The sequence below is a fragment of the Streptomyces flavusporus genome (assembly GCF_046267975.1).
In the GTDB taxonomy this organism is placed as follows: domain Bacteria; phylum Actinomycetota; class Actinomycetes; order Streptomycetales; family Streptomycetaceae; genus Streptomyces; species Streptomyces flavusporus.
The window spans coordinates 558,248-670,292 of record NZ_CP176503.1 but is presented as its reverse complement, the minus strand read 5'-3'; the positions used below and the strand labels follow the sequence as shown (position 1 = coordinate 670,292).

Sequence of the window (112,045 nt, the reverse complement as noted above, 5' to 3'; positions counted from 1 at the left end):
CTTCGTGGTGATGATCGTCATCACCCAGCTGGGCAACAGCGAGTTCCTCACCGAGCAGGGCATCAAGGACCTGCTGCTGAACGCGACCATCCTGGTCCTCGTCGCCACCGGCCAGTCCATGGTCGTGATCACGCGGAACGTCGACCTGTCGGTCGGTTCGACGCTCGGCATCAGCGCCTTCGCCGCCGGTACGTACCTCCAGGGCGGCGGCAACCCGCTCGTCGCCATCCTCCTGGCGGTCCTGCTGGGCGTCGGCTTCGGCCTGCTGAACGGCCTGCTCGTCAGCCTCGGCCAGGTGCCCGCGCTCGTCGTGACGCTCGGCACCCTCTACATCATCCGCGGCATCGACTCGATCTGGGTCGGCTCCCGCCAGATCACGGCGGCCGACCTGCCGGACGGCTTCGTGGACTTCGGCTCCGACGGCATCTCCGCGGTGCCGTGGCTGGCGCTGATCGCCCTCGCCGTCCTGGTGGCGACGGCGTACTACCTCAAGCACTTCGGCAGCGGCCGCGAGCTGTACGCCCTCGGCTCCAACCCCGAGGCCGCCCGCCTCGCCGGCATCCCGGTCCGCAAGCGGATCCTGGCCGCGTACACCTTCTGTGGTGCGTTGGCCGGCCTCGCGGGCGCGATGTACCTGGCCCGGTTCGGCAACGTCGACTCCGGCACCGGCAACGGCTACGAACTCACCGTCGTCAGCGCGGTCGTGGTCGGCGGCGTCGTCTTCACCGGCGGCTCCGGCAACGTCTACGGCGCGGCCCTCGGCGCACTGCTGCTGACCTCCATCAACAGCGTGCTGCCCGCCCTCGGCGTCAGCTCCGTGTGGGTGCTGGCCATCAACGGCATCCTGCTCATCCTCGCCATCGCGGTCGACCGGATCGTCGCGCTGCGCGTGGCCACCGCCCTGAAGAAGAGGAACGCCCGCCATGGCTGACTTCTCCCTGAGCCGAGCGATCCGCTGGGACACGGTCGTCGGCGCGCTTCTGATCGTCGTGCTCCTGCTGTCCTTCGGCTTCGTCGATGGCTTCGGAAACGCCCTCAACCTGTCGTTCCTGATCGGAAACACCCTTCCGATCGCGTTGATCGCCCTGCCGATGACGCTCCTGGTCGTCTCGGGCGAGATCGATCTCTCGGTCGCCTCCACCGCCGGTCTCTCCGGAGCCGTGATGGGCGCCCTGTGGGACCAGGGCATGACGATCGAGACAATCATCCCGATCTGCCTGCTGCTGGGTGTCGTGTGCGGGCTGATCAACGGTCTGCTGGTGACCAAGCTGGGGCTGCCGTCCCTCGCCGTCACCATCGGCACCCTCGCCGCCTACCGGGGCATCGCGCAGATCGTGCTCGGCTCCGACGCGGTGACCGACTTCCCCAGCCAGTACCTGGACTTCGCGGCCGGCCGCATCGGCGACACCTTCATCCCGCAGGCCTTCCTGCCCTTCCTGGTGCTGCTCGCCATCGCCGTCGTCGCGCTGCACGCCACCCCCTTCGGGCGGTCGGTGTTCGCGATCGGTGCCAGCGAGGAGGCCGCGCGCTTCGCCGGCATCCGGGTCAAGCGGCAGAAGCTGATCCTGTTCACGGTGACCGGCCTGATGGCCTCCCTCACCGGCATCTTCTGGGCCCTGCACTACGCCAGCGCCCGCTACGACAACGCCACCGGCCTCGAACTGGCCGTCATCGCCGCGGTGTTGCTCGGCGGCATCGACTTCGACGGCGGCAAGGGGACCCTGGGCGGGGCCATCGCCGGCGTCTTCCTGCTCGGGGCTCTGCAGAACGTGATGAGCCTCCAGGATGTCTCCGCCCAGTCGCAGATCGTCGTCACCGGCGTGCTGCTCGTCCTCTCCGTGCTCGGGCCCCGGGTCGCCCGGCAGATCTCCGTCGCCAGGGCCGGACGTAGAGCAGCCGCCTCAGCGCCGGTGTCCAAGGCGCCCACGCCGACCTCGTAGGCCTCCGGGCGCCACGGAAACCCTCGTATCCGCTCACCCTCGTAAGGAAGATCCCACATGCGCAAGTCATCCCTCCGCCGCACCTGCGCGGCCCTCGCCGCCGTCACCTCCCTCGCCCTCGCCGCGACCGCGTGCGGCGGCACCACCAAGGAGGACGTCGCCGACGAAGGTGGCTCGGCCGCCACCGCCGGCAAGGCCGACCCCAACGCCGAACTGAAGAAGGGCCTGACCGTCGGCTTCCTGCCCAAGCAGGTCAACAACCCCTACTTCACCACCGCCGACAAGGGCGGCGAGGCGGCCCTGAAGGAGCTGGGCTCCAGCTACAAGGAGGTCGGCCCGTCCAGCGCCACCGACACCTCCGGCCAGGTCAGCTACGTCAACACGCTCACCCAGCAGCAGGTCGACGCGATGGCCGTGTCCGCGCAGGACCCCGGTGCGCTGTGCACTGCGCTCAAGCAGGCCATGAGCAACGACATCAAGGTCGTCACCTACGACTCCGACACCAAGCCCGAGTGCCGGAACGCCTTCATCTCGCAGGCCAGCGCGGAGGACCTGGGCCGCACCGAGGTGCAGCTGCTCGCCGAACAGATCGGCTACAAGGGCGAGATCGCGATCCTGTCCGCCGCGCAGACGGCGACGAACCAGAACACCTGGATCGAGTTCATGAAGGACGAGCTCAAGGATCCGAAGTACAAGGACATGAAGCTCGTCAAGGTCGCGTACGGCAACGACGACGCCCAGCAGTCCTTCCAGCAGACCCAGGGCCTGCTCCAGGAGTACCCGAACCTGAAGGGGATCATCTCCCCGACCACCGTCGGCATCAAGGCCGCCGCCCAGTACCTGTCCGGCTCGAAGTACAAGGGCAAGGTCAAGCTGACTGGCCTCGGCACCCCCAACGACATGCGCAAGTACGTCAAGAACGGCACCGTCGAGGCCTTCGAGCTGTGGGACCCCGCCAAGCTGGGCGAGCTGGCCGCGCGTACCTCCGTCGCCCTGGTCTCGGGGCAGATCACCGGCAAGGAGGGCGAGACCTTCACCGCCGGTGACATGGGCGAGTACACCATCGGCAAGGACGGCGTGATCAGCCTCGGCAAGCCGACCGTGTTCGACGCCAAGAACATCGACCAGTTCAACTTCTGATTCCGAGGGGGCTGTTGATGCAGCGCGTGTGCTTTCTGCTGAAGGTCCGGGCGGACCGCCTCGACGAGTACCGCGAGCGGCACGCCGCCGTGTGGCCCGAGATGCTCGAGGCACTCTCGGTCACCGGCTGGCACAACTACTCGCTCTTCCTGCGTGAAGACGGCCTGCTGGTCGGCTACTTGGAGACCGAGGACTTCGCCGCCGCCCAGGCCGGCATGGAGGCCACCGAGGTCAACGCCCGTTGGCAGGCGGAGATGGCGCCGTTCTTCGAGTCGCTGGACGGCGCCCGACCCGACGAAGCGATGAAACCCCTGACCGAGGTCTTCCACCTAGCCTGAGCCGGAGCTGCTGTCATGAGAAGACGTACTGTGCTCGCCACGGCCCTGCTGAGCGCCGTGGCCGGCCCCGGCCTCGCCGCCGGTACCGCCCGCGCCGCCGACCCGGGCCCCTCGGTCACCCTGACCGGCACCACGACGCTCGACAGCCAGGCCATCTTCTTCGTGTCGTACGACGGCCTGGTCAACAACAACGCCTTCCAGAAGAACGGCCTGCTCACCTACAAGGGCTACCAGTACGCCGTCTGGTACACGGCCGACCGCAACGCCGTCGTCGGCCGCCGTGCCCTCGGCGCCACCACCTGGTCCACGGTCAAGGTCGGCCACACCCTGCGCTACAACGACTCCCACAACGTCATCTCCATGGGCGTCTCCAAGATCGACGGCCGCCTCCACCTCAACATGGACTCGCACAGCGACGGCTTCACCTACGTCAAGTCGGTGGCCGGCCTGATGGACAACCCTGGCGGCCTGAGCTGGACCACCAGCCGCTTCGGCACACCCCAGTCCACCCTCGACGGTCTGACCCTCACCTCGCAGTTCACCTACCCGCAGTTCATCTCGACGCCCGACGGCAGGCTCCAGCTCAGCTACCGCGTCGGCATCTCCGGCAACGGACGCAACGCGCTGGCGGAGTACGACGGCACGAAGTGGACCGCGCTGGGGGAGTGGACGAGCTCCACCGGGACGTACACGAGCGAGCACGGCTCCTCCACGGCCCGCAACATGTACCTGCACGGCCTCGACTACGACCGCAACGGGCGCCTGCACGCCTTCTTCACCTGGCGCGAGCAGAACGGCGCCGTGATGTGCAACGGCGGCGGCATCACCAACCACGACACCGGCTACGTCTACTCCGACGACCGTGGCCGCACCTGGCGCAACAACGCCGGCAGCGTCGTCGGCACCACCGGCGGCTCCGACCGGGTCGCCGTCACCGACTCCGGCCTCGTCGTCGACCCGCTGAACCCGGACCACTCCCTGATGAACCAGGAGAGCCAGTTCACCGACTCCGCGGGCCTGCCGCACGCGATCATCTCGTACGTCCCCGGCCGCTTCGGCCAGTGCACCACGAACTACGTCGCCGACCGCACTGCCAACGGCCGCGCCTTCCACGTGCGCAAGAACTCCTCGGGCACCTGGCAGAAGACCGAGATCCCGGTCCCGCTGAACTCCAGCCAACGCACCAAGCTGATCCTGGACAAGTACGACAACGCGTACGCGATCTTCCCGTTCTGCCGGATCGCCGGAGCCTCCAAGGCCTCCGGGTACACGGACTGGACGATGCTGCACGACGGCGTCACCGCCGGGCTGAACGCCTTCGGGGAGGTCGTGATCGACGAGACGCGCATCGCACAGGACAACTTCCTGTCGATCATGTACCAGGAGAAGTCCAGTGGTACGACGCCCTCGGCGCTGCGCAACATCAACTTCCGCCTGCCTGCCTGACCGCAGCCGTTGTGGGGCGGCGTGACGGTAATGTGAAGTGTTTTCCCGCCGCCCCTCGTCTACCTGGAGGTCCCTGCCCGATGGCCCAGTCGGTGGGTATCAAGGACGTCGCCCGCGCCGCCGGAGTCTCCGTCGGCACGGTCTCGAACGTCATCAACCGTCCGGACACGGTCGCGACCGAGACCCGGGCGCGGGTGCAGTCCGCGATAGACCGGCTGGGTTACGTCCGCAGCGAGTCCGCACGCCAGTTGCGCGCGGGCCGCAGCCGGATCATGGGCCTGCTCGTCCTCGACATGGGCAACCCCTTCTTCGTCGACGTGGCCCGCGGCGCCGAGCGGGCCGCGCGCGACGCCGGGCTCGGCGTGATGGTCTGTAACAGCGCGCAGAGCGCGAGCGAGGAGGCCGAGTACCTGTCGCTCTTCGCCGAGCAGCGGGTCCGGGGCGTGCTGCTGACCCCGGCCGACGCCACCGGCCGCAACATCGAGACCTTCCGTCGCCACAACATCCCCTTCGTCCTCGTCGACCGGGTCGCCGAGGGCACCACCGAGTGCTCGGTCTCCGTCGACGACGTGGCGGGCGGCGCGCTGGCCGTGCGCCATCTCGTCGACGCCGGGCACCGCTCCATCGCGTACGTCAGCGGCCCGCCCGGCCTCAACCAGGTCCGCGACCGCCGCACGGGCGCCCTGAACGCGCTGGAGGAGGCCGGCCTCGGCCCCGAGCACCTGCGCGAGCTGCCCACCGAGCGGCTCGACGTCGCCGCGGGTCGGGACGCCGGCGCCCGCCTGCTCGGCCTCGCCGACCGCCCGACCGCCGTGTTCTGCGCCAACGACCTGCTCGCCCTGGGCGTGCTGCAGGCCATGTACGCCGCGGGCGTCGGCGTCCCCGACGACCTCGCGATCGTCGGCTACGACGACATCGAGTTCGCCGCCGCCGCGGCCGTACCCCTCACCTCCGTACGGCAGCCCGCGGTCACCATGGGCACCTTGGCCGCGGAGATGCTGCTGGAGGAGACGGAGGAGGAGACCGGGACGAAGAAGCACGAGCACCGGCGTGTCGTCCTGCAGCCGGAGCTGGTGGTACGGCGGTCCAGCCTGCCGTCCCGCTGATCCGCTGTTCAGTAGGTTTTCATGATCCCGAGCTCGGTCGGCGGACGAACATGTGCTGAACTGGGACGCGGCCCAAAAACCATCCGTCCCGGGAGCCCTGTTGACCGTCAGCTACCGTCAGCCCGGCGTCGTCCTCACCGACCGCCACTTCACCGTGCCCCTCGACCACGACGACCCGGCGGGGGAGACGATCGAGCTCTACGCCCGTGAGGTCGTCGCCAGCGACAAGGCGCAGCAGGAACTGCCGTGGCTGGTCTACCTCCAGGGCGGCCCCGGCTTCGGCGCGAACCGCTTCGTCGGCAAGGGTGCCTGGCTCGGCCGCGCACTGAAGGAGTTCCGCGTCCTGCTTCTCGACCAGCGCGGCACCGGCCACTCCACGCCCGCCAACCGCCAGACCCTCCCGCTCCGTGGCGGCCCCGCCGAACAGGCCGACTACCTCACGCACTTCCGTGCCGACTCGATCGTCCGCGACTGCGAGGCGATCCGCCGGCAGGTGACCGGCGGCGCCCCCTGGACCGTGCTCGGCCAGAGCTTCGGCGGCTTCTGCACGGTCAACTACCTCTCCACCGCGCCCGAGGGCCTGACCGCCGCGGTCATCACCGGCGGCCTGCCCTCGCTCGACGCCCACGCGGACGACGTCTACCGCGCGGCCTACCCGCGCATCGAGCGCAAGGTCGCCGCGCACTACGCCCGCTACCCGCAGGACGTCGAGCGGGCCCGCCGTATCGCCGACCACCTCCTCGCGCACGACGTGGTCCTGCCGAACGGCTACCGCCTCACCGCCGAGGCCTTTCAGTCCCTCGGCATCCTTCTCGGCGGCAGCGAGGGCAGCCACCGTCTGCACTACCTGCTGGAGCACGCCTTCGTGCGCACCCCGCGGGGCATGGAGCTCTCGGACGCCTTCCAGGAGGAGGTCCAAGGCCTGCTGTCGTACGCGAGCCACCCGCTGTACGCGCTCGTCCACGAGGCGATCTACGGCCAGGACGCGCGCCCCACCGCCTGGTCCGCCGAACGCGTCCGCGCCGAGTTCCCTCAGTTCGACGCCGCCAAGACCCTCGCGGGGGACGGCCCGTTGCTGTTCACCGGCGAGACCATCCACCCCTGGATGTTCGACTGCGACCCGGCCCTGCGCCCGCTGCGGGAGACCGCCGAACTCATCGCCGCCCGTACCGACTGGAAGCCCCTGTACGACTCCGCGCGCCTCGCCGCCAACGAGGTGCCGGTCGCGGCGGCCGTCTACCACGACGACATGTACGTCGACACCGCCCACTCCCTCGCCACCGCACGCGCGATCCGCGGTCTGCGCACCTGGGTCACCGACGAGTTCGAGCACGACGGCGTACGGGCCGGCGGCCCGCGTGTCCTGGACCACCTGCTGGCCCTCACTCGAGACGAGGTGTGACGGGTGCTCGGCGCGGGCCCACGGCCGCTCGGCCGGTCGAGAGCTTCGTGCGCGGATAGAGGAGTACGCGCGGGTCTTCTCCTCGGCGAAGGCCCCGGTTGCGATGGCGGGGCTGGAGCTGACCTCCAGCAGATACCACTGACGGGTCTGCCGGTCCTGCACCAGGTTGACCCCCGCGAACTCGCACCCCATCAGCTCAACGGCCCGCACCGGCATGTCCATTACTGCGGCCTCGAAGGTCTCCACGTCGAACAGGGTGGCGTGTCCGCCCTGTTCCGTGTTGGTCAGGTGCGATCCGTCGGTGGCGCAGCGGTGCATGACGATCGGCACGTCCGTGCCGAACACCAGGGCCCTGAAGGTCCCGTTGTGGGGAATGAATCGCTGGGCGAGGAACGCGGCCCTTGCAAGCGCGGGGTCCTCGACATAGCGCAGGAAGTCGACCTCGGTCTCGATCAGGAAGTTCAGCCGCCCGCCGGTGGCGTTCATCGCCTTGAGTACGAACGGCAGGCCCAGTCGGTCGGCGAGGTCAGCAAAGGAGGCGTTCAGCAGCCGTCTCGGCAGATGGAACGTGGCGGGTACCGGCAGCCCGTTCTGCGCCAGGACCATCAGCTGGTAGAGCTTGGTCGGCGCGCTGATCGCCGCCGCGTTGACCGGCGGCCGCCGCCGGTGCTCCAAGTACGCCGCAATGGAACTGAGCAGCGTGGCCGTGGGACGCGGGTAGGCCGCGACCTGGATCAGACCGAACTCCGCCAGGTCCCGGCCGCCGATCGTCTCGTACACACGGGTCCGGCCGGTCTCCACCGAGAACGCGATGTCCTCGAGTCTGCCTGAAGCCCTTGACGAACTCCTCGGGATTCTCGATCTCATCGAGGAGGTCTTCGACATCTTCGAGCAGTTCAGCGGCCTCGGAGGAGACCGTGGAGCCGCTCACCGCGGCCCCCTCCGCGGACTCGGTCGGTTCCTCCTCAGGGGGATCCTCCTGGCGGCGGTGCTCTTCGCGATGCTGCACGGCATGGCTCCTTCGCCTCAGACACCAGGCCGCCGACGGCGCCGGCCGCAGCGGCCCCACGACATGAACCACGGACACCGCGCGCCTTGGTTCACAGTCCTGGCTGTCAGCTGTCCCGGTAGGCCACCTCGCAGGCCAGGGCGGCCAGTCGGCGTTGCCACTCGACCGGCAGCTCGGCAGTGGCGAGCGTCTCGTGGGCCAGCGCCACCAGTTGGTTGATCCACGCCTCGACCTCCCGGTGCGCGGCGCTGCCGGACAGGCGCTCGCGCAGCGCCTGCGCCTCGCCCCGCTCCACCAGGTCGCGGAACGCACCGTCGAAACGCACCGCCAGCGCCAACAGCAGCGTCCTCTTGCCGCTGACGAGGTCGAGGCCGGCCGGTTTGCCGCTGACCCGACCGTCACCGAAGGCGTCGATGAGATCGTCCCGCAGCTGGAAGGCCTCACCCAGTGCCTCCCCGTACCGTTGGAAGGCCACCGTCAGATCGCTGCGTCCGGCCAGTAGAGCCCCGATGACCAAAGGACGGTGGACGGTGTACCGGCCCGACTTGACCAGCGAGATGTACCGGGCCGCTTCGGTGTCCGGCCGCCGCTCGGCGGCGGCGGTGACGTCCACAGCCTGTCCGGTGACCAGTTCGGCCCTGAGCTCGAACCACTCCCTGGTCACGGCCGGGGACAGATCGGCCATGAGATAGTCGGCGTACGTCCAGGCCAGGTCGCCCGCGAGCACCGCCATCGACTCGCCGTAGCGTCGGGGGTCGCCGGACCAGCCCCCCTCGCGGTGGATGTCCGCGTAGCGCACATGGGCGGCCGGCCGTGAGCGGTGCCGGTCCGCCTCGTCCATCACATCGTCCTGGATGAGTGCCGAGGCGTGCAGGACTCCAGCGCCATTGCCGCCCGCACGGCGTTGGGGTCCGGGCGGCCCACCGCGGCGAGATAGCTGCTGAGGAGGAAGGCGGGCCGCAGGCGTTTGCCGCCGGCGGCGATCAGCTCCGCCACCGCCACGATGGGCCCCGCGCCGGTGCGGCCGGCATTCGGCCAGCGGCTGCTCTCCCGGGCCAGGAAGGTCTGCAGGCCCAGCTCCACCTGCTCCAGCATCGCCTTCAGATCCGGCTCGCCGTGGGCGTGGGCCCGGTCCGGCCGGGTGCGCTGCCGCCACGGGGTCCGGCGTCGTGGGTCCGTTGGTCGGGTGTCGTGGTCATCGCGTGTGCCTTTCCAGACGCATACGCTTCTCCTTCGGCCGAAGCGTGGTGCGGGGCGGGAGACCGGTGAGGGAGCGCAGCCGCCAGCGGCCGGCGAGCGTGGCCAGCACGAGGGTGGTTTCGCGGTAGGCGAGTGACTCGCCGATGCACTTCCGTACGCCCGCCCCGAAGGGCAGATACGCGTGGCGTGGGATATGGCGGGCGCGCTCGGGGAGCCAGCGGTCCGGATCGAAGCGCTCGGGGGAGGGAAAGAACGGGGGGTCGTGGTGGATCGCGTAGGGGCTGAAGAACACGTCCGCGCCCGCGGGGATGCGGTAGCCGCCGAGGCTGGTCCCGACGGTCGTGCGGCGGGTGAGGAGCCAGCCGGTGGGGTACATGCGCAGGATCTCCTGTACGACCCGGCCCAGGTACTCCAGCCGGGGCAGGTCGGAGTGGTGCACCGGGTCGCCGCCCAGGACCTCGGCCAGCTCGGCGTGGACGCGCTCCTCCACGTCGGGGTGCGCGCTCATCAGCGCGAAGGCCCAGTGCAGAGTGGTCGCGGAGGTCTCCGTTCCGGCGAGCATCATCGTTCTGATCTCGTCGTGAATATGCTGGGTGCCCATGCCCTCGCCGGTGTGCTCGTCGCGCGCCAGCATCAGCGCCGAGAGCAGGTCGTTCTGGTCGAGGGAGCTGGCCCGGTAGTCCGCGATGATGCCGTCCACCGTCCGGTGCAGACTCCGCATGGCGGCCGCCTCCCGCCGGTTGACCGGCAGGGGCAGGCGGTGGACGAAGTCGACCGGCAGGAAGGCACGCCGCGCGACACCGTCCACCAGGAGAGGCATGCAGCGGCAGATCTCGGCGGCCTTCTCGGGGTCGAGGTCGGAGAAGAGGGTTCTGGCGAGGATTCGCATGGTCAGGCCGCTGAACTCGCGGGCCAGGTCGATCACTTGACCCTCGCGCCAGGTGTCGGAGAGCTCGTCGGCCGCGCCCAGCGCCGCCTGGGCGTAGCCGCTCATCCGGCCGTGGTGGAAGGCCTGTTGCATCATCCGGCGCTGCCGCAGATGGAACGTGCCGTTCGACGAGGCGAGGCCGTTGCCCACCAGTTCCATGCCGGACTCGAAGAACCCGCCTCCCTTCTCGAAGGTGCTGTGCCGGGTGATCAGCAGCTCCTTGAGGACCTCGGCGTCGGTGACCATGTACGCCGGACGGGTGCCGAGCCGAAAGACGACGACCTCACCGTGGTCCTGCAGCGAGGTGAGGAAGTCCAGGGGCCGGTGGAACAGTTCCAGGGCGTGGCCGAGCAGCGGCGGACCGCCCGGCACGACGGGAGCGTCGGTGGGGGTGCCGGTCATGGTCGGCTTCCCGCGCGAGGACCGGCGAGGGACGTGCCGTCGGGCCCGCCGCTCGGCGCGAGGTACTCCGGCCGCAGGCCGGGCACGGCCTGAGCGGTCTGCGGAGTTCGGTGGCTCTGGGCATACCGTGACGTCGCCAGTGACCAGTCGTACGTCACCCGCACCATGCGGGTCATCGCGTCGAGATGGCGCCCGATGCTCAGCCGCTCGGCGGGGTCGCAGAGCAGCCGGTCGCAGAGCGCGGGTATGCAGGCCGCGGCACGCTGGAACCGCGCGGTGCGCTCGTGGACCCGGTGGCGGATCTCCTCGATGACCTGTTCCCGCGGGTGGCCGGTGCCGTGTTCGAGGACGAGCACCAGGTGGTGGGTGTCCCCGCGGGCCTCCTCGTGCTCGACGGAGTGCACGTCGTTGCAGTGGGCGATGATGTCGATCTGCAGGTCGCTCAGCCGGCGCATCAGCGGGTCGGCGAGGACCCGTTCCGGCACCTCGTACCCTTCGCTGTGTTCCGCGGCGTCCAAATGGACGTACATCGCCATGGTCTCGCGCCGAAGGGCCAGATAGTCCGACAGGCTGGGGACGCGGCCCGCGCGCCGGGCCGCTGCCTCGGCCAGGAACGAGCGCAGGAACCGTCCCCAGTTGTGGCGGGCGCGGACCTGCCAGCGCTGGGACATGGGGGCGCGCATGCGAGCCCACAGGTCGGCGGTGGCGGCGGCCAGCGCCCTGGCGTCGGTGGTGGCAGTCGGTGCCGGTCAGCGACACGAGCGTGGACACCGTGGCGGCCGCGACGTCCGGGCCGTCCCCCGCCGGTCCGTCGAAGAAGTCGTCACAGACCGCGGTCCAGACGATGAGGTCGCTCATCACGTCCAGATCGGCCCCTCCGGCCCCGGGAGAGAACCCGACCGCGACATCGGCCAGTCTCAGGCCCAGGAAGTAGCCGACCGCGGCCTCGGTCGGCTGCAGGAGTCCCTGCTCGGTAGCCCAGTCCACCCCGCGCCGCCGGGCCTGCCCGACTGCTTCGGGTGCCGATGGTGGTGCGGTGAAGGGGATGGTGAAGTCCACATTGGTCGGCAAGCTCGCACTCCGTTCTGTCCGGGTTCGAGGGTTCGGGGCTCGACAGGGGCGGGCCGAGGTCCGGGCCGCGCGGCACAGCGGAATTCGGGACGGCACGCGGCCCCCGGCGGGGCACGCTCCGCTCGGTTGCCGGATCGAGGCGACAGCACGGTGGGCTGCACGGTGTCGCACTGCGGACGGTTCAGCCGGATGCGAGGCCCGCACGTGATCGGCGGGTCGAGGCTTGATCGTTGGGTTGGCGGGTGACGAAATGTGAGGTCCTCGCCCACCTTCCGAACTAGTCTGCGGGCATGAGCGATCCGATGATCATGCAACTCCAGCCCATGCCCGACGACTGGCACCGCGCGCTCGCGGTCGTGGCGCACCCGGACGACCTGGAGTACGGCTGTTCGGCCGCGATCGCCGCGTGGACGGACGCGGGACGTGAGGTCGCCTACGTCCTCGCGTCCCGGGGCGAGGCGGGCATCGACACCCTGGAGCCCGCGAAGTGCGGCCCGCTGCGCGAGCAGGAGCAGCGGGCCAGCGCGGCGGTCGTCGGCGTGTCGGAGGTGGAGTTCCTCGACCACCGCGACGGCGTGATCGAGTACGGCACCGCCCTGCGTCGTGACATCGCCGCCGCGATCCGCCGCCACCGGCCCGAACTGGTCATCACCCTCAACCACCGGGACACCTGGGGCGGCGTCGCCTGGAACACCCCCGACCACGTCGCGGTGGGACGCGCCACGCTGGACGCGGCGGCCGACGCCGGCAACCGGTGGATCTTCCCCGAACTCGCCGAGCAGGGACTCGCGCCCTGGAACGGCGTCCGCTGGGTCGCCGTCGCCGGCTCCAGCACGCCCACGCACGCCGTGGACGCCACGCCCGGTCTGGAGCGCGCGGTGCGCTCGCTGCTCGAACACCGCACCTACATCGAGGCGTTGACCGACGACCCCGAGACCTATGTCCGGGGATTCCTGACCGCGCACGCCGAGCAGACGGGGCAGCGGTTCGGCGGCAAGCCGGCGGTGTCGTTCGAGGTGTTCGCCCGATGACGCAGAACGCACTGATGCTGGCCGACCGCTTCGAGGAGCACCGCAGCCATCTGAACGCGGTGGCCTACCGCATGCTCGGCTCGCTCGCCGAGGCGGAGGACGCCGTCCAGGAGGCCTGGCTGAGACTGAGCCGCAGCGACGCGGACGACATCCAGAACCTCGGCGGCTGGCTGACCACGGTCGTCGGCCGGGTCTGTCTGGACATGCTGCGCTCGCGCACCACGCGCCGTGAGGACCCCCTCGACGACACCTTCGTCCCCGATCCCGTGATCCGGCCCCCTGTCGCAGGTCGACCGGGAACAGGAGGTGCTCCAGGCCGACTCGGCCGGCCTCGCCCTGCTGGTGGTGCTGGAGACCCTGGAGCCCGCCGAGCGGCTGGCCTTCGTACTGCACGACATGTTCCCCGTGCCCTTCGACGACATCGCGCAGATCGTGGAGCGCACACCGGCCGCGACCCGCCAGCTGGCCAGCCGCGCCCGGCGCCGGGTGCGGGGCGCCACCCCCTCCGCGGAGCCCGACCTCGGCAGACAGCGCCAGCTCCTCGACGCGTTCATGGCGGCCTGCCGGGCCGGGGACTTCGACGCGCTGCTCGCCCTCCTCGACCCCGAGATCGAGCTGCGCGCCGACTCCGGGCCGCTGGTCGGCGGCGCGGCGGCCTCGAAGCTGGTGCGCGGTGCCCGCCCGGTCGCCGAACAGGCCATGCTCTTCCGGCAGTTCGCTCAGTACGCCCAGTTCGTGCTGGTCAACGGTGAGGTCGGCGTGCTCAACGCGCCCGAAGGGCAGCCGATGTCCGTCATGGGCGTCACGATCTCCGAGGGCCGTATCACCGGCACGTACATCCTGGCCGACCCCGAGCGGCTCGGACGGCTGGAGCTGCCCGACCTCAAGGGGTGAGGCTCAGGCGGCCACGGCCAGTCGCCCGAGAGTGCGGTCCGGAGCCACCACCCGTCCGTCGGGGAGGAGTTCACCGGTGTCGTCGAAGGCGATGGTGCCGTTGCACAGCAGGTTCCAGCCCTGTTCGGGATGGGACGCGACGATGACGGCGGCGTGGTGGTCGGGGCTGTCGGCGGTCGGGCAGGGGGGCCGGTGGCTGCACATGTCGTCTCTCCTCGGTCGTACGGCTCCAGCTTCTGTCGGGTCGTACTCCAGTGGTAGCCGAGCTTGTTTTCCGTTGTATGAGGAGACCCCCACAGGGCCGGAAACTCATCGGTGAGTTTCCGGCCGTAGGCTTCTCGTCATGCGAGATCACACGACCGACCTGGTCGGCCTGCGCGGCGACTGCGCGAACTGCTTCGGGCTGTGCTGTGTCGCCCTGCCCTTCGCCGCGTCCGCCGACTTCGCGGTCGACAAGGACCGCCGGGGCGCCGACCTCATCGGTGCCCGCCTGAAGGGCGCGGACCTGCGCGGGGCGAGCCTGCGCGGCGCCTATCTGATCGCCGCCGACCTGACCGGCGCCGATCTGATCGGCGCGGACCTGATCGGCGCGGACCTGCGCGACGCCGACCTCACGGACGCCGATCTGACGGGTGCGTTCTTCCTGACCCAGCCGCAGGTCAATGCGGCCCGTGGGACGGCGGGCACCCGGCTGCCGGCATCGGTGCAGCGGCCCCCGCACTGGGGCTGACGCCCCCGCCGCACAGCAAACTCCGTGGTTCTGCCTGGTTGGCGTATGCCTGGATCTTCGGTAGGTTAGGCAAGCCTTACCTAAGGAGGAACTGGGATGGGTGACAGCCACGCCTGGGCGGCCGTGCCCGCCACGGCGGAACGGGCCCGATCGGTGCTCGCCATCTCGTGGTCGTGCGCGGTGACCACGGAGGGCGTCCGCGAGGAACTCGTCGGCGCGCACAGCGTGGCCGAGGACGGGCGGGTGATCCTACAGGTGCCCGAGGACAGCGCCCTGCTCGCGGCCACGATCTGCGCGCCCCGCGGGGAGCCGTCCGCCGTCCTGGAGTTCGCCGACGTCGCGCCCGTCCCGATGCGCAACCGCATCCGGGCCCGGCTGTGGCTGGCCGGCTGGTTCGCCATCGAGGAGGGCCACCTGGCCTTCCGGGCCACCCGGGTGGTGCTGCGGCAGACGTCCGGCGCGGTGGTCGTCGACCTCGACGAGTTCGCCGCCGCCTCACCCGACCCGCTGGCCACCGCCGAGGCCCGGCTGCTGACCCACCTCGCCGACGCCCACCCCGACGCGGTCGAGCGCCTCACCCGCCTCGTCGAACCGGGCAGCCTGCACGGCGTGGTGCGCGTCCAGCCGCTCGCCGTCGACCGGCACGGACTGACGCTGCGGATCGAGCGCCGCCGCGCCCACGGCGATGTACGGCTGCCCTTCCACACGCCCGCCGACGGCGTCGCCCAGCTCACCGAGCGCATGCACGTGCTGCTCGCGCAGGCGAGCGCCGCCTCCTGCCCCCGCGCCCTACAGCGGCAGCGCACAGACGGCGACGGGTGAGGTGAACGGCTCGCCCGCGAGCCGTAGTTCACCGTTGTCCGCGTTCACGCGGAAGACGCTGACGGTGCCGGACCTCTGGTTCGCCGTGAACAGCAGTGCGCCGTCCGGCGAGAAGGCGATCTGCCGCGGGAAGTCACCCGCCACCGGAACCGTGTCCAGCAGCCGCAGCCGGGCGCCGTCGGTCTCCACCGCGTAGCGCGCGAGGCTGTTGTGGCCCCGGTTGGCGAGATACGCGTACGAGCCGTCCGCGGTGACGAGGATCTGCGCCGGATAGTTGGTGCCCTCGCCCGCCCCCGTGGACTGGGCCTCGCCGACGGTCAGCCGTCCGGTCGCCGGGTCGTAGGCGCAGACCGCGACCGTGTCGTCGACCTCGTTGGCCAGATAGGCGTGCCGCCCCCCGGGGTGGAAGGTGAGGTGGCGCGGCCCGGCGCCCGGCCGCGTGCGGGCCTGCGACACCTCGCGGAGCGTGCCCCTGCGCTGGTCGAGGCGGTAGGTGTAGACGGTGTCCGTGCCGAGGTCGACCGCGAGAACATGGCGGCCGTCCGGGCTGGTGACGATCTGGTGGGCGTGCGGGCCCTCCTGGCCCGGCCCCGGTGCCGGAGTGGAGTGCGTGACCAGGTCGGTGCGCTCGCCGAGCGCGCCCGAGGCGTCGATCGGGTGCACGGCCACGCTGCCGGAGGTGTAGTTGGCGCTGAGCAGCCACCGTCCGCTCGGGTGCACGGAGAGATGGCAGGGGCCAGCGCCGCCGGTGCTGCGGCTGCCGAGGATCTTGCGGTCGGACAGCCGGACGGCGGTCACGGCGCCGTCCTCGCGCTCGCTGACCGCGTACAGGGTGCGGCCGTCCGGGTGCACCGCGAGATACGACGGATCGCCGACGCCGGTGAGGGTTCCGGCGCCGGTGACGCGGCCGGTCGCCGGATCGTAGGTGGCCAGGCCGATGCCCGTGCCGCCGCCGTCGACGGAGGTGTAGGTGCCGAGGTGGAGCGGGCGGGGCCCGGGGGACGGCTCGGGCGAGGCCTGTCCGGAACCGCCCGGTGACCTCTCGGGGGCCTCGTCCGCCGGTGTGCTTCCGCAGGCGGCCGACGCCGGCAGCGCCGCCACCGCCAGAGCCCCGACCAGGCGCCGCCTGCTCCAGCCGCCGCGCGACACCCGCGCACCCCTGTCCATTCCCGCACCTCAGATCATCGGTTGGCCCTGTCGTGACAGCCACCTTGGCGCGGATCACCCGTCAAGTGCAAGAACAGCAATGCCGGTTGCACACAGCGCAACGACGGCGGGGCTACCAGTCGCCGTCCTCGACCGGCTTGCCCTGCGCGTCCCCCAGCGGTTTCACCTGGTACGGGGCCGGGTTCTGCCAGGGCTCGTGGTCGTCGCCGAGCCAGTCGCCGACCGGCTTCACCTGGCCTAGGGCGTCGGTGGGGGCGAGGTCCTGGGCGTCCTCGTCGTAGTACTCGTACCACGGCAGTCCCGCACGGGTGTACGCCGCCCGGTCCACAGGCGACGGCGGGGGAGCCTCGCCCGTGATGCGGCGCCACTCCGGCGGCGTCACCAGATGCACGAAGACCCGCCCCGCGGGCTCCTCGGACCAGTCCGACAGCGGACGCTCGTCCCGGTAGACCTCCTGGCGCATCGAGCCGCCGACCCCCAGCCCCATCGCCGCGGCGGCCCGGGGACGACCGCCCGCAGGTGCCGCCGCGGGGGCCGGCATCGCGCCCGGAGCGGGCGGCGCGGCCCCGTAGCCCGGGGCGGACAGGGGCATGGCCCGCGCCTGCTCCGCACGGCGCCGCTCCTGCTCGCGCCAGATGGCCAGCGCGTCGCCGTTCAGCGGGAACGACTGCAGCTGTACGCCGCCCCAGACCTCCTCGCCCGTGACCTGGCCCTCCACGGTCGCCCCGACGCCCAGCGGCACCGCCACGAACTGGCGGACCGTGCCCTTCCCGGAGTTGATGCCGTCCAGCCACGGCTGCCGCGGCAGCACGACGTAGTTCTGCGGATCGCGGGCGAGCCGGTCGCTCCACGGCTTTCCCGAGACCGCGCACACCTTGCCCACCCCGACCTGCAGAGCGGCGGGTTCGGTCGTGCCCGCGAAGCTCAGCCACATGGCCTCGCGCAGATACACCGGCAGCATCACGCCGCCGCGCGCCCGCCACTGGTCGGGCACCGTCTCCTGGTAATCCGCCACCCGTCGGATCGGGAACTCGCCGAGCCCCGGCGGCAGCGGATGCGTGCCCGTCTCGGGCAGCCGCAGCGTGCGGATGAACCGCACCGCCACGCCGCCCGGCAATCGCAGAGTGTTCCCGTCGATCCGCACGGTGGTGTCGGCCATCTGCCCGCTCCCTCGCATCCGGTGCCGGCCCCGTCCCGGCACTCCCTCACCAAGAACGCCCGCTCATCCCGGTACGGTTCCGCCACAGCCGCTCCTGAACACCCATGCGCTCACGCAGCCGGGTGAGCCTCGGCAGGCGTTCGCGCTGCTCCCGGGTGTGGCGGTCCAGCTCCTCCAGCAGGCGGCGGGTGCGGTGCTCGGTGTCGAGTTCATCGAGGATGCGGTTGACCTCGGTCAGTACAGCGCCGTACAGCTGCCACTGGTGGGGATCGCGCCGGACCTCGTCCAGGAGCAGCTGGGCCAGCTTGTCCCGGCTGCCCGCCGCCGTACGCAGCTCGTTGGTCAGTCGCGCCTCCGCCGACTCGGCGCTGACGCTGACATGCGTGGTGACCAGCACCGCGAAGCTCACCACGGCGTCGGCGATCTCGGACAGCAGCTGCTCTACGACGGCACCCGCCTCCTTCTCGAACAGCGGCTCCGGTTCGCGTTCCTTCGCGAGGTCGGTGAGGGTGCGGGCGAGGACCCGCAGGACGACGGTGCAGATCTCCAGCGTGTCCAGACCGGTGCGCAGCACCACGCGGTGCAGCAGACCCTCACGCACCCGCGGATTGAGCCGCAGACTGTCCTCGGCCTGCCGCAGCGCCGCGTCCACCTGCACGATGTCGTGGTCCAGCCGCCGCGCCTCGTGCAGCCGTTCGGCCGCGCGTTCGACGGGGGTGCGGCCCGCGGCCTCCTCGCCGACATGCAGCATCAACTGCCGCATCCGGCGGGCCAGCCCGTCGATCGACGCCCCCGCCTCGCCCACCCACACCGGCGGTGGCAACAGCACATTGCAGGCGAGACCGACCACCGCGCCGATCAGCGTCTCCAGGATCCGCGCCCACGCGGTGTCACCGACGGTGGTGACCCCGAGGACCAGCATCGCGCTGATCGCCACCTCGGGGACGTACTCGTCCACCCGCACCAGATGCCCGACCCCCAGCGCGGCGATGATCAGCAGCGCGAGGCTCCACCAGGTCAGGCCGACCAGGAGGCTGAAGGCGATGGCGACCAGGACCCCGGCCACCACCGAGTTCACCCGGCGGATGCCGTTGGTGAGGGTGGCGTACAGGGTGACCTGGACGACCAGCAGCGCGGTCAGCGGAGCGGTGAGCGGTGCCGCCTCGGGGCTCAGGCGCAGCGCGATGACATACGCGACCGTCGCCGCGGCCGCCGACCGCAGCGCCTGTACGACCACGGGATCCCGGAGGGCCTTCCGCACGGACCGCACGAGGGGTGTCGACCACTCTCGTACAACTCGCATGCCTTGGCCTGTTCCCTTTCCCACAGGCATCGAACGTATCGAGCGTCAGACGTGCAGCTTGTCGAGGAAGGCGGACAGATTGTCCGTCGTCCGGGCGACCTGTTCCTCCAGGGTGAGGCTCTCCTCGAAGCGGGCCCCGGATTCCGGGACCTTCTTGCCCCGCACGTAGAGGGAGCAGGCGAGGTCGGTGCACATGTAGACACCGACGGAGTTCCCCTCGCGGCCCGCCGCGCCCGCTTTGCGGGCCGTCATCAACGACACGCCGCCCCGCGGATGCGTCGTCAGACAGAGCGAGCACATGCTGCGGTGCAGGTAACCGCGCTGCGGGGGCGGGAACCGAAGGGTCACTCCGACGAGCCGTCCCTCCCGCTCGGCGACCAGATAACTGCGGTCGGGTGCGCCGGGATCTCGCCAGCCGAGGAAATCCAGGTCGTCCCAGGGGCGTTCGCCGAGGTCACGCGGGACGGCCAGACGTTTGGCCTCTCCCTTGGAACAGTTGATGAAAGAAGTGCGGATGTCCTGCTCGGTGAGCGATCGCATGGCGTCTCCCGGGCTTTCGCCAAAAAACTAGGGGTCCTAGGTACTGGCCTAGGTTAGGTAGCTTCGACGCGGGGCAGCCACTGGATTTCCCGGAGGCAGGTCGGACTGGGGTCGGGAGAGCCATATGGCGGGGCGGAACGGGCGCCGCACTGAGCGCCGGCTCTGCGCGACATGCGGTTTCGTCGCCATGGCCGGCGGTACTCGCGTGTGCCTGGGGACGACACGAAGGGAGCCCGTCGTGAGCCACCATCGACACGAGGAACCCGGCCGCAGCCCCGACCCGGTGTCCAGGGACCTGCCCGACCAGCAGGCCCGCGAAGGCGAGGAGGACCCCTGGGAGGTGCCCACCCCCGCAACGGACCGCGGCAGCGACGAGACGGACGAGGCCGAGACCGAGGAGCCGGCCACCGATGTCCCCGACACGGACGAGGCGGGGACGGGCAGACAGGGTGCCCCGCACTCGGCCACCGTGCACCCCGAGCACCCGGCACCGGACGAGTCGCCGGCCTGACCGCGCCGCGCGTGCGTCAGCCGACCTTGCGACCCCGCATCGGTTCCGTCGGTGCCCCCGCCCCCTGCTGCAGCCCCTGCAGGAACTCCTCGATCACCTCGGTCGCCGTGTACTCCGGCTGCCAGCCGAGTTCGGTGTGGGCGCGGTTGCAGTCCATGAGCGGCAGCCGGACGACGGCGTCGAAAAGGTGCGGGGAGGCCGGCAGCAGATGCAGTCCCCACGCGGCGGCGATCGCCGAGCGGGCCGCGGTCCGGGGGAGCCGTACCGGGCGGCTCCCGAGCAGCTTGCCCAGCAGTGCCGCGTCGACCGGCGGCTCGGCCGCGAGATTGAAGGCGCCCCGGGCGTCCGAGCCCACCGCGAGCAGATACGCCCTGGCCGCGTCGTCGGTGTGCAGCGCCTGCACGCGCAGCCCGGGAACGTCGGGCAGGAACGGCAGCAACTCGGGACGGGCCAGCGGCCCGGGAAGGAACTTCCCGCCGAAGATCCGGCGCTGCTCGCTCGCCGACTCGCGTTTGAACAGGAAGGCGGGCCGCATCCGCACCACCCGGATCCCGGGGTGCTCGCGCTCGAACGTGTCGAGGGTGCGTTCCAGATAGGCCTTCTCCCGGCAGTACGCGGCGTCCGGCCAGCCGTGTGTCGGCCACGACTCGTCCACGGCGTCGTCCTTGGGCCCCGGCGAGTAGGCGCCCACCGAGGAGGCGTGGACCAGCGTCGGCACGCCCGCCGCGGCGACCGCGTCGAAGACCCGGATGCCGCCGAGCACGTTCGTGCGCCAGGTCGTGGCCGGATCGTGCGTCGGCTGGAAGGCCCAGGCCAGATGGATCACGGCGTCGGCGCCCAGGAACTCCCTGACGAGGTCGACCTGTTCGTACGCGATGTCGACCGCCGACCAGTCGGTCTTCGGCGGCTGCCACTCGGGAAGCCGACGCGCCAGCCCCAGCACGGACCCGACCTGCGGGTCCTCCGAGAGAAGGCGTACGACACTGGTGCCGACGTTGCCGGTGGCGCCGGTGACTACGATCCTGTTGCCCGCTGCGTTGCTCACGTTCGGCTCCTCTCGGGCGTACTCCGCCGCGAGGGACCGAGTACCCGGACGCGTGAGCGCATACGCAGCAATGCGCACGCAGGGGAAAGCCCCGACCGGACGGGGGATTCCGGCCGGGGCGGCCATGTGGTGGGCACGGATGGCGGTCGCCTCTCGGCGAAAGGCTCATCAGTCGGATTAGCGAAACGTAGTGATCCTGTGGCAGAGTGTCACGCGCACGCCCGGCGCCCAGGCGACGTCGGGCACCCTCCTCGGTGAGGTCGTGAGACCTGGCCGACCAGCGTCCGGAGGGACGTGCCACGCGGGCTGACGGCTCCAGCCGTTCAGCACCAGGGCACGAAGACGATTGGCTCACGCCCCTGGGCAATGCCCAGGGCCACTAAGCCAATCAGAGACGCTCCACAGGGCTTCAGCCGAACGATCGTCCCTGTGGGCAAAAGGTGGGCCCGGGGACACTGTCCCATCCGCACGCACGGCGTGTTCAACGGGCGGGCACCCCCGGGTGTTCCGCCCGGCGCCGCGCAGCGCGGTGATGTGTCACCCCCCGGCGACGGTTCAGCTCAGCGCGCCGTCCGGCAGGGAGGCGGGCAGATGGGCGGGGCCGTCGTAGATCGCGTCAGCCCCGGACTCCTACAGGTCGGCCCCCGGGATCCCGCCGCAGAGCACGCCTACGCAGCGCACCCCGGCCCTGCTGCTCGCCCGCATGTCCCGGCGCAGCAGCCGACCGGCGTCGGGCAGTGCGGGCAGCCGGTCGAAGTACTGACCGTAGAGGACCTTGTGCGCGGTGCTGAGCTCGTCGTCGCGCTCCTTGTCCCGGTCGTCGCCGAGCAGGTGCGCGATCAGGTCGGAGGCACTCAGGCCCACCGCGCGGTGGATGGCGTGCATCGGTATCCGGTGCCCTGCCTGCCGGAAGGCTTCCCAGCAGGTCGCGACATGCAGGTGGTTGGTGTCGACGAGCGTCCCGTCGACGTCGAACACGGCCGCGCGATCCATGGCCAGTCCCTTCCGCTCTGCCTCATCAGCCGCACGAGTACCACGCGGCGGTCCCGCCAAGCCGTCCCGGTATGGATCACCCCGCCCCGGCCGGAACCCGCCCCTCCCGCGTCCAGGCCAGCAGCTCGTCGGCCGACCACGTCGTCACCAACCGTTCCGCGGGCACCCCGCACTCCTCCGCCCGCGCGCAGCCGTGGATCTGCCAGTCCAGCTGCCCCGGGGCGTGCGCGTCGGTGTCGATCGCGAAGAGAACGCCGGCCGCCACGGCCCGGCGCAGCAGCCGACGGGGCGGGTCGAGCCGCTCCGGGCGGCTGTTGATCTCCACCGCCGTGCCCGACTCGGCGCACGCCGCGAACACCTCGTCGGCGTCGAACTCCGACTCCGGCCGTCCCCGCCCGGTCACCAGCCGCCCGGTGCAGTGGCCGAGGACATCCGCCTGCGGACTGCGTACGGCGGTCACCATGCGGCGGGTCATCGAGCGGGCATCCATACGCAGCTTGGAGTGCACGGACACCACCACGACGTCGAGCCGCTCGAGCAGCTCCGGCTCCTGGTCGAGCGAGCCGTCCTCGAGGATGTCGCACTCGATGCCGGTCAGCAGCCGGAACGGAGCCCAGGTCCGGTTGAGGTCCGCCACCACGTCCAGCTGTTCGCGCAGCCGGTCGGCGGACAGCCCGCGGGCCACGGTCAGCCGTGGCGAGTGGTCGGTGAGCGCCGTCCACTCGTGTCCGAGCGCCGCCGCGGCCCGGCCCATCTCGTCGATCGGACTGCCGCCGTCCGACCAGTCGGAGTGCACATGGCAGTCCCCGCGCAGCCGCGCCCGCAGCCCCTCACCGCCCCGGACCCGCGGGTCGACCCGGTCCGTCTCGTCCTCCAGCTGCTCCAGATAGCCGGGCACCTGCCCGGCCAGCGCCTCCCGCACCACCTGTGCGGTCTTCGGGCCGATTCCCTTGAGGGACTCCAGCGACCCGGCGGCGGCCCGCTCGCGCACCTCGTCCTCCGGCAGCGCCTTCAGCACCCGCGCCGCGCTGCGGAAGGCACGGACGCGGTACGTCGGAGCCAGGGACCGCTCCAGCAGGAAGGCGATCCGGTCCAGGGCCTCGACGGGATCCATCGCCACCTCCTCCGCAGTCCCCTCCAGGGTTCCCCAGCGCCGCGGGGGCCGCACGGCGGCGGGCAGCCGACCACCGGCGGTCCACGAGCCGGGCACCGAGCGAGACACGAGGGTCGCGATGGCCGGATCCGTCTTACGCTCGATGTCATGACCGAAATCGCGAGCCCCCACATCTCCCATCCGCGGATCCTGGTGCTCGGCGTTCAGCCCGGCAGGCCGCCCTTCCGCATCGTGGAGATAGACGGTGAAGTGGTCGGGGCGGCGCGGGCCGTCACCGACGTCCTGGAGACCGCCGCCGCGTTCGGCATCACGGTCCACGACCTCGACGATCCGGAGGTGGTGCGGTGGGTGGGCGGCGACAAGTTCACGTGGAAGCCGCGCTAGGGCCGAAGGGGCTCAGCCGACCGTCCACTTCTGGTTGGCGCCGCCCGTGCAGGTCCAGATCTGCAACCGGGTGCCGTTGGCCGAGCTGTTGCCGGTGACGTCGAGACACTTGTCGGCCTGCGGATTGACGATGTCGCGCGCCGCGGTGACGACCCATCGCTGGTTCGCGCTTCCCGTGCAGTCCCACAGCTGCACGGTCGAGCCGTCCGCGGTGCCGTGGCCGGTGACGTCCAGGCACTTGCCGAGCGCCCGGATCGTCCCGTCCGAGCCGACGGTCCACTGCTGCGCGGCGGAGCCGTTGCAGTCGTACAGCTGTACGGGGGTGCCGTTGGCGGAGCTCGCCCCGGCGACGTCCACGCACTTGCCGGCCAGCCCTCTGATCGCCACGCCGGTCGCGGTGTCGCTGGTCGTCACCGACACATGGTCCACCACGAGCTGCTGCGGGAAGACCGTGGAGCCGTCCGGGTCGCCGGGCCAGTAGCCGCCCACCGCCAGGTTCATGATCAGGAAGAACGGCTTGTTGAACACCCAGGTCCTTCCGCCCAGGTCGGCGGGGGTCCGGCGCTGGTAGACGTTCCCGTCCACGGACCAGGTGATCGAGTCGGGTGCCCAGTCGACGGCGAAGGTGTGGAAGCCGTCCGCGAAGGCCTGGCCGTTCGGCAGGGAGTAGGTGGCGCCGATGCCGCCCGAGCCGAAGTAGCCCGGGCCGTGGATCGTGCCGTGGACCGTCGAGGGCTCGTAGCCGACGTTCTCCATGATGTCGATCTCGCCCGAGTCCGGCCAGCCGACGTCGCCCAGGTCGTTGCCGAGCATCCAGAACGCCGGCCACATGCCCTGCCCGCGCGGGACCTTCATCCGGGCCTCGACGTGCCCGTACTGCGCGGTGAACTTCCCCGCGGTGTTCAGCCGGGCCGAGGTGTACTCGCAACGGCCGTACCAGCACTGATAGTTGTTCGGGTTCTCGCGGCGGGCCGTGATGACCAGATGGCCCTGTCCGTCGAGGGCGGCGTTGTCGGTGCCGGGTGTGTAGTACTGCCGTTCGTGGTTGTTGACGTTGTCGCCGGTCTCGATCTGCCACTTGGAGGAGTCGACCGCTGCCCCGGCGGGGCCGTCGAACGTGTCGGAGAAGGTCACCGCCCGGACGCCCGCAGGCTCTGCCCGGGCGGGGGCGATCGCGGCGGACGCGACGAGTACGGCGGACAGCGCGGCGAGCAGACAGCTGCGGAGCAGGCGTGGCGAGGACAAGAGTTCTCCCTTCCGTACGGCGCCTCGGGGTGCGGCTGCGCCGACTGAGGTGGGGGGTGAAGGGGTCACCTTGATTTAAGAGGTGAGGTAAGGGGCCGTCAATACCCAGGTACAGACCAATAGTTGAGGCTCGGCCTCAGCGGCGTACATGCACCGCCCGGCCCAGCCGACGCCCCAGCAGCAGATAGCCCGCCAGTGCTCCCACGGTGTTGAGGATGACGTCGTCGATGTCGAAGGCGCGGCCCGTGACCATCGCCCCCTGGGCCAGCTCGACCAGGAGCATGACGGCCGCGGTGAGCAGCAGCACGCGCAGGATCCCCCGGGCCCGCGGCGCAAGCACCGGCACCAGCACCCCGAAGGGCACCCCGAGCAGCAGATTGCCGCCGATCTGCCGGATCGCGTCACGCAGCGCCGGCTGGTCCAGATAGGCCTGGAGGGAGCGGCCCGGCCGCAGATTGCTGTGCGTCAGCGCCTCGGAGGCGGGGGAGGGCTGCAAGGTCACCCGGGCCAGCACGACCGCGAAGGCCACCATGACGGCGAAGGCGCACGCCATCGCCAGTGCGCGGCCGATCAGGGGAAGCAGCCGCCGCGGTGCGCGTGCCTTCCGGGCGGGGGGCTTGGCGGGCGGCTTGGCAGGGCGCGGGCGCGACAGGATGCGGGACAGCAAGGCTGCACGGGCCATTTGGTCCTCCAGTCTTCAACTTCCCATCTCTGTAAGGCGGTTACCCCGGACACCGACAACGATGCCGCGACCCACCGCCGTGGTTTCGCCCCCTGCAGCCAGGGCACTCCGCCGGAGACCCGCGCGCGCCGCCCGTGCCTCCACCCGGGCTGATGCTTTGATGACACGGCGTGATGACACAGCGTGACACGACGAGCCGCGGAGGTGGCCGCCCATGACCCGGCGTACGACTCTGCTCGTGGTGGCCGAGGTACTGGCCTGGTGGGTGGCGCTCACCGGGTTGTGGCTGGTCCTCGTCAGTGCGGTCGACACCCTGGAGCTCGCCGTGGGCGCGGGCTCCGCCGGCGTGTCCGCCCTCGCGGCACGCGCCGCGCGACGGGCGGTGACCGGATCGTGAACGGCTGGACACTCGCGGCGGCCGTCACGCTCGGTGTCGGTCTGGCGGCCACCCTGTGGGGCGTGGCCACGGGACCGCTCAGCCACCGCGTCGCGGCCCAGAACCTGTCCACCGCCCTCGCCTGCCCCGGTCTGCTGCTGCTCTCCCAGGGCTACGACCGTCCGTCGTACGTCGACCTCGCGCTGGTCCTCGCCGTCCTGGGCCCCGTCGGCACCCTCGTGTTCGCGCGGCTGCTGGCCGGCGAACTGGCCGACGACCCACCGCCCGCCCGGTGGCCGACCTGGGCGGCCGCCGGCCTCGGCGCGACCGTCGTCCTGGCGCTGTGCGCGGCGACCGGGCCCGGCCGCCAGACGGTCAAGCTCCTGATGACCGGGGCGCTGCTGATCGGCGGGAACCTCGTCGCCGCACGCGCGGCCGCCGGCGGATTCCGGGAGGTCCGCCGTGGCTGACGCGGTCGTCGTCATCGCGCTGCTGCTCGTGGCCGCCGGCGCGACCCTCGCCGTCGCGGTCCGCGACCCGGTGCGCCAGGCCCTCGTCCTGTCCGTCCTCGGCGTCGTGCTCGCCGTGCTGTTCACGGCGCTCCAGGCGCCCGACGTCGGCCTGTCGCAACTGGCCGTCGGCTCCGCCGTCACACCGCTGTTGCTGCTGCTCACCGTCCGCAAGGCCAGGCGGCGCGCACAGCAGAAGGGGCGGGCGAGGTGAACCGGCGCGCCCGGCTGTGGCTCGTGGCCGTCGGCGGCGCGGGACTCGCCGCGCTGTTCGTCGCCGCCTGCCTGCAGATGCCGGACTTCGGCGGCGAGAGGCACCCGTACGGCGACCGGGCCGTGCGCGAGTCCCTCGACCGGCACACCGCCAACACCATCGCCTCCGTCAACTTCGACCAGCGCGCCTTCGACACCCTCGGCGAGCTGAGCATCCTGTTCGCCGCCGTGCTGGGCTGCGTCGTCCTGCTCCGCCAGACCCGCGACGAACACCGCGCCCGGCCCGAACCCGCCGACGTGGACCCGCCGGTACGCCGCTACGCCCTGATCGTCCTGCCCGTCGCCCTGCTCACCGGCCTCTACGTCATCGCACACGGCCAGCTCAGCCCCGGCGGCGGCTTCCAGGGCGGCGTGGTCGCCGCGACCGCCCTGCATCTGCTCTACCTCGGCGCCGACTACCGCGCCCTGGAACGCATCCGGCCGGTCGGCCTGTACGAGGTCGGCGACGCGGCCGCCGCCTGTGCCTACCTCGTCCTGGGCCTCGCGGGTGTCCTCGCGGGCACCGCCTTCCTCGCCAACACCCTGCTGCCGTACGGCACGTTCAACACGCTGTCCTCCGGCGGCACCGTGCCGCTGCTGAACGCGGCCATCGGCATGGAGGTCGCCTGCGCGGTCGTCGTCCTGCTCGCCCGCTTCCTGGACCAGGCCGTCGAGATCGAGGAGGAGAACGAGGACGTGAGGCCGCTGTGATGGACGTACTGCCGTACCTGGTCGCCGCCTGGGTCTTCCTGGCCGGCTGCCACGGGCTGGCCACCAGCCGCAATCTGATCCACGCCGTCGGCTGTCTGTCCGTCTGCCAGGCCGCCACGTACGTGCTGCTGGTGGCCGTCGGCTACCGCGACGGTGCCACCGCTCCGGTGTACTCCGACACCGAGCCCGGCTCCCGTCCGGTCGTCGACCCGGTCGTCCAGGCACTCGCCCTCACCGACGTGGTCGTCGGCGCCACCGTCACCGCCCTGCTGCTCGCGCTGGTCATGCAGACCGCCAAGCGGCACGGCACGGTCGACCCCGACAAGCTCTCCGAGCTGCGCGGCTGATGCACCACCTGCTGCCGCTCCTCGTCGCCGTCCCTCTGCTAGGCGCCGCCGCGCTGGTCGCCGCGGGCCGCAGGCTGCCCCGCGTCGTCGCCGAGACGGCCGGCTGCCTGGTCGCCGGGGGCACCGCCGCGCTCGCCGTCCTGCTGCTGCTCAACTCCTCGCCGCCCAGGACCGAATGGGTCGGCGGCTGGACGCCGGTGAACGGGCAGAGCGTCGGCATCGTCCTGGTCGGCGACGGACCCGGCCTCGGCATGGCCGCGCTCGCCTCGCTGCTCACGCTCGCCGCCCTGGTGTACTCCTGGCACTACTTCGACGAACCGCCCCGCCGGCACGCCGGCTCCTATCCCGCGCTCATGCTGGTGTTCCAGGCCGGCATGTGCGGCTTCGCGATCACCGGCGACCTGTTCAACGCGTTCGTCTTCTTCGAGCTGATGAGCGTCGTGGCGTACGCGCTCACCGGCTACCGCGTCGAGGAGGCCAGGGCCGTGCAGGGTGCGCTGACCTTCGGCGTCGTCAACTCCCTGGGCGCGTACACCATGCTGATGGGCATCGGGCTGCTGTATGCGCGCACCGGTGAGCTGGCCATGGTGCAGATCGGCCGCGGACTGGACGCGCACGGCGGGCCCGATGCGCTGGTCCTCGCGGGCTTCGTCCTCGTCCTGACCGGGCTGCTGGTCAAGGCCGCCGCCGTGCCCTTCCACTTCTGGCTGCCGGACGCCCACGCCGTCGCCCCGACCCCGGTGTGCATGCTGCTGTCGGGCGTCATGGTCGAACTCGGCGTCTACGGCGTCTGGCGGGTGTACGGGACCGTGTTCGCCGGTCCCGGCGCAATCCCGGCGGCCGACCTGGAACGGGTCCTCGTCGCGGTGGGCGCGCTGACGGCGGCCGTCGGCGCCGTGATGTGCTGGTACCAGCGGCACATCAAACGCCTGCTCGCCTACTCGACCGTCGCCCACACCGGTCTGTTCCTGATCGGCATCGGCGTGCTGACCCCGGAGGCGGACGACGGAGTCGCCCTGTACGTCCTCGGCCACGCCGGTGTGAAGGCCGCGCTGTTCGCCTGCACCGGCATCCTGCTCGACCGCCACGGCACCGTCGACGAGCACACCCTGCACGGGCGAGCCCGGCAACTGCGCGGTGTCGCCGTGCTGTTCGCGGTCGGCGCCCTGGGCCTCGCCGGGCTGCCGCCGTTCGGCACGGCACTCGGCAAGTCGGTCACGGAGGAGGCCGCGGGCGGCCCGCTCGCCGTGCTGTACGTGCTCGCCTCGGCGGTCACGGCGGGCGCGGTACTGCGGGTAGCCGCGCGTGTGTTCCTCGGCCTCGGGCCCCCGCCGCCGGAGGCGGGGGAGTACGAGACGACCGGCTCCGGGGAGGAGCCCGAGACCCGTGGACGGATCGGTTTCGTGCCCGACACCATGACGGCCGTCCCGGCGCTGCTGCTCGCGGGAGCCCTTGCCGTCGGGGCGACCCCCGGCTTCGGCGACATGGTGGCGTATTCCGTGAACGAGGCCGGCTCCGGCGGGGCCGTCGTCGCCGTGCACTGGACACCGCTCGGCATCCTGCTGGGTTTCGTGTCGACCCTGCTGGCCGTGGGCCTGGCCGCCGTGGCCGTCACCCGCCCGAAGCTGCTCGCCGCCCCGGACTGGGCGCTGCCCCTGCGGCGCCTGCAGTCCGGGCACGTCGGGGACTACGTGGCCTGGCTGCTGGTGGGCGCCACGCTGCTCGGCGTGCTCACCCTGCCCGGCGTCCCGGCCACCTGATCAGGTTCCGTAGGTGACCCGCACCTCCTTGAAGCCGAGGGAGCCCAGCAGGCCTTCCAGCATGCCGGTGGTGTTGGACTCGGCCCGCTCGGTGAGCTCGCTCTCCTTCGCCGCGGCACGGATGTGCCGCACCGCGAGCTGCTGCACGGCCTGTTCGCTGTTCGGGTTGTCCGAAAACAGATCGCCCAGCCGGTCGAGCAGACCGCGCTGCTTGGACACGGCGTAGGAGCGGTCGGTGTCGAGGGCGGGTTCGCCGAGTGCCGCGTGCGGCAGCCGGAGCGTGGCGGACGTACGGTCCTCGTCGACCGTCACGTCGTCCTCGCCGATCCTGCCGAGGTCGACATAGGCGTCGACGGTGCCCGCGCCGACGTACAGGGTCCGGGTGCCGCGAATCGCGTCGGGCAGGTACTTGGTGTCCTTCTCCAGATCGACGACGACCTGGAAGTTGCCGGAGGCGGCGTCGTAACGGCTGATGTCCTGGATCGACTTGAGCAGGGCCGGACCCGAGCGGTCATGCGTCTCGGTGCCGAACAGGTCTCTCAGTCCCGGCAGCACGCTCAGCCGGATCCCGGCGAACAGCACGACGAGCACCAGCACGACGGCGCTCACGACCTTCGCCCAGCGGGGCAGGCGCCGGGGGAGGCGCTTGATGGAAGTCGTCATGGCGACGGTCCTCCTTCCTCCTGTCCACATGCCCCTCAAATCCCTTGCCGCACCGCATGGTTGACCGATGTACGACTGATGAGGGGGAGCGCCGTCCAGTCAGACGGCGGGTGTCCCGGGCCGCGGGAGGGCCGCGTCCAGCGTCGGCTGCGGCGGCAGCAGCCGCGACAGGCCGGTGACCCGCAGGACGCGCAGGGTCAGCGGGTGGGTGCAGACGAGGTGGAGTTGCCCGTCGTGGGCGAGGACCCGGCTGCGGGCCCGGTACAGCAGACGCAACCCGGAGGCGTCGAAGAACTCGACCCTGTTGAGGTCGATCACGATGCGGGGGGCGGGCCGCGCCGTCACCTCGTCCAGGTGCGGGAGGATCTCCGCCGCGGAGAGCATGTCGATCTCCCCGCGGAACTCCAGGACCGTGTGCCCCCGCTCCTGGTGGACGCGCAGATGCCGGGTGAGCGGCGCAGCCTCCTGCCCCACGACGACCTCGCCTCCAAGCGGCCTGACGAGCCCACAACTGCGGGCCCCACCCTGCAAGTTACCTTCGATAGAATGAATTTCAGCATGTTCGATTGACATATGTCATCGAAATTGAGCCTGAGTTCATTCGTGTTTCGAAGGCTCCGGCAGGGCAGGGCAGGGCGGAGTGGCAGGAGGCGGCGGTCAGTCGACCAGCAGGACCAGCTTCCCGGTGGTGCGGCCGGTGTCGCCGAGCGCGTGGGCCTTGGCGGCCTCGGCCAGTGGGAAGGTGCCCGCGATCGTCGCGCGCAGCCGGCCGTCCTCGACGAGCCCGGCGATGGCGTTCATGCCGGTGTGGTCGGCGTCGACGAGCATCCGGACCGCCCGGACGCCGAGCCGCTCGGCCTCCTCGTAGAAGTCGTCCGAACCGACCGGCAGGATCGAGACCACGAGCCCGCCGGGGCGCAGCACGTGCAGCGAGCGCACGGCGGTCTCGCCGCCGATGGTGTCCAGTACGACGTCGACGTCCCGCACCGCCTCCGCGAAGTCGGTCGTCCGGTAGTCGATCGCCTCGTCCACGCCGATCTCGCGCAGGAAGTCGTGCTTGCCCGCGCTCGCCGTGCCGATCACATACGCGCCCCGGGCCTTGGCGATCTGCACCGCCACATGCCCGACCCCGCCGGCCGCGGCATGGATCAGCACCCGCTGTCCCTGCTGCACGTCCGCCCGCTCCACCAGCGCCTGCCACGCGGTCAGCGAGACCAGCGGCAGCGCGCCCGCCTGCGCGTGGTCGATCCCGGCGGGCTTCAGCGCGAAGGCGCGGGCCGGGCCGGTGACGTACTCGGCGTGCGAGCCGTGACCGAACGGGTACGGCAGCATGCCGAAAACCTCGTCGCCGGGCTTGAACAGGGCGACGCCGATCCCGGTCGCCTCGACCACGCCGGACACGTCCCAGCCGAGGACGAAGGGCGGCTGCCCCAGGAAGCCGCCGGAGGCGCGGTGCTTCCAGTCGGTCGGGTTGACGCCGGCGGCCCGCACCCGGACCAGGACCTCGTTCGGCCGTGGGGCCGGCCGCTCGATCCGCACTTCCTTCAGTACCTCGGGCCCGCCGAGGACATCCTGACTGATGGCTCGCATGGTGTTCACATCGCTCATGGTGCTCCAGCCTGCCGCGGTCGGCCCGCTGGGAGAATGGCAAGATTGCCAACCTTCGATAGGATCGTGCCATGCGTGGCAGTGGCAATCGGCAGACGCACCGGGTCGCGGTCCTCGCGCTCGACGGTGTCTACCCCTTCGAGCTCGGCATCCCGGCGCGCATCTTCGGCGCCGCCGACGGCCGGTACGAGGTGCTGACCTGCACCGTCGACGGCCGCCCGGTGCGCACCAACGCCGACTTCACCGTCACCGTCGAACACGGCCCCGAGGCCCTGGGCACGGCGGACACCGTGGTCGTCGCGCCCATCGCACCGGAGTCCGTCTCCACCGACCTCCCGGACGAGGTCGCCGCCGCGCTCGCCCGGATCCGTTCCGGCACCCGCATCGTCTCCATCTGCACCGCCGCCTTCGTGCTGGCCGCGGCCGGGCTCCTGGACGGCCGCAGGGCCACCACCCACTGGCAGCTCGCCGACGAGTTCCGGCGCAGGTTCCCGCACATCGACCTCGATCCGGACGTGCTCTTCGTCGACGACGACCCCGTCCTGACCTCGGCCGGAGCAGCCTCCGGCATCGACGTCTGCCTGCATGTGGTGCGCAAGGACCACGGCAGCCGACTCGCCAACACGGTCGCCCGCCGCTGCGTGGTGCCGCCGTTCCGGGACGGCGGGCAGGCGCAGTACATCGAGCGGCCCGTCCCCGAGTCCGGCGCCGCGAGCACGGCCGCCACCCGCGCCTGGGCCCTCGAACGCCTCGACGAACCGCTGACCCTCGACGACCTCGCGGCCCACGCCCGGATGAGCCGGCGCACCTTCGCCCGCCGCTTCAACGACGAGGTGGGCCTCAGCCCCGGCCGTTGGCTGATCCAGCAACGCGTCGCCCGGGCCCGGCACCTGCTGGAGTCCAGCGACCTCCCCGTGGACACGATCGCCGGCCAGGTCGGCTTCGCCACAGCCGCGTCCCTGCGCCAGCACCTGCACACGGCGATCGGCGTGTCACCCCAGACGTACCGGCGGACGTTCCAGACGACACGTTGACGCTCGGCTGCGCTCGCGCGGGGGCCCCCTATCGTCCCGGCTCACCGGCGCACGTCTGGTTTCGGACTTTCTCGCCCGGTCCGCCGGGCGGGGCGCCGAGCAGGCGGAGGTGACCGCCTACTCGGCGAACACGGACGCGGTCCGTTTCTGCGAGCGGCACGGATTCGGCGCGCACTCCGTGACGCTGAGGCGGCCGCTCGGACCGGCCTTCCGCGGCTGACGCCCGTCTCCTCGCCCGCCGCCCGGCGCCGGCCGGGCGCGCAAAGGAAATATGTCGATTAACGCCCTCCTGGCGGAGAGTGACTGAACCCTCACGTTCGCACACCCGCTGAGGTTGATCCTTTCGGGTTGGAACCAGATAAGCTCCCGTCCGGCGCTGCGAGTTGACGCGATCGCGACGGGTCGGCTCACGGTGCGTACTCATGAGTGCGGTCCCCTTGCACACCCCCCTATGCACACCCCCCCGTTCGATCGTGTTGCTTCGAAGGATGCAGATGGAACTCGCCACTCCGCCCCCGGCGGCGCGGGCCCCTGTCGCCTGGTACAGCTGGTGGCTGATGCCACTGGCCTTAGGAGGAGGAACGGTTGCCGCCACGTTCATGAGCTCGGAGCGATTAACCGCGGCCGTCGCCGGAGCCGCGGCGACCGCGATGAGCTCCGTGTGCGTACGGCTGCTGATCCGCGCCCAGGCGCAACTGCGCCGCGCGGAGGGCAGCTTCCGCACCTCGCAGGCCGAGCACTCGCAGCAGTGGCAGCAGCATGTGGCGGGCCTGGAGCGCAAGCACTCCGCCGAGCGCGCCGCCCACGAGGCCCAACTCGCCGATCAGTCACGGGCGTACGAGACGCGGCTGGGCGAGCAGGCCGAGAGCTACGAGGGACGCCTCACCGAGCAGGCCGACGGCTATCAGGCGCAGCTCACCGAGCAGGCCCGCAGCCACGAGGCGCAGCTCGCCGAGCAGACCGCCGGCTGGCAGGAGCAACTCGCCCACCAGCAGGCCGCGGTGGCCAGGCTGGCGAACGAACAGCTCCCCGACGCGCTGAAGCGGCTGCGCGCCGGTGACGCCATCGACGACCTGCTGCCCTCCGTCAACCAGTGCGCCAAGGTCGCTCCCGAACTCCAGGCCGATCTGCGCAAGGTGCTGCGGACCGCCCTGATCGGCGTCGAGGAGGAGTTCAACCGCTCCACCTCCGCCGAGCAGGCCGTGATCAGCGTCGGCAACCGCATCCACGTCCTGACCAGCAAGCTCCGCGGCCGGCTGCACGAGATGCAGGGCGAGCACGGCCGGCTGCCGGCCGTCGCGCGCGGCCTGATGGAGCTCGACCAGGCGATCGGCCCCGCCGACTGTCTCGCCGCCAGCATCGGCGTGCTCGGCGGTTCCGACCGGCCGGGCCGGCAGTGGCAGGAGCCGCAGCGCCTGCTCAGCGTGGTCCGCGGCGGCATCGGCCGGATCAAGGAGTTCCACCGCGTCGAGGTGCGCCACCTGCCCGAACTCGGCGTCGACGGCGGCCTGGTGGACCACCTGACGCTGGTCTTCGCCCACCTGCTGGACAACGCCACGCGCTACTCGCCGCCCACCGAGCCGGTGATCGTCTCCGGCAAGGAGGTGCCGAACGGTGTCGGCATCGAGATCCAGGACTCCGGCAAGGGCCTGAGCGACGAGAAGAAGCGCGAGGCGGAGGACGCCCTCGCCGGCACCGCGGCCGGTCCGGGCCTCGGCGGCATCTCCGAGGACGCCAACATCGGCCTGCGGGTCGTCGGCGCCCTCGCCCGCCGCTACGGCATCCGCGTCACCTTCGCGGACTCGCCCTGGCTCGGCACCTCGGTGGTCGTCGTGGTCCCGCACAAGTACTTCAGTCCGCTGCCCACGGCCGCGCCGGCCGCCGCGTCCGCCACGGCACCGGCCGCCCCGGCCCAGGAGCAGGTCACCGCCGAGTCCGTGGCCGAACCTGCCGACGCACCGGACACCACGCCCGGCGGACTGCCGCGCCGCCGCAGCAGCCGGAGTGGCACGGCCGTGCCGAAACCGGCCGGACGTACCGGGCGGACCGAGGAGACCACCGTCTCCGCCGTCCCGCCGGACACCTCCTTCACCGGCCTGGCCGCGTTCGCCACGGCCGGCCGGGAGACCTCCGGGGGACCCGAGGCGTCCGACGACCGCGAGTCGTCCGCCGTACGCGAGTCCGCAGAGCACCGCACCGAAGAGAGTGACTAGTCCCCATGACGCAACAGGGAACCGACGTGAGCTGGGCGCTCCGCGATCTGGTGGAGAGCATCCAGGAGATCCGCTTCGCCCTCGTGGCCTCCAGCGACGGCAAGGCCATCACCTCCTACGGCGCCGACGACCCCGACGACGTGGACCGTTTCGCGGCCGTGGTGGCCGGCCTGCAGGCCCTGGCCCAGCCGGTCGCCGAGCAGTTCCCCACCTACGCGGGGCAGTTGCGGCTGGCGATGATCGAGGTCGACGGCGGTCACCTCTTCGTCGTCCGCGCCGGACTGGAGACGTACCTCGGCGTCCTCGCCCGCGAAGGCCTCGACCAGGGCCTGCTCGGACATCAGATGAGGGATCTGGCCCGCAGAATGGGTGAGCTCCTCGGCACCACTCCGCGCCTGGAGGAGCACTCTGGATGAGTGCTCCCCGCCGGCCGACGGACCCGTCCGGTCTCGAGCGCTACTACGTCCTCACCGGAGGGCGCAGCGGACCGGGCGGTTCGGCGTCGAGTCTCGACGTGGCGACCCTCATCGTCTCCGGAGCCGCCCCCGCCCCGGGCATGCAGCACGAGCACGCGGAGATCCTCCGGCGCTGTCGCGAGCCGCTGTCGGTGGCCGAACTCGGCGCCCATCTCCAACTGCCCTTCAACATTCTCGCGGTGCTGCTGGCGGACCTGCTCGAAGCAGGCCGCGTCGAAGCCCGTGACCCCATCCCGGCGCACGACGCCGGTCGCGGGCCCGACCTCGCGCTCCTTGAGGAGGTACTCAGTGGACTTGAACGGCTTTGACCGACCCGGCCGGCCGGCGGCCGGGGACACCCGCTCGGTGAAGGTGATGATCGCCGGCGGTTTCGGCACCGGGAAGACCACCATGGTCCGGTCGGTCAGTGACATCAAGCCCCTCACCACCGAGGAGACCCTCACCCAGGCCAGCGCCGACGTCGACCACCTGATCGGCGTCGCCGACAAGACGGAGACCACCGTCAGCCTGGACTTCGGCAAGATCAGCCTCAACGACAGCCTGGTCCTGTACCTGTTCGGCACCCCGGGCCAGGAGCGGTTCTGGTTCCTGTGGAACGGCCTGTTCAAGGGCGCACTCGGCGCGGTCGTCCTGGTGGACACCCGCCGCCTCGCCTCCAGCTTCCGCGCGATCGAGGAGATGGAGCGGCAGAACGTCCCGTTCGTCATCGCCCTGAACGTCTTCCCGGACTCCAAGGAACACCCGATCGAGGAGATCCGGGACGCCCTCGACATCTCCCCGCACACCCCGATCGTGGCCTGCGACGCCCGCGACCGGACCTCCAGCCGTGACGTACTCGTCGCCCTGATACGTCACTTGAAGGAACGCTCGGCCGTCGCAGTGGAGTCCCGATGAACGACCAGACCTTAAACGGTCTCGACGCCCCCCGCGGGTGCCCCGTCGCCCACGGTTCCGCCGACCTGACCCGCCTGTACGGGCCGGAGGCGGCGACCGACCCGGCCGGCATCTACGAGCGGCTGCGCAAGGAGCACGGCCCGGTCGCGCCGGTCCTGCTCGAGGGTGACATCCCGGCGTGGCTGGTCCTCGGCTACCGCGACAACCGGCGGGTGCTGGACAACCCCCGCCAGTTCACCCGGGACGCCCGGATCTGGCGGGACTGGCGGGAGGGCCGCGTCGAGGAGACCTCCCCGCTGATCCCGATGGTCGGCTGGCGCCCCGACTGCGTGTCCCAGGACGGCGAACCACACCGCCGGCTGCGCGGCGCCGTCACCGACGGGCTGCAGGCCGCGACCGCGCGCGGGATCCGGCGCCACGCCACGCACTTCGCCAACAAGCAGATCGACGCGTTCGCGGACGCCGGCAGCGCTGACCTGGTGGCCGACTACGCCGAGTATCTGCCGATGCTCATCCTCACCCGGGTCCTGGGGCTGGCCGAGGGGGAGGGGCGCCGACTGGTCGAGTCCAGCGCCCAGGTGCTCAAGGGCGGCGAGGACGCCGTCGTGCACGACGAGCGCATCAGGCAGATCCTCGGTGAACTCGCCGAGCGCAAGCGCACCGAACCCGGAGCCGACCTCACCACCGCCCTGCTGGAGCACCCCGCCGCTCTGGACACGGACGAAGTCGTCAGCCATCTGCGACTGGTGCTGATCGCCGGGCACACCACGACCAGCAATCTGCTGGCCCGGGTGCTGCAACTCGTCCTCACCGACGTCTCCCGGCTCTCCGGTCTGGTCAGCGGGCAGTTGACCGTCTCCGCGGTGGTGGAGGAGGTCATGTGGGACACCCCGCCGCTGGCCGTCCTGCCGGGGCGGTTCGCCACCGCCGACCTGGAACTCGGCGGCTGCCCGGTCAAGGAAGGCGACCTCCTCGTCCTCGGCCTCGCGGCGGGCAACGTCGACCCGGAGGTCCGGCCCGACGAGGAGGTGTCGGTGCAGGGCAACCAGTCCCATCTGGCGTTCAGCGCCGGCCCGCACGAGTGCCCCGGGCAGAACATCGGCCAGTCCATCATCGAGATCGCCGTGGACGTCCTGTTGCACCGGCTGCCGGGACTGCGCCTGGCGGTGCCGCCGGAGGAGCTGACCTCCACCGCCTCCACCTGGGAGTCACGGCTGGACCGTCTGCCGGTGGAGTTCCCCGTCTAGGGCCTGTCCGGCCCTAGCACCGTTGCCCGGTCGGGTGAGCCGACCGGGCAACAACCATCAGAAGGTCACACGGCCAGCAGGTCGTCCACCGACCCCCGCCCGGCCAACTCGGCGGTGGCCACGGGGCCTTCCTTCGCCGCCGCGTACCGGCCGGTGGTCAGCGCCCACTCGTAGTTGCCGTTGATCCAGTGCCGGATGGCCTCCACACCCATCCCCACCCGGGCCCGCTCGTCCTCCTCGAGGCCGAGTTCCTGGCACATCCGCGGGACGTCGGACTCCAGCTCGAGGTACTCGTCGAGACAGCCGGCCGTCATGCGGTACGCCTCGTCAGCCGCCTCCTGCCAGGAACAGCCGCGCTCGCGGTGCAGCACGGCTATGAGGTTGTGGCCGTCGCCGCGGCGCCGCTCGCGTTCGAAGGAGTGGATGTCGTTCATGAAACCGATGGTGTCCGCTGCCAGATCCCGCATCCGCTCCATCAGTGGATGCGCCATCGCCTGCGCCGGCACCTCGAAGCGGCGGCTGCGCTCACCGGCGTCGATGCTGTGGTGGATGCCGACCGTACGGCGCCGGAACGCGACGTACGCGTCGAGCTCCAGGGACCCGGCCAGGCCCTGCGCGGCCAGGTCGACCTCCTCGACGTGCGAGGCCAGGAAACGTCCCCAGGAGGTGGCGAACCGCGTCCGCCATGTCAGGGACATGTCATCCGAGAGCCGTTCCCAGACCTCGGACCAGGCCACAGTGATCGGACAGAGCACTCGTGGCCGGCTGCCCGCCGGGCGCAGCGGCGTCACGATGAGCTCGCGCGCGACCTCCGCGATCCGGTCGGCACGGTCGGGCCGGCTCGCGTCGAACTGGTCGTCGAAGAGGAAGGCCAGCGAGAACCAGTTCATCAGGACGACCATGTCGTCCGCCGAGGCGTACGGGTAGGTGCGGGCCGCGGCCTGCGGCAGGTCCCACGACTGGTACTCCTCGAACCCGGCCTCGCTGCGCACCAGTTCCATGTCCCACACCCACCGCAGATGGCGCTCGCGGGCGTACTCCAGATGGTTGCTGACAGGGGTCGTGAAGGGCAGGTCGAAACGGACGTCCTGAGGCATGCGCTTCCTTTCGGGAACGGAACGCAGAGTCCCCCCGCCCTGCGAGCGGGCGGTCGCGCGACCGCCCGCGCCCTCGAACTGAGCTTCCCTGGCCGAAAGTTGACCCGAGAAGCGGTACGAGGCTGCCCCGAGCGTAAATGATCTACACCGTGACCCGGCCGTGATCTGGGTTACTGTTCAAGCCACTTGAGCTGCGTATACTCCCTCGCCCCACACCGGTAACACCGACGCGTACCGGGACCGAAGGTGTGGTTACGGCCCCATGCTGAGGCGCGCCGTGCCGGTCGCCGCCGTGTCGGCCGAGTCAGTCCCGGCCGCCCTTCTCCTTGGTCGGCCATACGCCGGTCGAGCGCGCGATGGCCTTGGCACCCGTGCGGTCCACCGCGCTGCGCACCGCCGCGAAGATCGCTCCCTGGATGGCGGCGGCCAGCAGGATCTCCCCCCAGCCGCGGTCCGGGTCCAGCGCGTCGGGCGCGTCCTCCTCGTGCCGCAGCGCCATCCACGTCTTGCGGAAGGCGAGGCCCGCCAGCGCACCACCCGCATAGCCCAGCACCCATCCGACCGGCTGGTAGGCGAGGGGGAATTTCTTCTTCTTGCTCTTCTTGGCCACCGTGGTCTCCTCGGTTGTCGGTGTACGGGCTGCGCCGGCTGCATGGTTCAGGGACGGCCGGCGGCCGGGACCTCCTCACCCGGACGGACCGGCCCCGGCGGTGTGCCGTCCCCGAACGGACGGCCGCCGAGTTCCTCGCGGTGATGCGGGGTCAGCCAGCCGGACAGGTCGGGTCCCAGCGGCACAATCCTGGTCGGATTGATGCCGGTGTGCACCTGGTGGTAGTGCCGCTTGATGTGGTCGAAGTCGACGGTGTCCCCGAAACCGGGCGTCTGGAAGAGATCGCGTGCGTACGCCCACAGCACCTGGTTCTCCGTCAGCTTCCAGCGGTTGCACTTGAAGTGGCCGTGGTAGACCGCGTCGAAGCGGACCAGCGTGGTGAACAGCCGGATGTCCGCCTCGGTGATCGTGTCGCCGACCAGATAGCGCTGCCGGGCCAGCCGTGGCGTCAGCAGCTCCAGCCGCCGGAAGACGTCCGAGCAGGCGGCCTCGTACTCCGCCTGCCCGGTGGCGAAGCCCGCCCGGTACACACCGTTGTTCACGTCCTCGTAGACGTTCGCCATCACCTCGTCGACCTCGTCGCGCAGCCGCTCCGGGTACAGGTCGGGTGCTCCCTCCCGGTGCAGGGACGTCCACTGGGTCGCGAAGTCCAGGGTGATCTGCTGGTAGTCGTTGGTGACCAGCTGCCCGGTGGGTACGTCCACGATCGCGGGCACGCTGACGCCGCCCGGGTAGCCGGTCTCCCGCTTGTCGTAGGCCTCGCTGAGATAGCGGATGCCGAGCACCGGGTCCCGTCCGTCCGGGTCCAGGGTGAAGCGCCAGCTGCGGTCGTCCTGGATCGGATCGGCGATGGCCAGCGACAGAGCGGCATCCAGCCCCAGCAGTCGCCGGGAGATCACCGCCCGGCTCGCCCATGGACAGGCACGGCTGACGACCAGCCGGTAGCGGGCCGCGGCCACCGGCCAGCCGTCCCGGCCGTCCGCGGTGATCCGGTCCGCGAAGTGGCTCTTGGACCGCCGGAACGACTTCCTGCCGTACGCGCTGTTGCCGTCGCCCCCGGCACTCATGACCTGTCTCCTTCCCAAGGGGGCATGTACTGACCACCTGGTTCCCCGAGTTCCCCCCTTTCCGCTCACAGCACGGTGTGACCCGCGCCGACCGGGGCAGTCGGCGATGATGAGCGGGACAACCACGCACACACAGCACGACCGCGCCCCGGACTGCACGCCGGACCGCGGGCAGACGCCCAAGGCCGACCGCAGGACGCGCCTGACCGTGCTGGTGGCGCTGGCGGCCAACCTGGTGATCGCGGCCGCCAAGACGGTCGGCGGACTCGTCGCCGGGTCCCCCGCCCTGCTGTCCGAGGCCGCGCACTCCGTGGCCGACAGCATGAACGAGGTCTTCCTCCTCGCCGCCCTGCGCCGCAGCCGTCGCCCCGCCGACCGGCGTCACCCCTTCGGCTACGGCAAGGAACGGTTCTTCTGGTCACTGCTGGCGGCCGTCGGGATCTTCGTCATGGGCGGCTGCTTCTCCTTCTTACAGGGCTTCGAGGCGCTCAGGAGGGACACCGAGGACAGCTTCGGCGGCTATGTGGCCGGCATGATCGTGCTCGGCGTCGCCCTGCTCGCCGAGGGCGTCTCCCTACTGCGGGCCCTGTACCAGCTGCACGGGCAGGGCGCCGCCGACGGCCTGCGCGATCCGGCCCTGCGCACGGTGATCGCCGAGGACGGCACCGCGGTACTCGGGGTGACCCTCGCCCTCGCCGGCATGGCGGTGCACATGGCCACCGGTCAGGTGGTGTGGGAGGCGTCCGCCTCTTTCGCCATCGGCGCGCTGCTCGTCTACGTCGCCTACCGGCTGGGCCGGGACGCGCGCGACCAGTTGATAGGCGAGGCCGCCGACCCGGAGGCGAGCGGCAGGATCCGGGCGCTGCTGCAGGCGCAACCCGAGATCGACAGCGTGGAGGCGCTGCTCACGATGAAGACCGGCATCGACTCCACGCTGGTGGCCGCCCGCATCGACCTGGTGCCCGGCTTGGACAGCGAACGGGTCGAGGAGGTAGCCGTACGCATCAAGCGGTCGATCGCCCGCACGGTTCCCGAGGCGGACCAGATCTTCCTCGATGTGACCGACCGGCCCGCGCGGGAGACACGCGAAAGCCCCGCCGCGACGGGGGAACGCGGCGGGGCCTGAACTGCGAGTGCCCGCCGTACGGCGCTTCATGCACCCCGGGCACGACAATCTGCGAATTTTCTCCGGGAGACGGCGGGATCAGTCCCCGTCGACCGGTTCGAGGACGAAGACCGGGATCTCGCGGTCCGTCTTCGTCTGGTAGTCGGCGTACGGGGGATAGGCGGCCACGGCGCGTTCCCACCACTCGGCCTTCTCCGCGCCCGTGACCTCGCGGGCTGTCATGTCCCGCTTGACCGGGCCGTCCTGGAGCTCCACGCGCGGGTCGGCCTTGACGTTGTGGTACCAGACCGGGTGCTTGGGCGCCCCGCCCAGCGAAGCGACGACGGCATACCGCCCCTCGTGCTCAACGCGCATCAGCGGAGTCTTGCGGATCTTGCCGCTCTTCGCGCCCCGAGTGGTGAGCACGATGACGGGCATCGCGGTGCCCTGCAGGGTCGTTCCCTTGGTACCGCCGGAACTCTCGTACAGCTCCACCTGCTCGCGCACCCACTGCGTCGGGCTGGGTTCGTACTCACCCTCAAGAGGCATGGCCACCGTCCCATCGTCGCGTTCCGGAGCCGTCAGACACGGCTCACTGGTACCGAGGCTAAACAGCGACAGGCGAGAGTTTCATCCACGACGGCCGATGTTGCGCCACAGGCATTACCTCGCGGGTCGTTGCACCGGCGGCCGGTTGGAGTGCGCGCGAAGCCGTACGCTCGGCTCGGACCCCACTCAGACGGCAGGAGCAGCAACGATGCAGTACGTGAAGCTCGGTTCCACGGGCCTGGACGTGTCGCGGATCTGTCTGGGCTGCATGACCTATGGCCTTCCCGACCGCGGCGTGCACGAGTGGACCCTCGACGAGGAGGCCTCACGCCCGTTGATCCGGCGGGCACTGGAGGCCGGGATCACCTTCTTCGACACGGCGAACGTGTACTCGGACGGCACCAGCGAGGAGATCGTCGGCAAGGCGCTGCGCGACTTCGCTCGCCGGGACGAGATCGTGCTCGCCACGAAGGTGCACGGCCGGATGCGGCCCGGCCCCAACGGCGGCGGACTGTCCCGCAAGGCGATCATGACCGAGATCGACCACAGTCTGCAGCGCCTCGGCACCGACTACGTCGACCTGTACCAGATCCACCGCTGGGACCCGTACACGCCGATCGAGGAGACGATGGAGGCGCTGCACGACCTGGTCAAGGCGGGCAAGGTGCGCTACATCGGGGCGAGTTCGATGTACGCCTGGCAGTTCTCCAAGGCCCAGTACACCGCCCAGCTGCACGGCTGGACCCGGTTCGTGTCGATGCAGAACCACTACAACCTCCTCTACCGCGAGGAGGAGCGCGAGATGCTGCCGCTCTGCGCGGACCAGGGCGTCGGCGTACTGCCCTGGAGCCCGCTGGCCCGCGGCCGCCTCACCCGCGACTGGGGCACCACCACCGAACGCAGCGCGGCCGACGGCTTCGGCAGCCGCCTCTACCCGGAGGGCGACCGCACGATCGTCGATGCCGTCACCCGGATCGCCGGCGACCGCGGCGTGCCCCGCGCCCAGGTGGCCCTGGCCTGGCTGCTGCACCAGGACACGGTGACGGCACCGATCGTCGGTGCCCCCAAGCCGCACCACATCGATGACGCCGTGGCCGCCGTCGAGCTGGAGCTGACCGACAAGGAGATCGAGGAGCTGGAGCAGCCCTACACGCCGCACCCCGTCAGCGGGCACTGACGGGCGGCGCGGTCAGTGCGGCCCGGGCGGTGCGAACTCGGTGCCGCACGGGCCGCCGCCCTCGCTCTCCGGCAGCGGCACGCGCTCGGCGTCCATCGTCAGCGTGCGGTAGTAGCCGCCGATGCGCTCGGCGGAGCGGCCGACGTAGTGGCCGATGAACGAGCGGCGGAACCGGTCCTCGGTGCGGTTCGGCTCGGAGCCGTGCACCAGGCTGCCGTTGAAGAACAGGACGTCGCCCGGCTCCATGTCGACCGGCACCGTCGCAAGGCCGGGCGGCGGCGGTACGTACTCCCGTGCGAAGGACACCTCGGCGTCCGCCTCCTCGGGGCAGAAGATGTCCATCCGGTGCGTGCCGGGCACGATCTCCAGCCCACCGTTGTCCCGGCCGATCACATCGCAGGCCACCCAGGCCGCCACGCAGGTTCCCGGCTCGACCCGCAGATAGAAGTTGTCCTGGTGCAGCGCCTGGCCGCGCGCACCCGGCGGCTTGAAGTAGAACATGCTCTGCGCGGCCAGTACCTCCTCACCGAACAGCGTCTCCAGCACGCCGCGCAGCCGCGGGTCCAGCAGGAGACGCAGCGCCACCGGGTTGATCTCGTGCGGCTGCATCACCCTCGGGTAGGCGGCCAGTGGATCTTCGGGCGCGCCGGGCGGGACCGTGCGGGGCTCGAAGTGCCCGGGCACGGGCCCGGCCGCGTGCAGCGCCGCGAACTCGGCGCACAACCGGTCGATCTCGTCGTACCCGAACAACTTCCGGACGACCGTGAAGCCGTCCTCCTCGAACCGTGCGCGTCCCTCCTGGGTCAGGATGGGAGAACCGGCGGCGCCGATATCCGTGGCTGTCATGCGTCCACTCCTCGGTGAGGTGTCACTGGTCCATCACGCTAGGCCGACGCGCGGTCCGGGAGGATGCCCATGAGCGCTGACGACTTGCCCGGGACTGCCGGGGACGGCGTCCCGTCCCCGCCGCCCGGACTGGTGGTGGTCGGCCACTTCGACCAGTCTCAGGGCTACGCCATCGACCGGCCACGCGGGTCGGACAGCTGGCTGTTCACCTGGACGACGGGCGGTCAGGGACGGCTGCGCCAGGGCAGTGCCGAGACGCGGGCGGGCGCCGGGGACCTGGTGGTGCTCGCCCCCGGGGTGCGGCAGGGCTACGGCGTGGCGCCCGGCGCACCGCACTGGCGCTTCTGGTGGGCGCACTGCCCGGCCCGGCCGACCTGGTCGTCCTGGCTGCGCCCGTACGACGTGGGCGACGGCGTGTACGTCGTCACCCCCGTCCCGGCCGGGCTGCACGGCCGCGTCGAGTCCGCCTTCCGCCGTATGCTCGCCGACGCCCGCTGGACCGGTGCGGAGACCCCGCCCGCCACCGCGCCGGCGGACGACCGGGTCACCATGGCGCACGGCACCGCCGCCCGGGAGCTGGCGCTGTGCGCCCTGGAGGAGGTCGTCCTGCTCACGGCCGCCGCCGCGCGCCCACCGTCGCCGCCGCCCGGTGTCGACTCCCGGGTGCGCCGGGCCCAGGCGCTGATCGCCGCCGACCCCGGCGCCCCGCACACCGTCCGCTCACTGGCCGGCAGCGTCGCCCTGTCACCCTCCCGGTTCGCGCACCTGTTCACCCAGCAGCTCGGCCAGTCACCGATGCGGGCTCTGCGCGAGGCACGCCTGCGGCACGCGGCCCGGCTGCTGGAAGGCACCGACCTGTCCGTGGAACGGGTGGCCGCGGCCTCGGGCTTCGCCAGCCCGTTCCACTTCAACCGGGTGTTCCACGAGCGCTACGGCACCCCGCCCGGTGCCTACCGCGCGCGGCACCGGTGAACCTCTCAGGGCCTGTCCGGCGGATCAAGCTCCAGTACCCGCCTGGAACACCGTGAGGGAGATCTCCGACTCGTTGCCCGCCACAGGCACCTCTTCCGCGGTCCACTTCACCGTCAGCGGATCCCGCTCGTCCGGCGGGGTCACGAGCAGTGAGGCCGGCTCGGCCGTGCGGGCGCCGCTGATCTCTGGGCTGGCGTACGACAGTCCGGCCCAGGCGCTGTCGCCCGGTGCCAGGGTGACCGTGGCGGGCGAGCCCGGTTCGCGTTGCGGGTCGGGCCCCAGCTGCCGGCCGGACGCGTCGACGAAGGCGGCGCCCGGATAGCCGTACAGGGTGCAGGTGCGCGACGAGGTGTTCGTGAGGACGATCGGGAAGTTGCGCTGCCCGGCGCCCGGGTTGTTGCGGCCGACCGAGGCGCGGAGCTCCGAGGTGTGGCAGCGGGTGCCGGGGGCGGGCTCGGGGGCGGTGGATGCGCTCGCGTCGCTCGGAGGGCTCGCCGAAGAGGTGTCCGGGGCGGACGTCGTGGTCGGTGTCGCCTGCCGTGGGCTGCTCGTCGTGTCGTCGGCCTCGCCGCCGCAGCCGGCCAGCAGGCCCAGCACCGTGACCGCGCTCGCGAGGAGCGCCGCCCGGCGCATGGCGAGGAAGGGGTGTGCGGACGGGGACGTGGGCGTCATGTTCCTCAACACTCCCGGACGTTCGCCGATGCGTACGTATGGGCTCCTTGTGCCCTGTCCCGGGCACCCGATGCGAACCGGGGCCGGAAAAGCCTCACTCCTCCGCGAGCAGGTTCAGCTCCGCCCAGATCGTCTTGCCCTCGGGCGTGTGCCGGCTGCCCCAGCGCTGGGTGACCTGGGCGACCAGGAGCAGCCCGCGGCCGCCCTCGTCCCACATCTTCGCGCGGCGCAGGTGCGGCGCGGTGTGGCTGGCGTCGGACACCTCGCAGATCAGCGTCGACTCGTCGTGGATCAGCCGCAGCCGGATGGGGTGCGAGCCGTATCGGATGGCGTTGGTGACCAGCTCGCTGACCACCAGCTCGGTGGTGAACGAGGCCTCGACCAGCCCCCAGATGCCGAGCTGGTCGGCGACCTGCTTGCGGATCGGGGCGACCAGCGCAGGATCGACCGGGATGTCCCAGGTCGAGACCTGCGACTCCGGCAGCCCGTGGGTACGCGCCAGCAGCAGCGCCACGTCGTCGCAGGCGCTGCCGGTGGGGAGCAGGGTGTGCAGGATCCGGTCGCAGGTCTCGTCCAGTGACCCCGTGGACGCCGACAGGGCCTCGCGCAGCAGTCCGAGGCCTGCCTCGACGTCCCGAACGTGGGACTCGATCAGTCCGTTGGTGAAGAAGGACAGCACGCTGCCCTCGGGCAGGTACAGCCAGGCCGCCTCGAACGGCAGCCCGCCCAGGCCCAGCGGCGGACCGGCGGGCAGCTCCACCTCCTGGGCCGCACCGCCCGGCAGGACCATGACCGGCGACGGATGCCCTGCCCGGGCGAACGTGCAGCACCGGGACACCGGGTCGTACACCGCGTACAGGCAGGTCGCGCCGACCTCGCCGGGGTCGCTGACGTCGGCGCTGGTCTCCTCCGACAGCCGGACGACCAGGTCGTCGAGGTGGGTGAGCAGCTCGTCGGGGGCGAGGTCGATGTCGGCGAGCGTGCGCACGGCCGTGCGCAGCCGGCCCATCGTGGCCGAGGCCCGGATGCCATGGCCGACGATGTCACCGACCACCATGGCGACCCGCATCCCGGACAGCGGGATCACGTCGAACCAGTCGCCGCCCACCTCGGCCCGGGCCGCCGGAAGGTAACGCGAGGACGCCTCCAGGGCGGCCCTGCGCGGCAGTGACTGCGGGAGCAGGCTGCGCTGGAGGGCGAGGGTGGTCTCGCGCTCGCGGGTGTAGCGGCGGGCGTTGTCGATGCAGACGGCGGCGCGTGCCGTGATCTCCTCGGCCAGGAGCTGGTCGTCCGGCGTGAAGGGGTCCGGGCGTCGGAAGCGGGTGAGGACGGCGACGCCCAGCGTCGTGCCGCGGGCTCGGATCGGCACGGACATCGTGGCGTGGATGCCGTACCCCCTGACCCGCTCCATCCGGGCCTTGTCCCAGGTCAGCCACTGGGTGAGGTCCTCGGAGGGGGCTTCCGCGACGATCGTCCGGCCGGCCAGCACGGAGTCCGCCTGGGGCGAGGAGGCGGAGTACACGTCCAGCTGGCCCGGTTGGACCACGGCCTCGAAGCTGTCCGGATCGACCGACTGATGGGCCGCCCGGCGCAGGGTGATCGGCGCCGTCGGGGGCTCCGCGGAGGGCTCGCCCCCGGCCTCCGACGGCTCCAGCAGGTCGACGCTGACGAAGTCGGAGAGGGAGGGAACGCAGACATCCGCCAGCTCCTGCGCCGTCCGGATGACGTCGAGTGTCGTGCCGATGCGGATGCTCGCTTCGTTGACCAGGTGGAGCCGCTCGCGTGCCAGGTACTGCTCGGTGAAGTCGTGCACGGCGACGCACACACCGCACACCCGCCCGGCGCCGTCGGTGATCGGCGTCATCCGGGCCATCCGGGCGTCGACCCGGCCGTCGTCGCCGACCGGCACGTGGGTGTGGACATCGTGCCCCTGGCCGGTCGTGAGCACGTGGTGCAACTGCTGCTCGAACTCCTCGCCCTGAGTTCTGGCGAGGAACTCCGTCACCCGCAGCCCCCGGACGCGCTCCTCGGGCAGCCCGATCAACGCGGCCATGTCGGCGTTGATCCGGTACACCCGGAGCCGCTCGTCGTGGATCGCGACGGCGCAGGGAGTCTGGAGAAGGCTGGCCTTCTCCAGTGGATCGTCGGCCGGTCGGTCCCGGTCGCCCTCCAGAGGTGTCACGACGAGCCAGTCGCCGGTGCCGCCGTCCGGTCGCTGCTGATGGTGAGCGAGCAGCCACACGGACACCGTACGGCCGTTCCGGTGGCGCAAAGTGAGCGTTCCGTCGCAGCGGGATTTGCGGAGAGTCGGCGCCGTGCCCTCGACCAGCTGTGCGGCGGGGCGTCCCACGACCTCGTCGGCCGTCCAGCCCAGCAGCCGCCGCGCGCCTTCGCCCCACTCGGTCACGGTGCCGTCGCGGTCGATGACAGCCCGGGCCGTGGCGGCCTCGTCGAAGGGGTAGACCGGGCTCATCGTCGTCACTCCATCGCGCATACGCACAGTGAACGGTTGGGCCACTTCAGTTCCAGCCCAGTGCGTTGTGGTCCCGCGTGTACCGGGCACGGGGCCACCCCGGGCACTCCGGGTCAAGAGGCAGATTCGGCCGATGTGACCCGTGGGGCAGAAGTACATCCCCGACCCTTGACGGGCATGTGTGGCAGCCCGTCAGAATCTGTTTGTTCACGATCAGTTGTGAGTACTTCTGGGCCCTGATGAGGGAGAGCCGCCATGTCGGTCACTCGCAGATCGGTTTTGATCACCGGTACGGCCGCACCGGCCGCCGGAGCGCTGCTCGGCGGGCCGGGCGCACAGGCAGCCGAGGCCGCCGCCCAGGTCACGGGCCGCCACACCCTCGCCCTGCGCGACGGCTGGCGCTTCGCCCTGGTCGACCCGGGCGGCATCACCGACCCGACCGGCGCGTACGCCGGCGCCGCTGAGCCCGGCTACGACGACTCGGGCTGGCGTGAGGTCGCGGTGCCGCACGACTGGAGCATCGAGTTCGCCCCGACCACCGAGCACGGCACCACCAGCGGCACCGGCTTCTTCCCCGGCGGACTCGGCTGGTACCGCCACACCTTCACCCTGCCACCCGCCCTCACGGGCAAGCGGATCTCGGTGGAGTTCGACGGCGTCTACATGGACTCGTACATCTACTGCAACGGCAAGGAGGTCGGCCGCCACCCCTACGGCTACACCGGCTTCGCCTTCGACCTCACCGATCTGGTGCACACCGACGGCAGCACCGAGAACGTGCTCGCGGTCAAGGTGCAGAACCGACTGCCCAGCAGCCGCTGGTACTCGGGCAGCGGCATCTACCGCGAGGCCCGCCTCGTCGTCACCGAGCCGGTGCACGTGGAGCGCTGGGGTACGTACGTCACCACTCCCGAAATCACCGAGGAGCGTGGTGTCGTACGTGTGCAGACCTCGGTGGTGAACGCCTCCGGCGGCGGCGTGGATGTCGAGATCGTCTCGCGGCTCGTCGATCCCGGCGGCCGTACCGTCGCCCGTACGTCCTCCACGGTCCCCGTCACCGACAAGGCGACCGAGACCCATGAACTCACCGTCGACGAGCCGAAGTTGTGGGACTCCGACACCCCTCACCACCGCTACACCCTGAAGACCGAACTGCGCGTCGGCGGCAGAACGACCGACACCTACCGCACGACCTTCGGCTTCCGCACCTTCCGCTTCGACCCGGACGAGGGCTTCCACCTCAACGGCGAGTACCACAAGATCAAGGGCGTCGACCTCCACCACGACCTGGGCGCCCTGGGCGCCGCCGTCAGCATCGATGCGATCCGGCGGCAGATGACCATCATGAAGTCGATGGGCGTCAACGCCTTCCGCACCTCCCACAACCCGCCCACGCCGGAGATGATCCAGATCTGCGAGGAGATGGGCATCGTGATGCTGGTGGAGGCCTTCGACTGCTGGCGGACCGGCAAGACGAGGTACGACTACGGCCGGTTCTTCGACGAGTGGGGCGAGAAGGACGCCACCGAGATGGTCCTGGCGGCCCGCAACTCGCCCGCCGTCCTGATGTGGTCCATCGGCAACGAGGTCCCCGACTCCACCTCCACCGCCGGGCTCGCCATGGCCGACCGCGTCATCAACGCCATCAGGGCCGTCGACGACACCCGCCCGCTGGTCATCGGCTCCGACAAGTACCGCCGCCTGCCGGTCAAGGGCTCGGCGGCCGATCTGATGCTGGCCAAGCTGGACGGGCTGGGCCTCAACTACAACACCGCCAAGTCCGTCGACCAGTTGCACGCGGCCTATCCCCACCTGTTCCTCTTCGAGTCCGAGTCGTCCTCCGAGACGTCCACGCGCGGCACCTACCAGGAGCCCGAGCGCCTCAACACGGGCGAGAACTACACGCCGGGCAAGCGCGCGACCTCGTCGTACGACAACAACCTCGCCTCCTGGACCATGAGCGGCGAGTACGGGCACAAGAAGGACCGGGACCGGAAGTGGTTCGCCGGGCAGTTCCTGTGGTCGGGCATCGACTACATCGGCGAACCCACGCCCTACGACGTCTTCCCGGTCAAGGCGTCCTTCTTCGGCGCGGTCGACACGGCCGGCTTCCCGAAGGACATGTACTACCTGTTCCAGAGCCAGTGGATCAGCGAGCCCATGGTCCACCTGCTGCCGATGACCTGGAACCACGCGGAGGGCGACACGGTCGAGGTGTGGGCGTACTCCAACGTCGACACCGTGGAGCTGTTCCTCAACGGAAAGTCCCTCGGCACGCGGACGTTCGACACCAAGAAGACCGTCGACGGCCGGGTCTACCTGGAGACCACCGAGGCGACCGGCGACGACAAGACCTACACCGACGGTCCCTACCCCGGCAGCTACACCAGCCCGAACGGCAGCGCCGGCAAACTCCACCTCACCTGGAAAGTGCCGTACCGGCCGGGCGAGTTGAAGGCGGTGGCGCGCCGGGACGGCAAGGTGGTCGCCACCGATGTGCTGCGCACGGCCGGTGCGCCGAAGGCCGTACGCCTTACCGCCGATCGCAAGTCCCTGGCCGCCGACGGCCGTTCGCTGGCCTTCGTGACCGCCGAGATCGTCGACGCCCGTGGTGTGGTGGTGCCCGACGCCGAGGACCTCATCTCCTTCGAGGTGACGGGCGGCTCGCTCGCCGGGCTCGACAACGGCCGGGAGGAGAGCGCCGAGCGCTACCAGGCCGGCACGCGTACGGCCTTCCACGGCAAGGCGCTGGCGATCGTACGGTCCGGTACGAAGCCGGGCTCCCTGAAGGTGACGGCACGGGCCGAAGGCCTGCGGACGGGCAGCGTGACCGTGAAGACGACTCCCGCCCGGTCGGCCGCCCTCACCCCGGCCGCGGTGTTCGAGCCCGACTACCCGGCGCTGCCGAACTACCCTCACGCGAACGCCAGTTACTCGGGTCGTCCGGACACCCTCCCGGCCGCGATGCTCGACGGCGACCCGGCCACCGGCTGGTCCAACGGCTTCCACAAGGCGGCCACGGCCCTGCTGCCCGCCTTCGACGGAGCCCGGGCCGAGGACTGGGTCTCCGTGGACTTCGGCCGGACACGGACCATCGACCGGGCCGAGGTCTCCTTCACCGTGGACGCGACGCACACCCTGCCCGCGTCGGTCGAGGCCGAGGTCTGGGACGGGCGCCGGTACGTTCCGGCGGAGGGGGTGGCCGTGGATTGGGCCACTGCCTCGGACGCGCCGACGGTCATCACCTTCGACGCCGTACGCGGCTCCCGGCTGCGGCTCACCCTGGCCAGCGCTCACCCGGGGGAGGCCCGAGGGGCGGTGCGGATCAGCAAGTTGGAGGTGCCCACGAGCTGAGCCGATGAGCGGTCCGGGCGGGAACCAGTCCCGTCCGGACCGTTGACGGGGTGTCATGCCGCCAACAAGCATGGCTGCGTCCGTCTCTGGGAGCGCTCCCATCGCGAACGTCACCCGTACCTCCCCCGAGGAGCAGACGTGAAACGACGCAGAACCACCCTGTTGTCCCTGACGGCCCTGCTGGCGGCGGGACTCACCGCACTCCCGGCCGCACCGGCCGGCGCCGAAGAGGTCGAGCAGATCGAGAACGGCACCTTCGACACCACCACCGAGCCGTGGTGGACGACGAGCAACGTCACCGCGGGCCTGTCCGACGGGCAGCTCTGCGCCGATGTGCCCGGCGGCACCACCAACCGCTGGGACGCCGCCGTCGGCCAGAACGACATCGCCCTGGTGAAGGGGGAGTCGTACCGCTTCTCCTTCACTGCCGACGGCTCGCCCGAGGGGCACGTGGTGCGGGCGATCGTCGGCCTGTCGGCGGCGCCGTACGACACCTACTTCGAGGTGACGCCGGAGCTGAGCGTCTCCGGGAACTCGTACTCGTACACCTTCACCTCGCCTGTCGACACCCCGCAGGGCCAGGTCGCCTTCCAGCTCGGCGGCAGCGCGGACGCGTGGCGCTTCTGCATGGACGACGCCTCCCTGCTGGGCGGTGTACCGCCCGAGGTGTACGAGCCCGACACCGGGCCGCGGGTGCGAGTGAACCAGGTCGCCTATCTGCCGGCCGGGCCCAAGAACGCCACGCTGGTCACCGACGCCACCGGAAAGCTGCCCTGGCAGCTGAAGAACGCGTCCGGAGCCGTGGTTGCCCAGGGGTGGACCGTGCCGCGCGGCACCGACGTCTCCTCCGCCCAGAACGTCCACTCCATCGACTTCGGCGCCCACCGCAAGCAGGGCAAGGACTTCACACTGGTCGCCGACGGAGAGACGAGCCGCCCGTTCGACATCGGGACGGCCGCCTACGAGCGGCTGCGCCTCGACGCCGTGAAGTACTACTACACGCAGCGCAGCGGCATCGCGATACGGGACGACCTGCGCCCGGGCTACACCCGCCCCGCCGGGCACGTCGACGTCGCACCCAACCAGGGCGACGGTGCCGTGCCCTGCCAGCCGGGCGTGTGCGACTACACGCTCGACGTCACCGGCGGCTGGTACGACGCGGGCGACCACGGCAAGTACGTCGTCAACGGCGGCATCTCCGTGTGGGAGCTGCTGAGCACGTACGAACGCGAACTACTGGCCCGCACCGGGGAGTCGGAGAAGCTGGGCGACGATACGCTCGCCATTCCGGAGAGCGGCAACAAGGTGCCGGACATCCTGGACGAGGTCCGCTGGGAGCTGGAGTTCCTGCTGAAAATGCAGGTGCCCGCGGGTCAGCCGCTGGCCGGCATGGCGCACCACAAGATCCACGACGAGCAGTGGACGGGCCTGCCGCTGATGCCGCACGACGACCCGCAGAAGCGCGAACTGCATCCGCCGTCAACGGCGGCGACCCTGAACCTGGCGGCGACGGCCGCGCAGGCGGCGCGCCTGTACAAGCCGTACGACAGGGAGTTCGCGGCGAAGTCCCTGGCCGCCGCCCGCAAGGCATGGTCGGCGGCGCTCGCCCATCCCGACCGGTACGCCTCCGAGAGCGACGGCATCGGCGGCGGTACGTACGCCGACAGCAACGTCACCGACGAGTTCTACTGGGCGGCGGCCGAGCTGTATCTCAGCACAGGTGAAAAGGAGTTCGCGGATTACGTCCTCAACTCCCCGGTCCACACAGCCGACATCTTCGGCCCCCTCGGTTACGACTGGGCCAGGACCGCGGCAGCGGCCCGGCTGGACCTGGCGACCGTGCCGAGCAGGCTGCCCGGCCGGGACAAGGTGCGCCAGTCCGTCGTCAAGGCAGCGGACCGCTACCTCGCCACGCTGAAGTCACACCCGTACGGAATGCCGTACGCCCCCGACAACAACCTCTACGACTGGGGCTCCAACCACCAGATCCTGCACAACGCCGCCGTCATCGCCACCGCGTACGACATCACGGGCGCCTCGAAATACCGTGACGGCGCGCTGCAGAGCATGGACTACCTCTTCGGCCGCAACGCCCTGAACATCTCGTACGTGACCGGCTACGGCGAGGTCAACTCCCACAACCAGCACGCCCGTTGGTACGCCCACCAACTCGACCCGAACCAGCCGAACCCACCGATCGGCACGCTCGCCGGCGGGCCGAACTCGAGCATCCAGGACCCCTACGCACAGAGCAAACTCCAGGGCTGCGTCGGCCAGTTCTGCTACATCGACGACATCCAGTCCTGGTCGACGAACGAGCACACGATCAACTGGAACTCCGCCCTGACCCGGATGGCGTCCTTCATGGCCGATCAGGGATGACCGCTGAGGTTCAAGGCGTAGGGCGAGTCTCCCTGGAACAGCACCGCCGCGTCGTCGCCGTTGACGCGGCGGTAGCTCAGGTCCAGCCCCTGTGTGCCGCGCCGGGCCGCGTAGCCGGTGAGCAGGCGGACCGCCTTGTCCCGGCCGTGCACGGGACGCAGCCCGGCCCTGCGGTTCCCGCCGCTGTCCGTCCACACCGTCGCGTCCGGCGCGAGGACCTCCATCAGCGCGGCGATGTCCCCGCCGAGCGCGGCCCGCACGAAGCGTTCCGTCGCCTCCCGCCGCACCCGCGGATGCGCCCAGTAGCGCGGGCGCCGGGCCCGCACATGGGCGCGTGCCCGGCGGGCCAACTGCCGGACCGCCGCCGGGCTGCGGTCGATGATCTCCGCGATCTCGGTGAGGTACGTCTCCCGGCGGCGGCTGATCGCGGCGCGACGCGCCAGGGCGTGGTTGACCGCGATGCGCACCAGGTACGCGCGCGGACTGGCGATGCGGTCGGCGGACTCGGCCCTTGTGCGGGCCGACCACGACAGCCAGGTCTCCTGAAGCACGTCGTCGGTGTCGGCGACGCTGCCCGGCATCGTGTAGACGATGCCGAAGAGCAGCTCGCGATGGCCGACGAAGACGTCGGTCGCGTCGTGCGTCTTGGGCACGGGGCGGTCCGAATGTGACATCGGCGCTGCCGAATGTGACGTACCTCTCAAGGATTTTGAGCGCTCTCTGGCTGTCCGGTACCTACCCCGATCCCTGCTGAGCTGGGGATATTTACGAGTAAGTACCCGCGCGGTACCGTGATGTCATGCCAGCCCTCAACGTGGAGTTCAGTGATCGTGAGCTGGAGGACCTGCGGCAGATCGCCAAGGAGCGCGGTACGTCGATGAAGGCCCTCGTGCGTGAGGCGGCCGCGGCCGACATCGCCCGGCACCGGGCGCTGCAGGAGGGCGCCGAGGCCTTCCGCCGGTTCTTCGCGGCCCACGCCGACGAGTTCGCGGCCGCCTTCCCCGACGACGAACCGCCCGCAGGCGGCGAGGGACGGGCCGCCTGACCGATGGCACCCGCCCTGCACATCGACGTGCCCTGGCTGCTCCAGCGCTACGAGGAGGTCCTGCCGGACCAGCCGACGATCAACGACTTCTCCGCACTGGTCGCCGCCGTCGCCCGGCACCGCGTCGATCCGCCCCGCCTCGGCGTGGACTCCGACCCCGCCTGGCGGGCCGCCGCACTGCTGCACACCCTCGCCCTGCTCAAGCCCCTTCCGTCGGCGAACGCCCGTTTCGCCTGCGCGACGGCCGTGGCGTACATGTTCGTCAGCGGCGTCGGCATCGACCCGCCCTACGGGGCGCTGGTGGACCTGGCCCGGGACCTGATCGACGGCAAGACCGACGTCTACGGCGCCGCTGACCGGCTGCGCTCCTGGCAGATCTGACGCGCCCGACCCGACCGCCCCGCCCGCCCCCGGGACCGCCGGCCGAGGGCGGGAGGAACAGGGCCGGCGGCCGCCTCACGCAGAGGAGCCGCCGTCCTGCGCGGGGGCCCAGGCCCTGTCGGCCTGGCGAGAGAGGCCGGTTCCATCCAACTGCTCGGCCGGAGGTGTCGGGAGCGTGCGCGGCACCCTGTCGCGTGCGTCGGTTTCACACGGGGCGTATGGAATGGTGAATGGCCGGGTCGGCGGCGTGAGTTACCATCGAATCTGACCTTATTTCAGTGTGGCTGATGTTGCCCAAGTGCCTTGTTGGCCGTGAGCGCGATGTGCAAGGGTGAACCACCCGGCGGGGGGAGTAATGGCCGGGCACATTCGCACTTCGGTGAACCGGTCGTGCGAAGCGCCAAGGGTGAATTCACGCTCCCCGCACCCCGCCAAAAGGTACGCACCAACCCGGGCTCCTTTTCGGCGGTCAGAACCCTCGTGTACCACCTGCGTGGGAAGGAATCCGCTCAGTGCCCACCCCCCACCCCCCTCGCCCTCCTTACCCGCCGTCCGGCGGGGATCCCGGAGAATCCGACGAGTCCCTCGCCGCCCGGCTGAGAGGGGCGTCGGATGTCGAAGTCGCCCATTCCACCGCCCTGCTGATCGCCCGGCACTGGCCGTCGGTCCACTCCTACGCGGTCGTCTGCCTCGCCTCCTCGGCGAACGTTGCCGCCATGGTGACCGCGGCCGCCTTCCATCAGGTCTTCGACCGTCTCACGCTGGGCGAGCCGGGCACCGCGCTGCGTCCGCTGCTTCTGGTGACCGTGCGGGACACGGTCCGGCGGTGGGCCTCGGAGGAGCGAATATCCGGTGTACTGCCGGAGTTGCAGAAACCCGCGGGGGGCCGTGGTATGCGGGCGGCCAAGTCCATGACGCCCGAAAACCGCAAGCTGGCCGAGCGCGCATTCCAGGCCCTTCCCGGACCCGCCCGGTGTCTGCTGTGGCACACCGAGGTCGAGGGGGAGCCGCTCGACTTCCCCGCCGGACTCCTCGGCATGGACACCGACACGGCGTCGGCCACCCTCGAACTGGCCCGGGACAAATTCCGCGAGGGCTGTGTACGGGCCCACCAGGAACTCGCACCGAGCAAGGACTGCCGTTTCCACAACCGTCTCCTCGACGTCCCGATCCGCCGCGGCAGGGCACTGCTGCCGGACGTTCAGCAGCATCTCGCCGAGTGCCGCCACTGCCGGAACGCAGCCGAACAACTGAGCCATTTCGAGGCCGGGTTGGACGTTCTGCTCGCCGAGGCGGTGCTCGGCTGGGGCGCCCGTCGCTACCTCGAGTCGCGACCGGGCCGCACCCCGCACCGACCGCGTGCGCGCGGTCGGCGCGCCGCCCGGCACTCCGGACGGGGGAGAGGAACGGCACGCCATCGCATCCTGGACCGCATTCCGATCCCGACCGTGGCGAGCCGCTCCTCGCGGGCCGTGCGCACCGGAGTGGGCATCGTCTCCGCCGCCCTGCTCGGCACCGTCCTCGCCACCAGCCTGTCGTCCTACGACGGCGACACCGACACCACGGCCTCCGCCGGCGCCAACGACGACCGCGACTCCGCACCCGGCACCGGCGCTCAGGCCCCGCCCACCGTGTCCGCCACGCCGCCCGGCACCGCCCAACTCCCCACCGCACCCCGGCAGACCAGGCTGCGCAACGCCGCCGCCGACCTGTGCCTCGACCTGCGGGACGGGGCCGAGACCGAGGCCGGTACCGGGACCGAGCTGGCGGTGTGCTCGGCCGACCTGACCCAGCAGTGGACGTACGAGAACGACGGGCTGCTGCGCAGCGTGGCCGACCCCGACCTGTGCCTGGACTCGCATGCGGACGCCGGTGTCGTCATCCTCGGCACGTGTGCCGCCGCCAGGAGCGAGCGGGGCGACGACGTGCGCTACGACCTCACCGTCCGCGGCGAGTTGCTGCCTCGCTGGGACGAGCAGCTCGCGCTCTCCTCCACCGCCGGTGAGCCGGGCGCCGACATCGTCGTCAAGGTCCGCGACGGCTCCACCGCCCAGCGCTGGCTGACCGACCCCGAACCGGCCGACGCGGGGTCCCTGTCGGTCGCGGAGACGACCGATCCGTCCACGCGACCGGTGGGGCTGTCGGGCGGTTCCTAGCCGCCCGACAGCCCGGCCTCCCGACTACGTGCGGGAGAGTACCAAGACCGGGGCCCTGAGCAGCCGCAGGGCCCCGATCGCTGCGACGACCGCGAGGACGTTCTTCGCACCGGTCAGGCGGACTCCTCGACGAGGTCGGCGGGTCCGACGGTGGCGGGTGTGGCGTGCCCGGACAGGGCGAGGGTGAGATCGAGTTCGGCGAGCAGACAGCGGATCACATGCTCAACGCCCGCCCGGCCGTCGAGTGCGAGACCGTACGCGTACGGCCGGCCCACCAGGACCGCCTGTGCGCCGAGCGCGAGTGCTTTGAAGATGTCGTCGCCGGTGCGCACCCCGCTGTCGAACAGCACCGTCAACCGGTCACCGGCCGCCGCGACGACCCCGGGCAGCGCGTCGGCCGCGGCGACGGAACCGGCCACCTGGCGTCCGCCGTGGTTGGACACCACCACGCCGTCCATCCCGGCGTCGGCGGCGGCCCGGGCGTCGTCCGGGTGCAGGACGCCCTTGAGGACGATCGGGCCGTCCCAGTTCTCCCGCAGGAACGCCAGGTCCGGCCAGGTCTTGGCGGGGTCCGCGAACATGCCGACGAAGTGCATCACCGCCGCGTTCGGATCCTCGTGGACCGGCTTGGCCAATCCCGCCTGAAAGGCCGGGTCGGAGAAGTAGTTGGCGGTGCCCACGCCGTGCAGGAACGGCAGATACGCCTGGTCGAGATCGCGCGGCCGCCACGCGAGCAGCGGGGTGTCCAGCGTGACGACCAGCACGCTGAACCCGGCAGCCTTCGCCCGGTTCAGGAAGCTTCGCGTCACCTCGCGGTCCTTCGCCCAGTACAGCTGGAACCAGCGCTCGGCGTCGCCCATCGCCTCCGCGACCTGCTCGATGGGGGTGCTGGACGCCGAGGACAGCACATACGGCACGCCCTGCGCGGCGGCGGCCCGGGCGGCGGCCGGCTCGGCGTCCGGATGCATGACCGACAGCACGCCGACCGGCGCCAGTGCCAGCGGGGCGGGCAGCGGGCGGCCCAGCACCTCGACGGACAGGTCCCGCTCGTGCACGTCCCGCAGCATCCGCGGCACGATGCGGCGCCGGTGCAGGGCCGCCCGGTTGGCACGGGCGGTGCTGCCGTCCCCGGCGCTGCCCGCCACATAGCCCACGGGGCCCGGTCCGAGCCGCTGCTCGGTGAGCTCCTCCAGCCGTGTCAGATCGGTGGGCAGCCGCGGTACGGCTCCCGTCATCCCGTTCAGATAGATCTCGTACTGGAAGTCAGCCCAGTGCCTGGCCATCGCCCGGTCCCCGCCTCTCACCCTCGAGCCGCGTCGTCCCGACGATACTGGCGAGTAAGGGCACGTCCGTCCAGGGTGTGACTCAGGCCCGGACGGCCGACCGGTGCAGGATCCCGGCCAGTTCGCGCGGCTGGGAGAACATCGGCCAGTGACCGGTGTCCATCCGGACCAGCTCCCAGCTCTCGCTCTTGAGCAGCTTCTGTACGGCGTCCATCGGTTCGTCCCCGTCGAGCAGGCACTTGATGTACGTCACCGACAGCTCGCCCAGCGGGCGGGACAGGGCGGCCGGTTCGGTGAGGGAGGCGCCCGGGTGCGGGGTGGAGCCGTCGACGATCCGGGCGATCTGATCGCCCGTCAGGTCCTGGCCCGCGTAGTCGTCCGCGGTGAGCGGTGGCCAGAAGCCGCCGCCCGCCTCGATCGACGCCCGCACATGGTCGCTAGGCCGGCCAGAGAGGAACGACTCCCCGTCGACGGGCACGGTGGAGTCGACGAACACCACCCGGGCCAGCCGGTCTCCGATCCGCTCGGCTGCCTGGCCGACCGGGATGCCGGAGTAGCTGTGCCCGACGAGCACGACGTCCCGCAGATCGAGGCGCTCCACCTCGTCGACGATGTCCTGGACGTGTCTTTGCTGCCCGGCCGGCACGTCCCGCTTCTCGGCGAGACCGGACAGGGTCAGCGGGTGGACGCCGTGTCCGGCCGCCCGTAGCTCCGCCGCCACCTCGTCCCACGCCCACGCGCCCAGCCACGCACCTGCCACCAGTACGAAATCGGTCATGGTGGCAAGGTAGCGGCAGGGTCCGACAACGGCCCGGCGATCAGTCCGCGAGCTGCGCCTTCTCCCGGACCGACGCGTCCTCGGTGCTCGCCCCGGGACCGGTGATCGGCGGCACCGGCACGTCCACCGTCCGCGCCAGCCGCGCGCCCTCGGGCCCGTACACCGCGCGGGGCTCGGGGAACAGCCGCAGCAGCGTCAGGAACAGCACCGCGGCCACGGCCAGCGACAGCGGCAGGCCGATGTCGACGCCGTTCGCCAACTCGCCGAGCGGGCCCACGAACTGGCCCGGGATGTTGGTGAACAGCACACCGACGACGGCGGACACCCACCAGGCGGTCATACCGCGCCAGTTCCAGCCGTGCGCGAACCAGTAACGGCCGCCCCGCTGGCGGCGGTTGAACACCTGGAGCGCCTCCGGGTCGTACCAGCCGCGCCGCGTGTGGTAGCCGAGGATCATCACGACCATCCATGGTGTGGTGCAGGTGATGATCATCGTGGCGAAGGTGGAGATGGACTGCACTATGTCCAGCCCGAACCGGCCGACGAAGATGAACGCGATCGACAGCACGCCGATCAGCACCGTGGCCTGCACCCGGGACAGCCGCGGGAACACCGAGGAGAAGTCGAGGCCGGTGCCGTACAGCGCCGTCGTGCCGGTCGACAGGCCGCCGATCAGCGCGAGCAGACACACCGGCAGGAAGAACCACGAGGGCGAGATCGCCAGCAGCCCGCCCACGAAGTCGGGGGCGGCCGGATCGACGTACTCGGGCGCCTTGTTCGCGATGATGCTCGCGGTCGCCAGGCCGAAGACGAACGGCAGCAGCGTGGCGATCTGCGACAGGAACGCCGCACCGACCACCTTGCGGCGCGGGGTGCTCGCCGGGATGTAGCGCGACCAGTCGCCGAGGAACGCCCCGAACGACACCGGGTTCGACAGCACGATCAGGGCCGCGCCGATGAACGACGGCCAGAACAGCGACTGTGTCGCCGCGTCCGCAGAGTCGGTGAAGACGCCCGCGTACGACGGGTCGAAGTCACCGGCGAAGGCGATCGCGCCGAGCAGGAACAGCGCGCTCGCCGAGGTCACGGCGATCTTGTTGACGAACAGCATGAACCGGAAGCCGTACACGCACACGATCAGCACCAGCCCGGCGAACAGTGCGTACGCCAGGGCGTAGGAAACGTTGCCGCGGTGCAGGCCGAACAGCCGGTGGGCGCCGCCGACCAGGGCGTCGCCGGAGCTCCACACCGAGATGGAGAAGAACGCGACCGCGGTCAGCAGGGAGAGGAAAGAGCCGACCACACGGCCGTGCACGCCGAGGTGGGCGGACGAGGAGACGGCGTTGTTGGTGCCGTTGACCGGCCCGAACACCGCCATCGGGCACAGGATCAGCGCGCCCGCGACGACCCCGAGGAGCGTGGCCGCGAGGCCCTGCCAGAAGGAGAGGCCGAACAGGATCGGGAAGGCGCCGAGCACACAGGTGGAGAACGTGTTCGCGCCACCGAAGGCGAGCCGGAACAGGTCGAACGGGGTCGCGGTGCGTTCCGCGTCGGGGATGCGGTCGACGCCGTGGCTCTCGACCTCGGTGAGCGGCGGGGGAGGGGTGACTGCTGCGGGATCAGGTACGGGGGACACGAGGGCTCCAGCGAAGCGGCGGCGGTGGAGCGCGGATGGCGCGGCGGGACGGCGGTGGGCGCGGGGTGGCGCGGTCGGGGGAACGGCCTTCGTGCCGCGGGGTGTGCGACGTGGGCGGATGCCGTCCTCGGGGGTTTCGCCGACGGTACGGCGCCGGGGGCGTCCCGAACCAGAGGACGGTTCATCCATCTTTCGTGTCCGTCATGGATGATTCGGCCACCGCGGGCGGTCATTCGTCGTTCGTGGTGGTGTCCTCCGGGGTCTCGGCGTCCGGTCCCTGCGCCCGTACGCGCTGGACGTGTTCGAGGGAGTCCCGCAGTTCGGCCAGCCAGTCGTCGGCGTGCCGCTGGACCAGACGCACGCACCAGGCGAGGGCGTCGCTGCGGCTGCGGGCGACGCCGCCCGCGATCAGGGTGTCGAGCACCTGGCGTTCGGGCTGCCGCAGCCGGGTCATGACGGGGGCTGCCACATGCGTGAACAGCGCGCGCCGCCCGCCGCACTCCACGCCCCACGACACCTTCCGGCGGAACCGGTGCTCGGCCTCGCGGGCCACCGCCATCCGGTCCTCCCGGGTGCGTTCCCGGAACTCCTCGATCCGGCCCTGTACGGCCGCGTCCCGCTCGGCGGCCGAGGCGTCGTCGGCGAGCCGGGGTTCGGGGATGCGACCGATCACGGTGATCTCCTCGCGGTCGACCGTCACCTCGGTCACTTCCTCGAAGAGGTCGTCGGGCAGTCGGCCGGCGAACCAGCCGCGCAGTTTCTGTTGCTGCTCTGTCGTAATCATGTAATGACGATTACTCCGTCGGAACATGAACACAAGGGGTCGGGACGGAGTCCGCCGAGAGCTCAATCGGAATGTTTCAGGCCGATTGAACAGCCTGGGTGATCCGGCCATCCGGCCGTCCGGGACGATCACGAACCGCCCGGATCGGCGATTGGAACGTTTCGGATTCCGTGACTTCACGCCACTGATTCAATACGCAAGGTTACTGAAACCCATGGGGTCGAGATGAGTTTCGGCGGCGGACTCGGCAGACTCGCGCTCGCCGATCCGGCACCGACCGAGCCCGGGTCCGGCACCTCATCGAATCGAGCGGAAGGATGCACACAATGCGGAACCCCGCGCGCTGGGCAGCGACCCTCGGCCTCACGGCCGCCGCCGTCTGCGGACCCCTGACCGGAGCCTCGCACGCCACGCCGCCCACCGCCCCGGCCACGCTCTACGCCCCGTCGGCCCTGGTGTTCACCGTCGCCCACGGCGAGACCGCGGCCACCGTCACCCCGGAGCGCGCGGTGACGCTGAGCTGCGCCCCGACGCCGTCCGGCACGCACCCGAACGCCGTCGGGGCCTGCGTCGAACTACGAGGCGCGGAAGGGGACTTCGACGCCCTGGAAACCAGAACGGGCGTGTGGTGCACCCGGGAGTACGACCCCGTGGTCATCCGGGTGAGCGGCGTCTGGCAGGGCGAGTACGTCTCCTATGAGCGCACCTTCGCCAACGAGTGCGTGAAGAACTCGTACGGGACGAGCGTCTTCGCGTTCTGAGGGACCGGGATCGCACGGTCCCCGTGCATGCCGTGAGCGGCCCGCAGTTGGGGAGTGCGGGCCGACGTCGCGGGGCCGCTGCGGTCTCGCCCCAGGGGTCGGGGGGGAGTGGGGCCGCCCGCCGACCCCGGGGATCACTCCCCGGACGGACCCTGGGTCCGGTCGCGGTGGCTGGTGTCGCACCAGGGATAGCGGCGGCTGCGGCGGCAGGTGCACAGGGCGACGCGGAAGCGGTCGGAGGTGACGGTGGTCCCGTCCTCCAGCTCCACTTCCACCGGGCCCTCGACCAGGACGGGGCCCTGGCGCTGGACCCTGATCCGGCGCGGCGTGTCAGAGGGGGAGTTCGGCACGGACGACCACCAGCTCTTCCTTGTCCTCGGCGGCGGACAGCAGTCCCCGTTCTCGTAGCCAGCGCTCCCGTTCGCGCAGTACCGGGCCGAAGGCGATCCGGCACCGCCGGGTCACCGTGGCCTTCAGGCCGGACGCGCGCAGCCGTTGCAGTGTGCGGTCCGGATCGCTGAGCGCCGAGTGGACGACCAGCAGGACTCCTCCCGGGCGCAGCAGGGCAGGCGACTCCCGGCAGATCCGGTCCAGGACGAGCCGGCCGTCGCGGCCGGCGTCCCAGGCCCGCGCCGTACCACGCGGCTGCGCGCTCCCAGGGGGTGCGGGAACATACGGCGGGTTGGCCAGGATCAGGTCGAACCGCAGGCCGCGCACGGGGGCGAAGAGATTCCCGTGCCGGACCCGGACCGGCACTCCGGCCAGCCAGGCGTTGACCCGCGCCGCCCACACGGCCCGCCACGACACGTCCACGGCCGTCACCCGGTTGCCCCGCCGCGCGGCCTCCAGGGCCAGCGCCCCGGTGCCGGTGCCCACGTCGAGGACGTCCGCGCCCGGCGGGAGCGGCTCTTCGGACAGGGCGTCGGCCAGCAGGGCGGTGTCCTCCTGAGGGGTGTAGACACCGGGTGGCACCAGAGGCTTCACGCCGCCCAGGTACCCCGGCATTCAGGAAATATGGGAGGTATCGGAAGGCGGCAGGGGAGTGCGCAGCGACGACCGTCCGGCACGCCATTCGGTGAGCAGGTGGGCGGCGAGCCGGTCCTCCACATGTCCGGTCGCGTCGACACCGAAAGCGACGTCGGGCGCGAGGTGCGGCTCCTCGGCCAGCAGGCCGCCGATGACGTCGTGCCGTACGACCTGCTCGTGGACCGCGTCGGCCTCGACGTGCTCGTCGTAGAAGTGCTCGGCGGCCGGTCCGGCCCCGGTGCGGCGCATCGCCTCGGCGAGCCGCCGGGAACCGGGCGACGAGGTGACCTCCACCGCGGCGAAGTGGCCGACCAGCGCGCCCCGCAGGGCCCGGTGCAGGCCGAAGAGGGACATCAGGTTGACCGTGCCCAGTGCCTGAGCCGACGCCGCGTCGACGTAGTGCCCGTACGACGTGTCCAGTCCCAGGTCCGTCATGAGGTCGGCGAAGAGACGGGCATGCACCCGGTCGGGGCGGCCGCCGCCGTACTCGTCGAACTCCACCGCCGCCATCGCCGCCTTGGCCCGGCCCCACAGCCGGGGCAGCACCCAGGCGTGCGGGTCGGCCTCCTTGAGGTGGTACACGGAACGCTGGGCCGCGTACTCGCGCAGCTGCCACAGCTCGCCCTCGTCGCGCAGGTAGTGGGTGACGCCCGTGCCGTCGACCGGTTCGACGAGGAGCTCCGCGAGTGCCTCCTCGACCGTGTCGTGCGTGGGGGTGTCGGCGCGCAGTGCGGACAGGAAGCGGTGCTCCAGCACCGCGCGGGTGCGCAGCAGGTCGGGGTCCCATTCGTGGGCCGCGGGCACGCCCTCGAAGCCCCGGTAGTGCAGTTCGTAGCAGAGGTGGAGGGCGAGCTGGAGGTCGTCGCCGTACGCGGCCGCGGTCGCGACGTCCTCGTCGTGCGGCAGCGGACCCGTCCGACGGAGGTACGCGCCGACAGCGGCGGAGACCGGGCCCCGGGGGGACGGGAGGTGTGGCCCTTCGCGGTGCTTCATGCGGGTCGAGTACCCGAGCGGCACGCGGCGTCCCCTCCGAGTGGAGTCGGCCGTTGCGGGTACTCCGGGCACACATGAAGGCACTCATGATCAATTGCACGCTCAAACAGTCGCCGGAGCCCTCCAACACGGAGGCGCTCGCCCGGGTCGTCGTCGAGCAGCTGGAGAAGGAGGGCGTGGATGTCGATGCCGTACGGGCCGTCGACCTGGACATCGCGCCGGGCGTGACCAGCGAGGCGGTGCGCGACGGCGACGCCTGGCCGCACGTCCACGACAAGCTGCTCGACTCCGAGATCCTGGTCATCGCCTCGCCGACCTGGCTCGGCCGGCCCTCCTCCGTCGCCCAGAAGGTCCTGGAGCGGATGGACGCGATGCTCTCCGAGACGGACGACGAGGGCAGGCCGGTCGCCTACAACCGGGTCGCCGGCGTGGTGGTCACCGGCAACGAGGACGGCGCGCACCACGTCATCAGCGAGATCTCGGGCGCGCTCGCAGACCTCGGCTACACGATCCCGGGTCAGGCCTGGACCTACTGGCATCTCGGCCCCGGCCCAGGCCCGAACCACCTCGACGACGAACGCGGCCGCGAGTGGTCCCACCGCACCGGCCGGGCCATGGCCGCCAACCTCACCGCGGTGGCCCGGGCCCCGACGGAACGGCCCGTGGGGGCGCCGCCCGGGTAGGGGCGCGGGCGCCCGGGCCCTGGGCCGGTCATTCCCCCTGGGACTCCTCCTGAGCTTCGGTGTTGGGGGTGATGGCCTCCCCGGCCTCACCCCTGTGGTGGCGCTGCTCCGCCGAGTCGCGGGTGCGGTGCTCGGCGTCCTGGACCTCGCGCAGGATCTCCTCGATCGCGCTCTCGGGCTTCTCCTCGGGCTGCTCGGCGTCCGGCTTCTCCTCGGGCTGCTTGGCGTCCTCGGACACGGCGTGATTCCTCCTTCAGGGGCCGTTTCAGGGCGCGGCGGACGCGACGCGCAGCGGCACCGGGTCCGGGGCAGGGGGCTCCTCGCTGAGCCGGCAGACCTCGGCCCACCAGGCCGAGCCGTCCTCGATGTGGCGCAGCAGCACGCCCTCACGGATCGCCCACGGGCAGATGGTGACCGTTTTGAGCCCGGACAGTTTCATCGCTGTGTGCCCGACCACCGCGCCGGCCAGGCTCTGTTCGGCACGCGGCGCCGAAATGCCGGGGAGCAGTGCCCGCTCCTCGGCGGACAGCGACGCCAGCCGGACCACCGCCGCCCGCAGGTCCGCGCGGTGCATCCGGCGGTCCGTGAAGGGGCCGTGCCGCCCGGGCGCCGCACCGCACAGCCGGCCCAGCTGCTGGAACGTCCGGGAGGTGGCCACCGCGGTGTGCGGTCCCTCCCAGCGGATCCGCGCCGCGACGTCCCGCAGTTGATGACGGACCTTGCGGCGCAACGCCCGGACCTGCTCCTGCGTCGGCGGATCCTGCCCCGCGAGGAACTCGTGGGTCAGCCGTCCCGCGCCGAGCGGAAGCGACGCCACGTAGTCGGGCAGACGCCCACGGCCGAACGCCGCTTCGAGCGAGCCACCGCCGATGTCCAGCAGGGCGAGCGGCCCCGACCGCCACCCCATCCAGCGCCGCGCCGCAAGGAACGTCAGCTCGGCCTCCACCTCCCCCGGCAGGGTGCACAGCTCCACTCCCGTCCGCGCCCGGACGCGGCGCAGCACCTCCAGGCGGTTCGGGGCGTTGCGGACCACGGCGGTCGCGAAGGCCAGCGAGGCCGCAGCGCCCCACCGCGCCGCGGTCCGGCTCGCCTCGGCCACCGCGTCGACGAGCCGGATGACGGACTCCTCGGGGACCACGCCCCCGGGCTCGACCTGCTTGGACAGACGCAGGCGCCATTTGGCGGTGTGGACCGGCAGCGGCACCCCGCCCTCCGCATCCGCCACAACCAGCCGGACCGTGTTCGATCCCACATCCACCACGCTGATTCGCATGGACTGGCGGGTACCCGATTACGGCCCGGAACAACGGAGTCCGCTGCCTACGCGCCCCCGAAGTGCGCCTGTGCGACGGGAGGAGCCGCCGCCCCGGCCGGTCACGCCAACTGGCGCCGCACCAGCTCGTGGAGCCGGCCGCCGGTGTCCGCGAGCAGTTGTGCCGGCGGGCCCTGCTGGGCGACCTTGCCGTCCTCCATCACGATGACGCGGTCGGCGTCCAGCACCGTCGACAGACGGTGGGCGATGACGATCCGGGTGGCGTTGAGGGCCTTGGTGCTCTCGATGACCTTGCGCTGGGTCTCGTTGTCCAGGGCGCTGGTCGCCTCGTCGAAGAAGAGGATGCGCGGTCGGCGGATCAGCGCCTGCGCGATCATCAACCGCTGCCGCTGGCCGCCGGAGATCGCCCCGTTGCCCGCGACGATCGTGTGCAGGCCCATCGGCATGCGCTTGATGTCCTCGGCGAGCCCCGCCATCTCGGCCGCCGCCATCGCCTCCTCCGGCGTGTACGGCTCGGTGCCGCAGATGACGTCCAGGATCGAGCCGGTGAACGGCTGCGCGTGCTGGAGCACCACCCCGCACTGCCGCCGTACGGCCGACTGGTCGAGCGCCGCCAGGTCCTGGCCGTCGTAGAGGACACTGCCGGAGACCGGCTTGTCGAAGCCGATGAGCAGGCGCAGCAGCGTCGACTTGCCGCAGCCGCTCGGGCCGACGACCGCCACGAACTCGCCGGGCCGCACCTCGAAGGACACGTCGTCCAGGACCAGCGGGCCGTCGTCGGAGTACCGGAAGGACAGCCGCCGCGCCTCCACGGCCCCGGTGAGCGGACCGGGCCGGGTGCTGGCCGTGCGCACCTCCGGCGTCGCCTGCAGCACCGGCTTGATCTGCTCGTACAGCGGCAGCGCGGCGACCAACGACACGAACGCCCCGGTGATCTGGGTGACCGAGGTGAGCAGCATGGTCACCGAGGTGTTGAAGGCGAGGAAGTCGGCGGCGGACATCGCGCCCCGCGCCGGGCCCGCGAGCAGCATGAACATCAGCAGCGAGCACAGCGGGAGATAGATCGCGCCGAGCACCGTGGTGAGGTTCTTGATCCGGCCGAGGCGCTGTTGCAGCTCCCGGCTGCGGGCGAACTCGCTCGCCCAGGCGGCGTAGGCGTAGTTCTCGGCGGCCGCGACCCGCAGCTTGGGCAGGCCCCGCAGGGTCTGGAAGGCCTGGTTGTTCAGCTTGTTGGTGAGCACCGTCAGACGTCGCTGCCAGCGCACCTGCCACAGCCCGAGGCCGAGGAAGACGGCGGCGATGACGACCAGCATGCCGATCGCGGCCAGCGCCATCGGGACGCTGAACCAGAGCAGCAGCCCCAGGTTCATCGCGCCGATGGTGACCGACTGGGCGACCGTGGGCCCGACGCCCGCGAGCAGTCGGCGGATCGCGCTGATGCCCATGGCGGCACTGGCCAGCTCGCCGGTGGAACGCCCGGTGAAGAACTTCGTCGGCAGCCGCAACAGCCGGTCCCACACGGCCGGTTGGAGGGTTGCCTCGATACGGCCCTCCAGGCGCAGGATGGTCATGTTCTGCAGCAGCATGAAGGCCGCCGCGACGACACTGCTGACCATCACCGCCAGGCACACCTGCGCGATGAGCCCGGCCTGCGCCTTCGGCACGAACTCGCCGAGCACCTTACCCGTGGCGATCGGCACCAGCGCCCCGATGGCGACTGTCACCAGCCCGCTGAGCAGCAGCCCGGTCACGTCGCCGCGGGTGCCCCGCATGCAGAAGCGCAGCAGGCCCAGCGGGCCCAGCGGGCGTTCGGGAAGCGGCCGGTAGAACATCACCGCGCGCGGCTCGAACTCCGCCGCGTTGGCCTTCTCGACCGGCGTCTCACGCCCGGTCGCCGGATGCACCGCCACATAGCCGCCACGCCGCCACAGCAGCGCGACCGGCGCCCCGGACAGGGCGCGGTGGCCCACCAGCGGGCCGACGTTGTCACGCCACCAGCTGCCGTCCAGCCGGACCGCACGGGTGCGCACGCGCGAGGCGAGGGCGATGCGCTCGACCGGGTCGAGGCGGTCGCTCTCGGTGCCGCTGTGCCCAGGGTCGGCGAGGACGATGCCGACCGCGCCCGCGACCAGCTTGCAGGCCGCGTACGTGGCGTCCGCGTCGGCGGCCGTCGTGCGCTTGCCCGACGACTTGCCGATCGAGGCGAGCAGGGTCCGGTCGGCCTGGGCGCGTACCTGCTCACCGGCCCTGATACCGGCGGCCGTGCGCGTCTCGTGGGTGCGCTCCAGCTGCTCGATCCAGCGGTCCAGCGTGGTCAGCAGGCGGTACTGCTGGTCGACCATGCTCTGCCAGACCGCCGGATCCATCAGTAGGTCGGCCGCCGCCTCCGCCCCGTACAGGGAGCCGTACTGCACGCTGCCGGGCGGCACCTGCATCCAGAAGACGTCGTCGTCGGTCATCTCCGCGGCGCGCTCACCGGCGGTCGGCGCCTGGAAGAGGATGGACAGGCCGCGGCCGACGCCCAGGGCGAGGGCGTACTCCAGCGGGCTCGACGTGGGTGGTACGTACTGGGGGTTGCCGTACTCGTCGTACGACCAGGTCTGGGTGACGGCGGGCTGGTACAGCTCGCGCAGCCCGATGCGGTGCACGACGCAGTCCCGCACCGGGCGGGCGACCAGCGTGTGCTGCGGTCCGGCGACCGGGCCGAGCAGCAGCGAGCCCGCCTCCAGCCGGCCGAGGTGGTGCCAGTGGCCCTGCTGCGCGGCGTCGACCGCGAACAGGTCGAGGGCGCCCGCCGCGACCAGCCACAGCACCTGCGGACCCTCCAGGTCCAGGCGGCCCAGCCCGGCACAGTCGATCGGCGTGCCCAGCGAGCCGAGCGCCCCGAGGACGTAGTCGTCTTCGTGCACGGACGTCATCTCACCGCTCCCTGACCAGTGCCGCGTACGCCCCGCCGCGCGCCACCAGCTCGTCGTGCCGCCCGCGCTCCACGATCGTGCCGTGCTGGAGTACGACGATCTCGTCGCTGTCGCGCACCGTGCTGAGCCGGTGGGCGATGACCACACACGCGCAGCCGCGCCGGCGCAGGTTGTCCATGACGACCAGCTCGGTCTCGGCGTCGAGCGCGCTGGTCACCTCGTCGAGCACGAGGATGCTGGGCCGGCGCACCAACGCCCGGGCGATCTCCAGGCGTTGGCGCTGCCCGCCGGAGAAGTTGCGGCCGTCCTGCTCGACCTTGCTGTGGATGCCGCCGGGGCGGCGCATGACGACGTCGTACAGTGCCGCGTCCCGCAGCGCCTCCACCACGGCCTCGTCCGGGATCGACGGGTCCCACAGCGCCACGTTGTCGCGCACCGAGCCCTCGAAGAGGAACACGTCCTGGTCGACGAAGGAGACGGAGGCCGCGAGCGAGCCGCGCGGGATGTCCTCCAGGCGCTGTCCGTCGATGCGGATCACGCCCTCCCAGGGTGCGTACAGGCCCGAGATCAGCCGGGAGACGGTCGACTTGCCGCTGCCCGAGCCCCCGACCAGTGCGACCTGCTGCCCCGGTCCGACGGTGAGGTCGAAGCCGGTGAGCAGCGGCTTGTCCAGCGGGCTGTAGCCGAAGGTGATGTTCTCCAGCTCCACGTGACCGTGCAGCCGGCGGGTGGAGTCGCCGCCCGCCCGGTCGTACAGCGGGTCCGTGCGGAAGTTCTCGACGTCTTTCAGGCGGGCCACGTCGGCCGCGAAGTCCTGGATGCGGCCCGCGACGCCGTTGAGCCGGGTCAGCGGCGCCGTGAAGCGGGTCACCAGCGCCTGGAAGGCGACCAGCAGACCCACCGAGATGTGGCCCTCGATCGCGCGCATGCCGCCGATCCACAGGATCAGTGCGCTGTTCAGCGTCGCAAGGGTCGGCGCGACCACGCCCAGCCAGGCGCTCGGCACGCCGAGCCGCTGCTGCTCCTCCAGTGTCGTGGCGTGCTGTCCGGCCCACTTGCGGAAGTAGCCGTCCTCGCCGCCGGTCGCCTTCATGGTCTCGATCAGCTGGAGCCCGGTGTACGCCGTGTTGGTGAGCCGGGCGTTGTCCGCGCGCAGCTTCGCCGTACGGGTCGCGCGCAGCCGGATGACGACCCGCATGGCGACGATGTTCAGCAGGGCCACGCCGATGCCGACGAACGTCAGCTGCGGGTCGTAGGTGTAGAGGAGCACGGCGTACAGCACCACGACCACCGCGTCCACGCCCGCCGCCGCGAGGTCGCGGGCGAGGGTCTCGGCCACGGCGTCGTTGGACTGGAGGCGTTGTACCAGGTCGGCGGGGCTGCGCTGGGAGAAGAAGGTGACCGGCAGCCGCAGCAGATGGCGCAGGAAGCGGGCGCTGGACAGGGTCGAGGAGATGATGCGGCCGTGGTGCAGGTTGGCCTGTTGCAGCCAGGTGAGGATCAGGGTGAGCAGCACACAGGCGCCCATGGACGCGAACAGCACGTCCAGCAGGGACGTCTGGCCGCCGATCAGGAACATGTCGATATAGGTCCGGCTGAGCGCGGGCACGGCCGCGCCGACCAGGACCAGCAGCAGACTCGCGAGGACGGCGGCGGGCATCGTGCCGGCGGTGCCGCGCAGCCGGGCGGGCATCGCGCCCCACACACCGGGCTTGCGCCCGCCCCGCGTGAAGTCGTCGCCCGGCTCCATCGTGAGGACGACGCCGGTGAAGCTGCCGTCGAACTCCTCCATCGGGATGAAACGGCGGCCCTTGCCGGGGTCGTTGATGAACACCCCGCGGCGGCCGAAGCGACGCCCCATGCCGTCGAAGACGACGTAGTGGTTGAACTCCCAGAACAGGACGGCCGGCGCCTTCACCTCGGCGAGGGCGGCCAGGTCCATCTGCATGCCCTTGGCCGTGAGGCCGTAACTGCGCGCCGCCTTCAGCAGGTTGCTGGCGCGCGAGCCGTCGCGGGAGACGCCGCAGGCGATGCGCAGTTCCTCCAGCGGGACGTGCTTGCCGTAGTGGCCGAGCACCATCGCGAGGGAGGCGGCGCCGCACTCCACGGCCTCCATCTGCAGGACGGTGGGGGTGCGCACGGTCCTGCCGCGGCTCTTGGGGATCTGACGCTTGGGCGGGGCGGCGCGGCGTCTGCCCCGGGTCTCCTGGGCGGTGGTCACGGCAGCAGCCAATCGACGGGACGCTGATCGGCCAGCCGGATCGAACCCGTGGCCATGGTCATGGAGGTGAGGGCGTACGGCGGTCCGTCCGTCGACGACCACGTGTAGCCGCTCTTCGTGCCGGACGACTTGTCCAGGCGGACCAGCACCGCGACCGGGCGGCCGTTCTTCGTGAACTGCTGGCCCAGCTGGCTGTCGCCGAGGAACGCGGCGATCTGCTGCGCGGACTGGGGAGAGCGGTCCACCGACTTCACATGGCCGCGCAGAACGCCGTACTCCTGGGTGGGGACCGTCTGCACGGTCAGGTCCACGGCCGCGTTCGCGGGGATCGAGCTGGCGTTCTCCGCCGGGACGTACACCGTGGCGTACAGCGGGTCGTCCGTGTCGGCGACCTTCTCCACGGCGGCGACGTTCGCGCCGGTGGAGATGATCTGGCCGATCGTCGCGGCCAGTGCGGTGAGACGGCCCGCGGCGATCGTGCGGACCACCGTCTCGCCCTCAGCGGTACGGAGCTTGAGGACGGGGGAGTTCGCGGGCAGCCGCTCGCCTTCCTCGGCGAGGATCGCGGTCACCTGGCCCGCGACGGGGCTCTGCAGGATGTAACTGCCCTCGCCGTGCGTGAGGATGGCGGGCGCGCTCACGGTGGAGGTCACCGAGCCCGTCACGGCCCACACGGACGCGGCGGCCATCGCGACCACCGTCACGGACAGCACGAGCCAGCCCTGCGGGCGGGCGAGGCGCACCGGAAGGTCGAGCTCCTCCGGCGACTGGAGCTTGGCGAGGGCCTGTTGGCGGAACTGCACGGAACTTTCCCTCACCGGGTGGACTGCATGACGGCATCCGAAGAGTCCCGGAGCCGGGATGCGACTCCGGGACTCAACGGCACTGGGGTGCGATCAGAGACCGGCGACCAGGCTGGTGACCGGGGCGGTGTTCAGGCCCGTGACACCCTCGACCGTGCCGACGACCGTGTCGACCGTGGCGGAAACGGGGGCGATGCCGTCCAGCGCACCGGTCACGGTGTTGACCGCGTTCACGGACAGGCCGCCGGAGACGTTGTCCAGCTCGGCGTCGGAGATCTCGACGGTCTCAACCTGGGGGGTGGAGTTCATGATGGAACTTCCCTTCGTATGGATATTTCACAAGGGGGGAGCGGCCCCCTCTGGGGACGGCCGCGACCGCGGTGGCGCCGAGTGCCCCTTCCGGGAAGCCCTGCACGGCCTCCGCGGTGCGATGGATCAAAGCACGCGGCGACCACGGGCATCCAATCAATCAGCCGTCTCACCAGGTCACTTGAGTACCGTCGGCCGTGATCCGTGCAGGCGTGCGCACGCGTTGTCGGCAGCTTCTTCACAAGCCGCACCGCATCGGCCCGTCCAGGCCCCTTGCCGCCCGGGCGGTGAATCCGGCACTCCCGCCCCAAAGGAGAGTCCGGGGGCGTGCGATTGTGCGGATCCGCCGTTCCCGGTGACTTGGTTGCGTATTGGATGTGCAGATTCCCTGAAGCTGGGATTCCGCTCGCTGTTCGGAACGGATCGTTGTCGATCGATCACGGATCGTGTTGGCCCAGGAGGGCATAGACGGTGCTCGCGCGCGCCGCGAGTTCACCCGTCCGTTCGGCGGTCATGGCGATGTCGGCGAACGCCATGCGGCGGCCCAGCTTGGTGAGCACCGCCTCGATCAGGACATCCGAATCCGTCACCGCGCGCTGGAAGGACGTCGACTGCTGAACCGTCGTCATCGGTACGAAGGCCCCCCGCGCCACCGAGACGGCGATCACGGTCGTGGTGTCGGCGGCCGCCATCAGGGCCTGCCCGGACAGCGCGCCGCCCTCCCGGGCCAGCCGCTGTGACCAGGGCATGCGCAGGACGGCCCGCTGGTCGCCCAACTCCGCCACGGACAGGCCCAGCTCCAGCACCCAGGGAGCGAAGTTGGCGGTGAGGATCTTGTCGGCTTCGGCGATGGTCATCGTCATATGGGCGATTGTTCCCGGCGCACGCCGGCCGCGCCCGGCTCCTGGCCGAATCGGCGTGGCCCACCGGCGCACCACGAAACCGGAATTGAACGCCCCGCGCGCCCCATGCGTACCAGTGGCCATCCAGGCGCCCCCAACAGCTGCTGAGACGGCGGCACAGACCCCGTCCTTCAGGAGGTCGAGAAGTCTTGAGTCACAAGCGAATTCCGAAGCGCAAGGCCGCGATTGCGGCGGGCAGCGTGGCGGCGCTCGGAGCGGCGGCACTCCTGCTGCCGAACGCCAACGCGTCCCAGGACGGTGCCGAGGACACCACCGCCGCCGCCCCCAAGACCCTGAAGGCGGGCGACGCCTCGGACCTCGCCACTCAGCTCGCCGGGTTGCTCGGCGACGCCTTCGCCGGCTCGTACTACGACGAGGGCAGCCAGCAGCTCGTCGTCAACGTCGTCGGGGACAACAACCAGCTCGTCGTCCAGGCCAAGAAGGCCGGCGCCGCGGTGCGCCAGGTCGACAACAGCACGGCCGAACTCCAGTCCGCCGCGCAGACCCTGAAGTCCGAGGCCACCATCCCGGGCACCGCCTGGGCCGTCGACCCCAGGACGAACAAGATCCTGGTCACCGCCGACAGCACGGTCACCGGCGAGAAGTGGGACACCCTGGAGTCGACCGTTCAGAGCCTCGGCTCGGGCATGGCGACCATCCAGAAGTCGGCCGGCACCTTCAAGACCTTCGCCTCGGGCGGCGACGCGATATTCGGCGGCGGCTCCCGCTGTTCGCTCGGCTTCAACGTGACCGCGGGGGACGGCAGTCCGGCCTTCCTGACCGCCGGTCACTGCGGAGTCGCGGTGGACCAGTGGTCGGACAGCCAGGACGGGGCGCCGATCGCCACCGTCGACCAGGCCGTCTTCCCCGGCGAGGGCGACTTCGCGCTCGTCAAGTACGACGACCCGGCCACCGAGGCGCCGAGCGACGTCAACGTCGGCGGCGGGCAGACCGTCCAGATCCTCCAGGCCGCGGAAGCCACCGTCGGCCAGGAGGTGTTCCGGATGGGCAGCACCACGGGCCTCGCCGACGGTACGGTCACCGGGCTCGACGCCACCGTCAACTACCCGGAGGGCACCGTCACCGGGCTCATCCAGACCAACGTCTGCGCCGAACCCGGCGACAGCGGCGGCTCGATGTTCACCCAGGACGGGCTCGCGCTCGGCCTGACCTCGGGCGGCAGCGGCGACTGCACGGTCGGCGGCGAGACGTTCTTCCAGCCGGTCACGACGGCCCTCGAGGCGGTCGGCGCGACACTGGGCGCGGGCGACGCGGCCGGTGGCGATGAGGCCGGTGGCGAGGAAGCCGGCGGCGGCGAGGTCGGCGGTGAGGAAACCGGCGGCGGTGAGATCGGCGGTGAGGAAGCCGGCGGCGGTGAGGTCGGCGGCGAGGCCGGTGGCGAGGAAGCAGGTGCCGGTGAGGAAGCCGGTGTCGGTGACCAGTCAGGTGCCGGAGTGGAGGACGGCTCCGGGCTGACCGAGACGCCCTGATCCGTACGCACCCGTCAGGTGTGGTCCGGCCCTCCGGCGGGAGGGCCGGACCACCCCGTTCGTACGACGCTCAGCCAGCCCCCCGCGCCCGCAACAGCAGCAGCGCCACGTCGTCGATCCGCTCCTCCGTGCCCGCCTCGTGCCCCACGAGCACGTCGGCCAGCTCGTCCAGCGGCCGGTCCCCGGCCTCGCACAGGCGCCGCCCCAGAACGGCGAGCGCATCCTCGATGTCGGCGCCGGGGGATTCGACGAGTCCGTCGGTGTAGAGGGCGAGTACCGAGCCGGGCGCCAGGTCGACCTCCGTCGTCGGATACGTCGCCGAAGCGTCGATCCCCAGCAGCGGACCGCCCGCGAGGTCGAGCACCCGTACCCGGCCGTCCGGCCGCCTCAGCAGCGGCGGCGGATGCCCGGCCCGGGCCATCACGGCCCGCCCGCGCACCGGATCGAGCCGCAGATACAGACAGCTGGCGAACAGGTCGGACCCGAGGTCGATGAGCAGCCGGTTGGTGCTGCGCATGACCTCCTCCGGCGCCTGACCGACCGTCGTGTAGGCACGGACGGCGGTACGGATCTGCCCCATCAGCCCGGCCGCGGTCACGTTGTGCCCCTGCACGTCCCCGATCACCGCCGCCGCCAGTCCTCCGCTCTGCACCAGGTCGTAGAAGTCGCCGCCGATGTCCATGCCCCGGGTGCTCGGCAGATAGCGCGCGGCCGTGTCGATGCCGGGCAGCGGCGGCAGCGAGGGCGGCAGCAGGGCCGCCTGCAGCCCGTGCGCCAGCTGGTGCTTGGCGTCGTACAGCAGGGCCCGTTCCAGCGCGAGGGCGATCAGCCCGCCGAGACTGGACAGCACCGCCTTCTCGTCCGCGGCGAAGACGCGCGGTTCGGGGTAGGCCAGCACGACGGTGCCCACCGGGCGTCCGGAGGCGATCAGCGGCAGATACGCCCACGCGGCGAAGCCGTCCGGGGCCGTGTGCCGGATCGGATACAGCCGCTCCAGCTCCTCGCGGGACTCGAAGAACGCGGGCACCCCGCTGTTCAGGGCATGCGCGCCCGGCGTCGGCTCGCTCAGCGGCATCCCGTCGAACCGTTCCACGATGTGCGGGTCGGCATACCCTCGGTGCCCCAGCACATGCAGCCGGCCCGCCCGCGAACCGAGCACGACCAGGGCCTGGCCGCCCACGGCCGGGACGATCTCGTCGGCGACCAGCTGCACCACGTCCTGCACCGTCACGGCCTGGGTCAGCGCGCCCGCCAGGGTCAGCACCTGGGAGATGGTCACCAGCCGGGACGGCGATCCGCCGGCCCGCGGCAGCGCCCGGCCCATCTCCGACACCCCCCGGGCCCGGCTGACCCGGACGCTCAGCCCTGTCGTACTCGGATACAGGCGGAACGACAGCCACTCGCCCGGCGGTCGCAGCGCCAGGAACGACGTGGGCTGCTGGCTGATCAGCGCGGCCCGGTAACGGTCCTCGTACACGGGGTCGTTGAGCCAGGGCACCGTCGCCCACAGCTGGGTGCCGAGCAGCCGGCTGACCGGAACCCCGATCAGCTCGGCGGCCGCCGCGTTGCCGAAGGCGATACGACCGTGCAGATCGAGGGAGCACAACCCGTACGGCAGCCGTGCCACCATCCGCGCCGCCTCTATCGAGCCGAGTGTGCCGGCCACGCCCCCGGTGGGCGGCGCGGCGAGCAGATCGGGCTCCGGCAGCACCGGGCGGCTCTCCTCCGCGGCCCGCGCCAGCCGTACCGCGAGCCGTTCGCAGGCAGCCGTCAGGTGCTCGCGCTCCCGGTCGGACAGCTCGTGCGGGTGCGAGCCCGGCCAGGTCACGAACACCGCCCCGTACACGGCGGCCTCGGTGGCCACCGGCAGCGCGGCCAGCGCGAACGGATACGGCAGGACCACGGAGACGCGCGGATAGCGGCGGGCCATCTCCTCGTCGCCGGGGACCCAGATCAGCCGCCGCTCGCGCACGGCCTCGGCGACCGGGATCGGGGCGCTCAGCCCCACCCGCTCCCAGGGCGCGGCGAAGGCCCGCGGCAACCCTGCCATGACCGCCATCTCCAGCACCGGCTCGTCGGCCGCGAGCAGATACACCGCGCCGGAGTGGGCGTCGACGCCGTCCATCATCGTGGCCAGCGCCAGCGACAGCAGGGGGCTGCCCGCCGGGGCCCTGCGGACCGCCGGTGCCTGGCCGTCGGGCACACCGACCACCTCCTCGCAGCGCCACGGGACGGGACCCAGGCTCCAAATCTCCCTCGTTGGTGCCCACCGCGCACGGCGAACGGCCCCCGAGCCGGTCCGCACGGTGTGTGTTCCGGAGCGTGCACGGGTCACGGGGGCTGCGCGGACGCACCATAAGCGCTGTAATACGGACGTGGTCAGTGAGGGCGGCACGGGACGCGGAACGAGAGTGCTGCGTGCCGGGGACGCCCTCACCGCGCTCATGGCCGACCCGGACTCTCCCGAGCGCAGGCAGCGCGTGCTCGAACTGGCGCTCGTCTTCGCGCGGGCGACCTTCGCCGCCGCGTACACGCCCGGCGAGGACGGCGACCTGCTGTGCCTGGCCGATTCGGCCGGTGTGCCGAGGACGCTGTACGGCCTGCGCGACAGCTATCCCGTCGCCGGGCGCTCCCCGGTGGCCGAGGCACGTCGCACGAAGCGGCCCGTGTGGCTCGGGCCGGGGGATCTCGCCGACCGTGCGGAGGCACGCCGTACCCCGTCGCGGGACTTCTTCCTGGCTGCCCTGCCGGCGTACCGGGGCGACGACGGTGTCTGCCTGCTGGCCGCGAGCGAGGGGCGGGACGGCTTCGACACCGAGGACCGCAAGTGCCTGGAGCTGTTCGCGGACGCGGTCGCCGCCCACGCCCCGGCCGAACCCGCCGAGGGCGGCGAGCTCCCGCCGGGCGCGTTCAGCCTCGCCATGGACAGCGGCCGCGTCGAGGTCGGCGACGACATCCTGGAGCTGTTCGGCCTCACCCGGGACGAGTTCGACGGCAAGGTCGAGACCCTGCTCGGCCTCACCGTCCCGGAGGATCTGCCGTCGCTGATGTCCGTGGTGGAGGCCGACCACATGTCCATCGGCGACCGCGAGCTGGAGTTCCGGGTGCTCCAGCCCACCGGCCCGCCGAAGTGGCTCAGGCTGCGCGGCCGGTTCCTGCCCGGTGGCGACGGTCGGCCGGCCCGGCTGGTCGGCACCGTCGCCGACGCCTCCACGCTGCGCGCCGAGGTCACCGACGTCGCCCGCGTCCAGCGGCTGGCCGCCGCCCTGGCCACCGCGGGCACCGTCCGCGACGTCAGCCAGGCCGTGGTCGCCGCCCTGCGCCGACCGCTGCGGGCCGACCGGATCGCGCTGGCCGAACTGGAGCACGACCGGCTCGTCGTCACCGTCCTCGACCCGCCCGAACCCGAGGCCTGGCCCGAGCTGTGGCGCCTGGAGTGGCGCAGCGAATGGCCCGACGCCCCGGTACGCGCCATGCCCACCCTGGCCGGCGCCCTGCGCGAGGGCCGGGCCCAGATCTGGCCCGCCGGAACCGCCCTGGAACCCGCGCTCGCCGACGTCGGCCCCGGCGGCCTGGCCGTCCTGCCACTGCCCGCCGGCAACCGCATGGCCGGCGCCTGTCTGATCGGCTGGGACCGCTCGCACGACTTCGGCCCCGACGAACGCGCCCTGCTCACCGCCTCCGCCGGCCTCGCCGGGCAGGCCCTGATGCGCGCCCACGCCTTTGACGCCGAGCACGAACTCGTCGGCATGCTCCAGCGCCAGCTCCTGCCGCGCCGCCTGCCCAAGCTCCCCGGCGCGGTCGCCGTCGCCCGCTACCTGCCCGCCACCGCCGGTCTGGAGGTCGGCGGCGACTGGTACGACGTCATCCCGTTGACCGACAACCACGTCGCCCTCGTCATCGGGGACGTCCAGGGCCACAGCGCCGCTGCCGCCACCCTCATGGGCCAGATGCGCACCGCCATTCGCGCGTACGCCGTGGAGGGACACCCGCCGGACGTGGTGGTCTCGCACGCCAACCGCCTCCTCGTCGACCTGGAGACCGACCTCTTCGCCACCTGCGCCTACGTCGACGTCGACATGGAGGAGGGCTCCGCGTGGTGCGTGCGCGCCGGACACCTGCCTCCCGTCCTGCGTCACCCCGACGGCAGTACCCACATCGCCGAGGCCGAGGGCGGTCCGCCGCTCGGCGTGGCGGCCCAGGCCGACTTCCCGATGAGCCCGCTGCGACTGCAGCCCGGCACGCTGGTCGCCCTGACCACGGACGGCCTCGTCGAGTCCGCCGACGCCGACATCGACGAGGGCATGGCGGGGTTCGCCCACGCGCTGGGCGCCGCCGACCCCGCGCACCTCGGCCTGGTCGCCGACGCCCTTCTCGGCAACGCGCACCGCGGCGACGACGTGGCCCTGCTCCTCATGAGGTACGACGGCATGGCCGTACGTCCGCGGCGCGAGACCTGGACCGTCTGGCGGCTCCCGGAGGCCGTGCGGCACGCCCGCCGCTTCACCCGGCGCACGCTGCGCGCCTGGGACGTGACCGAGGAGGCCGACGCCGTTCAGCTGGTCGTCTCCGAACTCGTCACCAACGCCCTCGTGCACACCGACGGCCAAGTCCGCCTCGACCTCACTCTGGTCAACAGCCGGCTGCGCGTCGCCGTGGCCGACACCTCGCCCCGCAGCCCCGTCCGGCCGACCAGCATCGGCTGGGAGGCCACGGGCGGCCGCGGCCTGCTGCTGGTGGAGGCCATGTCGGCGGCCTGGGGGACGGTGCCCGTCAGCGGCGGCAAACAGGTCTGGAGCGAGATCACCCTGAACCGCTGACGCCGCACGTGCTGGCGCAGGCCCCCGGGTGCACCCCCCGAACGGGGTGTTTCACGGCCCGTCGGCGCTCGGCGCCGCCCCGGCGCGGGATAGACAGCACGGCGGGACGGTGCGGGCGGCGCTCGGAGGTGGCGGCAGGTGGCAGGTGGCGACGAGGCGGCGGCCGGGCGCCGCCCCACTCCCCGAGGGGCCCGCCTCGCCGACGCGGCGGACGCCCGTCTGCCGGTTTTCGAAGGCGGCGGCCTGCTGCGCAAGGCGTTCCCCGACCACTGGTCGTTCCTCCTGGGCGAGCTGGCCCTCTACAGCCTCCTGGTCCTCATCCTCACGGGCGTGTGGCTGACGCTGTTCTTCAAGCCGGAGATGACCGAGGTCGTCTACGACGGCTCGTACACGCCGTTGCACGGCGTGCAGATGTCCGCGGCCTTCGACTCGACCCTGCAGATCAGTTTCGACGTACGCGGCGGACTGCTGCTGCGGCAGACGCACCACTGGGCCGCCCTCGTCTTCCTCGCCGCCATCGGCGTGCATCTGCTGCGGATCTTCTTCACCGGCGCCTTCCGCCGCCCCCGGGAGCTCAACTGGGTCATCGGCGTCACGCTGTTCGTGCTGGCCCTCGCCGAGGGTTTCGCGGGCTACTCGCTGCCGGACGACCTCCTGTCCGGCACCGGGATGCGCATCGCGCAGGGCATCATGCTGTCCCTGCCGGTCGTCGGGACGTATGTGAGCATGTTCGTCTTCGGCGCGGAGTTCCCCGGCGAGGACATCATCACCCGGCTCTACGTCCTGCATGTCCTGCTGCTGCCCGGCGCGCTGATCGCCCTGGTCACGCTGCATCTGATCCTGGTGTTCCACCTCAAGCACACCCAGTGGCGCGAACCGGGCCGCACCCGGCGCAATGCCGTGGGCAAGCCGTTCTTCCCGCAGTTCACGGCCTCCTCGGGCGGCCTGTCCCTGATGGTGTTCGGCCTGCTCACCGTGCTCGGCGGTCTCGCCCAGATCAACCCGGTGTGGGCGTACGGCCCCTACCGCCCCGACCTGGTGTCGACCGGTGCCCAGCCGGACTGGTACGTCGGCTTCCTGGAGGGGGCACTGCGCCTGGTACCGCCGTGGGAGACGAACATCGCCGGGCACACCCTCATGTGGAACGTGCTGCTCCCGGCCGTCGTCCTGCCCGGGCTGCTGTTCACGGTCCTGTACGCGTACCCGTTCGTCGAACAGCGTCTGACGGGGGAGTGGCAGCAGGAGCAGCACCTGTGCGACCGGCCGCGGGAACGCCCCGTACGCACCGGTCTCGGCGTCGCCGGCATCACCTTCTATGCCGTCCTGCTGGTGGCTGGCGGCAACGACGTGGTGGCGCTGGCCTTCCGGATCTCGGTGAACACTCTGACGTGGGTGCTGCGCGTGGCCCTGGTCGTGGCCCCGGTGCTCGCGTTCATGGTCACCCGACGGCTGTGTCACGCCCTGCTGCGCGCGGAGTCGGAACGGCTCCGGGAGGGCGTGTCGACCGGTGACGTACGGCAGACCGTCGAAGGGGCCTACGAGAGTGAGCACCGGCCGGTCGGCGAGTTCCGGCCCGGAGCGCCCCGGCCGGCGCTCACTCCTCCCGGCCGGCGCCCCGGTGCACGTACTGGAACACCAGCCCCAGAACGCCCCGGGACAGCACCGCAAGACCGATGAGGAACAGCCACAGCCCGTACACGACGCCCGTGGCCGCGACCGCGAAGCCGACGGCCGTGATGATGGGCCACGGGCTGTCGGCCGGGAAGAACTCCAGCGGCCCGGCCCCGTCGGCCACCTCGGCGTCGCGCCGGTCCTGCGGCCGCCGCCCCTTGCGCCGGTACTGGACGGCGCTGAAGAAAGACACCACGGCGGCCATCAGGAACGCGATCACCAGCACCGCCGACCCGGCCGGTTCCTCGGACCAGAAACCGTAGAGCCCGGCGATACCGGCGAAGAACAGAGCGACGCCTCCGAACAGCAACGCCTCGGTCTTCATCGCTCCACCTCCCCCATCCTGGTCGGCCGTTGCCGGGCGATCTCCGGATGATGCAGGTCGAAAGCGGGTGACTCGGAGCGCACCCGGGGCAGTGCCGTGAAGTTGTGGCGCGGCGGTGGGCACGCGGTCGCCCACTCCAGCCCCCGCCCGTACCCCCACGGGTCGTCCACGGTCACCGGCCGCGCATACCTGGCGGTGCGCCAGACGTTGTACAGGAACGGCAGGGTGGACACGCCGAGCAGGAACGCTCCCGCCGACGACAGGGCGTTGAGCACGGTGAAACCGTCGGCGGGCAGGTAGTCGGCGTAGCGGCGGGGCATGCCTTCCTCGCCGAGCCAGTGGTGCACCAGGAACGTCAGCTGAAAGGCGGGGAACAGCAGCCAGAAGTGGAGTTTGCCGAGCCGTTCGTCCAGCATCTTGCCGGTGAACTTCGGCCACCAGAAGTAGAACCCGGCGAACATCGCGAACACGACGGTGCCGAACAGCACATAGTGCAGATGCGCGACGATGAAGTACGAGTCGGTGAGGTGGAAGTCGAGCGGCGGGGAGGCGATCAGTACCCCGCTCAAGCCGCCGAGCAGGAACGACACCAGGAAGCCGAGAGCCCACAGCATGGGCGTCTCGAAGGACAGCGATCCCTTGTGCATGGTGCCGATCCACGCGAAGAACTTGATCCCGGTGGGCACGGCGATCAGGAACGACATCAGGGAGAAGAACGGCAGCAGCACGGCGCCGGTGGCGAACATGTGGTGCGCCCAGACGACCGCGGACAGCATGGTGATCGCGATGGTCGCGCCGATCATCGGGAGATAGGCGAACAGCGGCTTGCGGGAGAACACCGGGATGATCTCCGTGATGATGCCGAAGAACGGCAGCGCCACGATGTACACCTCGGGGTGACCGAAGAACCAGAACAGGTGCTGCCACAGCAGCGCGCCGCCGTTCGACGCGTCGAAGATGTGCGAGCCGAACTTGCGGTCCGACTCCAGGCAGAGCAGTGCCGCCGTCAGGACGGGGAACGAGGGCAGGACGAGGATCGACGTGAACAGCACGTTCCACGTGAACATCGGCATCCGGAACATGGTCATGCCCGGGGCCCGCAGACACATGATCGTGGCGATGAAGTTCACCGCGCCCAGGGTCGTGGACACGCCCGTCACCACCTGCCCCATCACCCACAGGTCGCCGCCGGCACCGGGGGAGAAGTACGCGCTGTTCATCGGCGCGTAGGCGAACCAACCGAAGGCCGCGGCGCCGCCGGGCACGATGAAACCGGCGACCACCATCAGCCCGCCGAAGAGGTACATCCAGTACGACAGGGCGTTCAGACGGGGGAAGGCCACGTCCGGTGCGCCGATCTGCAGGGGCATCACGGCGTTGGCGAAGCCGGCGAACATCGGGGTCGCGAAGAGCAGCATCATGGTCGTGCCGTGGATCGTGAAGAACTGGTTGTAGCCGAGCTCGCTCACGAACTGCAGCCCCGGACGGGCGAGTTCGGCCCGCATGGCCAGGGCCAGCAGACCGGCGAAGAGGAAGAAACAGAAGGCGGTGACCATGTACAGGCGTCCGATCACCTTGTGATCGGTCGTCGTGGCCCAGTGCAGCAACGTGGCGCCCAGCGAGCGCCCCGGTGCGCTGCGTCGCCGGGCGGTCGGGGTGTCGTGCGACAGCTCCGTCATCGTCCTCCTCTCCGGCCGCCGCGACGCTATCGCCGTGACCTGCGGTGCCGCCCGCGCCACGCCCTGTTGTCGCCCGTCAGAGGGCCGACCGGAGTCATCCACGTCCCGGGCCCGGGTACTCGGCGGCCATGGACATCACTGTTTACGAAGCAGCCGCATCCGGCTCCGTGGCCGGCATGATCGCGATCCTCGTCGGCGGCGTCGTCATCACCGGAGCGCTGATCTGGGCCGTTCAGCTGGGCATCAGGGTGCGTCGGCGCGAGCCCCGGCGGCCGCGGCCCGGCGAGCACCCGACGCTGCCGGAGTCCGGCCCGGTCCGGGAGACCCGGGAGCAGCGCGAACCCCATGAGGTTGCCCCGGGCGAACGGCTCACCCCGCACGGACTGAGGCCCTCCGGCGGTGCCCGCAGCGACGACCAGCGCCGCCCGCGCTGGAACCGCGGCTCCAGTGGTGGGTTCGGCAGCGGCGGACCCGGCGCCACCTGACCGCGGCGTTTGCCCGGGCCGGAGCCGGGGACCCGGCCCTGAGAACACCAGCACCACTGGACGCAGAAGGAAGATGAAGCGTCGTGACCACGTCCGCCCGTGAAAAACCCGCCGTCCGCCGCCCGGAGACCGGCTGGTCGAAGGCACGCCGACTGCGCGGCAAGGCCGTGCTGCGCACCTGTCTCCCGGCCGTCGAAGGCCCGGACGGGCCGCGGACCTCGCACACCGGCCAGGAGTGGAACATCGTGCGCGGCGAGGACTGACACCACGCCCGCCCGATGCAGCGACGCAAACCCTCGTCGTATCCCCGTAACCCTGCCGCCTGCTCGCCATAACGGTTGATTAGGACGAGCGGTGCTCCGATGAGCGCGTTCGCCACTATGGTGAAGCAGATGAAGGCTCTCGTGCTGTCCGGCGGCGCCGGTACACGACTGAGGCCGATCACGCACACCTCGGCCAAACAGCTCGTGCCGGTCGCCAACAAGGCCGTCCTGTTCTACGGCCTGGAATCCATCGCCGCGGCCGGAATCACCGAGGTCGGCGTGGTCGTCGGGGACACCGCCGAGGAGATCCGGGAAGCGGTGGGCGACGGATCGAAGTTCGGCCTGGAGATCACCTACATCCCCCAGGAGCGGCCCCTCGGTCTGGCCCACGCCGTGCTGATCGCGCGCGACTATCTCGGCGACGACGACTTCGTGATGTACCTCGGCGACAACTTCATCGTCGGCGGCATCACCGACCTCGTCGAGGAGTTCACCCGCACCCGCCCCGACGCGCAGATCCTGCTCACCCGCGTCTCGGACCCCCGCGCCTTCGGCGTCGCCGAACTCGACCCGTCCGGGCAGGTCATCGGCCTGGAAGAGAAGCCGGAGCGGCCCAAGAGCGATCTCGCGCTGGTCGGGGTGTACCTGTTCACGCCGGTCATCCACGAAGCGGTGCGGGCCATCCGGCCGTCCTGGCGCGGGGAGTTGGAGATCACCCACGCCATCCAGCACCTCATCGACGCCCGCGCCGACGTCCGCAGCGCGGTCATCAAGGGCTACTGGAAGGACACCGGGAACGTCGGCGACATGCTGGAGGTGAACCGGACCGTCCTCGAAGGCCGCGACCGGCGCATCGACGGCGAGGTGGACGCCGGATCCGAGACGATCGGGCGGGTCGTGGTCGAGGCGGGCGCCCGCATCGTGAACTCACGCATCGTCGGCCCCGCCGTCATCGGCTCCGGCACCGAGGTCCGCGACTCCTACGTCGGCCCCTTCACCTCCATCGCGGAGAACTGCCGGATCACGGACAGCGAAGTGGAGTTCTCCATCGTGCTGCGGGACTCCTCGATCGACGGGGTGGGCCGCATCGAGAACTCGCTGATCGGCCGCCACGTCCGGGTGACGACGGCACCCAGCGTTCCCAGCGCCCACCGACTCGTCCTCGGCGACCACAGCAAGGTGCAGATCCACACATGAACCTTCTCGTCACCGGCGCCGCCGGGTTCATCGGCTCCGCGTACGTCCGCGCCCTGCTCGCAGCATCGGACGCGCACATCACCGTACTGGACAAGCTCACCTACGCCGGCTCCCGGGACAACCTGCCCTCCGGCGACCCACGGCTGGACTTCGTGCACGGCGACATCTGCGACGCCGCCCTGGTCGACAAGCTGATGGCCGACGCCGACCAGGTCGTGCACTTCGCGGCCGAGTCCCACGTCGACCGCTCGATCGACCAGGCGGGCGCGTTCGTACGCACCAACGTCCTCGGCACCCAGACCCTGCTGGACGCCGCACTGCGTCACGGGGCCGGCCCGTTCGTGCACATCTCCACCGACGAGGTCTACGGCTCCATCGAGTCCGGCTCCTGGCCCGAGGAACACCCGCTCAGGCCGAGTTCGCCGTACTCCGCATCCAAGGCCTCCTCCGACCTGCTCGCCCTGGCGTACCACCACACCCACGGCCTGGACGTCCGCGTCACCCGCTGCTCGAACAACTACGGCCCGCGCCAGTTCCCCGAGAAGGTCGTCCCGCTGTTCATCACCAACCTCCTCGACGGGCGCACCGTCCCGCTGTACGGCGAGGGCCGCAACGTCCGTGACTGGCTGCATGTCGAGGACCACTGCCACGGCATCGAGCTGGTGCGCACCCGGGGCCGGCCCGGCGAGGTCTACAACATCGGCGGCGGCACCGAACTGAGCAACAAGGAGCTCACCGCGCTGCTGCTCCAGGCGTGCGGGGCGAGCTGGGACCGGGTCGAGCACGTCGAGGACCGCAAGGGCCACGACCTGCGCTACTCGGTCGACTGGAACAAGGCCCGCACCGAGCTCGGCTACCGGCCGCGCCACGACTTCGCGGCCGGCCTCGCAGCGACCGTCGCCTGGTACCGCGACCACCGCGCCTGGTGGGAGCCGCTCAAACGGCGCATCGAAAGCGGACGCGCATGAGGTGGCTGGTCACCGGGGCGGGCGGAATGCTCGGCCAGGACGTCGTCGACACCCTCCGCAGCCGCGGTGCCGACGTGGTCGCCCTGGACCGGGCCGCCCTCGACGTCACCCGGCCCGACGCGGTCGAGGCAGCGTTCGCCGAGCACCACCCCGACCTCGTGGTCAACTGCGCCGCGTACACCGCCGTGGACGACGCCGAGACCGACGAGGAACGGGCCCTGTGCGTCAACGCCGACGGCCCGCGGCTGCTGGCCCGGGCCTGCACCGCGAGCGGCGCCCGGCTGCTGCACGTGTCCACGGACTACGTCTTCTCCGGCACCGCCCGCACCAGCCCCTACCCGGAGGACCTGCCGCCCGCCCCGCGCACCGCCTACGGCCGCACCAAGCTCGCCGGCGAGCGGGCCGTCCTCGCCGAACTCCCGCTGACGAGCGCCGTCGTGCGCACCGCCTGGCTGTACGGCGTCCACGGCCGCAGCTTCGTGCGGACGATGCTCGGCCTGGAGGCCCGCCGCGACACCGTCGACGTCGTCGACGACCAGCGCGGGCAGCCGACCTGGAGCGCCGACGTCGCCGCACGCATCGCCGACCTCGGCCCCCGCCTCGGCCCCGCCCTGCACGGCGTCTTCCACGCCACCAACTCCGGCGAGGCCACCTGGTACGACCTGGCCCGCGAGGTGTTCGGCGCGATCGGCGCCGACCCGGCCCGGGTCCGCCCGACGAGCAGCGCGGCCTTTCCCCGCCCCGCGCCCCGGCCCGCCTACAGCGCCCTCGCACACGGCCGTTGGCGGGAGGCCGGCCTGCCGCCGCCGCGCGACTGGCGTGCCGCGCTGCACGAGGCGCTACCCCTGATTCGCCCCTGATTCGCCCCTGATTCGCCCCTGATTCGCCCCTGATTCGCCCCTGATCCGCAAGGAGTCCCGAAAAGGAGCCCCGTCGTGAAACGCCATGAGTTCCTCAGGGAACTGCACAAGGCCGCCGCGAACCGCAACTACCTGGAGATCGGCGTCAACGACGGCCGCAGCCTGCGCCTCTCCCGCGTCCCCAGCATCGCGGTCGACCCCGCGTTCAAGGTGGTCACCGAGATCCGCTGCGACGTCCACCTCGTCCGGGCCACCAGCGACGACTTCTTCGCCCGCGACAACCCCCTGGCCCACCTCAAGGGCGGCCGCCACCCGCTGCGCAACCTGCGCCGCGGCCGCAGTCCGCTCGGCCACTGGCGGCGCACCACCCTCGACCTGTCCTTCATCGACGGCATGCACCTGTTCGAGTACGCGCTGCGCGACTTCATGAACATCGAGCGGCACTCCGACTGGGGAAGCGTGATCGTCTTCGACGACATGCTGCCGCGCAGCGTCGACGAGGCCGCCCGCGACCGGCACACCACCGCCTGGACCGGGGACGTCTACAAGCTGACCGAGATCCTCACCCGTCACCGGACCGACCTGCTGACGGTCCTCGTCGACACCGAACCGACCGGACAGCTCGTCGTCTTCGGCGCCGACCCCACGAGCACTGTGCTGCACGACAGGTACGAGGAGATCGTCGCCGAGTACGACGTGCCGGACCCGCAGAAGGTGCCCGAGACGATCCTGGAGCGGGCGGGCGCCGTCCGACCGGAGGACCTGCTGGGCGCCGGCTTCTGGCCGCTGCTCGCCCGCGCCCGCAACCTCGGAGTGCCCCGCGGCCGCGGCTGGCCCGCCCTGCGGCGCGCGGTGGAGGAGGTCACCCTTCTGCGCTGAGCCCGCGCAGCCGTTCGTAGTGGGCGACGCAGTCCTCGTACGAGGGGAGCAGCCCCGCCCGGCGCACCTCGGCCAGTGACGGGGCCTCGGCGTCCTTGGGCGACAGCACCGGCGACACGCCGTCCGGCCAGGCGATGTCCAGCTCCGGGTCCAGCGGGTGCACGGCGTGTTCCCGCTCCGGCGTGTACGGCGTCGAGCACAGGTACACCACCGTGGCGTCGTCGGTGAGCGCCATGAAGGCGTGCCCGAGCCCCTCCACCAGGAAGAGGGCGTGGTGGGCGCCGTCGTCGAGCCGTACCGCCTCCCACTGCCCGAACGCGGGGGAGCCGACCCGCAGGTCGACCACCACGTCGAGGACGGCACCGCGCACGCAGGTGACGTACTTCGCCTGACCCGGCGGCACCTCGGCGAAGTGCACCCCGCGCAGCACGCCCCGCCGGGAGACCGAGCAGTTGGCCTGTGCCACGGCGAGGTCGTGGCCGGTCGCCTCGCGGAACTCCGCGCCGCGGTACCACTCGTGGAAGCTGCCCCGGTCGTCCGGGAAGACCTTGGGCTCCATCACCCACGCACCGTCGATGTCCAGCGGGCGCATCCCGTCACCTCCTCGCCGTTCGCACTCGGTTCGCCGCCCTCCGCAGCACTCGCCGTGCCCGGCGTGCCAGCCGCCCGGGAAGGCTCGGGCGGGCCGTGCGCACCACCCGGACGCCACCGGCCCGGCCCCGCAGGACGACGGGCAGCGCCAGGAAGCGGGGCTCGTCGGCGTCGCCGGAGGCCGGGCACAGCGCGGTCCGCCACGTCGTGCCCGCCAGGTCTCCGACGGGCAGGAGGGCGTCCAGGTGTCCGCCCGGCTCGAGGGTGCCGGGCACGTCGACCCGGGATGCGGGGCCGGTCAGCCGCAGCCGCACGTCGGTGGCGGCCGGGACGTACAGCGGCATCGTCCACCGCAGCCGGCCGCCCGATACGCCGACGTCCCGTGGCCCCGGGCGGCCGAGGTCCAGTCGGCCGCGTGCCGGGTCCACGTCCAGGGAGAGGTTGGCGTGCGGCTCGGTCCAGTACGGCAGGACCACGCGACCGGCCACGACACCGGCGTACGGTGCCGACACGTCACCCTGTCGGCCCAGTCGGCACTCCTTGGTCCAGCCGCCGAACCTGACGCGCACGAAGACGTCCCACAGCCCGCCGCTCACCGGGCCCCCGCTCGCTGCCGTACCAGGGCCGACGATGGCTGTCGCGCGCAGCACCAGCCGGACACGGCTGCCGTCGTCCCCTGGCACGGTCTCCCGGGTCACCTCCACCGGCTGGAAATACGAGGCGGAACTGGAACGCTCCCGCAGCACCACATCCAGCGCCGACTTCCCGAAGCGGGCCACGCTGTCCGCGCCCAGCCACTCCACCGCCTCGGCCAGGTCTCGCGGCGGCGCGTCGAACGAGGGCGGGGCAGCGTCGGCGGGAAAGGTCATCGGCTCGCCGTTCAGCGTGTACTCGGCGGTGAGGCCCACGCGCAGCGCGCCGTCCCGCCACTCCACCCGCTCCGCCCGGGCCACCAGCCCGACGGCGGCCTCCCACTCGGCGAAGGCCACCACGTCGTCGAACCGCCCGGCGGCGGCCAGCGCGGCGACGATGCGCTGCGTCGGCTGGAGCCCGGCCGCGACACCGGGACCGAACCGCTCGACGACGACCTCGTGGATCTGCTCGAACAGCTCCCGGCGGAAGTCCTCCGGCAGGGCGAGGAAGCGCCGGCCGCGCAGCCGCTCGACCATCTCGACGCGCAGCCACCGCCGGAACAGCCGGTCGCGCAGCGCACCCGGCTCGGTGTACCGCTCGACGACGTCCAGGGCCTCCCGGAGGTTCTTGAAGTACCCGGCGGGATCGAAGCGCTGGAAGCCCGCGTTGGAGGAGTCGTCCCGACGGACGTGGTAGTAGCAGACGTAGTCGCTGAGCACCGAGACGTTGTCCGCGCGCAGATACGCCTCGGTCACGAAGACATGGTCCTCCAGCCGCCGTCTGCCCTCGGGAAACCGCAGCCCGGTGCGGTCCAGGAACTCCCGGCGGACCATCTTGTGCGGGGTCAGACTGTCGATCAGCGGGGCGTTGCCGACGGTGGCCCGCGGCCGGTTCGTACGGAACAGCTCCACCGGCACGCCACGGCCCCGGCCCGCCATCTTGCCGACCACGACGTCGGCGCCGTTGGCCACCCCGTAGTCGTACATCCGTTCAAGGGCCTCGTCGCCGAGGTGGTCGTCGTTGTCCACGAACATCACGTACTCGCCGTGCGCGGCGGCGATGCCGACGTTGCGCGGCTTGCCCGACCAGCCGGAGTTCTCCTGGTGGATCACCCGCACCCGGGGGTCCGCGGCGGCGAGCTGGTCCAGTCGGGCGGGGGTCTCGTCGGTGGACCCGTCGTCCACGAAGATCACTTCGTATTCGTCGGGCGGCAGCGACTGCCGCAGCAGCGAGTCGACACAGTCCTCGATGTAGCGCCCCGGGTTGTAGACCGGGACGACGACGCTGACCTTGACCGGCATGGGCTCCAGGTCCCCTCGGGGTCGCTTGTCGTTTACGGAACGGTTCGGTACGCGTTGCCAGATGCTAACCCCGCCGGGGCGGTCGACACCCTCTGCGAGCGCCGGCCGTCCTACCCTGAAGCCGTGCGTCTGCTCCTGATGTCCGACACCCACCTGCCGAAACGCGCGAAGGAACTGCCGGCCCCGCTGCTCGCCGAACTCCCGCACGCCGACGTCGTGTTCCACGCCGGGGACTGGGTCGACACCGCCACCCTCGACCTGCTGGAGAACCGCTGCCGCCGGCTCGTCGGCGTGTACGGCAACAACGACGGCCCCGAGCTGCGCGCCCGCCTTCCCGAGGTGGCGTACGCCGAACTCGACGGCCTGCGCTTCGGTACCGTCCACGAGACGGGCCCCGCCCAGGGCCGCGAGTCCCGCTGCGCCGCCCGCTTCCCCGACCTCGACGTCCTGGTGTTCGGGCACAGCCACATCCCGTGGGACACCACCGCCCCCACCGGCCTGCGGCTCCTCAACCCGGGCTCCCCGACCGACCGCCGCCGCCAGCCCCACTGCACCTACATGACCGCCACGCTCACCGACGGCCGCCTCACGGACGTGACCCTGCACCGGCTGCCGCCGCGCTGAGCGCTGTCGCGCGCGCAGACGCTCATGCCCGCCTCCTCCGACGTGCGCGTACGACCGCCACGACCACCGCGACGGCCGCCGCCACACCCACCGCAGCCGCCACGCGCTTGGCCACGGCAGGACCGGCCGCGCGGAGCAGGTCCAGGGGTTCCGACGGCTCCGGGACCTCTGCAAGGTCCCCAGGGCGGGGCTCCGCCGTCGGTGTCGGCTGCTCAACGGCCCCCGCGGGCGCCTGCGTGAGCCGCTCCGACAGACACGCCGCGAACTGGCCCACCAGCCGGTCGCCCACCTCCGCCAGCACCCCGCGCCCGAACTGGGCGGGCCGCCCGGTCACCGCCAGATCGGTCCGCACCGACACCGCCGTACCGCCGTCGCGGCCGGTCAGCGTGCTGGTGACCGTGGCCCGTGCGGTGCCGGGCCCCCGGGTCTCCCGGCCGCTCGCCAGCAGCACCATGCGGTGCGCCGACTCGTCCTGCTCCTCGAAGACGGCGGTGCCCCGGTACGTCACCGTGACCGGTCCGACCTTCACCTTCACCGTGCCCGTCACGGTCTTGCCGTCGTACTCCTCCACCGTCGCCCCCGGCAGACACGGTGCGACCCGCTCGATGTCGAGGAGCGCCCGCCAGGCCTCGTCGACCGGCACGGGCACGGTGAACTCGTGGTGCAGTTCCATCTGTTCCTCCTCAACGGCCGCCACACATCAACGGCCGACAATCGGCGGCTTACGGCGACGGGTGGATCGCGCCCTCCGTGGCCGTCAGCGGAGCCCCGCTGCCGCCCCAACGCAGTGCGACGATCTCGGCGGCGACGGAAACAGCCACCTCCTCGGGAGTACGGGCCCCCAGGTCGAGCCCGACCGGCGAGCGCAGCCGGGACAGCTCACGCCGGGTGAGTCCGGCCTTGGTGAGCCGTTTCTCCCGCTCGTCATGGGTACGGCGGCTGCCCATCGCCCCGATGTATTCGGCGGGCCGGCGCAGCGCCTCCTCCAGCAGCGGCACATCGAACTTCGGATCATGGGTGAGCACGCAGATCACCGTGCGCTCGTCGGTTTCGGTGCCGCGCAGGTAGCGGTGCGGCCAGTCGACGACGACCTCCACGCCGGGCGGGAAGCGCTTGGCGGTGGCGAAGACGGGGCGGGCGTCGCACACGGTGACCCGGTAGCCGAGGAAGTCGCCGATGCGGGCAACCGCCGCCGCGTAGTCGATCGCGCCGAACACCAGCATCCGCGGCGGCGGCGCGAAGGAGTGCAGGAACACCGAGACATCGTCCTCGCGCCGCTCCCCGTGCGGCCCGTAGTGCCGAACCCCCGTGGCGCCCAGGGCGAGTTCGCCGCGCGCGTCGGCAGTGACGGCCACGTCCAGGCCGCTCGCACCCAGCGTGCCGGACACCTGGTCCGGCCACACGGCGAGCGTGGCCCCGCGCGGCGCCGGCCCGTCGATCACGGTCGCCACCGTCACCGGGCGGCCCGCGGCGACCGACTCCGCGACCGCACCGAAGGACGGGTCGCGCTCGGGCGTCACGGGCCGGACCAGCACGGTGATCTCACCGCCGCAGGTCAGCCCCACCGCGAACGCGTCGTCGTCGCTGTACCCGAAGGTCTCCAGCCGTGCCTCGCCGCTCGCCACCACCTCCTGGGCGAGCTCGAACACCGCACCCTCCACGCAGCCCCCGGACACGCTGCCCACCACCTCGTCGTCCGGTCCCACGGCCATCGCGGCGCCCGGATCGCGGGGTGCGCTGCGGCTCACCGTGACGACCGTGGCCAGGCCGAACGGGGCCCGGGCCGTGTACCAGCCGCTCAGTGCCGGAAGGATGTCTCGCACGATCCGCTCCTCTCACCGTGGCCGCGCACCACCGCCGCCAGCCGCTCCAGCGCCGCCAGGCTGTGCCCCTCGACAAAGGCGTCCACGCTCGGCAGCGCCGCCGCCATCCCGGCCGCCAGGGGTGCGTAACCGGGGCGTGCCTTGCGCGGATTGGCCCAGATCACCTGGTGCGCCAGCCGGTGCAGGCGCCGCATCTGGGCCCCGAGCAGCTGCGGATCGTCGCGCTCCCAGCCGTCGGACAGCAGCAGCACGACCGCGCCGCGCGCCATGCCCCGCTGCCCCCAGCGATCGAGGAACTCGCGCAGCAGCTCCCCGAGCCGGGTGCCCCCGCGCCAGTCGGGCACGGCCGCCGCCACCTCCGCCATCGCCCGGTCGGGGTCGCGGTGGGACAGCTCCCGGGTCACCCGGGTCAGCCGCGTGCCGATGGTGAACACCTCCGTGCGCGCCCCGCGGGCGGCCGCGTGCGCGAAACGCAGCAGCGCGTCGGCGTACGGCGCCATCGAGCCGCTGACGTCCACCAGCAGCACCACCCGCCGCGGCCGCTCGGCCCGGGCGTGCCGCCGCAGCAGCGCGGGCTCCCCGCCGTGCCGCAGCAGCTCCCGCACCGTACGGTGCGGATCGACGTCGCCGCGGCGGGCCGGTCGCCGTCGTGCGGTGCGGCGCGCCTGCCCGGGCAGCGTGAACGCGGCCAGCAGCCGGTGCAGTTGCGCCCGTTCGGCGGCGTCCAGGTCGGCCACGTCACGGTGGCGCAGGACTTCCGCGGAGCTCGCGAGCGTGGCGGCGGGCGGGGCCCGGTCCTCGTCCGGCGCGGAGGTGCGGGGGCGGCTTCGGGCGTCGCGGACGACCAGGCCGAGGCGCGGCGGGGGAGCGGTACGGGCCGGTCCGGCGGCCGTCCCACCGGAGCCGAAGTACGCCGCGAACACCCGCTCGTACCGCTCCAGGTCGTCCCGGTCGCCGCACAGTGTCAGCCGCCCCGCCCAGTACACGTCCCGGCGGACGCCGGGCCGCAGCACGTCCACGGCACGCAGAAACGCGTGCACCCGCTCGGCGCTCGCGTCGACGCCGGCCGCCCGCAGCGCACGGGCGAAACCGAGGAACGCCGCCATGCCCATGCCCGTCACCTCCCGTGTGCCGCCAGCGCCGCCGTCAGGTCGAGGCGGCGGGCCCGTTCGGTGTCCTCCCGGTACTTCAGCACCGAGCCCAGCGTCGTCACCGCCAGCTCCGCGTCCACCTCACTCGCGCCCAGCGCGTCCAGGGCCGCCGCCCAGTCGATGGTCTCCGCCACGCCGGGCGGCTTGAGCAGGTCCTGTGCGCGCAGCGTCTGCACCAGCGCGGTGACCTGCTCGGCCAGCCGTGCCGACACGCCGGGCAACCGCCGCCGCACGATGGCCAGTTCGCGCTCGAAGGACGGATGGTCGAACCAGTGGTACAGGCAGCGCCGCTTGAGGGCGTCGTGCACCTCGCGGGTCCGGTTGGAGGTCAGCACCACCACGGGCGGCTCCTGGGCGCGCAGTGTGCCCAGCTCCGGCACGGTCACCGAGAACTCGGACAGCAGCTCCAGCAGGAACGCCTCGAACTCGTCGTCCGCCCGGTCGATCTCGTCGATCAGCAGCACCGACGGGGTGGTCTCCAGGGCCTTCAGCAGCGGTCGGGCCAGCAGGAACCGGCGGTCGTACAGCTCGCCCTCCAGCCGCTCGGCGTCCCTGACCCCGGCCGCCTCGGCGGCCCGCAGATGCAGCAGCTGGCGCGGGAAGTCCCAGTCGTACAGGGCCTGCGCGGCGTCGATGCCCTCGTGGCACTGCAACCGGATCAGCGGGGCGTCGAGCGCCTGAGCGAGGGCGGACGCGAGCGCGGTCTTGCCGACGCCCGCGTCGCCCTCGCAGAACAGCGGCCTGCCGAGCCTGAGGGCCAGGAAGCAGGCGACGGCCAGCCCCTCGTCGACGAGGTACCCCGTCTCCTCCAGCCGGGCCCGCACCTGCTCCGGGCCGTCCATCGGCGTGATCGGCCCTCACCCCATTCCGGCGGCGGCCAGGACCGCCCGCTTGGTCAGCACCCGCGCGAGGTGCGCACGGTACTCGGGCGAGCCGGAGGGGTCCTGCGGCGGCCGGGTGCCGTCCGCCGCCGACTCCGCGGCCCGCGCCACGGTCTGCGCGTCCCCGGCACCGGACAGTGCCCCCTCGGCGGCCGCGGCGCGCAGCGGGGTCGAGCCCATGTTGGACAGTCCGATCCGCGCCTCGGCGATGCGCCCGTCGTCGCGCCGCACCAGCGCGGCCACGCCGACGATCGGCCAGGACTGGGCGACCCGGTGGAACTTCTCGTAGTGGAAGCCCCAGCCGTCCGCCTTCGGGATCCTCACCTCCACCAGCAACTCGTCGGGCGCGAGCGAGGTCTGCAGATAGTCGACGAAGAACTCGCGCGCCGGGATGGCGCGCCGGCCGCCCGGACCGACGGCGACCAGTTCGCCTTCCAGCGCGAGCAGCACCGCCGGAAGGTCGCCGGCGGGGTCGGCGTGCGCGAGCGAGCCGCCGAGGGTGCCCCGGTGCCGTACGGCCGGGTCGGCGACCGTGGCCGTGGCGGCGGCGAGCAGCCCGGCGTGCCGGCGCACCAGCGGATCGCGCATCACGTCGTGGTGCGTGGTCGTCGCACCGATGACCAGGGTGTCGCCCTCCTCGCGGACCCCGCGCAGCTCCGGGATCCGGCCGACGTCCACGACGAGTTCGGGGAAGGCGAGCCTGAGCCGCAGCAGCATCAGCAGGCTCTGCCCGCCGGCCAGCACCTTCGCGTCCTCGCCCACGTCGGCGAGCGCACGTACCGCCTCGTCGACGGTCGTCGGCCGGGCGTAGTCGAATGCCGGGGGAATCATGCCTGCGCCTCCTTGACCGCACGCCATACGCGCTCGGGTGTACAGGGCATCCGCACGTCCGTCACACCCAGCGGCCGCAGGGCGTCCACGATCGCGTTCACCACGGCCGGCGTGGACGCGATGGTGCCTGCCTCCCCGACTCCCTTGACGCCCAGGGAGTTCGTGGACGCCGGAGTCTCCGTCCGGTCCGTCACGAAGTCGGGCAGGTCGGGCGCGGACGGCACGAGGTAGTCGGCCATGGTGCCGGAGACGAGGTTGCCGTCGTCGTCGTACACGGCCTCCTCGTACAGGGCCTGCGCGATGCCCTGGGCGAGTCCGCCGTGCACCTGCCCCTCGACGATCATCGGGTTGATCACCCGGCCGACGTCGTCCACGCACACGTACGAGCGGATCCGGGTCTGCCCGGTCTCGGTGTCGACCTCGGCGGCGCACAGGTGGGTGCCGTGCGGGTAGGAGAAGTTGTCGGGATCGATCACGTGCTCGGCGTTGATGGTCGGTTCCATGCCGTCGGGCAGGTCGTGCGAGGAGAACGTCTCGAAGGCGATCTCCTGGATGGTCTTGCGCGCCTCCGGGGAGCCCTTGACGGAGAACACACCGCTCGCGAACTCCAGGTCCTGCTCACTCGCCTCCAGCAGGTGGGCGGCCACCTTCCGTGCCTTCTCCACCACCTTCCGTGCGGCCTGCTGCACGGCCGTTCCGCCCACGACGAGCGACCGCGAGCCGTAGGTGTCCATGCCCTGCGGGCTGGCCTTGGTGTCGCCGTGCACCACCTCGACGTCCTCGAAGGGCACGCCCAGCGTGTCGGCGGCGATCTGGCTCCAGCACGTCTCATGTCCCTGCCCGTGCGGGCTCGTGCCGGTGACCACCTCGACCTTGCCGGTGGGCAGCATCCGGATGCTCGCCGCCTCCCAGCCGCCGGCCGCGTACCGCAGATCCCGCAGCACCCGGCTCGGCGCCAGCCCGCACATCTCGGTGTACGTCGACACGCCGATGCCGAGCCGCACGGTGTCCCCGCGCTCGTTGCGGTCGGCCTGCTCGGCGCGCAGCTTGTCGTACCCGAACAGCTCCAGGGCCTTGTCGGTGGCGGCCTCGTAGTTGCCGCTGTCGTACGTCAGACCCGCGATCTGCTCGTACGGGAACTCCTCGTGCCGGATCCAGTTGCGGCGCCGCAACTCCACCGGGTCCAGGCCGAGTTCGGCCGCCAGATCGTTCATGATCCGTTCGATGGCGAAGGTCGCCTCCGGGCGTCCGGCGCCGCGGTAGGCATCGGTGGGGGTGCGGGTCGTGAACACCCCGGTGCAGGTGAAATCGTAGGCGTCCATCTTGTAGATCGCCGGATACATGAACGCGCCCAGGATCGGGATGCCCGGCGTGACCAGCATCAGGTAGGCGCCCATGTCGGCCAGCAGGTCCACCTTCAGGCCGAGGAGTCTGCCGTCGCGGTTCGCGGCGATCTCGACGTCCTGGATCATGCCGCGGCCGTGGTGGGTGGCCAGGTAGCCCTCGGAGCGGGACTCGGTCCACTTCACCGGCCGGCCCAGGCGCCGGGCGACGTCGACGGCGATCGCCTCCTCGCCGTACACCTGCAGTTTGGAGCCGAAGCCGCCGCCCACGTCGGGGGCGACCACCCGCAGCTTGTGCTCGGGGACCCCGGTGACCACGGAGAGCATGACCCGCAGGATGTGCGGAACCTGCGTCGCCGAGTACACCGTGAACTCCCCGGACGCGGCGAGCGGCGTGACGACGACGGCGCGTGGCTCCATGGCGTTGGGGATGAGGCGCTGCTGGTGGTAGCGGCGCTTCAGCGTCACTTCGGCGCGGTCCCGCACGGCATCGAACGCCTCGCCGGTCTTCAGCGGCCAGACGTAGCAGCGGTTGGTGCCCTTGTCGCTGTGGACCAGCGGGGCACCGTCGGCGAGTGCGGCCTCCAGATCCAGGACGGGAGGCAGCGGCGTGTACTCGACGTCGATCGCCTCCAGCGCGTCGGCGGCCGCATACCGGTCGCGGGCCACCACGACCGCCACCGGGTCACCGGCGTACCGCACCTCGTCGACCGCGACCGGCGGATGGTCGGGCAGCACGATGTCCTCGGTCACCGGCCAGGCACAGGGCAGCGAGCCCAGCCCGTCGGCGAGGTCGGCGCCGCTGAACGCCGCGACGACGCCGGGACGTTCGAGAGCGGGGGAGACGTCGATCCGGTCGATGCGGGCGTGCGCCATGGGACTGCGCAGGATCGCCAGGTGCAGCAGCCCGGCGACCTGGATGTTGTCGGTCCAGGTGGTCTGCCCGGTCAGCAGCCGGGCGTCCTCCTTGCGGGCGCGGGAGCGGCCGACCTCGGGCTCGGCGATCTGGTCGGTCATGCCGTCACCTCCTCCTCGGAGGCGGCGAGCACCGCGCGCACGATGTTCTGGTAGCCGGTGCAGCGGCAGAGGTTGCCCTCCAGCGCGTGCCGCACCTCGTCGGGGGTGGGGTGGGGGTTGTCGCGCAGCAGATCGCGCGCCGCCATGATCATGCCCGGAGTGCAGTAGCCGCACTGCAGGGCGTGCCGGTCGTGAAACGCCCGCTGCAGCCCGGTCCACTCCCCGTCGGTGGCGAGTCCCTGGACGGTGGTCACCTCGGCGCCGTCCGCCTGGACGGCGAGCACCGAGCAGCTCTTGACGCTCACGCCGTCCAGGTCGACCGTGCAGGCCCCGCAGTTGGAGGTGTCGCAGCCCACGGGGGTGCCGGTCAGTCCCAGCCGGTCGCGCAGGTAGTGGATCAGCAGGAGCCGGGGCTCCACCTCGTCCTCGTATGTCGTGCCGTCCACTTTCACCGAGATACGGGTCATGTGCCCTCCCGAGCCGTGCGGGCGGAATGAGGGAAATCAGCGGCTGAGCGTGATGGAAGTCACTCTATGGCGAGGCCTGGTCGACGGCGAGTCGTGCGGCGGGCCTTGTTGAGCGTTAATCCGTTGCCCGTGGGTGCCCGGTTCTGCTGCACTGCACGGACCCCGTCACCGCACCGTGAGGAGCAGCAGATGCGCACTGTGTTCATGTCCACCCAGGAAGGAATCCCCCTCACCACGAAGGACATGACGCTCAGTGCCCCTGCTCAACCTGGGAATCCTCGCGCACGTCGACGCAGGTAAGACGAGCCTGACCGAACGGCTGCTGCACACGGCCGGAGTGATCGACGAGATCGGCAGCGTCGACGCCGGCAGTACGCGGACCGACACCCTCGCGCTGGAGCGGCAGCGCGGCATCACCATCAAGTCGGCCGTTGTCTCCTTCCCGGTCGACGACGTGACCGTCAACCTCATCGACACACCCGGCCACCCGGACTTCATCGCCGAGGTGGAGCGGGTGCTCGGCGTCCTGGACGGTGCCGTACTGGTCGTCTCGGCCGTCGAGGGCGTCCAGGCGCAGACCCGCGTCCTGATGCGGACGCTGCACCGGCTGCGCATCCCCACACTGGTCTTCGTCAACAAGATCGACCGCCGCGGGGCGCGCTACGAGGACGTGCTGCGGGCGATCTCGCAGCGGCTCACGGCGGCGGTCGTACCCATGGGCTCCGCCACCGGACTCGGTACCCGCGCGGCCCGCTTCACCCCCGGACTCGGCCCGGCCGCGCTCGACGTCCTCGCCGACCACGACGACGACCTCCTCAAGGCCTACGTCGAGGACACCGTCTCCCCCGACCTCCTCCGTGCCTCCCTCACCGCCCGCACCCGGCAGGCCCTCGTCCATCCGGTGTACGCCGGTTCCGCCATCACCGGAGCGGGCATGCCCGCGCTGCTCGACGGCATCAAGGAACTGCTCCCCGCCGCCGACGGCGACCCCGACGGCCCCGTCTCCGGCACCGTCTTCAAGGTCGAGCGGGGGCCGGCGGGGGAGAAGATCGCCTACGCGCGGATCTTCTCCGGCACCCTGCGCATCCGGGACAGGGTGCCGTGCGGCGACCCGGGCCGGGAGGGCCGGATCACCGCGATCAGCGTCTTCGACCACGGCACCGACGTCCGCAGCGACGCCGTACCGACCGGCCGGATCGCCCGGCTGTGGGGCCTGGCCGACATCAGGATCGGTGACTCGATCGGCGAACCGCGTAGGCCGTACGGCCGCCTGTTCGCCCCGCCGACCCTGGAAACGGTCGTCGTGCCGGGTCCGGCGGCGGACCGGCGCGCCCTGCACCTCGCGCTCACCCAGCTCGCCGAGCAGGACCCGCTCATCGGCCTGCGCCACGACGAGGTGCGCCAGGAGACGTCCGTGTCCCTCTACGGAGAGGTGCAGAAGGAGGTCGTCCAGGCGACGCTCGCCGACGAGTACGGACTGGACGTCGGCTTCCGGGAGACGACACCTCTGTGCATCGAGCGGCCGGTCGGAACGGGGGCGGCGGTCGAGTTCAACAAGAGGGACCCGAACCCGTTCCTCGCGACCGTCGGACTGCGCGTCGACCCCGCGCCGACGGGTTCGGGCACCGAGTTCCGGCTGGAGGTGGAACTGGGGTCGATGCCGTACGCGTTCTTCAAGGCCGTCGAGGACACCGTCCGGGAGACCCTCGCGCAGGGCATGCACGGCTGGCAGGTCACCGACTGCACGGTCACCATGACCCACTGCGGCTACTCGCCCCGCCAGAGCCACGCCCACCAGGGCTTCGACAAGAGCATGTCGAGCACGGGCGCGGACTTCCGTGGTCTGACGCCGCTGGTGCTCATCGAGGCGCTGCGGCGAGCGGACACCCGGGTCCACGAGCCGATGCACCGCTTCCGTCTCGAGGCCCCGGCGGACACGCTGGGCGCACTGCTGCCGGTGCTGGCCGGGCTGAGGGCCGTGCCCCGGACGACCGAGAGCCGGGGCGCCGACTGTGTCCTGGAGGGCACGGTGCCGGCGGTTCATGTCCACGCGCTCGAGAAGCAGTTGCCCGGGCTCACGCGCGGTGAGGGCGAGCTGGAGAGCGCCTTCGACCACTACGCGCCGATCGCGCACGGCACGGTGCCCGAGCGGCCGCGCACCGACCACAACCCGTTCAACCGGAAGGAGTATCTGCTGAACGTCACGCGCAGGGTGGGTAGTTGAGCCCTGCGCGGGGTTGCCGACACTCAACTTACTCCCGAGTCAGAAGTGTTGACGGTGTCCGGAAATGGTCAGACTGTAGTGGACATGCCGAATAAACGTGCGCGTCTGCTCGTTGTTCTGGTTCTCCTCTGTGGATTCCTGACGGTGGCGGGCACCCGTCCCGCCACCACCGACCCCCTCCCCGACTCCCTCTGGTTCGACGGCTCCCCGCTCACCGTGCAGAACGGCCGCTTCGCCGACGCCTCCGGCCGGGAAGTGGTCCTGCGCGGCTACAACGTCTCCGGCGAGACCAAGCTGGCGGAGAACCGCGGCCTCCCCTTCGCCTCGGTCGCCGACGCCCGCAAGTCCGCGACCGCGCTGCGCGCCCTCGGCGGCGGCAACACCGTCCGCTTCCTGCTCTCCTGGGCCTACGCCGAGCCCGTGCGCGGCCAGGTGGACACGGCGTACCTCGCCGCCGCCACCGACCAGATGCGCGCGTTCCTCGACGCCGGTGTCCGCGTCTACCCGGACTTCCACCAGGACCTCTACTCCCGCCACCTCTTCGACCCCGACAGCTGGTACACCGGCGACGGCGCCCCCAAGTGGGCGGTCGACGCCGGGAACTACCCCGACGAGTTCTGCGGGATCTGCCTCTTCTGGGGCCAGAACATCACCCAGAACGAGGCCGTGAAGCGGGCGTCGTACGACTTCTGGCACAACGCGCACGGAGTCCAGGACGCCTTCCTCACCACGGCCCAGAAGACCATGGCCTACGTCAGACAGCACCTGTCGGCCGAGGACTTCGCCGGCATCGTCGGCTTCGACCCCTACAACGAACCGCACGCCGGCGTCTACGACCCGGGCCAGACCAGCCGCACCTGGGAACGGGACGTGCTGTGGCCCTTCTACGAGAAATTCCGTGTCCGCATGGACGCGGCCGGCTGGCAGACCAAGCCCGCCTTCGTCGAACCGAACCTGTTCTGGAACGCCAACCTCGACTTCCAGAAGGAGGAGGGCGGCCTGCTGGACACGGACACCCTCGGCCCCCGTTACGTCTTCAACACCCACTTCTACGACCAGAAGGCGATCTCGGGCGTCTTCATGTGGGGCAAGGCGGCCGACGGCCAGTACGCCGGCGACTTCGGCACGGTCCGCGACCGGGCGGCGGCGACGGCGACGCCCGCGATCGTCAGCGAGTTCGGCCATCCGCTGTCCGGCAGCGTCTCCGACAAGGCCCCGACCGTCCTCAAGGCCATGTACCAGGCCCTGGACTCCCGTCTGCCGGGCGCGAGTTGGTGGTCGAACCCCAAGGCGTCGGGACCGGTCCTGTCCGGCACGCAGTGGCAGTGGGACATCTACAACGGCCGGCACCACGAGCTGATGAACGGCAACCCCGACAAGGTGCTCACCGAGGGCGACGCCTGGAACGACGAGGACCTGTCCGCCGTCCACCTGGACGACGCGGGCGCCGCGGCACTGCGCCAGGACGCCCGGCTTCTGGACCGCGTCTACCCGAGCGCGACCGCCGGTACGACGGTCGCCTTCACCTACGAGGACCGCTCCCGGGACGGCTCGACGACCCTGACCTGGAATCCGGTGCCGGGTTCGCTGCCGAATGTCGCCCGTCTGGTCGGCTCGGGCCAGTACGCGCTGCTGCTGTGGCGGTCGGACGGCGGCGAGGCGCCCACGGAACTGCATCTGCCGGCGTCGTTCCCGACCTCGGCGACCACGGTGGTCTCCGACCTCGGCACGGCGTACGCCCCGCCGCCGTACACCGGCACCACCCCGATCGGCGTGGCCGCCGAACCGGGCGGGACGGGCAGCCGCCGCCTGCTGCTCACCGCGCCGGACTCGGGCGTCCTGCACTACGCGCTGGTGACCAACGGGGCGACGGCTCCGTCCGGGGACCTGCTGGGCGCGGCCCGCGCCGAGCTCACGGCGTGGGCCGCGCAGGCCGTCAACTAGCCGACGGGCCGGTCCAGTCGGCGGGCACCTGCGCCAGGCGCACGCGCTGGGGGTGGTCGCCGACCGGGACCGACACCGTCTTGCGGCCGGTGGCGAAGTCGATCGCGGTGACCTGGTCGGCGCCGCTCTCGGAGACCACGCAGGACCTGCCGTCACCGCTGACGGTCGACCAGTAGGGCTTGGAGACGGGAACGAGAGGGCCCTCCTGGAGGGTGGCCCGGTCGACGACGGTCGCGTAGTCGTCCATGGTGCCCGCGATGCACAGCTTGGTCCCGTCCGGCTTCATGGTGATGCCGTGGTGGCGCGAGTCGTTGACCCAGGTGGTGCGGTCCTCGCTGGTGTCCGGATTCTCGGGGAGCGTCTTGGTGCGGGTGATCTTGTCGGAGGCGACGTCGTACTCGAAGAAGCCGTTGAAGAACGACACCTGGAAGTACAGCTTGCTCTCGTCGGGGCTGAAGGCCGCGGGGCGGACGGCGTCGGAGTAGTCGTCGAGGCCGATCGCGTCCAGGCGTTCGCGCATGTCGATCACCTTGACCTGCTGGAACGTCCTCGCGTCGACGACGGTGATGCGGCGGTCGCCCTTCGTCCAGTCCAGCCAGGGCTCGTCGAGGGCGGTGTTGACGTCGCCGATGGCCATGTTCCAGATGTACTTGCCGTCCCGGCTGAAGACGTTCTCGTGCGGCTTGTCGCCGGTGGTGAACGAGCCGACCTGCTCGCCGGTTTTGATGTCCAGTACGTGCACGGTGTTGGACGTCGAGGCGGAGACGGCGACCCGGGTGCCGTCGGGGGAGACCGCCATGTGGTCGGAGCGGTAACCCGACACCGGGAAGCGCCAGTTGATGTCCCCGGTGGCGAGGTCGATGGAGACGACGTCGGCGAAGCTCGGCCGGGAGACGACCATCGATCTGCCGTCCGGGGCGGAGTACATGTCGTCGACGAACTGGTCGTGTCCCTCGCCGACACTGTTGCGGATCGCCATGAAGTAGATCCACTTGATGGGGTCGGCGTTGATCTCCGCCAGCCGCTCCTCCTTGTCGGGGATGACGTTGATGCGGCCGATCTTCGCGAAGTCGCCGGTGGACCTGATGACATCGGCGGTGCCGTCCCAGTTGTTGCCGACGAACAGCACCTCGCGCAGGGCGGCGGAGTCGGGGCCGTCGGCGACGGCGGTGGTCGCCGGGGCGGTGAGGGTCAGGGCGAGGGCGGCTGCGATGGAGCAGAGGTGCCTGGGGCTGATGGCAGGCATGGGTGCTCTCTCCTCTGGAGATGGGTGGCTGGCGCGGGCATGCCAATGAACGAATCTGAATACGAGGTCGTTCAGAGTTTGACTTACTGGAAAGTAAGGAGCGGGCACCCTTCTCCACAAGACTGCGTACACGACAAAATTGGCGAACGACGAAGGATGGGAGGGACGTTGGCAGGCAGGCTCAGGGCGCCGACCGGCCGCTACGGTGGCAGGTCCGCCGAGGAACGGCAGGCCGAGCGGCGCCGACGCTTCCTGGACGCAGCGCTCCAGCTCTTCGGCGACAGCCCCGGCTACCGGTCCACGACCGTCGCCGCGCTCAGCGAGGCCGCGGGACTGTCCACCCGGCAGTTCTACGAGGAATTCCGCACCCTGGAGGATGTGCTGGCCGACCTGCACCTGAAGGTCAACGACTGGGCCGAGGAGGCCGTGCTGGCCGCGGCGGCCGACACCGAGGGCCTGGCGATCGAGGACCGCGCCACCGCCATCTTCCGCTCCTACGCCGGGAACGTCACCGCCGATCCCCGCCGCATCCGCATCACCTTCGTCGAGATCGTCGGCGTCAGCCCCCGCCTCGAGGAGCAGCGGCTCGCCCGCCGCGCCCGCTGGGTCGACTTCATCTGCGCCGAGGCGCAGGCCGCCGCCGAACGCGGGGAAGCGGCACCCCGCGACTACCGCGTCGCCGCCACCGCGTTCATCGGCAGCGTCAACGGACTGATCCACGACTGGAGCGCCGGATGGGTCCCGGCGACGCTGGACGAGGTGGTCGACGAACTCGTACGGCAACTGCTGGGGATCCTGCGCCCGGGGGGCTGGAGCCCGACGGCGCCCTGACGCACCACGGCGAACGGGCCTTGGCCGCACGGCCCCGGACCGCGTCACCGAGGCCGTGCGGCACCGTACTGACTACTCCTGCTCGTCCCAGGCCTGGATCAGGGTCTGTTCGGCGATCTTGCCGCCGCGCAGCGTGATCATCGACTCGGCGAGAACGCGAGCCCCGTCGGCGTACTCGCAGGACTCGCTGAAGGCCGCACGGTCACCCTGGATGACGCAGTTCTCCAGCTTGTGCGTCATGTCGCGGCTGTAGACGTCGTCGAGCAAGGCGCTGATCTCGTCGCGGCCGTGCAGCACCCGTGGGTGGCTGGGCTGGGAGTTGCGGTCCACAACACGCAGTTCGGCATCGTCGGCGTAGAGCGACAGGAGAGTGTTCGGATTGCCTTCTATGCCCCGGCGCAACGTCTCGGTGTCGAAGCTGGGGCTTGCCGCAGTACCCATCGTGACCTCCTTCGAGGGCCGCGGCCCGGCGGGGGAGCGGGCCGTACAGGGCCTCTCCTACGAGATTCCTCCGCCCGGTCGGCCTCGGCAAGCGCGGCAGGCCCGACCGGCCCGGCCGCTCAGTCGGCGTCGGCCGTGGCGAGGAACTGGGTGGCCGCCAGCTCCGCGTACAGCGGGTCGGCGGACACGAGTTCGCGGTGGGTGCCCACCGCACGGACCTTGCCGGCGTCCATGACCACGATCCGGTCGGCCATCGTCACCGTGGACAGCCGGTGGGCGACGACCAGCACCGTGGTCGTCCGGGCCACATCGGCCACGGTGTCGCGCAGCGCGGCCTCGTTCACCGCGTCCAGCTGCGACGTCGCCTCGTCGAGGAGCAGCAGCCTCGGGCGGCGCAGCAGCGCGCGGGCGATCGCCACCCTCTGACGCTCACCGCCCGACAGCTTGGTGCCGCGGTGCCCGACGAGCGTGTCCAGTCCGCGCGGCAGCCGCCCGACCAGACCGTCGAGCCGGGTCGTCTTCAGCACCCGCGCGAGGGTGTCGTCGTCCGCCTCCGGGTTGCCCAGCAGCAGGTTCTCGCGCAGCGAGCCCGACAGGACGGGCGCGTCCTGCTCCACATAGCCGATCGCGGACCGCAGCTGCGGCAGCTCCCACTGGGCGAGTTCCCGGCCGTCCAGCGTGATCTCGCCCGACTCGGGGTCGTAGAACCGCTCGATGAGGGAGAAGACGGTGGTCTTGCCCGCGCCGGACGGGCCGACGAACGCCGTCATGCCCCGCGCGGGCACGGCGAAGGTCACCCCGTGGTGCACGTACGGCAGGTCGTCGGCGTACCGGAAGCGGACGTCGGTGAAGGCCAGCGCGGCCGGTTCGGCGTCGGTCGACGGCAACGGGGCGGCCTCGGCCGCCGGTTCGGCGGGCAGCCGCAGCGCCTCCTGGATGCGGGACAGCGCCGCGGCACCCGTCTGGTACTGGGTGATCGCACCGACGACCTGCTGGATCGGCGACATCAGATAGAAGACGTACAGCAGGAACGCGACCAGTGTGCCGACGTCGACGGCGCCGGTCGCGACCCGTGCCCCGCCCACCGCGAGCACCGTGATGAAGGCGATCTGCATCGCCAGTCCGGCCGTGTTGCCCGCGGCCGCCGACCACTTGGCGGCGCGCACACTCTGCCGCCACGACTCCTCCGCCGCGGAGTGCAGCGCGACCTCCTCCCGGTGCTCGGCGCCGGACGCCTTCACCGTGCGCAGCGCGCCCAGCACCCGCTCCAGCGAGGCGCCCATCACGCCGACCGCGTCCTGCGCCTGCCGGCTGGCCCGGTTGATCCGGGGCACGATCACGCCGAGGACCGTGCCCGCACACAGAATCACGGCCAGCGTGACACCGAGCAGCACGGGGTCGACGAAGCCCATCATCACCACGGTCGCGACCAGCGTGAGCCCGCCGGTGCCGAGGCCCACCAGGGAGTCGGTGGTGACCTCGCGCAGCAAGGTGGTGTCCGAGGTGATACGGGCCATCAGGTCGCCCGGCTCGGTACGGTCCACGGCGGCTATGCGCAGGCGCAGCAGATACGACGACAGGGCGCGCCGCGCGCCGAGGACCACCGACTCCGCGGTGCGCCGCAGCACGTACGAACCCAGCGCGCCCACCGCCGCGTTGGCGACGACCAACGCCGACATCGCGACCAGCGCACCTGTGATGGCCCGGTCGTGGCCGAGGTCGTCGATCAGGTCCCGCGCCACCAGCGGCAGCAGCAGGCCGGTGGCCCCGGTGACCAGCGAGAGCACCGCGCCCGCGAGCAGCGCCCACCGGTGCGGCCGTACATAGCCGAGGAGCATGCGCCACGGGGGCGTACTCGTCTGCGTCTGTGCCTTGCTCACGCTGCTCCTTCGCCGGTCGAACAGGGCGTTCAGCGTCTCTGATCAGTTGAGTGATCCCGTGTCAGACATAGGGTCTGGTGTGGGTTCTGCCCATCGTGGAGGGGTGGCGTGGGCGTGCAGGTGGAAGCCTGCGCCCAGTGCTGCTCCTCGGGGCCGGTGTCGGCTGGTGGTGGGTGTGCTGATCGTCGTCACGCCCTGGTGCCGGTGGGCTGCGCGGGGCAGCGTCCTCCGGCCCGGTGGTGCGTGTCCCTCCGGACGCTTGCCCGCCGGGCCGCGGGGGCCGGTGGGGGAGGGTGCCCTGCGTCGCCTGGGCGCGGGGCGTGTGTTCCGGCGCCGGGTGGGGCCGGTCTTGGACCGGTCCGTCCGGCGGGTCTCGGCGGTCGGGGTGATGACCGCTTTCGTTTCGAGTGTGTCGACCACCGTGCGGATCACCATCTGCCCGGTGGCCCGGTCGGTGACGGTCCTGGCCTGGTGGGTGAGGCCGCGTGCGGTGATGCGCTGCCAGGCGCCGTGGTCGCGGTCGCCCTGCCAGCCGCATCCGGCACGGTCGGGGCAGAGGGCCCATTTCCAGCCCGCGACGGTGGGGCGGTCGGGGGCTTTGCGGTGTCGCAGCGGGGTGAGGCACCGGGGGCAGTGCCGGGAGGTGTTGCGGGGCGGGACGGTGACGACGGCGATCCCGGCTTCGGCGGCCAGGTGCCGGATGCGGTCGGCGATCTGGCCGCGCACGGTCTGGGACATGCGGGTGTTGTGGGTGCGGCCCATGCCGCCCGCTTCCATCGACCGCAGGTCTTCCAGGTAGATGATCGTGGCTTGGGCGGCGATGGCCTGGTCCACGGCCCAGCGGGCGGCGGCCCGGGCGAGGGCGTCGTTGAGGTGGGAGCGGCGGTCGGACACGAAGCGGATCTCGTCCCGCAGCACCTCGTGTTTGCCGGACAGCTCGTGCTGCTCGTCAGCGTCGATGAGTCGCTGGTAGTGGTCGGCCTTGGTGTGCAGGTGTTCGGCCAGGCGCCGTAGGCGGTGCTGCCTGGCGAGGACTCCGGCGGCCCGGAACTGGGCGCCGTGCCCGAGCGCGGTGATGTGCCCGTCGTCCTGGAGTCGGGCCGCGCCTGCGCTGAGAAGGGTGTTCAGGCCCCAGTCCACGCCGAGGGCCACGGTGTGGCCGCTACGGCGGGCCTTGGGGACGGCGTGGGTGTAGGCCAGGTCGGCGCGCACCTTCCCGCCCGTGAGGCGCAGGGTGGGCAGGTGCAGCACCGCGCCGGGCGGGACCGTGGGCGGCAGCGTGATGGGGCAGGCCACCCACGCCCAGTCCCGGTAGCAGCGCGGGTCGGGCCGGGTGGGCAGTTGCAGGCGCAGCAGCGCCCGCTGCGGGTCGTCCTCGCCGCGTTCGATGGTGGCCTGCTGGCTGTCACATGCCGACAGCAGCAGCATTCGCGCCGCCCGGGGCGGGGCCTCCAGCTCGAACACATCGGCGGGCAGGCGGCCGTTCTTCGCGGCGAAGGCGGTGATCTGCCGGGTGCGGGAGCGGATCACGCTCGAGGGGAGAGACCGGCCGCCGGGGACCGCCTTCCGTACCTGGTCCCACTCCTCGGGGGTGCGCCGGCCTGGATCGCACGGCCATGTCTGAAGGACCGCGGACGTCAGCTCGGCCCGCCAGTCGGCCGAGCGCAGGGCACGCCCGGCCTGTTCCTGGGCCATGCGCACGATCCGGTCGTTGACCGTCACGCCCCCGGCCGGGGCGGCCGTCCAGCCCAGTCGGCGCAGCGCCATCCACGCGTTCGACGGCAGCTTCCGCCCGCCCGCGTCCTCACCCGAGGCCAGCACGCCCACATCGGCGGCGTTCCAGTGCCCGGCCAGCAGCTCGGTGGTCATGCCGGACACCAGATCAGCCGCCCAGCCGACCCGCTGCGCCAGCACAGCGGCCGACAGCACCTCACCCCTCTTCTCCACCACGCCAGCCCGCAGCAGACCCCGGGCACAGGCGGTCCGGGCGGTCTCGCCGTCACCGAGCGGCAGCTTCCGGCTCACCGGCCCCCCTCCCCTGCCCGTGGTGCTGTCATGCGATCAACGACACTCCCCCGATAAGGTCACGCATTCGAACCGCGCACTCAGATACGACACCGAGACCGGTGCCGGAGTCACGGCACGACACCGACGGACGACACATCGCTACGGACACCAGAGGAAACACATGAGCGTTGGGGCACAGCGCAGGACGCGGACGTCATGGAGGGTCTCGAGCGTGTTCGAGGTCATGGGACGGGATCGTACTGTCGTTCCACGACGCTTTCAGTGGCCCCGCGCGATCCACTCCTCCAGGTGCGGTGCCTCGGCTCCGATGGTGGTCGGGTCGCCGTGGCCGGTGAGGACCTTGGTCTCGGGCGGGAGGGTGAGGAGGCGGTCGCGGATCGAGTCGATGATGGTCGGGAAGTGGGAGTAGGAGCGTCCGGTCGCGCCCGGGCCGCCCTGGAAGAGGGTGTCGCCGGTGAAGACCGTGCCGAGTCCGGGGTCGTAGAGGCAGACCGCGCCGGGGGCGTGGCCGGGCGTGTGCAGAACCGTCAGGTCGGCGCCGGCGGCTTCGATGATCTGGCCGTCGAGCAGCCAGGAGTCCGGGTCCCGGTCGGGGTGGGTCTGCTTCCACAGCGGCAGGTCGTCGTGGTGCAGCCAGATGACGGCTCCGGTGCGCTCGGCGAGGGCGGGGGCTGCGTCGATGTGGTCGTTGTGGGCGTGGGTGCACACGATGGCGGTCAGCCGGCGCTCGCCCACGGCCTCGGCGATGGCGTCGGCGTCGTGGGCGGCGTCGATGACGACGACCTCGTGGTCGTCGCCGACGAGCCACACGTTGTTCTCGACGTCCCACGTGCCGCCGTCGAGCGTGAACTGGCCGGAGGTGACGAGTCGTTCGATGCGGGCGGTCATCACAGCACCACCACCGAGCGCAGCACGTCGCCGTGGTGCATTCGTTCGAACGCCTTCTCCACCTCGTCGAGCTGGATGGTCTCCGTCACGAACGCGGCCAGGTCCAGACGCCCCTGGAGATGCAGGTCGATCAGCATCGGGAAGTCGCGGGAGGGCAGGCAGTCGCCGTACCAGGAGGACTTGAGGGCTCCGCCGCGGCCGAAGACGTCCAGCAGCGGGAGTTCGAGCTTCATGTCGGGGGTGGGGACGCCGACGAGAACGACCGTGCCGGCCAGGTCGCGGGCGTAGAAGGCCTGCTTGTACGTCTCCGGGCGGCCGACCGCCTCGATGACGACGTCGGCGCCGAAGCCGCCGGTCAGTTCACGGATCGCCTCGACCGGGTCGGTCTGCGTCGAGTTGACGGTGTGGGTGGCGCCCATCGTGCGGGCGGTCTCCAGTTTGCGGTCGTCGATGTCGACCGCGATGATCTTCGCCGCGCCGGCCAGGTGGGATCCGGCGATGGCCGCGTCACCGACGCCGCCGCAGCCGATGACGGCGACCGTGTCGCCGCGGCCGACGTTCCCCGTGTTGATCGCGGCGCCGATGCCGGCCATGACGCCACAGCCCAGCAGTCCGGCGACGGCCGCGGAGACCGCGGGGTCGACCTTGGTGCACTGGCCGGCCGCGACCAGTGTCTTGTCGGCGAAGGCGCCGATGCCGAGGGCCGGGGAAAGCTCCTGGCCGGTCGAGGCGAGGGTCATCTTCTGCCCCGCGTTGTGGGTGTCGAAGCAGTACCACGGCCGGCCGCGCAGGCAGGCCCGGCAACGGCCGCACACGGCACGCCAGTTGAGGATCACGAAATCCCCGGGCGCCACCTCGGTGACGCCGTCGCCGACCGTCTCGACGATCCCGGCGGCCTCGTGGCCGAGCAGGAAGGGGAACTCGTCGTTGATGCCGCCCTGTTTGTAGTGCAGGTCGGTGTGGCAGACCCCGCAGGCCTGGACCCGCACCACGGCCTCCCCCGGGCCGGGGTCGGGCACGACGATCGTCTCGACCCGGACCGGCTCGTCCTTCCCCGGTGCGATCACGCCGCGTACTTCCTGCGCCATCGTGCTGACCCCTTCTGTCGGCGGGCGTCCGTCCCGGTGCCGACCTTACGCGCGACTGATCGGTAAGGGCGCGGTTTGCAGGCCCGCGGGCCGACAGTCACGGCTGCTTCCGGCCAGCCCCTCACATACCCCCGGGGGTAATTTTGCTACGGTGGCCATATACCCCCCGGGGTACTCAACCCGGGGGTTTGCGAGGAGAGGAGCGCTGCCGTGTACTTCGTCGACACC

103 protein-coding genes and 5 pseudogenes (2 of these 108 cut by a window edge) are annotated in these 112,045 nt (G+C 71.4%); 49 read left to right on the top strand and 59 right to left on the bottom strand.

All coding sequences use genetic code 11. From position 1 onward, the window contains the following. The 7 genes from ACKTSN_RS03435 to ACKTSN_RS03405 all read left to right on the top strand — a co-directional run. On the top strand, positions 1–931 hold the 3' portion of the coding sequence (locus tag ACKTSN_RS03435; protein ID WP_409467715.1) for an ABC transporter permease. The gene continues 110 nt to the left of window position 1, outside the view; the window shows 931 of its 1,041 coding nt (coding positions 111–1,041); its start codon lies beyond the left edge, outside the window; its stop codon occupies positions 929–931. Further along, positions 924–1,940 carry an ABC transporter permease gene (locus ACKTSN_RS03430; RefSeq protein ID WP_409467714.1) on the top strand — a complete coding sequence of 339 codons (1,017 nt, stop codon included), beginning with the start codon at positions 924–926 and terminating at the stop codon, positions 1,938–1,940. Before ACKTSN_RS03435 ends, ACKTSN_RS03430 begins: the two co-directional genes overlap by 8 nt. Before the next feature lie 57 nt (positions 1,941–1,997). Continuing rightward, on the top strand, positions 1,998–3,080 hold the full coding sequence (gene rhaS, locus ACKTSN_RS03425) for a rhamnose ABC transporter substrate-binding protein (RefSeq protein ID WP_409467713.1): 1,083 nt from the start codon (positions 1,998–2,000) through the stop codon (positions 3,078–3,080). 17 nt (positions 3,081–3,097) lie between these two features. Then, on the top strand, positions 3,098–3,418 hold the full coding sequence (locus tag ACKTSN_RS03420) for an L-rhamnose mutarotase (RefSeq protein ID WP_409467712.1): 321 nt from the start codon (positions 3,098–3,100) through the stop codon (positions 3,416–3,418). Positions 3,419–3,433: 15 nt separating this feature from the next. After that, positions 3,434–4,864 carry a BNR repeat-containing protein gene (locus ACKTSN_RS03415; protein WP_409467711.1) on the top strand — a complete coding sequence of 477 codons (1,431 nt, stop codon included), beginning with the start codon at positions 3,434–3,436 and terminating at the stop codon, positions 4,862–4,864. 80 nt (positions 4,865–4,944) lie between these two features. Further along, a complete protein-coding gene (locus ACKTSN_RS03410; RefSeq protein WP_409467710.1) occupies positions 4,945–5,970 on the top strand; it encodes a LacI family DNA-binding transcriptional regulator in 1,026 nt (341 codons plus the stop codon). Positions 5,971–6,070: 100 nt separating this feature from the next. Continuing rightward, on the top strand, positions 6,071–7,372 hold the full coding sequence (locus ACKTSN_RS03405) for an alpha/beta fold hydrolase (RefSeq protein ID WP_409467709.1): 1,302 nt from the start codon (positions 6,071–6,073) through the stop codon (positions 7,370–7,372). Between the two features lie 114 nt (positions 7,373–7,486). Here ACKTSN_RS03405 and ACKTSN_RS03400 read toward each other — a convergent pair. The 6 genes and pseudogenes from ACKTSN_RS03400 to ACKTSN_RS03375 form a co-directional block, all read right to left on the bottom strand. Further along, positions 7,487–7,981 (bottom strand): annotated as a pseudogene (locus tag ACKTSN_RS03400) (ATP-grasp domain-containing protein); the annotation flags it as partial. Beyond that, entirely contained in the window at positions 7,899–8,381 is a 483-nt protein-coding gene (locus ACKTSN_RS03395) for a ubiquitin-like protein Pup (protein WP_409467708.1), read from the bottom strand. The gene ACKTSN_RS03395 and the pseudogene ACKTSN_RS03400, both read right to left, overlap by 83 nt. Positions 8,382–8,487: 106 nt before the next feature. Continuing rightward, the gene (locus tag ACKTSN_RS03390; protein WP_409467707.1) at positions 8,488–9,222 is read right to left on the bottom strand and encodes a polyprenyl synthetase family protein; all 735 of its coding nucleotides are present in this window, start codon (positions 9,220–9,222) and stop codon (positions 8,488–8,490) included. Beyond that, positions 9,222–9,476 carry a hypothetical protein gene (locus ACKTSN_RS03385; protein WP_409467706.1) on the bottom strand — a complete coding sequence of 85 codons (255 nt, stop codon included), beginning with the start codon at positions 9,474–9,476 and terminating at the stop codon, positions 9,222–9,224. The genes ACKTSN_RS03390 and ACKTSN_RS03385 overlap by 1 nt, the downstream gene beginning before the upstream one ends. 100 nt (positions 9,477–9,576) lie before the next feature. Next, the gene (locus tag ACKTSN_RS03380) at positions 9,577–10,911 is read right to left on the bottom strand and encodes a cytochrome P450 (protein ID WP_409467705.1); all 1,335 of its coding nucleotides are present in this window, start codon (positions 10,909–10,911) and stop codon (positions 9,577–9,579) included. After that, positions 10,908–11,633 (bottom strand): annotated as a pseudogene (locus ACKTSN_RS03375) (terpene synthase family protein); the annotation flags it as partial. The pseudogene ACKTSN_RS03375 and the gene ACKTSN_RS03380, both read right to left, overlap by 4 nt. A 639-nt stretch (positions 11,634–12,272) precedes the next feature. On the opposite strand from ACKTSN_RS03375, the gene ACKTSN_RS03370 reads away from it, so the two are divergent. Together ACKTSN_RS03370 and sigJ are read left to right on the top strand one after the other, a co-directional pair. Beyond that, entirely contained in the window at positions 12,273–13,013 is a 741-nt protein-coding gene (locus ACKTSN_RS03370) for a PIG-L deacetylase family protein (RefSeq protein WP_409467704.1), read from the top strand. Further along, a pseudogene (gene sigJ / locus ACKTSN_RS03365) lies at positions 13,010–13,907 on the top strand (RNA polymerase sigma factor SigJ). Before ACKTSN_RS03370 ends, sigJ begins: the two are co-directional and overlap by 4 nt. A gap of 3 nt (positions 13,908–13,910) precedes the next feature. Here the strand turns inward: sigJ and ACKTSN_RS03360 are convergent. Then, positions 13,911–14,111 (bottom strand): DUF5999 family protein, encoded by a 201-nt coding sequence (locus ACKTSN_RS03360; RefSeq protein ID WP_409467703.1) that lies wholly within the window; start codon positions 14,109–14,111, stop codon positions 13,911–13,913. Between the two features lie 250 nt (positions 14,112–14,361). Between ACKTSN_RS03360 and ACKTSN_RS03355 the strand changes: the two are divergent. After that, a pseudogene (locus ACKTSN_RS03355) lies at positions 14,362–14,637 on the top strand (pentapeptide repeat-containing protein); the annotation flags it as partial. Positions 14,638–14,733: 96 nt separating this feature from the next. Next, entirely contained in the window at positions 14,734–15,459 is a 726-nt protein-coding gene (locus ACKTSN_RS03350; RefSeq protein WP_409467702.1) for a DUF2470 domain-containing protein, read from the top strand. Here ACKTSN_RS03350 and ACKTSN_RS03345 read toward each other — a convergent pair. The 4 genes from ACKTSN_RS03345 to ACKTSN_RS03330 all read right to left on the bottom strand — a co-directional run bounded on the left by ACKTSN_RS03345 (position 15,427) and on the right by ACKTSN_RS03330 (position 19,628). Next, positions 15,427–16,626, bottom strand: a complete 1,200-nt coding sequence (locus ACKTSN_RS03345) for a lactonase family protein (protein ID WP_409467701.1) — start codon at positions 16,624–16,626, stop codon at positions 15,427–15,429. The genes ACKTSN_RS03350 and ACKTSN_RS03345 overlap by 33 nt on opposite strands. A 112-nt stretch (positions 16,627–16,738) precedes the next feature. Further along, a complete protein-coding gene (locus ACKTSN_RS03340; protein WP_409467700.1) occupies positions 16,739–17,785 on the bottom strand; it encodes a hypothetical protein in 1,047 nt (348 codons plus the stop codon). A gap of 46 nt (positions 17,786–17,831) precedes the next feature. After that, positions 17,832–19,088, bottom strand: coding sequence for an FUSC family protein (locus ACKTSN_RS03335; protein ID WP_409467699.1), 1,257 nt, complete (start codon positions 19,086–19,088; stop codon positions 17,832–17,834). 45 nt (positions 19,089–19,133) lie between these two features. Beyond that, the gene (locus tag ACKTSN_RS03330; protein ID WP_409467698.1) at positions 19,134–19,628 is read right to left on the bottom strand and encodes an FBP domain-containing protein; all 495 of its coding nucleotides are present in this window, start codon (positions 19,626–19,628) and stop codon (positions 19,134–19,136) included. A 238-nt stretch (positions 19,629–19,866) separates the two neighbouring features. Here ACKTSN_RS03330 and ACKTSN_RS03325 point away from each other — a divergent pair, with 238 nt between their 5' ends. Further along, entirely contained in the window at positions 19,867–20,139 is a 273-nt protein-coding gene (locus ACKTSN_RS03325; protein ID WP_409467697.1) for a hypothetical protein, read from the top strand. Between the two features lie 16 nt (positions 20,140–20,155). Here ACKTSN_RS03325 and ACKTSN_RS03320 read toward each other — a convergent pair whose 3' ends face one another. From ACKTSN_RS03320 to ACKTSN_RS03310, 3 genes and pseudogenes are all read right to left on the bottom strand, one after another. Then, on the bottom strand, positions 20,156–21,184 hold the full coding sequence (locus ACKTSN_RS03320; protein WP_409467696.1) for an SDR family oxidoreductase: 1,029 nt from the start codon (positions 21,182–21,184) through the stop codon (positions 20,156–20,158). Between the two features lie 555 nt (positions 21,185–21,739). Next, positions 21,740–22,177, bottom strand: a pseudogene (locus ACKTSN_RS03315) (HAD family hydrolase). A 76-nt stretch (positions 22,178–22,253) separates the two neighbouring features. Beyond that, positions 22,254–23,291 (bottom strand): PHP domain-containing protein, encoded by a 1,038-nt coding sequence (locus ACKTSN_RS03310; RefSeq protein WP_409467695.1) that lies wholly within the window; start codon positions 23,289–23,291, stop codon positions 22,254–22,256. A gap of 147 nt (positions 23,292–23,438) precedes the next feature. Here ACKTSN_RS03310 and ACKTSN_RS03305 point away from each other — a divergent pair, with 147 nt between their 5' ends. Beyond that, positions 23,439–23,675: a hypothetical protein gene (locus tag ACKTSN_RS03305; protein ID WP_409467694.1), complete on the top strand. Its 237-nt coding sequence runs from the start codon at positions 23,439–23,441 to the stop codon at positions 23,673–23,675. 12 nt (positions 23,676–23,687) lie between these two features. Here ACKTSN_RS03305 and ACKTSN_RS03300 read toward each other — a convergent pair whose 3' ends face one another. Both ACKTSN_RS03300 and ACKTSN_RS03295 read right to left on the bottom strand, forming a co-directional pair. Then, positions 23,688–24,920, bottom strand: a complete 1,233-nt coding sequence (locus ACKTSN_RS03300; RefSeq protein ID WP_409467693.1) for a ricin-type beta-trefoil lectin domain protein — start codon at positions 24,918–24,920, stop codon at positions 23,688–23,690. 136 nt (positions 24,921–25,056) lie between these two features. Further along, the gene (locus ACKTSN_RS03295) at positions 25,057–25,602 is read right to left on the bottom strand and encodes a VanZ family protein (RefSeq protein WP_409467692.1); all 546 of its coding nucleotides are present in this window, start codon (positions 25,600–25,602) and stop codon (positions 25,057–25,059) included. A 214-nt stretch (positions 25,603–25,816) separates the two neighbouring features. Here ACKTSN_RS03295 and ACKTSN_RS03290 point away from each other — a divergent pair, with 214 nt between their 5' ends. The 6 genes from ACKTSN_RS03290 to ACKTSN_RS03265 are packed head-to-tail and all read left to right on the top strand — an operon-like array spanning position 25,817 to position 29,557. Further along, positions 25,817–25,999: a hypothetical protein gene (locus ACKTSN_RS03290; protein ID WP_409467691.1), complete on the top strand. Its 183-nt coding sequence runs from the start codon at positions 25,817–25,819 to the stop codon at positions 25,997–25,999. Then, positions 25,996–26,448, top strand: a complete 453-nt coding sequence (locus ACKTSN_RS03285) for a monovalent cation/H+ antiporter complex subunit F (RefSeq protein WP_409467690.1) — start codon at positions 25,996–25,998, stop codon at positions 26,446–26,448. The genes ACKTSN_RS03290 and ACKTSN_RS03285 overlap by 4 nt, the downstream gene beginning before the upstream one ends. After that, positions 26,441–26,701 (top strand): hydrogenase subunit MbhD domain-containing protein, encoded by a 261-nt coding sequence (locus ACKTSN_RS03280; protein WP_409467689.1) that lies wholly within the window; start codon positions 26,441–26,443, stop codon positions 26,699–26,701. The genes ACKTSN_RS03285 and ACKTSN_RS03280 overlap by 8 nt, the downstream gene beginning before the upstream one ends. Continuing rightward, the gene (locus ACKTSN_RS03275; protein ID WP_409467688.1) at positions 26,698–27,450 is read left to right on the top strand and encodes an MnhB domain-containing protein; all 753 of its coding nucleotides are present in this window, start codon (positions 26,698–26,700) and stop codon (positions 27,448–27,450) included. The genes ACKTSN_RS03280 and ACKTSN_RS03275 overlap by 4 nt, the downstream gene beginning before the upstream one ends. Then, entirely contained in the window at positions 27,450–27,797 is a 348-nt protein-coding gene (locus ACKTSN_RS03270; protein ID WP_409467687.1) for a sodium:proton antiporter, read from the top strand. Before ACKTSN_RS03275 ends, ACKTSN_RS03270 begins: the two co-directional genes overlap by 1 nt. After that, complete coding sequence (locus tag ACKTSN_RS03265) at positions 27,797–29,557, top strand: complex I subunit 5 family protein (protein ID WP_409467686.1); 1,761 nt, start codon at positions 27,797–27,799, stop codon at positions 29,555–29,557. The genes ACKTSN_RS03270 and ACKTSN_RS03265 overlap by 1 nt, the downstream gene beginning before the upstream one ends. On the opposite strand, the gene ACKTSN_RS03260 is transcribed toward ACKTSN_RS03265, so the two are convergent. From ACKTSN_RS03260 to ACKTSN_RS03250, 3 genes are all read right to left on the bottom strand, one after another. Continuing rightward, positions 29,558–30,220 (bottom strand): DUF4230 domain-containing protein, encoded by a 663-nt coding sequence (locus ACKTSN_RS03260; RefSeq protein ID WP_409467685.1) that lies wholly within the window; start codon positions 30,218–30,220, stop codon positions 29,558–29,560. It abuts the gene before it with no gap. Positions 30,221–30,319: 99 nt separating this feature from the next. Then, positions 30,320–30,694, bottom strand: coding sequence for an anti-sigma factor antagonist (locus ACKTSN_RS03255; protein ID WP_385267617.1), 375 nt, complete (start codon positions 30,692–30,694; stop codon positions 30,320–30,322). Positions 30,695–30,877: 183 nt separating this feature from the next. After that, positions 30,878–31,828, bottom strand: coding sequence for an NADP-dependent oxidoreductase (locus ACKTSN_RS03250; protein WP_409467684.1), 951 nt, complete (start codon positions 31,826–31,828; stop codon positions 30,878–30,880). 71 nt (positions 31,829–31,899) lie between these two features. On the opposite strand from ACKTSN_RS03250, the gene ACKTSN_RS03245 reads away from it, so the two are divergent. The 6 genes from ACKTSN_RS03245 (at position 31,900) to ACKTSN_RS03220 (ending at position 37,692) form a co-directional block, all read left to right on the top strand. After that, on the top strand, positions 31,900–32,862 hold the full coding sequence (locus ACKTSN_RS03245) for a GlxA family transcriptional regulator (RefSeq protein WP_409467683.1): 963 nt from the start codon (positions 31,900–31,902) through the stop codon (positions 32,860–32,862). 494 nt (positions 32,863–33,356) lie between these two features. Next, entirely contained in the window at positions 33,357–35,075 is a 1,719-nt protein-coding gene (locus ACKTSN_RS03240) for a sensor histidine kinase (protein ID WP_409467682.1), read from the top strand. 5 nt (positions 35,076–35,080) lie between these two features. Beyond that, positions 35,081–35,491, top strand: coding sequence for a roadblock/LC7 domain-containing protein (locus ACKTSN_RS03235; protein ID WP_129803323.1), 411 nt, complete (start codon positions 35,081–35,083; stop codon positions 35,489–35,491). Continuing rightward, on the top strand, positions 35,488–35,859 hold the full coding sequence (locus ACKTSN_RS03230) for a DUF742 domain-containing protein (protein WP_385267627.1): 372 nt from the start codon (positions 35,488–35,490) through the stop codon (positions 35,857–35,859). The genes ACKTSN_RS03235 and ACKTSN_RS03230 overlap by 4 nt, the downstream gene beginning before the upstream one ends. Further along, a complete protein-coding gene (locus ACKTSN_RS03225; protein WP_409467681.1) occupies positions 35,840–36,445 on the top strand; it encodes a GTP-binding protein in 606 nt (201 codons plus the stop codon). Before ACKTSN_RS03230 ends, ACKTSN_RS03225 begins: the two co-directional genes overlap by 20 nt. Continuing rightward, the gene (locus tag ACKTSN_RS03220) at positions 36,442–37,692 is read left to right on the top strand and encodes a cytochrome P450 (RefSeq protein ID WP_409467680.1); all 1,251 of its coding nucleotides are present in this window, start codon (positions 36,442–36,444) and stop codon (positions 37,690–37,692) included. The genes ACKTSN_RS03225 and ACKTSN_RS03220 overlap by 4 nt, the downstream gene beginning before the upstream one ends. A 65-nt stretch (positions 37,693–37,757) precedes the next feature. On the opposite strand, the gene ACKTSN_RS03215 is transcribed toward ACKTSN_RS03220, so the two are convergent. The 3 genes from ACKTSN_RS03215 to ACKTSN_RS03205 form a co-directional block, all read right to left on the bottom strand. Next, positions 37,758–38,789: a 7-epi-alpha-eudesmol synthase gene (locus ACKTSN_RS03215; protein WP_409467679.1), complete on the bottom strand. Its 1,032-nt coding sequence runs from the start codon at positions 38,787–38,789 to the stop codon at positions 37,758–37,760. Positions 38,790–39,093: 304 nt separating this feature from the next. Continuing rightward, positions 39,094–39,399 (bottom strand): DUF4235 domain-containing protein, encoded by a 306-nt coding sequence (locus ACKTSN_RS03210; protein WP_129803329.1) that lies wholly within the window; start codon positions 39,397–39,399, stop codon positions 39,094–39,096. Positions 39,400–39,446: 47 nt separating this feature from the next. After that, entirely contained in the window at positions 39,447–40,466 is a 1,020-nt protein-coding gene (locus ACKTSN_RS03205) for a glutathione S-transferase family protein (RefSeq protein WP_409467678.1), read from the bottom strand. A gap of 109 nt (positions 40,467–40,575) precedes the next feature. Between ACKTSN_RS03205 and ACKTSN_RS03200 the strand changes: the two genes are divergently transcribed. After that, positions 40,576–41,592, top strand: coding sequence for a cation diffusion facilitator family transporter (locus tag ACKTSN_RS03200; protein ID WP_409474724.1), 1,017 nt, complete (start codon positions 40,576–40,578; stop codon positions 41,590–41,592). 78 nt (positions 41,593–41,670) lie between these two features. Here ACKTSN_RS03200 and ACKTSN_RS03195 read toward each other — a convergent pair whose 3' ends face one another. Continuing rightward, positions 41,671–42,120, bottom strand: coding sequence for a nitroreductase family deazaflavin-dependent oxidoreductase (locus ACKTSN_RS03195; RefSeq protein WP_409474723.1), 450 nt, complete (start codon positions 42,118–42,120; stop codon positions 41,671–41,673). Between the two features lie 208 nt (positions 42,121–42,328). Here ACKTSN_RS03195 and ACKTSN_RS03190 point away from each other — a divergent pair, with 208 nt between their 5' ends. After that, the gene (locus tag ACKTSN_RS03190; RefSeq protein ID WP_409467677.1) at positions 42,329–43,297 is read left to right on the top strand and encodes an aldo/keto reductase; all 969 of its coding nucleotides are present in this window, start codon (positions 42,329–42,331) and stop codon (positions 43,295–43,297) included. A gap of 12 nt (positions 43,298–43,309) precedes the next feature. Here ACKTSN_RS03190 and ACKTSN_RS03185 read toward each other — a convergent pair whose 3' ends face one another. Further along, complete coding sequence (locus ACKTSN_RS03185) at positions 43,310–44,143, bottom strand: phytanoyl-CoA dioxygenase family protein (RefSeq protein WP_409467676.1); 834 nt, start codon at positions 44,141–44,143, stop codon at positions 43,310–43,312. A gap of 69 nt (positions 44,144–44,212) precedes the next feature. On the opposite strand from ACKTSN_RS03185, the gene ACKTSN_RS03180 reads away from it, so the two are divergent. After that, complete coding sequence (locus ACKTSN_RS03180; protein WP_409467675.1) at positions 44,213–45,115, top strand: helix-turn-helix domain-containing protein; 903 nt, start codon at positions 44,213–44,215, stop codon at positions 45,113–45,115. A gap of 24 nt (positions 45,116–45,139) precedes the next feature. Here the strand turns inward: ACKTSN_RS03180 and ACKTSN_RS03175 are convergent, their stop codons facing one another. Both ACKTSN_RS03175 and ACKTSN_RS03170 read right to left on the bottom strand, forming a co-directional pair. Beyond that, on the bottom strand, positions 45,140–45,787 hold the full coding sequence (locus ACKTSN_RS03175; RefSeq protein ID WP_409467674.1) for a DUF4232 domain-containing protein: 648 nt from the start codon (positions 45,785–45,787) through the stop codon (positions 45,140–45,142). Between the two features lie 94 nt (positions 45,788–45,881). After that, entirely contained in the window at positions 45,882–48,260 is a 2,379-nt protein-coding gene (locus tag ACKTSN_RS03170) for a SpoIIE family protein phosphatase (protein WP_409467673.1), read from the bottom strand. 255 nt (positions 48,261–48,515) lie between these two features. Here ACKTSN_RS03170 and ACKTSN_RS03165 point away from each other — a divergent pair, with 255 nt between their 5' ends. Together ACKTSN_RS03165 and ACKTSN_RS03160 are read left to right on the top strand one after the other, a co-directional pair. Beyond that, positions 48,516–51,614, top strand: coding sequence for a glycoside hydrolase family 2 TIM barrel-domain containing protein (locus ACKTSN_RS03165; RefSeq protein ID WP_409467672.1), 3,099 nt, complete (start codon positions 48,516–48,518; stop codon positions 51,612–51,614). Positions 51,615–51,752: 138 nt separating this feature from the next. After that, a complete protein-coding gene (locus ACKTSN_RS03160; RefSeq protein WP_409467671.1) occupies positions 51,753–53,996 on the top strand; it encodes a glycoside hydrolase family 9 protein in 2,244 nt (747 codons plus the stop codon). Here ACKTSN_RS03160 and ACKTSN_RS03155 read toward each other — a convergent pair. Then, complete coding sequence (locus ACKTSN_RS03155) at positions 53,987–54,670, bottom strand: sigma factor (RefSeq protein WP_409467670.1); 684 nt, start codon at positions 54,668–54,670, stop codon at positions 53,987–53,989. The genes ACKTSN_RS03160 and ACKTSN_RS03155 overlap by 10 nt on opposite strands. A 125-nt stretch (positions 54,671–54,795) precedes the next feature. On the opposite strand from ACKTSN_RS03155, the gene ACKTSN_RS03150 reads away from it, so the two are divergent. The 3 genes from ACKTSN_RS03150 (at position 54,796) to ACKTSN_RS03140 (ending at position 57,578) form a co-directional block, all read left to right on the top strand. Further along, positions 54,796–55,041 (top strand): hypothetical protein, encoded by a 246-nt coding sequence (locus tag ACKTSN_RS03150; RefSeq protein WP_129803775.1) that lies wholly within the window; start codon positions 54,796–54,798, stop codon positions 55,039–55,041. Positions 55,042–55,044: 3 nt separating this feature from the next. Continuing rightward, positions 55,045–55,422 carry a toxin Doc gene (locus ACKTSN_RS03145; RefSeq protein ID WP_409467669.1) on the top strand — a complete coding sequence of 126 codons (378 nt, stop codon included), beginning with the start codon at positions 55,045–55,047 and terminating at the stop codon, positions 55,420–55,422. A 512-nt stretch (positions 55,423–55,934) separates the two neighbouring features. After that, on the top strand, positions 55,935–57,578 hold the full coding sequence (locus tag ACKTSN_RS03140; protein ID WP_409467668.1) for a ricin-type beta-trefoil lectin domain protein: 1,644 nt from the start codon (positions 55,935–55,937) through the stop codon (positions 57,576–57,578). A gap of 113 nt (positions 57,579–57,691) precedes the next feature. Here ACKTSN_RS03140 and ACKTSN_RS03135 read toward each other — a convergent pair whose 3' ends face one another. The 4 genes from ACKTSN_RS03135 to ACKTSN_RS03120 form a co-directional block, all read right to left on the bottom strand. Continuing rightward, complete coding sequence (locus tag ACKTSN_RS03135; protein WP_409467667.1) at positions 57,692–58,861, bottom strand: lactate 2-monooxygenase; 1,170 nt, start codon at positions 58,859–58,861, stop codon at positions 57,692–57,694. 82 nt (positions 58,862–58,943) lie between these two features. Continuing rightward, positions 58,944–59,639: an alpha/beta fold hydrolase gene (locus ACKTSN_RS03130; protein WP_409467666.1), complete on the bottom strand. Its 696-nt coding sequence runs from the start codon at positions 59,637–59,639 to the stop codon at positions 58,944–58,946. A gap of 40 nt (positions 59,640–59,679) precedes the next feature. Further along, entirely contained in the window at positions 59,680–61,275 is a 1,596-nt protein-coding gene (locus ACKTSN_RS03125) for a purine-cytosine permease family protein (RefSeq protein ID WP_409467665.1), read from the bottom strand. A gap of 229 nt (positions 61,276–61,504) precedes the next feature. Next, complete coding sequence (locus ACKTSN_RS03120; protein ID WP_409467664.1) at positions 61,505–62,059, bottom strand: hypothetical protein; 555 nt, start codon at positions 62,057–62,059, stop codon at positions 61,505–61,507. Between the two features lie 326 nt (positions 62,060–62,385). Here ACKTSN_RS03120 and ACKTSN_RS03115 point away from each other — a divergent pair, with 326 nt between their 5' ends. Next, positions 62,386–62,820 (top strand): subtilase-type protease inhibitor, encoded by a 435-nt coding sequence (locus ACKTSN_RS03115; protein WP_409467663.1) that lies wholly within the window; start codon positions 62,386–62,388, stop codon positions 62,818–62,820. A 134-nt stretch (positions 62,821–62,954) separates the two neighbouring features. Here the strand turns inward: ACKTSN_RS03115 and ACKTSN_RS03110 are convergent, their stop codons facing one another. Genes ACKTSN_RS03110 through ACKTSN_RS03100 form a run of 3 tightly spaced genes read right to left on the bottom strand, consistent with a single transcriptional unit; the run spans position 62,955 to position 64,839 of the window. Continuing rightward, on the bottom strand, positions 62,955–63,170 hold the full coding sequence (locus ACKTSN_RS03110; RefSeq protein ID WP_129803250.1) for a CDGSH iron-sulfur domain-containing protein: 216 nt from the start codon (positions 63,168–63,170) through the stop codon (positions 62,955–62,957). After that, positions 63,151–63,825 carry a HemK2/MTQ2 family protein methyltransferase gene (locus ACKTSN_RS03105; protein WP_409467662.1) on the bottom strand — a complete coding sequence of 225 codons (675 nt, stop codon included), beginning with the start codon at positions 63,823–63,825 and terminating at the stop codon, positions 63,151–63,153. Before ACKTSN_RS03105 ends, ACKTSN_RS03110 begins: the two co-directional genes overlap by 20 nt. Continuing rightward, positions 63,826–64,839: an iron-containing redox enzyme family protein gene (locus ACKTSN_RS03100; RefSeq protein ID WP_409474722.1), complete on the bottom strand. Its 1,014-nt coding sequence runs from the start codon at positions 64,837–64,839 to the stop codon at positions 63,826–63,828. Positions 64,840–64,913: 74 nt separating this feature from the next. Here ACKTSN_RS03100 and ACKTSN_RS03095 point away from each other — a divergent pair, with 74 nt between their 5' ends. Further along, entirely contained in the window at positions 64,914–65,522 is a 609-nt protein-coding gene (locus ACKTSN_RS03095; protein WP_409467661.1) for a flavodoxin family protein, read from the top strand. Positions 65,523–65,550: 28 nt separating this feature from the next. Here the strand turns inward: ACKTSN_RS03095 and ACKTSN_RS03090 are convergent, their stop codons facing one another. The 7 genes from ACKTSN_RS03090 to ACKTSN_RS03060 all read right to left on the bottom strand — a co-directional run bounded on the left by ACKTSN_RS03090 (position 65,551) and on the right by ACKTSN_RS03060 (position 73,909). Next, positions 65,551–65,760 carry a hypothetical protein gene (locus ACKTSN_RS03090; protein ID WP_409467660.1) on the bottom strand — a complete coding sequence of 70 codons (210 nt, stop codon included), beginning with the start codon at positions 65,758–65,760 and terminating at the stop codon, positions 65,551–65,553. A 27-nt stretch (positions 65,761–65,787) separates the two neighbouring features. Then, on the bottom strand, positions 65,788–66,795 hold the full coding sequence (locus ACKTSN_RS03085) for a Ppx/GppA family phosphatase (protein WP_409467659.1): 1,008 nt from the start codon (positions 66,793–66,795) through the stop codon (positions 65,788–65,790). A gap of 101 nt (positions 66,796–66,896) precedes the next feature. Next, entirely contained in the window at positions 66,897–69,713 is a 2,817-nt protein-coding gene (locus tag ACKTSN_RS03080; RefSeq protein WP_409467658.1) for an NHLP bacteriocin export ABC transporter permease/ATPase subunit, read from the bottom strand. A 1-nt stretch (position 69,714) separates the two neighbouring features. After that, a complete protein-coding gene (locus ACKTSN_RS03075; protein WP_409467657.1) occupies positions 69,715–71,934 on the bottom strand; it encodes an NHLP family bacteriocin export ABC transporter peptidase/permease/ATPase subunit in 2,220 nt (739 codons plus the stop codon). After that, positions 71,931–72,737, bottom strand: coding sequence for an HlyD family efflux transporter periplasmic adaptor subunit (locus ACKTSN_RS03070; RefSeq protein ID WP_409467656.1), 807 nt, complete (start codon positions 72,735–72,737; stop codon positions 71,931–71,933). The genes ACKTSN_RS03075 and ACKTSN_RS03070 overlap by 4 nt, the downstream gene beginning before the upstream one ends. Before the next feature lie 93 nt (positions 72,738–72,830). Beyond that, positions 72,831–73,046 carry a type A2 lantipeptide gene (locus ACKTSN_RS03065; RefSeq protein WP_409467655.1) on the bottom strand — a complete coding sequence of 72 codons (216 nt, stop codon included), beginning with the start codon at positions 73,044–73,046 and terminating at the stop codon, positions 72,831–72,833. 437 nt (positions 73,047–73,483) lie between these two features. After that, positions 73,484–73,909, bottom strand: coding sequence for a PaaI family thioesterase (locus ACKTSN_RS03060; RefSeq protein ID WP_409467654.1), 426 nt, complete (start codon positions 73,907–73,909; stop codon positions 73,484–73,486). A gap of 188 nt (positions 73,910–74,097) precedes the next feature. On the opposite strand from ACKTSN_RS03060, the gene ACKTSN_RS03055 reads away from it, so the two are divergent. After that, positions 74,098–75,438, top strand: a complete 1,341-nt coding sequence (locus ACKTSN_RS03055) for a S1 family peptidase (protein WP_409467653.1) — start codon at positions 74,098–74,100, stop codon at positions 75,436–75,438. Positions 75,439–75,508: 70 nt separating this feature from the next. Here ACKTSN_RS03055 and ACKTSN_RS03050 read toward each other — a convergent pair whose 3' ends face one another. After that, positions 75,509–77,650, bottom strand: a complete 2,142-nt coding sequence (locus ACKTSN_RS03050; protein ID WP_409467652.1) for a PP2C family protein-serine/threonine phosphatase — start codon at positions 77,648–77,650, stop codon at positions 75,509–75,511. A 163-nt stretch (positions 77,651–77,813) separates the two neighbouring features. Between ACKTSN_RS03050 and ACKTSN_RS03045 the strand changes: the two genes are divergently transcribed. After that, positions 77,814–80,258, top strand: a complete 2,445-nt coding sequence (locus ACKTSN_RS03045; RefSeq protein ID WP_409467651.1) for a SpoIIE family protein phosphatase — start codon at positions 77,814–77,816, stop codon at positions 80,256–80,258. A 138-nt stretch (positions 80,259–80,396) separates the two neighbouring features. Continuing rightward, the gene (gene qcrB, locus ACKTSN_RS03040; RefSeq protein ID WP_431197142.1) at positions 80,397–81,935 is read left to right on the top strand and encodes a cytochrome bc1 complex cytochrome b subunit; all 1,539 of its coding nucleotides are present in this window, start codon (positions 80,397–80,399) and stop codon (positions 81,933–81,935) included. On the opposite strand, the gene ctaF is transcribed toward qcrB, so the two are convergent. After that, entirely contained in the window at positions 81,853–82,254 is a 402-nt protein-coding gene (gene ctaF / locus ACKTSN_RS03035) for an aa3-type cytochrome oxidase subunit IV (RefSeq protein ID WP_409467650.1), read from the bottom strand. The two genes, qcrB and ctaF, sit on opposite strands and share 83 nt — an antisense overlap. Then, positions 82,251–83,933: an aa3-type cytochrome oxidase subunit I gene (ctaD, locus tag ACKTSN_RS03030; RefSeq protein WP_409467649.1), complete on the bottom strand. Its 1,683-nt coding sequence runs from the start codon at positions 83,931–83,933 to the stop codon at positions 82,251–82,253. The genes ctaF and ctaD overlap by 4 nt, the downstream gene beginning before the upstream one ends. Positions 83,934–84,061: 128 nt before the next feature. Between ctaD and ACKTSN_RS03025 the strand changes: the two genes are divergently transcribed. The 6 genes from ACKTSN_RS03025 to ACKTSN_RS03000 all read left to right on the top strand — a co-directional run bounded on the left by ACKTSN_RS03025 (position 84,062) and on the right by ACKTSN_RS03000 (position 88,585). Further along, entirely contained in the window at positions 84,062–84,418 is a 357-nt protein-coding gene (locus ACKTSN_RS03025) for a DUF6479 family protein (RefSeq protein ID WP_409467648.1), read from the top strand. Positions 84,419–84,501: 83 nt separating this feature from the next. Next, positions 84,502–84,681 carry a hypothetical protein gene (locus ACKTSN_RS03020; RefSeq protein WP_409467647.1) on the top strand — a complete coding sequence of 60 codons (180 nt, stop codon included), beginning with the start codon at positions 84,502–84,504 and terminating at the stop codon, positions 84,679–84,681. A 129-nt stretch (positions 84,682–84,810) separates the two neighbouring features. Next, the gene (locus ACKTSN_RS03015; protein ID WP_409467646.1) at positions 84,811–85,878 is read left to right on the top strand and encodes a glucose-1-phosphate thymidylyltransferase; all 1,068 of its coding nucleotides are present in this window, start codon (positions 84,811–84,813) and stop codon (positions 85,876–85,878) included. Next, positions 85,875–86,846, top strand: coding sequence for a dTDP-glucose 4,6-dehydratase (gene rfbB / locus ACKTSN_RS03010; protein ID WP_409467645.1), 972 nt, complete (start codon positions 85,875–85,877; stop codon positions 86,844–86,846). The genes ACKTSN_RS03015 and rfbB overlap by 4 nt, the downstream gene beginning before the upstream one ends. Further along, positions 86,843–87,706 (top strand): dTDP-4-dehydrorhamnose reductase, encoded by an 864-nt coding sequence (gene rfbD, locus ACKTSN_RS03005; RefSeq protein WP_409467644.1) that lies wholly within the window; start codon positions 86,843–86,845, stop codon positions 87,704–87,706. Before rfbB ends, rfbD begins: the two co-directional genes overlap by 4 nt. A 75-nt stretch (positions 87,707–87,781) precedes the next feature. Further along, the gene (locus ACKTSN_RS03000; RefSeq protein ID WP_409467643.1) at positions 87,782–88,585 is read left to right on the top strand and encodes a class I SAM-dependent methyltransferase; all 804 of its coding nucleotides are present in this window, start codon (positions 87,782–87,784) and stop codon (positions 88,583–88,585) included. On the opposite strand, the gene rfbC is transcribed toward ACKTSN_RS03000, so the two are convergent. Together rfbC and ACKTSN_RS02990 are read right to left on the bottom strand one after the other, a co-directional pair. Next, positions 88,569–89,177 (bottom strand): dTDP-4-dehydrorhamnose 3,5-epimerase, encoded by a 609-nt coding sequence (gene rfbC, locus ACKTSN_RS02995; RefSeq protein ID WP_409467642.1) that lies wholly within the window; start codon positions 89,175–89,177, stop codon positions 88,569–88,571. The two genes, ACKTSN_RS03000 and rfbC, sit on opposite strands and share 17 nt — an antisense overlap. Before the next feature lie 4 nt (positions 89,178–89,181). Beyond that, the gene (locus ACKTSN_RS02990) at positions 89,182–91,110 is read right to left on the bottom strand and encodes a glycosyltransferase family 2 protein (RefSeq protein ID WP_409467641.1); all 1,929 of its coding nucleotides are present in this window, start codon (positions 91,108–91,110) and stop codon (positions 89,182–89,184) included. A gap of 123 nt (positions 91,111–91,233) precedes the next feature. Between ACKTSN_RS02990 and ACKTSN_RS02985 the strand changes: the two genes are divergently transcribed. Continuing rightward, positions 91,234–91,734 (top strand): metallophosphoesterase family protein, encoded by a 501-nt coding sequence (locus ACKTSN_RS02985; RefSeq protein ID WP_409467640.1) that lies wholly within the window; start codon positions 91,234–91,236, stop codon positions 91,732–91,734. A 22-nt stretch (positions 91,735–91,756) separates the two neighbouring features. On the opposite strand, the gene ACKTSN_RS02980 is transcribed toward ACKTSN_RS02985, so the two are convergent. The 7 genes from ACKTSN_RS02980 to ACKTSN_RS02950 are packed head-to-tail and all read right to left on the bottom strand — an operon-like array spanning position 91,757 to position 99,247. Next, a complete protein-coding gene (locus tag ACKTSN_RS02980; protein WP_409467639.1) occupies positions 91,757–92,407 on the bottom strand; it encodes an SRPBCC family protein in 651 nt (216 codons plus the stop codon). A gap of 49 nt (positions 92,408–92,456) precedes the next feature. Continuing rightward, positions 92,457–93,557, bottom strand: a complete 1,101-nt coding sequence (locus ACKTSN_RS02975) for an XdhC family protein (protein WP_409467638.1) — start codon at positions 93,555–93,557, stop codon at positions 92,457–92,459. After that, entirely contained in the window at positions 93,533–94,669 is a 1,137-nt protein-coding gene (locus tag ACKTSN_RS02970; RefSeq protein ID WP_409467637.1) for a vWA domain-containing protein, read from the bottom strand. Before ACKTSN_RS02970 ends, ACKTSN_RS02975 begins: the two co-directional genes overlap by 25 nt. A gap of 5 nt (positions 94,670–94,674) precedes the next feature. Next, on the bottom strand, positions 94,675–95,550 hold the full coding sequence (locus ACKTSN_RS02965) for an AAA family ATPase (RefSeq protein WP_409467636.1): 876 nt from the start codon (positions 95,548–95,550) through the stop codon (positions 94,675–94,677). Positions 95,551–95,565: 15 nt separating this feature from the next. Continuing rightward, positions 95,566–96,420 (bottom strand): FAD binding domain-containing protein, encoded by an 855-nt coding sequence (locus tag ACKTSN_RS02960; RefSeq protein ID WP_409467635.1) that lies wholly within the window; start codon positions 96,418–96,420, stop codon positions 95,566–95,568. Next, positions 96,417–98,780: a xanthine dehydrogenase family protein molybdopterin-binding subunit gene (locus ACKTSN_RS02955; RefSeq protein WP_409467634.1), complete on the bottom strand. Its 2,364-nt coding sequence runs from the start codon at positions 98,778–98,780 to the stop codon at positions 96,417–96,419. The genes ACKTSN_RS02960 and ACKTSN_RS02955 overlap by 4 nt, the downstream gene beginning before the upstream one ends. Continuing rightward, positions 98,777–99,247, bottom strand: a complete 471-nt coding sequence (locus ACKTSN_RS02950; RefSeq protein WP_409467633.1) for a (2Fe-2S)-binding protein — start codon at positions 99,245–99,247, stop codon at positions 98,777–98,779. Before ACKTSN_RS02950 ends, ACKTSN_RS02955 begins: the two co-directional genes overlap by 4 nt. A gap of 253 nt (positions 99,248–99,500) precedes the next feature. On the opposite strand from ACKTSN_RS02950, the gene ACKTSN_RS02945 reads away from it, so the two are divergent. Beyond that, complete coding sequence (locus tag ACKTSN_RS02945; RefSeq protein ID WP_409467632.1) at positions 99,501–101,471, top strand: GTP-binding protein; 1,971 nt, start codon at positions 99,501–99,503, stop codon at positions 101,469–101,471. A gap of 84 nt (positions 101,472–101,555) precedes the next feature. Then, entirely contained in the window at positions 101,556–103,415 is a 1,860-nt protein-coding gene (locus ACKTSN_RS02940) for a cellulase family glycosylhydrolase (protein WP_409467631.1), read from the top strand. Here the strand turns inward: ACKTSN_RS02940 and ACKTSN_RS02935 are convergent. Next, positions 103,408–104,661, bottom strand: coding sequence for a YncE family protein (locus tag ACKTSN_RS02935; protein ID WP_409467630.1), 1,254 nt, complete (start codon positions 104,659–104,661; stop codon positions 103,408–103,410). The genes ACKTSN_RS02940 and ACKTSN_RS02935 overlap by 8 nt on opposite strands. A 168-nt stretch (positions 104,662–104,829) precedes the next feature. Here ACKTSN_RS02935 and ACKTSN_RS02930 point away from each other — a divergent pair, with 168 nt between their 5' ends. Beyond that, positions 104,830–105,492 (top strand): TetR/AcrR family transcriptional regulator, encoded by a 663-nt coding sequence (locus ACKTSN_RS02930; protein WP_409467629.1) that lies wholly within the window; start codon positions 104,830–104,832, stop codon positions 105,490–105,492. A gap of 72 nt (positions 105,493–105,564) precedes the next feature. On the opposite strand, the gene ACKTSN_RS02925 is transcribed toward ACKTSN_RS02930, so the two are convergent. The 5 genes from ACKTSN_RS02925 to ACKTSN_RS02905 form a co-directional block, all read right to left on the bottom strand. Then, positions 105,565–105,933, bottom strand: a complete 369-nt coding sequence (locus ACKTSN_RS02925) for a nuclear transport factor 2 family protein (protein WP_409467628.1) — start codon at positions 105,931–105,933, stop codon at positions 105,565–105,567. 119 nt (positions 105,934–106,052) lie between these two features. After that, a complete protein-coding gene (locus tag ACKTSN_RS02920; protein WP_409474720.1) occupies positions 106,053–107,771 on the bottom strand; it encodes an ABC transporter ATP-binding protein in 1,719 nt (572 codons plus the stop codon). A gap of 84 nt (positions 107,772–107,855) precedes the next feature. After that, positions 107,856–109,838, bottom strand: coding sequence for a zinc ribbon domain-containing protein (locus ACKTSN_RS02915; protein WP_409467627.1), 1,983 nt, complete (start codon positions 109,836–109,838; stop codon positions 107,856–107,858). A 261-nt stretch (positions 109,839–110,099) separates the two neighbouring features. Beyond that, positions 110,100–110,729: an MBL fold metallo-hydrolase gene (locus ACKTSN_RS02910; RefSeq protein WP_224738435.1), complete on the bottom strand. Its 630-nt coding sequence runs from the start codon at positions 110,727–110,729 to the stop codon at positions 110,100–110,102. Further along, complete coding sequence (locus tag ACKTSN_RS02905) at positions 110,729–111,817, bottom strand: S-(hydroxymethyl)mycothiol dehydrogenase (RefSeq protein WP_409467626.1); 1,089 nt, start codon at positions 111,815–111,817, stop codon at positions 110,729–110,731. The genes ACKTSN_RS02910 and ACKTSN_RS02905 overlap by 1 nt, the downstream gene beginning before the upstream one ends. A 210-nt stretch (positions 111,818–112,027) precedes the next feature. Here ACKTSN_RS02905 and ACKTSN_RS02900 point away from each other — a divergent pair, with 210 nt between their 5' ends. After that, on the top strand, positions 112,028–112,045 hold the beginning of the coding sequence (locus ACKTSN_RS02900; protein WP_409467625.1) for an MBL fold metallo-hydrolase. It continues 1,656 nt past the right edge of the window; the window shows 18 of its 1,674 coding nt (coding positions 1–18); its start codon is at positions 112,028–112,030; its stop codon lies off the right edge, out of view.

Bases quoted from the DNA above. Each gene is read 5' to 3' on its own strand.
- ACKTSN_RS03065 (WP_409467655.1), bottom strand. From the start codon at position 73,046: ATGAACTCCACCCCCCAGGTTGAGACCGTCGAGATCTCCGACGCCGAG.
- ACKTSN_RS02970 (WP_409467637.1), bottom strand. From the start codon at position 94,669: ATGGGCATGGCGGCGTTCCTCGGTTTCGCCCGTGCGCTGCGGGCGGCC.
- ACKTSN_RS02950 (WP_409467633.1), bottom strand. From the start codon at position 99,247: ATGACCCGTATCTCGGTGAAAGTGGACGGCACGACATACGAGGACGAG.
- ACKTSN_RS03200 (WP_409474724.1), top strand. From the start codon at position 40,576: ATGAGCGGGACAACCACGCACACACAGCACGACCGCGCCCCGGACTGC.
- ACKTSN_RS03345 (WP_409467701.1), bottom strand. From the start codon at position 16,626: ATGGACAGGGGTGCGCGGGTGTCGCGCGGCGGCTGGAGCAGGCGGCGC.
- ACKTSN_RS03335 (WP_409467699.1), bottom strand. From the start codon at position 19,088: ATGCGAGTTGTACGAGAGTGGTCGACACCCCTCGTGCGGTCCGTGCGG.
- ACKTSN_RS02920 (WP_409474720.1), bottom strand. From the start codon at position 107,771: ATGCTCCTCGGCTATGTACGGCCGCACCGGTGGGCGCTGCTCGCGGGC.
- ACKTSN_RS03220 (WP_409467680.1), top strand. From the start codon at position 36,442: ATGAACGACCAGACCTTAAACGGTCTCGACGCCCCCCGCGGGTGCCCC.
- ACKTSN_RS03135 (WP_409467667.1), bottom strand. From the start codon at position 58,861: ATGGCCAGGCACTGGGCTGACTTCCAGTACGAGATCTATCTGAACGGG.
- ACKTSN_RS03015 (WP_409467646.1), top strand. From the start codon at position 84,811: ATGAAGGCTCTCGTGCTGTCCGGCGGCGCCGGTACACGACTGAGGCCG.
- ACKTSN_RS03260 (WP_409467685.1), bottom strand. From the start codon at position 30,220: ATGACGACTTCCATCAAGCGCCTCCCCCGGCGCCTGCCCCGCTGGGCG.
- ACKTSN_RS02990 (WP_409467641.1), bottom strand. From the start codon at position 91,110: ATGCCGGTCAAGGTCAGCGTCGTCGTCCCGGTCTACAACCCGGGGCGC.
- ACKTSN_RS03150 (WP_129803775.1), top strand. From the start codon at position 54,796: ATGCCAGCCCTCAACGTGGAGTTCAGTGATCGTGAGCTGGAGGACCTG.
- ACKTSN_RS03165 (WP_409467672.1), top strand. From the start codon at position 48,516: ATGTCGGTCACTCGCAGATCGGTTTTGATCACCGGTACGGCCGCACCG.
- ACKTSN_RS02955 (WP_409467634.1), bottom strand. From the start codon at position 98,780: ATGACCGACCAGATCGCCGAGCCCGAGGTCGGCCGCTCCCGCGCCCGC.
- ACKTSN_RS03025 (WP_409467648.1), top strand. From the start codon at position 84,062: ATGGACATCACTGTTTACGAAGCAGCCGCATCCGGCTCCGTGGCCGGC.
- ACKTSN_RS03230 (WP_385267627.1), top strand. From the start codon at position 35,488: ATGAGTGCTCCCCGCCGGCCGACGGACCCGTCCGGTCTCGAGCGCTAC.
- ACKTSN_RS03085 (WP_409467659.1), bottom strand. From the start codon at position 66,795: ATGCGAATCAGCGTGGTGGATGTGGGATCGAACACGGTCCGGCTGGTT.
- ACKTSN_RS03370 (WP_409467704.1), top strand. From the start codon at position 12,273: ATGAGCGATCCGATGATCATGCAACTCCAGCCCATGCCCGACGACTGG.
- ACKTSN_RS03060 (WP_409467654.1), bottom strand. From the start codon at position 73,909: ATGACGATGACCATCGCCGAAGCCGACAAGATCCTCACCGCCAACTTC.
- ACKTSN_RS03430 (WP_409467714.1), top strand. From the start codon at position 924: ATGGCTGACTTCTCCCTGAGCCGAGCGATCCGCTGGGACACGGTCGTC.
- ACKTSN_RS03170 (WP_409467673.1), bottom strand. From the start codon at position 48,260: ATGAGCCCGGTCTACCCCTTCGACGAGGCCGCCACGGCCCGGGCTGTC.
- ACKTSN_RS03360 (WP_409467703.1), bottom strand. From the start codon at position 14,111: ATGTGCAGCCACCGGCCCCCCTGCCCGACCGCCGACAGCCCCGACCAC.
- ACKTSN_RS03155 (WP_409467670.1), bottom strand. From the start codon at position 54,670: ATGTCACATTCGGACCGCCCCGTGCCCAAGACGCACGACGCGACCGAC.
- ACKTSN_RS02980 (WP_409467639.1), bottom strand. From the start codon at position 92,407: ATGGAACTGCACCACGAGTTCACCGTGCCCGTGCCGGTCGACGAGGCC.
- ACKTSN_RS03265 (WP_409467686.1), top strand. From the start codon at position 27,797: ATGCACCACCTGCTGCCGCTCCTCGTCGCCGTCCCTCTGCTAGGCGCC.
- ACKTSN_RS03420 (WP_409467712.1), top strand. From the start codon at position 3,098: ATGCAGCGCGTGTGCTTTCTGCTGAAGGTCCGGGCGGACCGCCTCGAC.
- ACKTSN_RS03180 (WP_409467675.1), top strand. From the start codon at position 44,213: ATGAGCGCTGACGACTTGCCCGGGACTGCCGGGGACGGCGTCCCGTCC.
- ACKTSN_RS03095 (WP_409467661.1), top strand. From the start codon at position 64,914: ATGAAGGCACTCATGATCAATTGCACGCTCAAACAGTCGCCGGAGCCC.
- ACKTSN_RS03130 (WP_409467666.1), bottom strand. From the start codon at position 59,639: ATGACCGATTTCGTACTGGTGGCAGGTGCGTGGCTGGGCGCGTGGGCG.
- ACKTSN_RS03295 (WP_409467692.1), bottom strand. From the start codon at position 25,602: ATGGCCCGTGCAGCCTTGCTGTCCCGCATCCTGTCGCGCCCGCGCCCT.
- ACKTSN_RS03100 (WP_409474722.1), bottom strand. From the start codon at position 64,839: ATGAAGCACCGCGAAGGGCCACACCTCCCGTCCCCCCGGGGCCCGGTC.
- ACKTSN_RS03290 (WP_409467691.1), top strand. From the start codon at position 25,817: ATGACCCGGCGTACGACTCTGCTCGTGGTGGCCGAGGTACTGGCCTGG.
- ACKTSN_RS03235 (WP_129803323.1), top strand. From the start codon at position 35,081: ATGACGCAACAGGGAACCGACGTGAGCTGGGCGCTCCGCGATCTGGTG.
- ACKTSN_RS03205 (WP_409467678.1), bottom strand. From the start codon at position 40,466: ATGAGTGCCGGGGGCGACGGCAACAGCGCGTACGGCAGGAAGTCGTTC.
- ACKTSN_RS03390 (WP_409467707.1), bottom strand. From the start codon at position 9,222: ATGGACGAGGCGGACCGGCACCGCTCACGGCCGGCCGCCCATGTGCGC.
- ACKTSN_RS03145 (WP_409467669.1), top strand. From the start codon at position 55,045: ATGGCACCCGCCCTGCACATCGACGTGCCCTGGCTGCTCCAGCGCTAC.
- ACKTSN_RS03105 (WP_409467662.1), bottom strand. From the start codon at position 63,825: ATGCCGGGGTACCTGGGCGGCGTGAAGCCTCTGGTGCCACCCGGTGTC.
- ACKTSN_RS03305 (WP_409467694.1), top strand. From the start codon at position 23,439: ATGACCGAAATCGCGAGCCCCCACATCTCCCATCCGCGGATCCTGGTG.
- ACKTSN_RS03115 (WP_409467663.1), top strand. From the start codon at position 62,386: ATGCGGAACCCCGCGCGCTGGGCAGCGACCCTCGGCCTCACGGCCGCC.
- ACKTSN_RS03240 (WP_409467682.1), top strand. From the start codon at position 33,357: ATGGAACTCGCCACTCCGCCCCCGGCGGCGCGGGCCCCTGTCGCCTGG.
- ACKTSN_RS03080 (WP_409467658.1), bottom strand. From the start codon at position 69,713: ATGACGTCCGTGCACGAAGACGACTACGTCCTCGGGGCGCTCGGCTCG.
- ACKTSN_RS02960 (WP_409467635.1), bottom strand. From the start codon at position 96,420: ATGATTCCCCCGGCATTCGACTACGCCCGGCCGACGACCGTCGACGAG.
- ACKTSN_RS03215 (WP_409467679.1), bottom strand. From the start codon at position 38,789: ATGCCTCAGGACGTCCGTTTCGACCTGCCCTTCACGACCCCTGTCAGC.
- ACKTSN_RS03415 (WP_409467711.1), top strand. From the start codon at position 3,434: ATGAGAAGACGTACTGTGCTCGCCACGGCCCTGCTGAGCGCCGTGGCC.
- ACKTSN_RS03310 (WP_409467695.1), bottom strand. From the start codon at position 23,291: ATGGATCCCGTCGAGGCCCTGGACCGGATCGCCTTCCTGCTGGAGCGG.
- ACKTSN_RS03120 (WP_409467664.1), bottom strand. From the start codon at position 62,059: ATGATTACGACAGAGCAGCAACAGAAACTGCGCGGCTGGTTCGCCGGC.
- ACKTSN_RS03350 (WP_409467702.1), top strand. From the start codon at position 14,734: ATGGGTGACAGCCACGCCTGGGCGGCCGTGCCCGCCACGGCGGAACGG.
- ACKTSN_RS03270 (WP_409467687.1), top strand. From the start codon at position 27,450: ATGGACGTACTGCCGTACCTGGTCGCCGCCTGGGTCTTCCTGGCCGGC.
- rhaS (WP_409467713.1), top strand. From the start codon at position 1,998: ATGCGCAAGTCATCCCTCCGCCGCACCTGCGCGGCCCTCGCCGCCGTC.
- rfbD (WP_409467644.1), top strand. From the start codon at position 86,843: ATGAGGTGGCTGGTCACCGGGGCGGGCGGAATGCTCGGCCAGGACGTC.
- ACKTSN_RS03340 (WP_409467700.1), bottom strand. From the start codon at position 17,785: ATGGCCGACACCACCGTGCGGATCGACGGGAACACTCTGCGATTGCCG.
- ctaD (WP_409467649.1), bottom strand. From the start codon at position 83,933: ATGACGGAGCTGTCGCACGACACCCCGACCGCCCGGCGACGCAGCGCA.
- ctaF (WP_409467650.1), bottom strand. From the start codon at position 82,254: ATGAAGACCGAGGCGTTGCTGTTCGGAGGCGTCGCTCTGTTCTTCGCC.
- ACKTSN_RS03175 (WP_409467674.1), bottom strand. From the start codon at position 45,787: ATGACGCCCACGTCCCCGTCCGCACACCCCTTCCTCGCCATGCGCCGG.
- ACKTSN_RS03250 (WP_409467684.1), bottom strand. From the start codon at position 31,828: ATGAGCGATGTGAACACCATGCGAGCCATCAGTCAGGATGTCCTCGGC.
- ACKTSN_RS03380 (WP_409467705.1), bottom strand. From the start codon at position 10,911: ATGACCGGCACCCCCACCGACGCTCCCGTCGTGCCGGGCGGTCCGCCG.
- ACKTSN_RS02965 (WP_409467636.1), bottom strand. From the start codon at position 95,550: ATGGACGGCCCGGAGCAGGTGCGGGCCCGGCTGGAGGAGACGGGGTAC.
- ACKTSN_RS03330 (WP_409467698.1), bottom strand. From the start codon at position 19,628: ATGCGATCGCTCACCGAGCAGGACATCCGCACTTCTTTCATCAACTGT.
- ACKTSN_RS03410 (WP_409467710.1), top strand. From the start codon at position 4,945: ATGGCCCAGTCGGTGGGTATCAAGGACGTCGCCCGCGCCGCCGGAGTC.
- ACKTSN_RS02940 (WP_409467631.1), top strand. From the start codon at position 101,556: ATGCCGAATAAACGTGCGCGTCTGCTCGTTGTTCTGGTTCTCCTCTGT.
- rfbC (WP_409467642.1), bottom strand. From the start codon at position 89,177: ATGCGCCCGCTGGACATCGACGGTGCGTGGGTGATGGAGCCCAAGGTC.
- ACKTSN_RS02925 (WP_409467628.1), bottom strand. From the start codon at position 105,933: ATGGGTACTGCGGCAAGCCCCAGCTTCGACACCGAGACGTTGCGCCGG.
- rfbB (WP_409467645.1), top strand. From the start codon at position 85,875: ATGAACCTTCTCGTCACCGGCGCCGCCGGGTTCATCGGCTCCGCGTAC.
- ACKTSN_RS02935 (WP_409467630.1), bottom strand. From the start codon at position 104,661: ATGCCTGCCATCAGCCCCAGGCACCTCTGCTCCATCGCAGCCGCCCTC.
- ACKTSN_RS03190 (WP_409467677.1), top strand. From the start codon at position 42,329: ATGCAGTACGTGAAGCTCGGTTCCACGGGCCTGGACGTGTCGCGGATC.
- ACKTSN_RS03245 (WP_409467683.1), top strand. From the start codon at position 31,900: ATGCGTGGCAGTGGCAATCGGCAGACGCACCGGGTCGCGGTCCTCGCG.
- ACKTSN_RS03185 (WP_409467676.1), bottom strand. From the start codon at position 44,143: ATGACAGCCACGGATATCGGCGCCGCCGGTTCTCCCATCCTGACCCAG.
- ACKTSN_RS03195 (WP_409474723.1), bottom strand. From the start codon at position 42,120: ATGCCTCTTGAGGGTGAGTACGAACCCAGCCCGACGCAGTGGGTGCGC.
- ACKTSN_RS02910 (WP_224738435.1), bottom strand. From the start codon at position 110,729: ATGACCGCCCGCATCGAACGACTCGTCACCTCCGGCCAGTTCACGCTC.
- ACKTSN_RS02905 (WP_409467626.1), bottom strand. From the start codon at position 111,817: ATGGCGCAGGAAGTACGCGGCGTGATCGCACCGGGGAAGGACGAGCCG.
- ACKTSN_RS03385 (WP_409467706.1), bottom strand. From the start codon at position 9,476: ATGCTGGAGCAGGTGGAGCTGGGCCTGCAGACCTTCCTGGCCCGGGAG.